General features: G+C 62.7%; 105 protein-coding genes and 2 riboswitches (1 of these 107 only partly in view). Of the genes, 56 read left to right on the forward strand and 49 right to left on the reverse strand.

All coding sequences use genetic code 11. From position 1 onward, the window contains the following. Positions 1–50: 50 nt before the first annotated feature. Positions 51–455, reverse strand: coding sequence for a DUF5319 domain-containing protein (locus ACN50D_RS00005; protein WP_003940777.1), 405 nt, complete (start codon positions 453–455; stop codon positions 51–53). Positions 456–698: 243 nt separating this feature from the next. Between ACN50D_RS00005 and guaB the strand changes: the two genes are divergently transcribed. From guaB to ACN50D_RS00020, 3 genes are all read left to right on the forward strand, one after another. Next, positions 699–2,222 carry an IMP dehydrogenase gene (gene guaB / locus ACN50D_RS00010; protein WP_003940903.1) on the forward strand — a complete coding sequence of 508 codons (1,524 nt, stop codon included), beginning with the start codon at positions 699–701 and terminating at the stop codon, positions 2,220–2,222. A gap of 27 nt (positions 2,223–2,249) precedes the next feature. Then, a complete protein-coding gene (locus ACN50D_RS00015) occupies positions 2,250–3,389 on the forward strand; it encodes a GuaB3 family IMP dehydrogenase-related protein (RefSeq protein ID WP_003940976.1) in 1,140 nt (379 codons plus the stop codon). 173 nt (positions 3,390–3,562) lie between these two features. Beyond that, complete coding sequence (locus ACN50D_RS00020; RefSeq protein ID WP_003940689.1) at positions 3,563–5,317, forward strand: GMC oxidoreductase; 1,755 nt, start codon at positions 3,563–3,565, stop codon at positions 5,315–5,317. 69 nt (positions 5,318–5,386) lie between these two features. Here the strand turns inward: ACN50D_RS00020 and ACN50D_RS00025 are convergent, their stop codons facing one another. Beyond that, positions 5,387–7,144, reverse strand: a complete 1,758-nt coding sequence (locus ACN50D_RS00025; protein ID WP_003940813.1) for an Ig-like domain-containing protein — start codon at positions 7,142–7,144, stop codon at positions 5,387–5,389. Between the two features lie 51 nt (positions 7,145–7,195). Beyond that, entirely contained in the window at positions 7,196–8,965 is a 1,770-nt protein-coding gene (locus tag ACN50D_RS00030; protein WP_211920492.1) for an Ig-like domain-containing protein, read from the reverse strand. 367 nt (positions 8,966–9,332) lie between these two features. Between ACN50D_RS00030 and guaA the strand changes: the two genes are divergently transcribed. Continuing rightward, positions 9,333–10,904, forward strand: a complete 1,572-nt coding sequence (gene guaA, locus ACN50D_RS00035) for a glutamine-hydrolyzing GMP synthase (RefSeq protein ID WP_007727510.1) — start codon at positions 9,333–9,335, stop codon at positions 10,902–10,904. Between the two features lie 55 nt (positions 10,905–10,959). Here guaA and ACN50D_RS00040 read toward each other — a convergent pair whose 3' ends face one another. Both ACN50D_RS00040 and ACN50D_RS00045 read right to left on the reverse strand, forming a co-directional pair. Continuing rightward, complete coding sequence (locus tag ACN50D_RS00040) at positions 10,960–11,193, reverse strand: hypothetical protein (RefSeq protein WP_003940832.1); 234 nt, start codon at positions 11,191–11,193, stop codon at positions 10,960–10,962. Continuing rightward, complete coding sequence (locus tag ACN50D_RS00045) at positions 11,190–12,575, reverse strand: PspC domain-containing protein (RefSeq protein WP_192712582.1); 1,386 nt, start codon at positions 12,573–12,575, stop codon at positions 11,190–11,192. The genes ACN50D_RS00040 and ACN50D_RS00045 overlap by 4 nt, the downstream gene beginning before the upstream one ends. Positions 12,576–12,811: 236 nt before the next feature. Between ACN50D_RS00045 and ACN50D_RS00050 the strand changes: the two genes are divergently transcribed. The 3 genes from ACN50D_RS00050 to ACN50D_RS00060 are packed head-to-tail and all read left to right on the forward strand — an operon-like array spanning position 12,812 to position 16,252. Beyond that, positions 12,812–14,092 (forward strand): ATP-binding protein, encoded by a 1,281-nt coding sequence (locus ACN50D_RS00050; protein WP_037125680.1) that lies wholly within the window; start codon positions 12,812–12,814, stop codon positions 14,090–14,092. Then, positions 14,089–14,748, forward strand: coding sequence for a response regulator (locus tag ACN50D_RS00055; protein WP_003940972.1), 660 nt, complete (start codon positions 14,089–14,091; stop codon positions 14,746–14,748). The genes ACN50D_RS00050 and ACN50D_RS00055 overlap by 4 nt, the downstream gene beginning before the upstream one ends. Positions 14,749–14,797: 49 nt before the next feature. Beyond that, complete coding sequence (locus ACN50D_RS00060) at positions 14,798–16,252, forward strand: MFS transporter (RefSeq protein WP_042449833.1); 1,455 nt, start codon at positions 14,798–14,800, stop codon at positions 16,250–16,252. Here the strand turns inward: ACN50D_RS00060 and ACN50D_RS00065 are convergent. From ACN50D_RS00065 to ACN50D_RS00090, 6 genes are all read right to left on the reverse strand, one after another. Beyond that, complete coding sequence (locus ACN50D_RS00065; RefSeq protein WP_030535124.1) at positions 16,249–17,457, reverse strand: MFS transporter; 1,209 nt, start codon at positions 17,455–17,457, stop codon at positions 16,249–16,251. The two genes, ACN50D_RS00060 and ACN50D_RS00065, sit on opposite strands and share 4 nt — an antisense overlap. Before the next feature lie 188 nt (positions 17,458–17,645). Then, positions 17,646–19,040 carry a sensor histidine kinase gene (locus tag ACN50D_RS00070; RefSeq protein ID WP_003940854.1) on the reverse strand — a complete coding sequence of 465 codons (1,395 nt, stop codon included), beginning with the start codon at positions 19,038–19,040 and terminating at the stop codon, positions 17,646–17,648. Then, entirely contained in the window at positions 19,037–19,735 is a 699-nt protein-coding gene (locus ACN50D_RS00075; protein ID WP_211920490.1) for a response regulator transcription factor, read from the reverse strand. The genes ACN50D_RS00070 and ACN50D_RS00075 overlap by 4 nt, the downstream gene beginning before the upstream one ends. A 75-nt stretch (positions 19,736–19,810) precedes the next feature. Further along, complete coding sequence (locus tag ACN50D_RS00080; protein WP_047270193.1) at positions 19,811–20,452, reverse strand: phosphatase PAP2 family protein; 642 nt, start codon at positions 20,450–20,452, stop codon at positions 19,811–19,813. 2 nt (positions 20,453–20,454) lie between these two features. Beyond that, positions 20,455–21,039, reverse strand: a complete 585-nt coding sequence (locus tag ACN50D_RS00085; RefSeq protein WP_003940687.1) for a M15 family metallopeptidase — start codon at positions 21,037–21,039, stop codon at positions 20,455–20,457. A gap of 110 nt (positions 21,040–21,149) precedes the next feature. Continuing rightward, positions 21,150–21,827: a winged helix-turn-helix transcriptional regulator gene (locus ACN50D_RS00090; protein WP_003940889.1), complete on the reverse strand. Its 678-nt coding sequence runs from the start codon at positions 21,825–21,827 to the stop codon at positions 21,150–21,152. A gap of 135 nt (positions 21,828–21,962) precedes the next feature. Between ACN50D_RS00090 and ACN50D_RS00095 the strand changes: the two genes are divergently transcribed. Together ACN50D_RS00095 and ACN50D_RS00100 are read left to right on the forward strand one after the other, a co-directional pair. Further along, a complete protein-coding gene (locus tag ACN50D_RS00095) occupies positions 21,963–22,799 on the forward strand; it encodes a class I SAM-dependent methyltransferase (protein ID WP_211920488.1) in 837 nt (278 codons plus the stop codon). After that, positions 22,796–24,187 carry an FAD-binding oxidoreductase gene (locus ACN50D_RS00100; RefSeq protein WP_211920486.1) on the forward strand — a complete coding sequence of 464 codons (1,392 nt, stop codon included), beginning with the start codon at positions 22,796–22,798 and terminating at the stop codon, positions 24,185–24,187. The genes ACN50D_RS00095 and ACN50D_RS00100 overlap by 4 nt, the downstream gene beginning before the upstream one ends. Positions 24,188–24,196: 9 nt before the next feature. On the opposite strand, the gene ACN50D_RS00105 is transcribed toward ACN50D_RS00100, so the two are convergent. Continuing rightward, the gene (locus tag ACN50D_RS00105) at positions 24,197–25,396 is read right to left on the reverse strand and encodes a serine/threonine-protein kinase (protein WP_003940952.1); all 1,200 of its coding nucleotides are present in this window, start codon (positions 25,394–25,396) and stop codon (positions 24,197–24,199) included. Between the two features lie 227 nt (positions 25,397–25,623). Between ACN50D_RS00105 and ACN50D_RS00110 the strand changes: the two genes are divergently transcribed. The 7 genes from ACN50D_RS00110 to ACN50D_RS00140 all read left to right on the forward strand — a co-directional run bounded on the left by ACN50D_RS00110 (position 25,624) and on the right by ACN50D_RS00140 (position 32,953). Further along, on the forward strand, positions 25,624–26,514 hold the full coding sequence (locus ACN50D_RS00110) for a hypothetical protein (RefSeq protein ID WP_081557619.1): 891 nt from the start codon (positions 25,624–25,626) through the stop codon (positions 26,512–26,514). Beyond that, positions 26,511–28,064, forward strand: coding sequence for a DNA polymerase Y family protein (locus ACN50D_RS00115; protein WP_003940966.1), 1,554 nt, complete (start codon positions 26,511–26,513; stop codon positions 28,062–28,064). Before ACN50D_RS00110 ends, ACN50D_RS00115 begins: the two co-directional genes overlap by 4 nt. Positions 28,065–28,229: 165 nt before the next feature. Further along, positions 28,230–29,075 (forward strand): alpha/beta hydrolase, encoded by an 846-nt coding sequence (locus ACN50D_RS00120; RefSeq protein WP_211920485.1) that lies wholly within the window; start codon positions 28,230–28,232, stop codon positions 29,073–29,075. Next, positions 29,062–29,817 (forward strand): alpha/beta fold hydrolase, encoded by a 756-nt coding sequence (locus tag ACN50D_RS00125; protein ID WP_030535116.1) that lies wholly within the window; start codon positions 29,062–29,064, stop codon positions 29,815–29,817. Before ACN50D_RS00120 ends, ACN50D_RS00125 begins: the two co-directional genes overlap by 14 nt. A gap of 67 nt (positions 29,818–29,884) precedes the next feature. After that, complete coding sequence (locus tag ACN50D_RS00130) at positions 29,885–30,226, forward strand: DUF6292 family protein (protein WP_007727485.1); 342 nt, start codon at positions 29,885–29,887, stop codon at positions 30,224–30,226. A 45-nt stretch (positions 30,227–30,271) separates the two neighbouring features. Further along, on the forward strand, positions 30,272–31,909 hold the full coding sequence (locus ACN50D_RS00135; protein WP_211920483.1) for a sulfatase-like hydrolase/transferase: 1,638 nt from the start codon (positions 30,272–30,274) through the stop codon (positions 31,907–31,909). An 87-nt stretch (positions 31,910–31,996) separates the two neighbouring features. Then, entirely contained in the window at positions 31,997–32,953 is a 957-nt protein-coding gene (locus ACN50D_RS00140; protein WP_003940790.1) for a R2-like ligand-binding oxidase, read from the forward strand. 9 nt (positions 32,954–32,962) lie between these two features. On the opposite strand, the gene ACN50D_RS00145 is transcribed toward ACN50D_RS00140, so the two are convergent. Then, positions 32,963–33,601 (reverse strand): HD domain-containing protein, encoded by a 639-nt coding sequence (locus ACN50D_RS00145; protein ID WP_211920481.1) that lies wholly within the window; start codon positions 33,599–33,601, stop codon positions 32,963–32,965. A gap of 125 nt (positions 33,602–33,726) precedes the next feature. Here ACN50D_RS00145 and ACN50D_RS00150 point away from each other — a divergent pair, with 125 nt between their 5' ends. Next, a complete protein-coding gene (locus tag ACN50D_RS00150) occupies positions 33,727–34,683 on the forward strand; it encodes a GlxA family transcriptional regulator (protein WP_007727480.1) in 957 nt (318 codons plus the stop codon). On the opposite strand, the gene ACN50D_RS00155 is transcribed toward ACN50D_RS00150, so the two are convergent. After that, positions 34,668–35,513, reverse strand: a complete 846-nt coding sequence (locus ACN50D_RS00155; protein ID WP_003940761.1) for an alpha/beta hydrolase — start codon at positions 35,511–35,513, stop codon at positions 34,668–34,670. The two genes, ACN50D_RS00150 and ACN50D_RS00155, sit on opposite strands and share 16 nt — an antisense overlap. Positions 35,514–35,641: 128 nt before the next feature. Here ACN50D_RS00155 and ACN50D_RS00160 point away from each other — a divergent pair, with 128 nt between their 5' ends. From ACN50D_RS00160 to ACN50D_RS00170, 3 genes are read left to right on the forward strand one after another with little or no spacing between them, the layout of a single operon-like run. After that, the gene (locus ACN50D_RS00160) at positions 35,642–36,145 is read left to right on the forward strand and encodes a hypothetical protein (protein ID WP_042449832.1); all 504 of its coding nucleotides are present in this window, start codon (positions 35,642–35,644) and stop codon (positions 36,143–36,145) included. A 9-nt stretch (positions 36,146–36,154) separates the two neighbouring features. Further along, positions 36,155–36,727: a YdeI/OmpD-associated family protein gene (locus ACN50D_RS00165; RefSeq protein ID WP_007727476.1), complete on the forward strand. Its 573-nt coding sequence runs from the start codon at positions 36,155–36,157 to the stop codon at positions 36,725–36,727. A gap of 58 nt (positions 36,728–36,785) precedes the next feature. Next, positions 36,786–37,676: a sucrase ferredoxin gene (locus tag ACN50D_RS00170; RefSeq protein WP_007727473.1), complete on the forward strand. Its 891-nt coding sequence runs from the start codon at positions 36,786–36,788 to the stop codon at positions 37,674–37,676. Positions 37,677–37,730: 54 nt separating this feature from the next. Here ACN50D_RS00170 and ACN50D_RS00175 read toward each other — a convergent pair whose 3' ends face one another. Beyond that, positions 37,731–38,714: a hypothetical protein gene (locus ACN50D_RS00175; protein WP_007727471.1), complete on the reverse strand. Its 984-nt coding sequence runs from the start codon at positions 38,712–38,714 to the stop codon at positions 37,731–37,733. Between the two features lie 76 nt (positions 38,715–38,790). Between ACN50D_RS00175 and ACN50D_RS00180 the strand changes: the two genes are divergently transcribed. After that, positions 38,791–39,372, forward strand: coding sequence for a GNAT family N-acetyltransferase (locus tag ACN50D_RS00180; protein ID WP_007727469.1), 582 nt, complete (start codon positions 38,791–38,793; stop codon positions 39,370–39,372). Between the two features lie 13 nt (positions 39,373–39,385). On the opposite strand, the gene ACN50D_RS00185 is transcribed toward ACN50D_RS00180, so the two are convergent. Next, complete coding sequence (locus tag ACN50D_RS00185) at positions 39,386–40,000, reverse strand: NAD(P)H-dependent oxidoreductase (protein WP_007727467.1); 615 nt, start codon at positions 39,998–40,000, stop codon at positions 39,386–39,388. A 76-nt stretch (positions 40,001–40,076) separates the two neighbouring features. Between ACN50D_RS00185 and ACN50D_RS00190 the strand changes: the two genes are divergently transcribed. Then, on the forward strand, positions 40,077–40,652 hold the full coding sequence (locus ACN50D_RS00190; RefSeq protein ID WP_007727466.1) for a TetR/AcrR family transcriptional regulator: 576 nt from the start codon (positions 40,077–40,079) through the stop codon (positions 40,650–40,652). A 2-nt stretch (positions 40,653–40,654) separates the two neighbouring features. On the opposite strand, the gene ACN50D_RS00195 is transcribed toward ACN50D_RS00190, so the two are convergent. Then, positions 40,655–41,578: a LysR family transcriptional regulator gene (locus tag ACN50D_RS00195; RefSeq protein ID WP_211920479.1), complete on the reverse strand. Its 924-nt coding sequence runs from the start codon at positions 41,576–41,578 to the stop codon at positions 40,655–40,657. A gap of 81 nt (positions 41,579–41,659) precedes the next feature. On the opposite strand from ACN50D_RS00195, the gene ACN50D_RS00200 reads away from it, so the two are divergent. Further along, positions 41,660–42,649 (forward strand): threonine ammonia-lyase, encoded by a 990-nt coding sequence (locus tag ACN50D_RS00200; protein ID WP_007727455.1) that lies wholly within the window; start codon positions 41,660–41,662, stop codon positions 42,647–42,649. A 153-nt stretch (positions 42,650–42,802) separates the two neighbouring features. Beyond that, complete coding sequence (locus tag ACN50D_RS00205; protein ID WP_211920477.1) at positions 42,803–44,428, forward strand: N-acyl-D-amino-acid deacylase family protein; 1,626 nt, start codon at positions 42,803–42,805, stop codon at positions 44,426–44,428. A 93-nt stretch (positions 44,429–44,521) separates the two neighbouring features. Here ACN50D_RS00205 and ACN50D_RS00210 read toward each other — a convergent pair whose 3' ends face one another. From ACN50D_RS00210 to ACN50D_RS00225, 4 genes are all read right to left on the reverse strand, one after another. Beyond that, a complete protein-coding gene (locus ACN50D_RS00210) occupies positions 44,522–45,673 on the reverse strand; it encodes an MFS transporter (RefSeq protein WP_223304655.1) in 1,152 nt (383 codons plus the stop codon). 286 nt (positions 45,674–45,959) lie between these two features. Continuing rightward, entirely contained in the window at positions 45,960–47,156 is a 1,197-nt protein-coding gene (locus ACN50D_RS00215) for a serine hydrolase domain-containing protein (protein ID WP_230359677.1), read from the reverse strand. A 99-nt stretch (positions 47,157–47,255) separates the two neighbouring features. Continuing rightward, entirely contained in the window at positions 47,256–48,440 is a 1,185-nt protein-coding gene (locus ACN50D_RS00220) for a serine hydrolase domain-containing protein (RefSeq protein WP_007733647.1), read from the reverse strand. 228 nt (positions 48,441–48,668) lie between these two features. Continuing rightward, entirely contained in the window at positions 48,669–49,754 is a 1,086-nt protein-coding gene (locus ACN50D_RS00225) for a serine hydrolase domain-containing protein (protein WP_230359678.1), read from the reverse strand. Between the two features lie 301 nt (positions 49,755–50,055). On the opposite strand from ACN50D_RS00225, the gene ACN50D_RS00230 reads away from it, so the two are divergent. Together ACN50D_RS00230 and ACN50D_RS00235 are read left to right on the forward strand one after the other, a co-directional pair. Beyond that, on the forward strand, positions 50,056–51,222 hold the full coding sequence (locus tag ACN50D_RS00230) for a sensor histidine kinase (protein ID WP_199267515.1): 1,167 nt from the start codon (positions 50,056–50,058) through the stop codon (positions 51,220–51,222). Beyond that, positions 51,219–51,947, forward strand: coding sequence for a response regulator transcription factor (locus tag ACN50D_RS00235; protein ID WP_007727444.1), 729 nt, complete (start codon positions 51,219–51,221; stop codon positions 51,945–51,947). Before ACN50D_RS00230 ends, ACN50D_RS00235 begins: the two co-directional genes overlap by 4 nt. A 96-nt stretch (positions 51,948–52,043) precedes the next feature. On the opposite strand, the gene ACN50D_RS00240 is transcribed toward ACN50D_RS00235, so the two are convergent. The 4 genes from ACN50D_RS00240 to ACN50D_RS00255 form a co-directional block, all read right to left on the reverse strand. Further along, complete coding sequence (locus ACN50D_RS00240; RefSeq protein WP_007727443.1) at positions 52,044–54,038, reverse strand: SDR family oxidoreductase; 1,995 nt, start codon at positions 54,036–54,038, stop codon at positions 52,044–52,046. 50 nt (positions 54,039–54,088) lie between these two features. Then, positions 54,089–54,211, reverse strand: coding sequence for a hypothetical protein (locus ACN50D_RS00245; RefSeq protein WP_003940840.1), 123 nt, complete (start codon positions 54,209–54,211; stop codon positions 54,089–54,091). A gap of 284 nt (positions 54,212–54,495) precedes the next feature. Further along, entirely contained in the window at positions 54,496–54,963 is a 468-nt protein-coding gene (locus tag ACN50D_RS00250; RefSeq protein WP_230359679.1) for a hypothetical protein, read from the reverse strand. Positions 54,964–55,030: 67 nt separating this feature from the next. After that, a complete protein-coding gene (locus ACN50D_RS00255) occupies positions 55,031–57,151 on the reverse strand; it encodes an MMPL family transporter (protein WP_007727439.1) in 2,121 nt (706 codons plus the stop codon). 71 nt (positions 57,152–57,222) lie between these two features. After that, a riboswitch (cobalamin riboswitch) is annotated at positions 57,223–57,369 on the forward strand. Positions 57,370–57,484: 115 nt separating this feature from the next. On the opposite strand from ACN50D_RS00255, the gene ACN50D_RS00260 reads away from it, so the two are divergent. The 4 genes from ACN50D_RS00260 to ACN50D_RS00275 are packed head-to-tail and all read left to right on the forward strand — an operon-like array spanning position 57,485 to position 61,114. Next, positions 57,485–58,480 carry an ABC transporter substrate-binding protein gene (locus tag ACN50D_RS00260; RefSeq protein WP_030535103.1) on the forward strand — a complete coding sequence of 332 codons (996 nt, stop codon included), beginning with the start codon at positions 57,485–57,487 and terminating at the stop codon, positions 58,478–58,480. After that, positions 58,477–59,517: a FecCD family ABC transporter permease gene (locus ACN50D_RS00265; protein WP_007727434.1), complete on the forward strand. Its 1,041-nt coding sequence runs from the start codon at positions 58,477–58,479 to the stop codon at positions 59,515–59,517. The genes ACN50D_RS00260 and ACN50D_RS00265 overlap by 4 nt, the downstream gene beginning before the upstream one ends. A gap of 32 nt (positions 59,518–59,549) precedes the next feature. After that, the gene (locus tag ACN50D_RS00270) at positions 59,550–60,347 is read left to right on the forward strand and encodes an ABC transporter ATP-binding protein (RefSeq protein ID WP_083197714.1); all 798 of its coding nucleotides are present in this window, start codon (positions 59,550–59,552) and stop codon (positions 60,345–60,347) included. Beyond that, positions 60,344–61,114, forward strand: a complete 771-nt coding sequence (locus tag ACN50D_RS00275) for a (2Fe-2S)-binding protein (RefSeq protein ID WP_003940787.1) — start codon at positions 60,344–60,346, stop codon at positions 61,112–61,114. The genes ACN50D_RS00270 and ACN50D_RS00275 overlap by 4 nt, the downstream gene beginning before the upstream one ends. Positions 61,115–61,145: 31 nt before the next feature. Here the strand turns inward: ACN50D_RS00275 and phoA are convergent, their stop codons facing one another. Next, positions 61,146–62,678 carry an alkaline phosphatase gene (gene phoA, locus ACN50D_RS00280; protein ID WP_003940796.1) on the reverse strand — a complete coding sequence of 511 codons (1,533 nt, stop codon included), beginning with the start codon at positions 62,676–62,678 and terminating at the stop codon, positions 61,146–61,148. A 268-nt stretch (positions 62,679–62,946) separates the two neighbouring features. Between phoA and ACN50D_RS00285 the strand changes: the two genes are divergently transcribed. The 4 genes from ACN50D_RS00285 to ACN50D_RS00300 all read left to right on the forward strand — a co-directional run bounded on the left by ACN50D_RS00285 (position 62,947) and on the right by ACN50D_RS00300 (position 68,665). Then, on the forward strand, positions 62,947–66,234 hold the full coding sequence (locus ACN50D_RS00285; RefSeq protein WP_007727426.1) for an error-prone DNA polymerase: 3,288 nt from the start codon (positions 62,947–62,949) through the stop codon (positions 66,232–66,234). 234 nt (positions 66,235–66,468) lie between these two features. After that, on the forward strand, positions 66,469–66,816 hold the full coding sequence (locus ACN50D_RS00290) for a hypothetical protein (RefSeq protein ID WP_007727425.1): 348 nt from the start codon (positions 66,469–66,471) through the stop codon (positions 66,814–66,816). A 14-nt stretch (positions 66,817–66,830) separates the two neighbouring features. After that, positions 66,831–67,601, forward strand: coding sequence for a glucose 1-dehydrogenase (locus ACN50D_RS00295; protein WP_003940866.1), 771 nt, complete (start codon positions 66,831–66,833; stop codon positions 67,599–67,601). A gap of 56 nt (positions 67,602–67,657) precedes the next feature. Further along, positions 67,658–68,665: a zinc-dependent alcohol dehydrogenase family protein gene (locus ACN50D_RS00300; protein ID WP_007727420.1), complete on the forward strand. Its 1,008-nt coding sequence runs from the start codon at positions 67,658–67,660 to the stop codon at positions 68,663–68,665. Here the strand turns inward: ACN50D_RS00300 and ACN50D_RS00305 are convergent. Together ACN50D_RS00305 and ACN50D_RS00310 are read right to left on the reverse strand one after the other, a co-directional pair. After that, positions 68,652–69,542 (reverse strand): dienelactone hydrolase family protein, encoded by an 891-nt coding sequence (locus ACN50D_RS00305; RefSeq protein WP_007727417.1) that lies wholly within the window; start codon positions 69,540–69,542, stop codon positions 68,652–68,654. The genes ACN50D_RS00300 and ACN50D_RS00305 overlap by 14 nt on opposite strands. Positions 69,543–69,575: 33 nt before the next feature. Further along, a complete protein-coding gene (locus ACN50D_RS00310; RefSeq protein WP_039972807.1) occupies positions 69,576–70,415 on the reverse strand; it encodes a CPBP family intramembrane glutamic endopeptidase in 840 nt (279 codons plus the stop codon). 85 nt (positions 70,416–70,500) lie between these two features. On the opposite strand from ACN50D_RS00310, the gene ACN50D_RS00315 reads away from it, so the two are divergent. Next, positions 70,501–70,809: a rhodanese-like domain-containing protein gene (locus tag ACN50D_RS00315; protein WP_003940684.1), complete on the forward strand. Its 309-nt coding sequence runs from the start codon at positions 70,501–70,503 to the stop codon at positions 70,807–70,809. Between the two features lie 47 nt (positions 70,810–70,856). Here the strand turns inward: ACN50D_RS00315 and ACN50D_RS00320 are convergent, their stop codons facing one another. Beyond that, on the reverse strand, positions 70,857–71,498 hold the full coding sequence (locus tag ACN50D_RS00320; RefSeq protein WP_003940771.1) for a dihydrofolate reductase family protein: 642 nt from the start codon (positions 71,496–71,498) through the stop codon (positions 70,857–70,859). Positions 71,499–71,572: 74 nt separating this feature from the next. Next, a complete protein-coding gene (locus tag ACN50D_RS00325) occupies positions 71,573–72,658 on the reverse strand; it encodes a TDT family transporter (RefSeq protein ID WP_042449826.1) in 1,086 nt (361 codons plus the stop codon). A gap of 91 nt (positions 72,659–72,749) precedes the next feature. On the opposite strand from ACN50D_RS00325, the gene ACN50D_RS00330 reads away from it, so the two are divergent. After that, entirely contained in the window at positions 72,750–73,661 is a 912-nt protein-coding gene (locus tag ACN50D_RS00330) for a LysR family transcriptional regulator (RefSeq protein ID WP_030535095.1), read from the forward strand. 12 nt (positions 73,662–73,673) lie between these two features. Here the strand turns inward: ACN50D_RS00330 and ACN50D_RS00335 are convergent, their stop codons facing one another. Further along, positions 73,674–74,354 (reverse strand): TetR/AcrR family transcriptional regulator, encoded by a 681-nt coding sequence (locus ACN50D_RS00335; protein WP_007727412.1) that lies wholly within the window; start codon positions 74,352–74,354, stop codon positions 73,674–73,676. Between the two features lie 74 nt (positions 74,355–74,428). Between ACN50D_RS00335 and ACN50D_RS00340 the strand changes: the two genes are divergently transcribed. From ACN50D_RS00340 to ACN50D_RS00350, 3 genes are all read left to right on the forward strand, one after another. Next, a complete protein-coding gene (locus tag ACN50D_RS00340) occupies positions 74,429–75,565 on the forward strand; it encodes an FAD-dependent oxidoreductase (protein WP_007727411.1) in 1,137 nt (378 codons plus the stop codon). A 7-nt stretch (positions 75,566–75,572) separates the two neighbouring features. Continuing rightward, a complete protein-coding gene (locus tag ACN50D_RS00345; protein ID WP_007727410.1) occupies positions 75,573–76,406 on the forward strand; it encodes a DUF3626 domain-containing protein in 834 nt (277 codons plus the stop codon). A gap of 180 nt (positions 76,407–76,586) precedes the next feature. Continuing rightward, positions 76,587–80,771, forward strand: coding sequence for a bifunctional nitrate reductase/sulfite reductase flavoprotein subunit alpha (locus ACN50D_RS00350; RefSeq protein ID WP_211920475.1), 4,185 nt, complete (start codon positions 76,587–76,589; stop codon positions 80,769–80,771). Between the two features lie 6 nt (positions 80,772–80,777). Here ACN50D_RS00350 and ACN50D_RS00355 read toward each other — a convergent pair whose 3' ends face one another. Then, positions 80,778–81,242, reverse strand: a complete 465-nt coding sequence (locus ACN50D_RS00355) for a tRNA (cytidine(34)-2'-O)-methyltransferase (protein ID WP_007727408.1) — start codon at positions 81,240–81,242, stop codon at positions 80,778–80,780. 137 nt (positions 81,243–81,379) lie between these two features. Between ACN50D_RS00355 and ACN50D_RS00360 the strand changes: the two genes are divergently transcribed. Both ACN50D_RS00360 and ACN50D_RS00365 read left to right on the forward strand, forming a co-directional pair. Next, a complete protein-coding gene (locus ACN50D_RS00360) occupies positions 81,380–82,060 on the forward strand; it encodes an excalibur calcium-binding domain-containing protein (RefSeq protein WP_007727407.1) in 681 nt (226 codons plus the stop codon). A gap of 33 nt (positions 82,061–82,093) precedes the next feature. Beyond that, positions 82,094–82,714 carry a pentapeptide repeat-containing protein gene (locus ACN50D_RS00365; RefSeq protein ID WP_007727404.1) on the forward strand — a complete coding sequence of 207 codons (621 nt, stop codon included), beginning with the start codon at positions 82,094–82,096 and terminating at the stop codon, positions 82,712–82,714. Between the two features lie 6 nt (positions 82,715–82,720). On the opposite strand, the gene ACN50D_RS00370 is transcribed toward ACN50D_RS00365, so the two are convergent. Beyond that, the gene (locus tag ACN50D_RS00370) at positions 82,721–82,996 is read right to left on the reverse strand and encodes a DUF1905 domain-containing protein (protein WP_007727403.1); all 276 of its coding nucleotides are present in this window, start codon (positions 82,994–82,996) and stop codon (positions 82,721–82,723) included. Between the two features lie 32 nt (positions 82,997–83,028). After that, complete coding sequence (locus tag ACN50D_RS00375) at positions 83,029–83,541, reverse strand: GNAT family N-acetyltransferase (RefSeq protein WP_063836256.1); 513 nt, start codon at positions 83,539–83,541, stop codon at positions 83,029–83,031. 31 nt (positions 83,542–83,572) lie between these two features. Between ACN50D_RS00375 and ACN50D_RS00380 the strand changes: the two genes are divergently transcribed. Both ACN50D_RS00380 and ACN50D_RS00385 read left to right on the forward strand, forming a co-directional pair. Beyond that, complete coding sequence (locus ACN50D_RS00380) at positions 83,573–84,430, forward strand: bifunctional methylenetetrahydrofolate dehydrogenase/methenyltetrahydrofolate cyclohydrolase (RefSeq protein WP_007727401.1); 858 nt, start codon at positions 83,573–83,575, stop codon at positions 84,428–84,430. 5 nt (positions 84,431–84,435) lie between these two features. Beyond that, complete coding sequence (locus tag ACN50D_RS00385) at positions 84,436–84,720, forward strand: DUF3017 domain-containing protein (protein WP_003940740.1); 285 nt, start codon at positions 84,436–84,438, stop codon at positions 84,718–84,720. A gap of 5 nt (positions 84,721–84,725) precedes the next feature. On the opposite strand, the gene ACN50D_RS00390 is transcribed toward ACN50D_RS00385, so the two are convergent. The 4 genes from ACN50D_RS00390 to ACN50D_RS00405 all read right to left on the reverse strand — a co-directional run bounded on the left by ACN50D_RS00390 (position 84,726) and on the right by ACN50D_RS00405 (position 89,707). After that, on the reverse strand, positions 84,726–85,301 hold the full coding sequence (locus ACN50D_RS00390; protein WP_007727398.1) for a hypothetical protein: 576 nt from the start codon (positions 85,299–85,301) through the stop codon (positions 84,726–84,728). After that, the gene (locus ACN50D_RS00395) at positions 85,301–87,130 is read right to left on the reverse strand and encodes a DEAD/DEAH box helicase (RefSeq protein ID WP_307850404.1); all 1,830 of its coding nucleotides are present in this window, start codon (positions 87,128–87,130) and stop codon (positions 85,301–85,303) included. The genes ACN50D_RS00390 and ACN50D_RS00395 overlap by 1 nt, the downstream gene beginning before the upstream one ends. A gap of 118 nt (positions 87,131–87,248) precedes the next feature. Continuing rightward, positions 87,249–88,385, reverse strand: coding sequence for a homoserine O-acetyltransferase MetX (metX, locus tag ACN50D_RS00400; protein ID WP_007727395.1), 1,137 nt, complete (start codon positions 88,383–88,385; stop codon positions 87,249–87,251). Continuing rightward, positions 88,382–89,707, reverse strand: coding sequence for a bifunctional o-acetylhomoserine/o-acetylserine sulfhydrylase (locus ACN50D_RS00405; protein ID WP_007727392.1), 1,326 nt, complete (start codon positions 89,705–89,707; stop codon positions 88,382–88,384). The genes metX and ACN50D_RS00405 overlap by 4 nt, the downstream gene beginning before the upstream one ends. A 143-nt stretch (positions 89,708–89,850) precedes the next feature. Continuing rightward, positions 89,851–89,991, reverse strand: a riboswitch (SAM riboswitch). A 305-nt stretch (positions 89,992–90,296) separates the two neighbouring features. Here ACN50D_RS00405 and ACN50D_RS00410 point away from each other — a divergent pair. The 7 genes from ACN50D_RS00410 to yhjD all read left to right on the forward strand — a co-directional run bounded on the left by ACN50D_RS00410 (position 90,297) and on the right by yhjD (position 96,927). Continuing rightward, complete coding sequence (locus tag ACN50D_RS00410; RefSeq protein WP_003940772.1) at positions 90,297–91,520, forward strand: NADP-dependent isocitrate dehydrogenase; 1,224 nt, start codon at positions 90,297–90,299, stop codon at positions 91,518–91,520. A 130-nt stretch (positions 91,521–91,650) separates the two neighbouring features. Beyond that, positions 91,651–92,859 (forward strand): MFS transporter, encoded by a 1,209-nt coding sequence (locus ACN50D_RS00415; protein ID WP_371714359.1) that lies wholly within the window; start codon positions 91,651–91,653, stop codon positions 92,857–92,859. 36 nt (positions 92,860–92,895) lie between these two features. Further along, positions 92,896–93,741 (forward strand): exodeoxyribonuclease III, encoded by an 846-nt coding sequence (locus ACN50D_RS00420; RefSeq protein WP_007727385.1) that lies wholly within the window; start codon positions 92,896–92,898, stop codon positions 93,739–93,741. 26 nt (positions 93,742–93,767) lie between these two features. Beyond that, positions 93,768–94,286, forward strand: coding sequence for a ribonuclease domain-containing protein (locus tag ACN50D_RS00425; RefSeq protein WP_007727383.1), 519 nt, complete (start codon positions 93,768–93,770; stop codon positions 94,284–94,286). Beyond that, entirely contained in the window at positions 94,286–94,780 is a 495-nt protein-coding gene (locus ACN50D_RS00430) for a barstar family protein (RefSeq protein ID WP_211920473.1), read from the forward strand. The genes ACN50D_RS00425 and ACN50D_RS00430 overlap by 1 nt, the downstream gene beginning before the upstream one ends. Before the next feature lie 26 nt (positions 94,781–94,806). After that, positions 94,807–95,841, forward strand: a complete 1,035-nt coding sequence (trpS, locus tag ACN50D_RS00435) for a tryptophan--tRNA ligase (protein ID WP_003941025.1) — start codon at positions 94,807–94,809, stop codon at positions 95,839–95,841. A gap of 51 nt (positions 95,842–95,892) precedes the next feature. Continuing rightward, a complete protein-coding gene (gene yhjD / locus ACN50D_RS00440) occupies positions 95,893–96,927 on the forward strand; it encodes an inner membrane protein YhjD (protein WP_007727380.1) in 1,035 nt (344 codons plus the stop codon). Here yhjD and ACN50D_RS00445 read toward each other — a convergent pair. Beyond that, positions 96,924–98,234, reverse strand: a complete 1,311-nt coding sequence (locus ACN50D_RS00445) for a D-alanyl-D-alanine carboxypeptidase family protein (RefSeq protein ID WP_039972818.1) — start codon at positions 98,232–98,234, stop codon at positions 96,924–96,926. The two genes, yhjD and ACN50D_RS00445, sit on opposite strands and share 4 nt — an antisense overlap. Before the next feature lie 198 nt (positions 98,235–98,432). Between ACN50D_RS00445 and ACN50D_RS00450 the strand changes: the two genes are divergently transcribed. Continuing rightward, entirely contained in the window at positions 98,433–99,005 is a 573-nt protein-coding gene (locus ACN50D_RS00450) for a dihydrofolate reductase family protein (protein WP_007727376.1), read from the forward strand. A 62-nt stretch (positions 99,006–99,067) separates the two neighbouring features. Here ACN50D_RS00450 and ACN50D_RS00455 read toward each other — a convergent pair whose 3' ends face one another. The 8 genes from ACN50D_RS00455 to iolC are packed head-to-tail and all read right to left on the reverse strand — an operon-like array spanning position 99,068 to position 108,270. After that, a complete protein-coding gene (locus tag ACN50D_RS00455) occupies positions 99,068–100,573 on the reverse strand; it encodes a CoA-acylating methylmalonate-semialdehyde dehydrogenase (protein ID WP_003941032.1) in 1,506 nt (501 codons plus the stop codon). A 24-nt stretch (positions 100,574–100,597) separates the two neighbouring features. Beyond that, positions 100,598–101,482 carry a sugar phosphate isomerase/epimerase family protein gene (locus ACN50D_RS00460; RefSeq protein WP_007727374.1) on the reverse strand — a complete coding sequence of 295 codons (885 nt, stop codon included), beginning with the start codon at positions 101,480–101,482 and terminating at the stop codon, positions 100,598–100,600. 2 nt (positions 101,483–101,484) lie between these two features. Continuing rightward, positions 101,485–102,525: a Gfo/Idh/MocA family protein gene (locus ACN50D_RS00465; RefSeq protein ID WP_007727372.1), complete on the reverse strand. Its 1,041-nt coding sequence runs from the start codon at positions 102,523–102,525 to the stop codon at positions 101,485–101,487. A gap of 26 nt (positions 102,526–102,551) precedes the next feature. Beyond that, positions 102,552–103,457, reverse strand: a complete 906-nt coding sequence (locus tag ACN50D_RS00470) for a sugar phosphate isomerase/epimerase family protein (RefSeq protein ID WP_007727370.1) — start codon at positions 103,455–103,457, stop codon at positions 102,552–102,554. A 52-nt stretch (positions 103,458–103,509) separates the two neighbouring features. Further along, the gene (iolD, locus tag ACN50D_RS00475) at positions 103,510–105,465 is read right to left on the reverse strand and encodes a 3D-(3,5/4)-trihydroxycyclohexane-1,2-dione acylhydrolase (decyclizing) (RefSeq protein WP_007727369.1); all 1,956 of its coding nucleotides are present in this window, start codon (positions 105,463–105,465) and stop codon (positions 103,510–103,512) included. A gap of 14 nt (positions 105,466–105,479) precedes the next feature. Further along, positions 105,480–106,352: a 5-deoxy-glucuronate isomerase gene (iolB, locus tag ACN50D_RS00480; protein ID WP_007727367.1), complete on the reverse strand. Its 873-nt coding sequence runs from the start codon at positions 106,350–106,352 to the stop codon at positions 105,480–105,482. 21 nt (positions 106,353–106,373) lie between these two features. Then, positions 106,374–107,273 (reverse strand): Cgl0159 family (beta/alpha)8-fold protein, encoded by a 900-nt coding sequence (locus ACN50D_RS00485; protein WP_021332504.1) that lies wholly within the window; start codon positions 107,271–107,273, stop codon positions 106,374–106,376. Next, entirely contained in the window at positions 107,266–108,270 is a 1,005-nt protein-coding gene (gene iolC, locus ACN50D_RS00490; protein WP_193604587.1) for a 5-dehydro-2-deoxygluconokinase, read from the reverse strand. The genes ACN50D_RS00485 and iolC overlap by 8 nt, the downstream gene beginning before the upstream one ends. Before the next feature lie 199 nt (positions 108,271–108,469). Here iolC and ACN50D_RS00495 point away from each other — a divergent pair, with 199 nt between their 5' ends. The 5 genes from ACN50D_RS00495 (at position 108,470) to ACN50D_RS00515 (ending at position 113,917) form a co-directional block, all read left to right on the forward strand. After that, a complete protein-coding gene (locus ACN50D_RS00495) occupies positions 108,470–109,207 on the forward strand; it encodes a GntR family transcriptional regulator (protein WP_003941006.1) in 738 nt (245 codons plus the stop codon). Between the two features lie 106 nt (positions 109,208–109,313). Continuing rightward, positions 109,314–110,462, forward strand: a complete 1,149-nt coding sequence (locus ACN50D_RS00500; protein WP_007727362.1) for a Gfo/Idh/MocA family protein — start codon at positions 109,314–109,316, stop codon at positions 110,460–110,462. Positions 110,463–110,492: 30 nt separating this feature from the next. After that, on the forward strand, positions 110,493–111,875 hold the full coding sequence (locus tag ACN50D_RS00505) for an MFS transporter (RefSeq protein ID WP_007727359.1): 1,383 nt from the start codon (positions 110,493–110,495) through the stop codon (positions 111,873–111,875). A gap of 121 nt (positions 111,876–111,996) precedes the next feature. Then, on the forward strand, positions 111,997–113,433 hold the full coding sequence (gene iri / locus ACN50D_RS00510; protein ID WP_007727353.1) for a rifampin monooxygenase Iri: 1,437 nt from the start codon (positions 111,997–111,999) through the stop codon (positions 113,431–113,433). A 58-nt stretch (positions 113,434–113,491) separates the two neighbouring features. Continuing rightward, on the forward strand, positions 113,492–113,917 hold the full coding sequence (locus tag ACN50D_RS00515; protein WP_100245418.1) for a hypothetical protein: 426 nt from the start codon (positions 113,492–113,494) through the stop codon (positions 113,915–113,917). Between the two features lie 39 nt (positions 113,918–113,956). On the opposite strand, the gene ACN50D_RS00520 is transcribed toward ACN50D_RS00515, so the two are convergent. Next, positions 113,957–114,274: a hypothetical protein gene (locus ACN50D_RS00520; RefSeq protein WP_039972802.1), complete on the reverse strand. Its 318-nt coding sequence runs from the start codon at positions 114,272–114,274 to the stop codon at positions 113,957–113,959. 62 nt (positions 114,275–114,336) lie between these two features. Then, positions 114,337–114,507: the 3' end of a phytanoyl-CoA dioxygenase family protein gene (locus ACN50D_RS00525; protein ID WP_007727347.1), read on the reverse strand. It continues 1,014 nt past the right edge of the window; only the last 171 of its 1,185 coding nucleotides appear in the window; its start codon lies off the right edge, out of view; it ends in the stop codon at positions 114,337–114,339.

Consider the following 114,507-nt stretch of genomic DNA (forward strand, 5'->3'; position numbering starts at 1 on the left):
CCCCCCCCCCCCCCCCCCCCACTTTCGTATGAGCTTGGGTGAGGTTTCGCTCAGCTGTCGAAACCGTCGCCGTGCATCGCCTCGTTCATCGACGCGTCGGCGTATCCACGGCAGTAGTCCCACGTGACATATGCCTCAGGCATCGGGTCGTAGGCAGGCTCGTGAGGGCGGACGGTTCCGTCCACGAGCAGCTGCAGCAGGTTTGCGCGCAGCATGTCCCAGTCGTGGTAGTGATCCTGTTGGCAGTCCTCGCAGCAGACTACGAGACCGCGGATACCGCGGTGAGCGAGGAGTGCCTCGTATACAGCGAGGTCAGCGAGATCCTCCTCGACCGCTTGGCGTTCGTGGGGGTCGAGTGGTTGGCCCGGCTCGATGGCATCGAGAGCCGCGGAGGGGTCAGCTGGGTCGCCGGCGAAGGGATCTGGCGGCAGACCGGGGGGCAGTTGATCACGCACAGCACCACGGTACGCAGGTCAGGGGGGTCAGCGCCACTTGTTACGCGTACACGCAGCGTGGGTGGGATGGTTCGGACCTTTGAGTGAGCCGATACCATGGTGTGCAACGCCGGGAAAAGGTGCCAGGAATTTCTTTCCGTGCAGGCGCCTTCTATCCGATATCCAGCTTTCGTAATCCGTTTCGAGGCGGCTGCTACAGCGGTCGCCCTGGGCGAATCTAGGTCCATGGAGGGTCCTGACCGCATGAGTAGTTCTGCAGGACATGTACACACCGGAGGAGACGACCCCAACAAGGTCGCGATGCTGGGACTGACATACGACGACGTGCTGCTGTTGCCGGCTGCGTCCGACGTCATCCCGAGCCAGGTCGACACGTCCAGTCAACTGACCCGCGACATCCGTCTGCGGATTCCGTTGGTCAGTTCTGCGATGGACACCGTCACCGAGTCGCGCATGGCAATTGCGATGGCACGCGCCGGCGGCATGGGTGTTCTGCACCGCAACTCGTCGGTTGAGGTCCAGGCAGGACAGGTCGAGACGGTCAAGCGTTCCGAGGCCGGCATGGTGACCGATCCCGTCACGTGTAAGCCGACCGACACGATGGGTGAGGTCGATGCGAAGTGCGCTCGTTTCCGCATCTCGGGTCTGCCTGTCACCGACGACGCCGGCCAGCTGGTTGGCATCGTCACCAACCGGGACATGCGTTTCGAGGTCGACCAGAATCGCCCGGTCGCGGAGATCATGACCAAGATGCCCCTGATCACCGCTCAGGAAGGCGTCACCGCTGACGTGGCACTGGGCCTTCTTCGTCGGCACAAGATCGAGAAGCTGCCGATCGTCGACGGCAACGGCAAGCTCACCGGTCTGATCACGGTCAAGGACTTCGTCAAGACCGAGCAGCATCCCGATGCCACCAAGGACCGTGACGGTCGACTGCTCGTCGGCGCTGCAGTCGGTGCCGGCGATGACGCCTTCCAGCGCGCGATGGCGCTCACCGATGCCGGTGTGGACGTACTCGTGGTGGACAGTGCGCACGGGCATTCGTCCAACGTTCTCGACATGATCGCCAAGCTCAAGCGTGAACTGGGCGAGCGGGTTCAGATCATCGGTGGCAACGTCGCTACGCGCGCGGGTGCTCTGGCACTGGTCGAAGCCGGCGTCGATGCCGTCAAGGTCGGAGTCGGCCCTGGTTCCATCTGCACCACCCGCGTCATCGCCGGTGTCGGTGCCCCTCAGGTCACGGCCATCCTGGAAGCGGTTGCCGCGTGCAAGCCTCTCGGTGTGCCCGTCATCGCCGACGGTGGACTCCAGTTCTCCGGAGACATCGCGAAGGCTCTTGCCGCAGGTGCGTCGACGGCCATGCTGGGTTCACTCCTGGCCGGTACCGCTGAATCGCCCGGCGAACTGATTCTGGTCGGCGGCAAGCAGTTCAAGAGCTACCGCGGAATGGGTTCGCTCGGCGCGATGCAGTCGCGTGGCGAGGCCAAGTCGTACTCCAAGGATCGGTACTTCCAGGACGACGTGCTGTCCGAGGACAAGTTGGTTCCGGAAGGCATCGAAGGACGTGTCCCGTTCCGTGGCCCGCTCTCGCAGGTGACGCACCAGCTCACCGGTGGTCTGCGCGCTGCCATGGGATACACGGGGTCGGCGACGATCGAGCACCTGCAGAACGCTCAGTTCGTCCAGATCACGGCGGCCGGTTTGAAGGAAAGCCATCCGCACGACATCACGATGACTGTCGAAGCACCCAACTACACCGCTCGTTAGCAACCAGTACACGAGAAAGGGGCGCGCGTGCGCGACCTCGTTGAGATCGGCATGGGTCGAACGGCCCGACGTACCTACGAGTTGGACGATGTGAACATCGTTCCCTCCCGGCGAACTCGTTCGTCGAAGGAGGTGTCGACTGCTTGGCAGCTCGACGCTTACAGGTTCGACATTCCTGTCCTCGCACATCCCACCGACGCGTTGGTCTCGCCGACTTTCGCGATCGAGTTGGGTAAGCGCGGCGGCCTCGGTGTCATCAACGGTGAAGGCCTGTGGGGCCGTCACCCCGATGTCGAGGAGAAGCTCCGGCGTCTCGTCGAGATCGCCGAGAAGGACGGTGGCGTCGACGCGGCCATCCGCTACCTGCAGGAGCTGCATGCGGCTCCGCTGCAGGCCGGTCTTCTGGCAGCTGCGGTGGCGCAGGTCCGTGATTCGGGGGTCACCACTGCCGTTCGCGTCAGTCCGCAGAATGCGCGCGCACTGACGCCGGAGCTGATCAAGGCGGGCATCGACCTCCTGGTCGTCCACGGCACGATCATCTCGGCCGAGCACGTCGTGCACACCGAGCAGGAACCGCTCAACCTCAAGACGTTCATCTCGGAACTCGACGTTCCGGTTGTCGCGGGCGGGGTCAGTGACCACCGCACCGCGCTGCACCTGATGCGTACCGGCGCTGCCGGTGTCATCGTCGGGTACGGGTCTACCGAGGGTGCAACCACCACCGGTGAGGTCCTGGGCATCGGCGTTCCGATGGCCACGGCCATTGCCGATGCTGCAGCAGCCAGGCGCGACTACCTCGACGAGACGGGTGGACGCTACGTCCACGTCATCGCCGACGGTGACATCGCAACTTCGGGTGATTTGGCGAAGGCCATCGCCTGCGGTGCCGACGCTGCCGTTCTGGGCACGCCGCTGGCCGTGTCCGCCGAGGCGCCGGGTGGTGGCTGGTACTGGCCGTCCGCTGCGGCTCATCCTTCGGTTCCGCGTGGAGCACTTCTTCCGGTTTCCTATGGTGAGCGTCCGAGTCTGGACCAGGTTCTGAGCGGCCCTTCGGACGATCCGTACGGTTCGCTGAACTTCGTCGGTGGTCTCCGTCGGTCGATGGCGAAGGCCGGATACTCCGATCTCAAGGAGTTCCAGAAGGTCGGGCTGACAGTCCGCGCGTAGTTTGTACCTTTCTGTGGCCCCGGTTCTTCGTGAACCGGGGCCACAGTTCGTTGTGCAGGACTTTCTTCCGTTCCTGATACTTGCGGTTACGCTTATGGGGCCCCTTGTGGTGGTAGTCACAAGGGATAGGTGCATACTGGCGGGTAACTACGGTTCACGGTGGAGGTGTCCTGATGGGCAAGCAACGGGCAACGGACTACGACGTACTGATCGTCGGATCCGGGTTCGGCGGAAGCGTGAGCGCGCTTCGTCTCGTGGAGAAGGGCTACAAGGTCGGCGTCATCGAAGCCGGCCGACGGTATGCCGACGAAGATTTCGCGAAGACCAGTTGGGATCTCAAGAAGTTCCTCTGGGCTCCGAAGCTGGGGTGCTTCGGCATTCAGCGCGTGCACCTGTTGCGCGACTGCCTCATTCTCGCGGGCGCAGGCGTCGGCGGCGGGTCGTTGAACTACGCCAACACGCTGTACCAGCCGCCGGAGCCGTTCTTCCAGGACAAGCAGTGGGCGCACATCACCGACTGGCGAAGCGAGCTCACCCCGTACTACGAGCAGGCTCAGAAGATGCTCGGCGTCGTGCAGAATCCGCACATGACGCCCGCTGACGAGATCATGAAGTCGGTCGCCGACGACATGGGCGTCGGCGACACGTTCATCCAGACCCCTGTCGGCGTCTACTTCGGTGAGCCGGGCAAGAAAGCGAAGGACCCGTACTTCGGCGGCGTCGGACCCGAGCGCACCGGTTGCATCGAGTGTGGCGAGTGCATGACGGGCTGCCGTCACGGAGCGAAGAACACGCTCCTCAAGAACTATCTGGGCCTTGCCGAGACAGCCGGCGCCGAGATCATTCCGATGACCACCGTGTCCGGGCTTCGTGAGGCTCGCGACGGTTCGTGGGACGTGTTCACCGAGCGAACCGGTGCATTCGGACGAAAGAACCGCCGCACCTACACGGCTGCGAACGTCATTCTCGCGGCCGGAACGTGGGGCACTCAGCATCTGCTCTTCGACATGAAGGACACCGGAGCGCTGCCCAAGCTCTCCGACAAGCTCGGCGAGCTGACTCGAACGAACTCCGAATCCATTGTCGGCGCAGGCAAGTACAAGGTCGATCCCGCACTCGACCTGACCCGCGGAGTGGCGATCACGTCGTCGTTCCACCCGAGCAGCGACACCCACATCGAGCCGGTCCGCTACGGCAAGGGATCGAACGCGATGGGCCTGTTGCAGACCTTGATGACGGACGGCGGCGGCAAGACGCCCCGATGGATCAAGTTCCTCGGTGTGGTTGCGAAGAATCCGTACCAGATGTTGCGCATGTTGACGGTCAAGGACTGGAGTGAGCGCACGATCATCGCGTTGGTCATGCAGAACCTCGACAACTCCATCACCACGTACACGAAGAAGGGCCTGTTCGGTCGACGCAAGGTCACCAGCAAGCAGGGCCACGGTCAGCCGAACCCGACGTGGATCCCGGAGGGCAACGAGGCAACGCGTCGAGTTGCCGAGAAGATCGACGGCGTCGCGGGCGGCACGTGGGGCGAGATCTTCAACGTTCCACTGACGGCGCACTTCCTCGGCGGTTGCGCTATCGCGTCGGATTCCGATCACGGCGTCATCGATCCGTACCACCGCGTGTACGGCTACCCGACGCTCAGCGTCGTCGACGGCGCAGCGGTCTCGGCCAACCTCGGCGTGAATCCGTCGCTGACCATTGCCGCTCAGGCCGAGCGTTCGGCCTCGCTGTGGCCGAACAAGGGGGAGACCGACCTGCGTCCCGCCCAGGGCAGCGGCTACGAGCGTTTGGCTCCGATTGCACCCAAGTCGCCTGTGGTGCCGGCGTCGGCTCCGGCCGCGCTGGTCCTGCCGATCGTGAAGATCACCGGCGGCAAGACAGCTACCGCTGTTCCGGCGGAGCCGGCAGCCGGATAGTTCGCCGCGAACGAAGATGGGGCGTGTCGTCGAGGATTCGACGACACGCCCCATCTCTGTTTCAGAGTGTCAGCCTCCTAGCGACCCGAACAGAGTGCCGAGGTCGAGGCTGCCGGTCCCGCCTCCGGGCCCGCCGTCCGTATCGCCGGGGACGGTCAGGGTCTGCGGCGCGGATGCGGAGGCCGTGTAGCCCGAAGCGCCCACGAATTCGGCGGTGACACTGTAGGTCCCGGAGTTGTAGAACGTCGCCGGTACCGTTGCGACACCGTTGACCACGTCGACCGGTCCACCGATGAGGGTGTCACCGACCTTGAACTGGACCTTGCCTGTGGCGCCGGACGGATCGACCGTTGCCTTGAGCGTCACCGGGGTGTTCTTCTGAACAGTTCCGACGGCGTCGAGAACCGTGGTCGTCTCGACGTCGGCCGGAGCCGGCGTCGTCACACTGACCGGGAATGCCGGGGCAGCGGACGGCGCGAATCCTGGTGAGCCCGTGAACTTCGCGACAACCTTGTGCGTTCCGGTCGAGGTGAAGGTGTACGGAGCGACGGCAACTCCGTCGGTTCCGACCGGAGCACTGACCGTTTCGGTGCCGTCGACGATGAAATCGACGGTGCCGCCGGTACCCTGCGGATCGACCTTGGCAGTCAGGTTGACGTCCTGTCCGACCTTCGCGGTCGACGGCGACACCGTGGCGGTAGTGGTCACGGCGTCCGGTGGTGCATCGGTCGTGACGGTCACGATCTTGGCCGACGCCGACGTCGACGCCAGGAACCCGGGGGCTCCGCTGTAGCTCGCGGTGATGGAGTGCGGTCCGTCCTCGGTGAAGGTCGGGGAGATGCTGGCCGACCCTCCGGTTACCGGCACGGCGTCCTCGAGTGGGTTGTCGCCGTCGAAGAACTGGACGGTTCCACCGTTTGCGCCGCCGCTCACGTTGGCTGACAGGGTGACGGGAGTTCCGTTCTTGGCGTTGGCCGGTCCGACGACTGTGGTGGTGGTTGCCTTGTCCGCCTCGATGATCCGCGTCGTGGCGAGGGGGCCTGCGCCGCTGTTGAGCGGACCGTTCTCGGCGTCACGCGGGGTGCATCGCGTGGGTGCCCAGGCGGTGATGACCAGGGTGGCCTTGGGGAGGAACGTGAGGAAGTTGCGATCGTTGTTCCACGCTCCCGCGCTGCCGCCGGTGCGTACCTTCATCGCGACGTCCCCTGAATCGCCGGCCTTGAGAACTGCCTTGACCTGGGGGAGCTGGAACTGCGTGTAGCCGTCGGCATTGTTGGAACCGTCGACGTTCTTGCCGGTCGCCTTGACGACGATGCCGCCCTCGGAGTTGATGCTCGAGCTGGGGCTGTTTCCGATGACCTGGTTGTTTCCGGAGAGGCGCAGAATCGTTCCGTTGGGATCGACGTTGCCGTTCTCGTTGACGCGCAGGATGTTCGGCGCTACACCGCTGAGCCCCGCCGAAGTGCCGGGGACGATGGTGGCTTCCACCAGGGTGGCGTTCGCAGGAACGTCGACGTCGACCTTGATGCGGGAGACGTTCTGGACGGTCGCCCCGGAAGCGGAGCCGGGAAAGGCGATCGGGCCGGGTTGGATGGTGACCTCGAAGGTTTCACCGGCGCCGATGGATTCCGGTGCGTCGACGATGACCGAGCCGGACTGTGACTGCGTGGTCGGACCGGCGACAGCGGACGGGGTTGCCAGGCAACTCGTGCCGAAGGTTGTTGTCACGGGGGCCGCTGATGCGGGGATTCCCGCGAGGATGACGCCACTGGCGAGTGCCGTGGCGGCGATCGGCGCCGCGATGCGACGTCTGGAGTACACGAACATGGATTCTCCTGAGCTGGGTACGGGAGTGGTGTCCAAAGCTGATGTGGGGGACTAGCTTCCGAAGAGCGGGATGAGGCCGCTGAGCGAACCGGTGTCCACGCTTCCGGTGCCGCCGCCGTCGGTCGGTGCGGTGCCGACCTGCACGACCGTCGGGCCGGAGACGGAGTTCTTCCAACCGGCGTCGCCGACGAAGTTGGCAGTGAGGCCGAACGTTCCCTCGTCGTCGAAGGTGTGCGTGAGTGTCGCGACGCCGTTGACGACGGCAACGGGTACGCCGATGGGCGTCGTGCCGGACTTGAACTGGATCATTCCGTTTGCTGTTCCGGGTGCGACGGTGGCCTTGAGCTGCAATGCCTTTCCGACCTGAGCCGAGCCGCTGACGGTCAGAGACGTCGTGGTGTCGGCGCGGGCGGGTTCGGGATCGGTGACGTTCACAGTGAACGACGTGGACGTGGAGCCGATGAATCCGGTTCCGCCGGAGAACTCTGCCGTCACGGCTGCAGCGCCCGCTGATGCGAAGGTGTGCGGGAGGATCGCGACGCCGTCACCCGTGCCGACCGGTGCGGTACCGACCTCGGCGCCGTCGACCTTGAACGTCACGGTTCCGCTGCTCGGGATGGGGGAGACGGTGGCCGAGAGGTTGGTCGGTTCACCGACAACAGCGGTGAGTGGCTCGACAACGGTGGTCGTGGTTCCCCAGTCGGGATCGCTGACGTCGAGTTGGGTTGCGGTGGAGACGGAATCGCCGTAACCGGCCTCGCCGGTGAACACTGCGGTGAAGCTGTGGGTACCCGAAGCGTCGTAGCTGCGGGTCAGGGAAGCCGTTCCGTTGACTACAGCCACCGGTGCGCCGAGGTTGGTCTCGCCGTCTTTGAACTGCACCGTGCCCACGGCGTTTGCCGGTGTGACGACAGCGCTCACGGTGATGCTGTCACCTACCAGCGCGGCGTTCGGGGCCGAGATCGTGGTGGTGGTGTCCGCGGCGACGTCGACGGTCTGGACTCCGGAGGTCGAGCTGTGGAATCCCGGACCGGCGTTGTACGCGGCGGTGATGTCGTGGGCGCCGACGCTGTCGAAAGTGTGGGAGAGGGTGGCGCTACCGCCCGAAACCGGGACCGGTGAGCCGATGTCGTTGCCGCCGTCCTTGAACTGGACGGTGCCGCTCGCGTCGGACGGCGCAACTGTCGCGGTCAGGTCGACCGGCGTGCCGACCTTCGCCGTTGCCGGTGCAACCAGTGTGGTTCCGGTGGCGACAGACGGGTCGACTACCTGGACGTTGACGTTGATGGGGTTGAGGCCCTGCTGTGTGCTGAAGGCGTTGACGTCGAAGAGCATGCCGCTGTCGTACGTCCCGAATGCTGTGCCGACGGGGACCGTGTAGGTCGCTTCCAGCGTGACGGGTTGGTTCTTCTTGACGACGAATCCACCGACCAGGAAGGTGCAGCCGCTCGAGCACTTCGCGGAGACTCCGCCGTCTGATTCGTTGCTGATCGTGGCCCGGTTGGTCACACCCAGGTAGGTGGCCTTGGCGCTGCCCGGCACGAGGACGAATCCTGCGGGCGGGATGTCACGGATCTTTGCGATCGACCGTTCGATGCCGCTTTCGTTGTGCTTGATCTCGGTCTTGTACGTGACGGTGTCGCCTGGGTGAACTGCCGCGTTCCCGATGACACTCTTCGTGAAGATCAGGTTGTCGGTCGTGCCGGTGAAAGTGGTCGGCGGGGCTTCGTCAGCAGTGGCCGGCGTGCCGAGGACTAGAAGTCCGGCGGCAGCCGTCACAGCTGCGACAGGTATGGCGAGTCGTCGTATGAATCGACGCACAGGTCCTCCTCGAGGTGAGCGCCGTTCGGCGGCGCCGGCCGTTTGCGATCGTGATCCTGATCACTTGACGGGCGAGATTACCTTTACTGGACGTTTGGTTCAGGCGAATCGGTCAAACGTCCAGAAAATTCACCCTTCGTCCATTTCGGGCTCTGGCCTGCGATGATGCTGCCGAATTGATTGCCGAAGCTAAGGTGCGGGTGATTGGGGCGCCGTTGACCTGGACGGTGGTCTAGATCCGCGCGAGGTCGCCGCGCAGTTCTGAGGGGCGGCCTTTGTAGTGACGTACCTCGCGCTCGCTCGGCCGAGTAGCGGGCTGAGTCCATGCATGCGCAGAAGCGCTGGCTGCGGCGATTAGACTGCACCTGTGGCAGATATCGAGCAGCAGAGACCAGTTCTTGTCGTCGACTTCGGGGCGCAGTACGCGCAGTTGATCGCACGGCGAGTTCGCGAAGCCAAGGTCTACTCGGAGGTGATTCCGCACACCACGACCGTCGAGGAGATCGTGGCCAAGAACCCCTTGGCTGTTGTGCTCTCGGGTGGGCCCTCGAGTGTCTACGCAGACGGTGCTCCCAAGCTTGATCCCGCACTGTTCGATCACGACATTCCGGTTTTCGGAATCTGCTACGGATTCCAGGCAATGGCAGGCGCCCTGGGCGGCACCGTCGCCGAGACCGGTACCCGCGAATACGGCCGTACCGACATCGCGGTATCCGGCGGATTGCTCCACGACGGTCTTCCCTCGACGCAGCCGGTATGGATGAGCCACGGTGACGCCGTCACCGAAGCGCCTTCCGGCTTCGAGGTGACCGCGACGAGCGACGGTGCTCCCGTCGCGGCGTTCGAGGACCGCGCCCGCAAGCTCGCCGGTGTGCAGTACCACCCTGAGGTTCTGCATTCCCCGCACGGTCAGCAGGTCCTGAGCCGCTTCCTGCACGAGATTGCCGGTATTCCGGCAGCGTGGACGGCGTCGAACATCGCCGATGCGCTTATCGAGCAGGTTCGCGAGCAGGTCGGAGACGGACACGCCATCTGCGGTCTGTCCGGTGGCGTCGACTCCGCTGTCGCTGCGGCTTTGGTTCAGCGCGCAATCGGCGACCGGTTGACATGCGTCTTCGTCGATCACGGTTTGATGCGAGCCGGTGAGCGCACGCAGGTCGAGCAGGATTTTGTCGCGGCAACCGGCGCTCGTCTGATCACCGTGGATGCCGCGGACACCTTCATCGGTGAGCTGGCAGGCGTCACCGATCCCGAGACCAAGCGCAAGATCATCGGCCGCGAGTTCATCCGCAGCTTCGAAGGCGCAGTCAGTGATGTTCTGGGCGAGAACGCATCTCATGGTGCGACCGTCGACTTCCTCGTCCAGGGCACGCTCTACCCGGACGTCGTGGAGTCGGGCGGCGGCACGGGAACCGCAAACATCAAGAGCCACCACAATGTCGGCGGGCTGCCGGAAGACCTGCAGTTCAAGTTGGTCGAACCGTTGCGTCTGCTGTTCAAGGACGAGGTCCGTGCAGTGGGCCGCGAACTCGGCCTGCCGGAAGAGATCGTCGGACGCCAGCCGTTCCCCGGTCCCGGACTCGGTATCCGCATCATCGGTGAGGTCACCCGCGATCGCCTCGAGATCCTGCGTCAGGCAGATTCCATTGCGCGCGAAGAGCTTACGTCTGCAGGCTTGGACGGAACCATCTGGCAGTGCCCGGTAGTTCTCCTCGCCGACGTCCGAAGCGTGGGCGTGCAGGGTGACGGCCGGACGTACGGTCATCCGATCGTGCTGCGTCCGGTCTCGAGTGAAGACGCGATGACCGCGGACTGGACGCGTCTGCCGTACGAGACCCTCGAGCGCATCTCGACTCGAATCACCAACGAGGTTGCGGACGTGAACCGCGTAGTCCTCGACGTGACGAGCAAGCCGCCGGGAACTATCGAGTGGGAGTAAAAACAACTGTGCGCCTTTATTAACCCCCCGCGGTTAATAAAGGCGCACAGCAGTTTTACTTCCGGTTGCGCCGATTCGGCAGAATCACCAGCAGTAGTCCTGCCACGACGGCGGCACCGACGAACAGCCAACGGAATTGAATGTTCGCTGCCGGCGCCAGGGAGAACGGCCCGACTAACGCCCACACACTGACCAGAAGTGCGGCCAGTCCGGCGATCAGCAGAAGTGCCGAGGGGCGCTTGGATTCTCGGGTCTCGTCGTGCTCTGTGGTCTCGTCGTATTCGCTCATGATTGCGTCACCTTCAGACTGCCGAACGTGGCTTTGGCGTTGATGGTCAGTGTGGGCGAATCCGGTGTCGCCTCGCGGCCCCGGTGTACTCCGCCGTCGAGGCAACCGGATCCGTCACCCATGACGACGGTGCAGCTGTTCTTGACGTTGACGGTTGGTGGCACCATGACGACGAACTCGCCGAACGACGCCGCGACGTCGATGGTCTTGTCCTCGGTGAACTTGACCCCGTTGAGGTCGAGAGTGAAGCTTCCGAAGGCTCCCGAGTACGACGGATCCAATTCGGAAGCGGTTGCCGGAGTCCATCTTTGCTCACCCGAGGCGTCGAAATCGATCGGGTAGACCAACGAGGCGAGAAGCACGAAACCCACGAGCGGTCCGGTGACGACCAGCAGGCCGTACCCCTTGCGGAAGAATGCCCCGAGGATCAGGCCGAGCGCGATGACGGCGAGTCCGACAGCACCGACGCGGCCGGGAGTGAACCACTCGTTGCCGGTTGCCGCGCCCGCTGCCCCGGTGACGGCGGCGACGATGATCGCGAGTCCGAGCACTGTCAGCGTCCATCGTGAGCGACGCTTACGTGGTGGCAAAGGCAGCAGCGGCGTGGCTTTGACTGCCGGGTCCGGGAGATCCCAGGCGAACGGAGCGACGCCGAGCGGATCCCAGGAGGGCGGTGTGATGGCGGCCTCGCCGATCACCTCGGTCGGATTGGCGGCGGCTGAAGCGCTCGGGTCCTTCGACAGGTTGATCGTCGGATGATCGGCCTGAGATTGCGGTGACTGTTCGGCCGGCCGTTCCTCGGGCACGTAGGTGTCGGGGAGTTTTGTGTACGGCGTGTACACGGGCGGCTGATTGGGTGCGAAGTATCCCGGAGTGAACGGCCCGGGCGTGAATCCCGTGCCTGGATACGCGGTACCCGCGCCGACGTACGGTGACGTGCTCTGTGGCAGCGCAGGCGGGACCGGCGCTCGTTGGTAGAGCAGCCACAGGCCTCCGACCATCAGAATCAGCCCGATCAGACCGGAACCACCCAGGCCGACGCCGACAGGCCCGACGGTCGTAGCCGCGATGGCGAGAGCCACCAACAAGACGATGGTCTTGGTACTGGAATCGGAGCTGTGTCCGCGGCCCATCAACGACTGTGCGGGGGACGATCCGTCACCGGCGCGGGCGAGCACCAACCACCCGGCGAGGTAGAGAAGGATGCCTGAGCCGCCGAAAATAGTGGAGGCCACAAACGCGACACGTACCAGAATGGGGTCGATGCCGTACCGGTATCCGATTCCGGCGCATACCCCGGCCACGTGACCTTGTGCCGGCAGACGCACGGGGCGGGTCCGCCACAGATCCTGGATCTGTTCTTGGAAAGTCGGATTGTTCATGAATCAATCCTGGCTTCCGGGGCGGCCTCCGCGCATCAGGGCCAACCCTGATCTTTGTGACGATCGGGGCCAGGGGCGCCGCCCTGATTCAGGGTTGGACCCTGATGTGAGTCCGAGTGGTTCGTGCCAGTATCGACTATGTGCAATATCTGTCAGATCCGCCGTTCGTGAGCGGTCCCGCTCCCGGGTTCACGGGAGGCCCGCCCGTCAACGGGGTACCGGTGCATGCCGTACCCATGAAGAAGGGTGTGCCCATCCCGGGCGGTGTTCCATTGCGAAAGCTGGAGCGGCGCTCCGGCGGTCGCATCGTCGCCGGTGTTGCAGGCGGTATCGCCGATCATCTCGGGATCGACGTTCTGAAGGTTCGAGTCGCCTTCGCGATTCTGGCGGCGATGGCCGGATCCGGCATCGTGATTTACGGCGCCCTCTGGATCTTCACCTCAGCCGGCACGGACACCCAGAAGCCGTCCGCGGCCGAGCGGCAGCGGGCGTACGGCTTGATCGCACTCGGATTGGGCGGCGCAGCCGCGTTGTCCTGGCTGTTCAGCGGCACGGCGGGTTCGGTGCTCGCACCGTTCTTCGTCGTCGCGATCGGTGCCGCTTTGGTGTGGCGCGAGTTCGACTCCGACGGTCCCCGGACTGTCATCGGCTTGCCGCAGCGGCCTACCGTTCTCACGTGGGCGCGGGTGGTCGGGGGAGCGACCTTGATCATCTTGGGTCTCGGCGTCGTCGTCCTCGCTCAGGTCGACCTCGAAGCACTGCGCTCGTCCCTGCTGGCCGTGGTGGTGACGCTGATCGGTGTCGGTTTGTTGACGGTGCCGCTGTGGCTGCGGATGTGGCGGGCTCTCGGCGCCGAGCGTGCGGCCCGAATTCGCAACGACGAACGTGAAGAGATCGCCTCGCATCTGCACGACTCCGTACTTCAGACGTTGGCGCTGATTCAGAAGCAGTCCGACAATCCGCAAGAGGTGGCGCGCCTGGCCCGTGGTCAGGAACGCGAGCTGCGCAAGTGGTTGTTCAGCGGCGGGGATATCGACCACACGAGCCTGACGGAAGGTCTGAAGATCATCGCCGGTGAAGTGGAGGACCAGCATGGCGTCACGGTCCGCCCCGTCACGGTCGGCGACGTACAACTCGAAGGCGAAGGCGTCGAGAACGGTCTGCCCAAGGAAGCGTTCACCGCGCTCCTCGGTGCGACGCGTGAAGCTCTCGTGAACTCGGCAAAGCACTCGGGGGAGAAGGAAATCAATCTGTTCGCCGAGGTCGAGGGCGACCAGGTCAGTGTGTTCGTTCGTGATCGCGGAGTCGGATTCGACGTCAATGCGGTGCCGGAGGACCGTCAGGGTTTGGCCAAGTCGATTCGTGGTCGCATCGAGCGACGGGGTGGCCGCGTCGTGGTTCGATCCGACATCGGAAAGGGCACCGAGATCCGCGTGCACATGCCGCTCGGTGACTCTGCTCTAAAGTGGGACCAGACTGCTGACCGTGTCGACAACCCCGAGGAACAGCCCCAGTGACTTCGCTTGCGCCGCCCCCGTACCGCGTATTTCTTGTCGACGATCATGCAGTGTTCCGCTCCGGGGTGAGGGCGGAACTCTCGCGCGAGGCAGACATGGACGTAGTCGGTGAAGCCGGTGGCGTCGCTGAGGCGATCGCGGGTATCAACTCGACGAAACCGCATGTCGTTCTGCTCGATGTCCACATGCCTGACGGTGGTGGAGTGGCAGTTCTGCGCGGAATCGATTCCGGCCCGGTGTGCTTGGCGCTCAGCGTTTCCGATGCGGCCGAGGACGTGATCGCGGTGATCCGCGGCGGTGCGCGCGGGTACGTGACCAAGACGATCTCGGGATCCGAGCTGGCCGAGGGTGTACGACGCGTTGCCGGTGGTGACGCAGTGTTCGGGCCTCGCCTGGCAGGCTTCGTACTGGACTCCTTCACCGGGCGTTCCAATGCACCCGAGCCGCAACTCGATCCGGAACTCGACTCGCTGACTCCGCGAGAACTCGAAGTGCTCAGATTGCTGGCACGTGGGTACACCTACCGTGAAATCGCCGAGGACCTGGTGATTTCCGTGAAGACGGTCGAGACTCACGCATCGAACGTCCTGCGAAAGACTCAGCAGTCCAATCGCAATGCGTTGACGCGTTGGGCACATCGCCGCCAGATCGACTGAATTCCCGCGCGCTCTTTCGCGATTGCGTGTGAAGGCGCACCATGGACCGATGACGGAACCACTGGCGCTCGCGTCGAAGCGTGGGCGTTGGGTTGTCGCCGCCACCGTTCTCGGCTCGAGCATGGCTCTCCTCGACGGCACTGTCGTCAACATTGCTCTTCCTCACATCGGTGAAGAACTGGGTTCCGGTGTCGCCGGACTGCAGTGGACGCTCAGCGGTTACACCTTGGCCTTGGCGTCGCTGATTCTGCTCGGGGGAGCGCTCGGTGATCGTTGGGGTCGGCGACGGGTATTCGTGTGGGGGACGGTCTGGTTCGCGGTCGCGTCGTTGCTCTGCGGAATTGCACCGGACATCACGTTTCTGGTGATTGCACGAATCCTGCAGGGAGTGGGAGCTGCGCTCTTGACACCTGGCAGCCTTGCCATCATCTCCGCGTCACTTCGTGAGGAGGACCGCGGCGCGGCCATCGGATTGTGGTCGGGTTTAGGTGGTGTTGCCGGCGCCATCGGACCGCTTTTCGGTGGTTGGCTGGTGGAAGTGGCGGGATGGCGATCGGTATTCCTGCTCAATATCCCGCTGGCGATCGTCGTGGTGTGGGCAGCGGTGCGCCATGTACCGGAGAGCCGCGACCCGCATCCGCCCGAGCACCTGGACGTGGTCGGATCTGCCTGCGCAGTAGTCGGTCTCGGCGCACTGACGTACGGGCTGATCGAGGTCAACCCGATAGTCGGGCTGATCGGAGTGATTGCGCTCTGCCTGTTCGTCGTGGTGGAACGACGCTCACCGAGTGCCCTTGTGCCGCCGTCCCTGTTCCGCTCGCGGATGTTCGTCGCGGCCAATCTGGTGACCCTTGCGGTCTATGCGGCGCTGGGCGGTGTGTTCTTCCTGCTCGTGCTGCAACTGCAATTGGTTGCCGGGTACTCGCCGGTGGCTGCCGGCGTCGCAACGGTACCGATCACCTTGGCATTGCTGCTGTTGTCTTCGCGCGCGGGCAGTTACGCGCAGACGCACGGACCGCGGTTGCCGATGACGGTCGGGCCCGCCGTTGCCGCGGTGGGGTTGGTGTTGATGACGCGGATCGGCCCGGATGCGTCGTACCTGACCGTCGTGCTGCCGGGAGTTCTTGTGTTCGGGCTCGGCCTGGCGGTGATGGTCGCGCCGTTGACCGCCGCGGTGCTTGGTTCGGTACCGGTGGAGCAGTCCGGAATCGCATCCGGTGTGAACAATGCCGTTGCTCGCACGAGCCAACTTCTTGCCGTCGCGGCCTTGCCTGCCCTCGTGGGTATCGACGCCGAAAGTCTGGTCGATCCGACGAGTTTCTCCGACGGGTTCCGGTACGCGATGTACATCTGTGTGGCACTGCTGTTGGTCGGTGCAGCGATCGCCGCGACGCTGATCCGCACTCCGACAGTAGAGCCTGTTCAGGAAGCGGATTCGGTTGCCTGCAAGCCGCATTGTGATCTGACGGGACCTGCAGTGCAACCGAATCCGATGAGGGACTAGACGCTGATGTCGCGATCGCGGCTGGGCACCAAGGGAATTGCTGCGGCGGGAAATGCCGCGACTATCGCGAAGGCGAGCGGGTAGCCGACCGCGCCGATCAGCGCACCGACCACCGGGCCCACTGCTGACGCGGCAATGAACTGCCCGGTGTTCTGTGCGCCCAATGCTTTTCCTTGCCATTTCGGCCCGGCAGCTTCGGCGACGGAAGTGAATGCCAAACCGTTGTCGGCGACGCTGATAGTGGTTGCCAGCAGCAGGATCAAGGCGGGAACGCCCCAAGGCGCTGCGCCGGCTGCCGCCATTGCCAACATGACCGCAGACGCGGAGACGGCAACCAACCGCAGCGGGCCTACTCTGCTTCCGGCGCGATCACTCCAGATGCCGACAACGATGCGTCCGAGTGCACCCACGAACTGGGAGATCCCGATCAGGAGCCCAGCGGGCGCAGCGTCCCATCCTTGCTCGCTGATCAGCCAGACCAGACCGAATGTCGAGAGGGTGAACTGCGGAAACACCAGCAGTGCCGAGACGACGTGAATGCGCCACAGGAACCAGTTCGAGCGATAAGGATTTACCGTTTCGACCGGGATGTCTGTGGGCCGCGCCGCCGGCCGCGGGGGATTGATCAATGCGACGGCGCAGATCAGGGCGAGAACGCCGTTGAGAGCTACCGACAGTCCGACGGCCGAACCGATTCCTACGTTAGCAGCGAGAGTCGGGATGGTCAGCGACGCGATGGTCACGCCCAGGGGCTGTGACATCTGCCGGATTCCCATCGCGAGGCCGCGCCGATCCTTGGGAAACCAGCCGACCACAACACGTCCACTGGCAGCGTTGGTGCTCGCCGCAGCCATTCCGCCCAGCAGAAATGCGATCCCGAGGAGGGTGTAGTTGTCGGTGGTGGTCGCGGCCAGCGCGGCGATCGCCGTCAGGCCGAGCCCGATGGAGATGACCCATTTCTCGCCGAATCTGTCAGCCATCGCTCCCCACGCCACCAGCGTGAGAACCATGCCGAAAGTGGGTGCAGCGGCCAGAGTTCCGGCCTGCGTCAACGAGAGGCCGTGCTCGGAATGCAGCAGCGGGATCAAAAAGGCGGGGGTGCTGACGAAGACGGTGCCTGCGGCCTGGGCTGCGACGCCGATTCCGAGCATCGTCCACGCCTTCGGGGAGACGGCCGTCTTTTCCAGCCGCGACGCCTGCGTCATGGTGCCCTCCGATCTCTACGCTGTTCGACGATGCCGACGCTACTCGCGTGGTTTCACATGTTGAAACCAGAATCCCACTATTTGGTCAAACGCGGACGGTTCAGGGTGCGAAGTGCCCACCCCTTTTCGAGCGAACGGTACGATGATCGCCTTGGGTGCGCCGAAAGGTACGTTCGCTCGGGAAGGGGTCAGCGACGGGGCAGGCGAACCGTGAAGACCGTGCGACCATCCACCTGGTCGACGCCGATGGTGCCGCCGTGCAGGTGCACGTTCTCGACGGCGAGCGAGAGTCCGAGTCCGCTGCCCTCGCTGCGTCCGCGCGCGGTGTCGACCTTGTAGAACCGCCGAAAGATCGCCTGCCGGTCTTCGGGTGAGATGCCGGGGCCGTGGTCGACGACGGTGATGACGGAGAAACCGGATTCGACGCTCAACTCGACGCGAACCGGGGGCGCTCCGTGGCGCAGTGCATTGCCGACGAGGTTGGCGACGACAATGTCGATCCGACGCGAATCGACTCTGGCGCTGACACTTTCGGGTGCGCGCAGTTCGACGGTGTCTGTCCATCCGCGGCTCTCGAGTGTGCGCTCGGTCAATTCGACGAGGTCGACGTCGTCGAGGACGAGGTGCGCTTGCTGAGAGTCGTGGCGAGACATTTCGATGAGGTCTTCGACAAGTCGAGTGAGCTTGCCGATCTCACTGCTCACGATGCGCGCGGCAGCGGCGGCGTCGGGCGGAAGATTGGGGATCTCTTCACGGAGGATCTCACTGACCGGCACCAGTGCTGCGAGCGGCGTCCGGAGCTCGTGGGAGACGTCGGCGACAAACCTTCTCGACTGCTCTTCCGATTCTTCCAGACCTCGGATGACCGCTTCGTTGCGAGCGACCATGTTGTTGAACGTTGTTGTGACCTGGGCGAGTTCGGCTACTCCGTCTTCGGGGAGTCGGACGCTGAGGTCGCCGTCGGCAGCGCGGGCGGCCGCCTTGTCCAGGCGTTTGAGCGGACGGACAAGCGTCGACGCGATCCATAGCCCGAGTAGTCCGCTCACCAACACACCGGCGGCGAGGGTGAGGCCGACAGCTCGAAGCAGGTCGTCGAACTTGTCCTGCACTCCTACCAGCGGCCGGATGGTGACGGCTTTGACCAATGTCTCGTTGTCGTAGCTGTCGTCCGCGCTCATGTCCACGACATTGACGGACATTCCCAACATGATGCGCTGGGAGTCGAGCCTCTCGAAACGGATCAGCTTCGGACTGTCCAAACCTTCGTCGAAGCTGGGCGGAATGGTCGCCGCATCCACGGATCCTTGACGGATGACTTCGCCGTCGACGATCAGCGTCATGTCGGACTGGAAGATCTGTTGGAGGTTGGCAGGCGTCAACTCGTCTACCGGTGTTCCGTTGACGTATTGCAGTTCGTCGCGAAATTGTGCGGTCGCGACATCCTGAGCGTTGGAATAGATCCACGACCGCGCCATGAACGAGACGACACCCGCGGTTGCCCCGGCGATGATCACGACGATTGCGATGAACACGAGCACGAGCCTGGTTCGCAGACCGTCGACCTGAAGCCAGGTCGGTCTCATCGGGCTGGGCCGGTGTTGAAGCGATACCCGAACCCGCGCACCGTTTCGATGACGGTCGGTGCGGCCGGGTCGTCCTCGATCTTTCCGCGCAGCCGCTGCACTGCTGCATCGACGATTCTGGAATCACCCAGATACTCCTGGTCCCAGGCTGCGGACAACAACTGTCGGCGGCTCAGGACCTGTCCGGGGTTCTCGGTCAGCGCCAGGATCAGTCGGAGTTCGGTCGGGGTGAGGGTCAGCAGCATCCCGGCCTTGCGGACCTGCAGCGACGACCGATCCAATTCCAGGTCGCCGAACGTCTCTGCACCCGGCGTCGCATCCGGGCGCGTCGTTGCGGGTGCCGAGCGCCGCACGACGGCTTTGATACGAGCGTCGAGGACGCGCGGACTGGCCGGTTTGACGACGTAGTCGTCGGCACCGGCTTCCAGGCCGGCGACGGTGTCGATGTCGTCGGACCGAGCGGTCAGAATGATGATCGGGATCGAACTTCGGGTGCGGACACGTCGGCAGATCTCGTAACCGTCGGCACCCGGCAGCCCGAGGTCGAGTAGGACGAGGTCCGTGGCACCCAGGGCGTCGTCGAAATCACCGTTACCGTCGGGGCGATGGCTGACGTCGTGCCCGAGTCGGTTCAGTCCCAACGTGATTGCCTCGGCCACGGCTGGATCGTCTTCTATGAAAAGAATGCTCACCATGAGCTCACCTTGGACTCGCCATGATCAGGGGCCTTCTGCGGTCGGAGAAATCTCGGTCAGCCAAGGGTACAGGGGTCACACTCGCGAGAGTCGCTCGTTGCCTGAGTCTGCCAGCACCGCATGCCGGGCGACGCTGGTGTTCAACGGAAATGCCGACACAGCGAGGGTGTAGCAGCCGACGAGCAGTAGTGCACCGATCACGTCGCTCGGGCGGTGCCATTGCAGCACGACTACCGAGATCGCGGTTCCGATGGTGATCAGCGCACCGTTGACCGCAACGACCGCCCGCCACCTCGAGGGCGTGACGATCACGATCGCGCAGACCAGAGCAGCTATGGCCGTCAAAGTGCCGCTGGGGAAGGAATTGTGCATCACCAGACCGTTCAGGTCCGGTCGATCCAGCGATTGTTTGAGAACCCAGGCCGTCGTGATGGGACCGAGGGTCACGACGACGACGCGTAAAGCTAGCGCAATCGGGTTGTTGCGCAATGTGATCATGAGCGCCACGAGCACTCCTCCCACTATCAGTATCGGGGTGACGAGGCCGATGAACTCGGCGGAGAACACGCTGAGGCGTTCGGAGGTGGCCGCGCCCACCATGAGTTGTTGGTCGACGATCTGACCACCGGTCGTGTTGACCGCCAATTCGAATTCGACGACTCCGAGGATCAAGAGTGCCAGTGCGGCAATCAGTCTCGCTGGTTTGACTCGTGTCATGATCAGCCTTCCGCTCTCTCGTCCGAGGGGTTGCTCAGTTGTGGCGGGCATTCCCCGCCAGGAGTGGTTGCCAATTCGAAATGCCACATCTCGTTGGCGTAGGTCTGGCAGAGGCCGTAATCGCTGCCGTGCTGAATGAGCCAGTCGTCGGCGTCGGTCGGTCCGATGTCGACGGCCTGTCCACTGACATGCTTGGACAGGCTCGGCGAGTGCACCCACTTGGACGCTTCGTCCACGCTGCCGTACTTGACGACGGCTTCGTCGAACAGTCGCTGTTGGTATGCCGCGGACCGCCAACCCGACGTGACGTGCATGTCCACGCCGGATGCCTGTGCGTCGGCCGCTGCCGACTGGAGCGCCGCGAGCAGTGCGGAATCGAGACGGGCAAGCGCTGGCACATGAGTGTCCTGCAAGCTGATGCCGTCCTCGATCTCGCCGCCTGAAGGTCCTGAATCAGGCTGAGTGGCAAGGTAGTTACCGCTCTTCGGTTGTGCTTCTTCTGTGTACGAGCAGGAGCTGAGCGCGACCGCACCGAGCACGACTGCACCGAGTGCGACGAAGCGGATGATTCCGCGGTGGCTGGGCATACAACAGAGACTTCTCGGTCAGTGTCACCGGCAGGTGGTCACCGTTCGTCGACGGTGTCACGGTCTGCAACAGCTCTGTAACAGGACGGAACGGGGCTGGTGAGCGCGCGCTACGCGGGGCGCGGGATCGACGCGAAAGTCGACAGCTCGAACCACGATGGCAGGCTACGACGCAACGCAGTAGGCCCAGAGATGGTGACGTCACCGGACCGTATGGCGTCCGACCAGGTCAGGTTACCTCGCCAGATCTCGGTCATCTGTCGCAAGCCCGCAGAGACCGACACTGCAACGTCGAAACCCGGATCGATATCGCACATGTCCACCTCACCGGAATTGATGACGAGCCACCAGTTCCGCGAATGTCCACGTACTCCGGAGAATGCGAAGTGCACCACGGTCTTGCCTTCAGGCACCACGGAATGATCCACGCGGCGATGCATGTCCCACAGCAGCAGCTTCGGATCCAGATCTTCGTCGCCCAGTTCACCGATCCACCTGGTACCCCAGATGCCGAGAGCTTCGACCACAGGGCGCAGTTCGCGGCCGGCGTCGGTCAGACGATAGCTGACGACACAGTCGGTTTCTTCTCGCTCCACGATGCCGGCGACCGCGAGTTGGTGAAGCCGGGTCGAGAGCAGAGTCGGTGACATTCGCGGGAGCCCGCGGCGGAGATCGTTGAAATGTTCGCTTCCCATGATCAGTTCGCGGAGGAGAAGCAGTGTCCACCGCTCGTCGAGTAGCTCCATCGCCTTGGCGACGGGGCAGAACTGGTGGTACGAGGACCCCATCTCTCGATCGTAGGCCTCCGGGGTGCTCCGGTACAGATTTCGTACTGGAGAGGAGCGAACCGTCGTCGTAGCGTCGGAGTAACGGCATGAACGCTGTCAGGCTCCGAGTACGAAAATTATTGAAGGAGAACGGTAATGAGTGAATCAACGGGGACTCTCGGGTTGGACCGGGAGCTGAAGGCCAAGCACCGGGCAATGTGGGGGCTCGGTAACTATCCGGCGGTGGCGACGCAGGTCATCGCGGAACTCGGACCTGTATTGGTGCGTGAATGCGGCGTGCAGAAAGGAGATCGGGTGCTCGACGTCGCGGCGGGGTCCGGCAACGCCGCCATTCCGGCGGCTGCGCTGGGTGCGCAGGTGATCGCCACCGACCTGGCTCCCGAACTGTTCGTGGCAGGACGGGAGGCCGCGGCGCTCGCGGGTGTCGAACTCGATTGGCAGGAGGCCGACGCCGAGGCTCTTCCGTTCGGCGACAACGAGTTCGACGTAGTGCTCTCGTGCGTCGGTGTGATGTTTGCCCCGCATCATCAGCGCGCCGCGGACGAACTTTTGCGAGTATGCCGACCCGGCGGAAAGATCGGAGTGCTGAGTTGGACTCCGACGGGGTTCATCGGCGAGATGTTCAAAACGATGAAGCCGTATGCACCGCCCCCGCCTCCTGGTTCGCAGCCGGCGCCTTTGTGGGGCGACGAGAACCATGTTCGTGATCTGCTCGGCGATGTTGCCGCAAGGAAAGACGTACTTCGTGTGGACACATTCAGCGGGCCGGAAGATTTCCGCGATTTCTTCAAGAAGAATTACGGCCCGACCATCGCGGTGTACCGGAACATCGCCGACGATCCTGACCGCACACAGGCGCTCGATCGCGATCTGCTCGAGTTGGCAAAGAACTACGGCAGAGGAAGCGAGCCGTTCGTGATGGAGTGGGAATACCTGCTTCTCACCGCGACACCCGACGAGGGCGGTGCATGATGACGACGGTCGAGTTCGCGCCACTGAAATCGGCGATCACGGGTTCTGTGTTCAGCCCCCGAGATCCGGAGTACGACGACGCCAGGTCGATCTGGAACGGGCAGATCGATCATCGTCCGGCGGTGATCGCCAGGTGCCGGTCGGCGTCGGATGTGTCTGTGGCACTTGCATTTGCCAGAGCCCATTCGTTGGAGGTTTCGGTCAGAGGTGGTGGGCATTCCTACCGAGGTACATCGGTGTGTGAAGGCGGTGTGATGATCGATCTCAGTGCGATCAACGTAGTCAGTGTCGCCCCGTCCGCGAAGCGAGCCAGGGTCGGTGGTGGTGCGACGATTGCCGACCTCGACGCCGCGACGCAGGAACACGGATTGGCAGTGACCGGTGGAGTGATCAGTGATACCGGCGTCGGTGGCCTGACCCTCGGCGGTGGCATGGGGTGGTTGACGCGCACGCTCGGCCTGGCGATCGACAATCTGGTGTCGGCAGAGGTGGTGCTCGCCGACGGTTCGATCGTGCGGGCCTCCGAGAACGATCACAGCGACTTGTTCTGGGCACTGCGCGGCGGCGGTGGAAACTTCGGAGTGGTCACCGAGTTCGAGTACCGTCTGAGCGAGATCGGTCCGGAAGTGCATCTGGGACTGTTTTTCTGGGGGATGGAGGACGGACCCGCAGCGCTTCGTCTGTGCCGCGAAGTGGTGCCTGCCCTGCCGAGAAATGCCGGAGCGATGGTTGCCGTCGGTTTGTCCGCGCCTCCGGCACCGTTTGTTCCGGATCAGTTTCACCTGCTGCCCGGATACGCGTTGCTGGTAGCCGGTTTCGGATCGGAAGAGGAACACTCGAACGCGATTGCGCCGATTCGAGAGGGCGTGCCGACGCTGTTCGAGTTCGTCACCCCGCTCCCGTACATCGGTTTACAGTCGATGCTCGACGAATCGGAACCATGGGGTGCATACGCCTATGAGAAGGCCTTGGACCTGGTGGATTTCTCCGACGACGTGATCGATGTTCTGACCGAGCAAGCGGGCAAGAAATCGTCGCCGATGTCCTTCATGCCGATCTTTCCGCTGCAGGGAGCTTTCACCTCCGTCGGCGAGGACGACACTGCGTTCGGTGGTTCTCGCACACCACATTACGTGTGCAACATGACGGCTACGGCCACCGATGCCGGGACACTGGAATTGGATCGATCGTGGGTGCGTGAGACCTGGGAAGCCTTGCGTCCGTTCTCGTCCAATCAAGGCGGGTACGTCAACTTCATGACCGATGTCGACGAGGACCGAGTGCGAGCGTCCTACGGTGCGGCGAAGTACGCGCGATTGTCCGCCGTCAAGGCGAAGTACGACCCGGACAACGTGTTTCACCTCAACGCAAACATTCTGCCCGTGTAGAGCGTCCGGTCAGGCCGTGAACACCAGGATGACGACGATCAGTGCGGCCAAGATGATGACGGCAACCATGCCTGTCATGGCGAGGGGAGCCCAAGCCACTACCTTGTCGCGGGTGCTGGCATCGGCGGGGCCGGTCGGTATCCGCGGCGGCCAGGAGAACATGTCCATGGGGCTGGGAACGTTCCGCAGTGGCGTGTTCTGTTGCACTGCAGGCAGTCCGGTGATCGTGGAGCCGGTCAGGCGATTGCGGCGGTGTGGGTCGGCGAGTTGTGTGGTGCGGTGAGCCCACGCCGGCACGGCGCCTTCGGACGAGTAGACGGGAGCGTCGATCAACTGCTCGATCGTGCCACCGCCCGTCGCGGCTGCAGCGAGCGCGTCGCGTGCCTGAGCCATCGTCGGCCGACGGGTGGGGTCCGGCTCGAGGAGCTGAAGGAGAACGTCGGTGAGCGGTCCGGACTTGGTGGGTCGGTAGATCTCGGCCTTGGCGACACGATGCAGTAGAGCGATGGCGTCCGAGTCGATGCCGAAGGGCGGTTGACCCTCGATCACCGTGTAGAGCGTCGACCCGAGTGAGAAGACGTCACTGGCCTCGGTGGGATCGTCGCCGCGGGCAACTTCGGGTGCAAAGTACGCGGGAGTGCCGGTGATGACCTCGTCCTGGGTGTCGGATACGTCGCTCTTTGCGCGGGCGATGCCGAAGTCACTGATCTTGACGGTGCCGAGAGACTTGCCTCGGTCGGCGATCAGGATGTTGCCGGGCTTGATGTCGCGGTGGACGATGCCGGCGGCGTGCGCCTCGGTGAGCGCCGCAGCGATCTGCGCGCCGATCTGCGCGACCTCCAGCGGTGGCAACGTGTCGGCCAGGTTCATCGCCTGGGCGAGGCTGCGGGCGGGGAAGTACTCCATGACCAACCACGGTTCACCGGACTCGATCGCGACGTCGTACATGGCGATGGAGTGGGGGTGGGTGAGCTTTGCGGCGTTCCTGCCTTCGCGCAATGTACGTTCACGGACCTCTTCGGCCGTTTCGGTGTCGAGGCCTTCCGTGCTTGTGACCTGTTTCACCGCGACGTCACGGCTGAGGAGGGTGTCGCGGGCCAGCCAGACGGCGCCCATGCCTCCGTCGCCGATCTTGGAGCGGAGTCGGTACCGCCCCGCCAGCAGGTATTCGGGCCCGATGCCCCTCCCGGTCTGCTCCTGAGCTGTCACATCTCAAGGTTAATGGATTGATGCCACTGTGACGCTCGAGGCTCCTGTGAACTGGGTTTTTTGCTCTGCTTGACGTGTCGGGGGTGACACGGTTTACTGAAAACAGTTCGAAAATATGTTCGAAATTGCTGTTCGTTGGATGCATGTCAGACCCGACTTCCCCGCGGTTTGCCGGCTGGTTATGGATTGCTGCCGAGTGAGTTTTTCCGGTGTTCCGGAGGATGGGGATGACCGAGGTGACCGAGTTGGTGGAGCTGTCGGCAGATGCGGCGGGGTTGTCCCGTCAGGATCGGCTGGCACAGCTCCGCCGACAGATCGCGTCCATTCCCTCTCGCGGCGATACGTCGTTTTCGGGACCGAGTGTTTCCGTGGCTGGTGTTTCCGGGACAAGTGCAGCAGCCTTCGAGAGTGTTGCCGACCGGGACATACCGGTCGTGAACCGCGCGCACAAGGCTGGTGTTCTCCCAGTGCCGGAAGGTATCGGGGCATTGCTACCGCAGGGCGGTTTGGTGCGCGGAACCGTGGTGTCCGTCGAGGGCGCTGCTTCCTTGCTCTTGGGATTGGTCGCGTCCGTGACGGCGTCCGGGGGGCATGTGGCAGTCATCGGGCAACCTCGACTGGGATTGCTGGCGGCGTACGAGATGGGTGCGCAACTGGAACGTCTGGCGCTCATTCCGGCGCCTGGGCCGGATCCGGTCGAGATCGCTGCTGTGCTGCTCGACGGTATGGATCTGGTGATTCTGGGATTGGCGGGTGCGTCGGTATCCCCGTCGCGTGCGCGAGCGGTGGTGGCGCGCGCCCGGAGCAAGGGCTCGACTCTTGTTGTCACCGAAGGTCACTGGGACGGGGCCGAAGTTCGGTTGGACGCTCGGGTTCATGGTTACGGTGGGTTCGGTCAGGGCCGTGAGTTGGGGCGTGGTCGGCTCAGTTCCCTGAGCCTCGCGGTTCGTGCTCGGGGGCGCTCGTTCCAGCCCCGGACCACGCGTCTGGACATCTGCAGTGCAGCCGGGCGGGTCGAGTGGGTACCTTCCCGGCCGGTCGAGGCCGTGTCGGAGCAGGTGGTGTCGGAGCAGGTGGTGTCGTCGCGGGTGGTGTCGTCGCGGGTGGTGTCACTGTGAGCAGAGTTCTGGCGTTGTGGTGCCCGGACTGGCCGGCGGTGGCAGCGGCAGCGCTTGCCGATCTTCCTGCCACGCATCCTGTCGCGGTCACCTCGGGTAATCGGGTGATCGCATGTTCGGCGACGGCCCGCGCGGAGGGAGTGCGACGAGGCCTGCGCCGACGCGAGTCGCAGGCCCGCTGCCCGGAACTGTATGTGGCGATGGCAGATCCGGAACGCGACGCCAGATTGTTCGAGCCGGTCGCCGCGGCCATCGATGCGGTGGCACCGGGCGTCGAGGTACTCCGTCCTGGTTTGTTGGTGCTCAGTGCGCGAGGTGTCAGTCGGTACTTCGGTTCGGAGGAAGCCGCGGCGGAACGATTGGTGGATCAGGCATCTGCTGCGGGCGTCGAGAGTCAGGTGGGTGTGGCGGATCAGCTGTCCACAGCGGTCATTGCCGCGCGCCGGGCAGCGCTGGTGCCGCCGGGGGAGGGGGCACGGTTTCTGGCGCCGCTACCCATGCCGGAGTTGGCGGCCGAGCCCAGTCTGTCTGCGCCGCATCGCGGGGAGTTGGTGGATCTGCTGCGCAGGCTCGGGATCAGAACCATCGGTGCTTTCGCGGATTTACCGGCAGTGGACGTCGCTTCGCGTTTCGGGGCCGATGCGGTGCTCGCGCATCGTGCGGCGCGCGGTGAACCCGAGCGGCCACCGTCGGCGCGGACGCTTCCGCCGGATCTGGAAGTGGAGCAGCATTACGATCCGTCGATCGAGCGGGTGGATGCCGCAGCGTTTGCCGGGCGCGCCTTGGCGAGTCTCCTGCACGACAAATTGTCGGCTGCCGCAGTGGCGTGCACCCGCCTGTCGATTTCGGCCAGCACGGGCAACGGTGAAAATCTTTCTCGGACTTGGCGTTGCGCCGAACCTCTGACACCGGAGGGAACGGCCGATCGAGTGCGATGGCAACTGGACGGCTGGCTCACCGGGCGCAGTGAGACCCGGCCGACCGCAGGCATAGCGGTGTTGCGTCTGGAACCGGTGGAGGTGGTCAGTGCCGGCGCTTTGCAGTTGGGGCTTTGGGGCGGTGTCGGCGACGAGGAGGAGCGGGCCAGGCGAGCATTGGTGCGCGTGCAAGGTCTTCTGGGCGGCGAATCGGTTCAGGTCGGTGTCCTGAGCGGTGGTCGAGGGCCCTCGGAGCGAATTACCCTGTTGCCCTTGGGTGACGAGCGGGTAGCTGCTCATGATCCGACAGCCCCGTGGCCTGGTCGTCTGCCGCAGCCGTCTCCGGGGTCGATCTTCGTCGACAATCCCAAGGTATGGCTGGAGGATGTGGCCGGCAACGCCGTGTACGTCACTGAGCGCGGTGTCTTCAGCTCGCAGCCGGGAAGGCTGAAGTGGGGGAGCAAGGAATGGGCAGTGCAGGGATGGGCCGGGCCCTGGCCGGTGGACGAGCGATGGTGGGACGCAGCCTCGGCGCGCACGGCCGCGCGGGCTCAGGTGCTGTTGGAAGAATCGCGGGCGTTGCTGATGATCTGTGAAGGCGGTGGATGGTCGGTGGAGGGCGTGTACGAATGAGCTCGTAGGTACAGCCAGCTGTACCGGACATGGTCGAGTCGACTGTACGAACAGTAGGGGCGCTGGCGCCATCGCACCGACGCCATCGGGCGCCTAGCGTTGATGACATTCAAAAACTCACTGTTGCAATGATTCTCGTCGTTGCAACTCTTCGCGAGGAGTGTCATGAAAACGGCGGGTCGAGCTGACGTTTCCGGAACCGATCGACTTCACTACGAGCCGATGGAGCTACGCGACGCACAACTTCTGGCGTACGACGAGACCGGTGAAGGCCGGATCGTGGAGGTGTTCGGCGATGTCGCCACCGCCGAGCACATCATGATCTTCGTGCCGGGCAACGACAACGGACTGGGAAACTACTTCGACGAGAACCGTCCGACAGGACCACGCGCGAGCGGATGGACACTGGGAAGGATGCTCCGGTCGCTCGGGCCGAGCGACCGCGTCGCGGTGATCGTGTGGGTCGGTTATCGGACGCCGTGGGGATTTCTCGAGTCGTTCTCCCGGACACTTGCAGAACTTGGTGCGATAGATCTGGCGCGGTTGACTCGTATCCTGCCGCGATCGGCGCATGTGACGCTCGTCGGACACAGCTACGGGGCCGTGGTGTGCGGACTCGCTCTCCCGTCGGCGCGAGTGGACGATTGCGTGGTGCTGGGTAGTCCGGGGATGGGGACCAGTTCGCGCGAAGACCTGTGCTTTGCCGGAAATCTCTGGGCTGCGCTTGGTCCGTCGGACTGGATCCGCTACTTCCCACGCGTGAAGATCGGCCGCCTCGGGCACGGCCCGTCTCCAGTTCGGGCGCAGCACGGAGCCATTGTTTTCGGTACCGGTGCCGTTCGAGGGCATTGCGGCTACTTCGCCGATGCAAGCGAGTCGCTGCGAAACATCGCGAGGATCGGACTCGGTCGCTACGACGAGGTCACGCGAGCAGGGGAGTTGCCGCCTCGGCTGACCGCGTCAGCAATCCGCGAGGACGGGTCTATCCTGGGAACTCGTGAGTGTCGCTAACGTACGAAGTGCCGGCGGGGTCCAGATCAGCTACCGCGATTCCGGCTCGCATCCCAGTGTGGCCGATCTGCCTCCGGTAGTCCTCGTGCACGGGATGGGCGGCGACAGCGGTACCTGGGACAAGTTCGCGCGGACCTTGCGATCACGCAACCGGCGAGTTGTCTCGGTCGACCTTCGCGGCCACGGCCGGAGCGCTCGTGCGTCGTCGTATCTGTTCGAGGAGTTCGCGGACGACGTCATGGACGTGTGTGATCATCTCGAACTCGAGCAGGTGGATCTGGTCGGCCACTCGCTCGGCGGGCACGCGGCGTCGTTGATCGCGCAGAAACGTCCCACTGCGGTGCGGAAGTTGGTCATCGAGGAAGCGCCGTTACCACTACGTGCGGGTGACCCGGAACAGGTGTTCGCGAGGAAATTGCCGAGTGTCCCAGAACTGTGGCACGCCACAACAAGTTTGGTGCGGCATCCGCGAGCCGCGTTGACGTTCGATCGCTCGATGACGCGGTCCGCGCTCGAGCAGTTCCGCCGACCGGATCCGCAGTGGTGGGATCGGTTGCCGCTCATCGAGGCTGACATGTTGTTCCTGCGTGGAGGTCTGGGCGGGATGGTGGATCCTGTTCGCCTCGACGCTGTTGCAGCCACCGTCGCACGCTGCGAATTGGTCTCTTTCCGTACCGGCCACAGTGTCCACCGCGACGGTCATCGCCAATTCGAATCCGTTGTGTTGCCGTTCATTTCCTGAAAGCGCAATACTCGATCGGTGATGCCACGAACCCATCCGAAACGTGTGTGGCACCGAATGTACTTCCATGCATACCAACGGCAACGACTGGTCCGCACACGAATACGTCGACGCGGTAGCACGGTCCGTTCACGGTGAGACCGTCCGATGGCCGCAGGGGCCGAGCATGGATGCGGTGATCGTCCTTCCCGTTCATGCCAGGCACCATCCGGGGAAGAACGCAGTTCTGCTCTGGAATCACGACTTCGGTTGGTCGTGGGGTGTCGAGGAGGCTGATGTGCGAAGGACGATTTCGATAGTCGACACCCTCGGTATCGGCCGGACACCGGATCCGCTGCGCTGTGCGGATCGGGTTATCGAACTGATCAGCGCACGGGCAGTTTGCTCGCGCATGTGTAGCGAAGAGTGATTCGGTCAACTCTGGGGCGACAACGCCTCCGAGAGGACGACGCCCGTGAACCCAGAGAACGTTCCAGCCCCGCATTGTCATTCATTGCCGCGCCGGACGTTCCTCGGTGGCGTCGGTGCCCTTGTCCTCGCGGGAGTGGCAGACGTCGCGGCCGGCGCGGTGAGCGCGGTGCCGGTACAAGCAGCACCCGCCGATCGGTTTCCGCAGAAACCCAACATCGTTGTCATCGTCACCGATCAGGAACGCCGGCCGATGTACTGGCCCCAAGGCTGGGCTGAACAGAATCTGCCCAACCGCAAGAGGATTGCCGATCACGGGCTGAGTTTCGACCAGGCAGTGTGCAACACCGCGATGTGCTCGCCCAGTCGCAGTACGTTCTTCACCGGCCTCTACCCCGCGCAGCACGGGGTCACCAGAACGCTCACCGAAGGTGGCACTGTCTCACCCACCGAGCCACAGTTGCAGGTCTCCGAACAGAACATGGCAAAGCTGCTGGCGTCGGCCGGCTACAACGTCCAGTACCGGGGGAAATGGCATCTGAGCAAAGGCGTCGAGGGTGGTGATCCGACAAGCGAGGACGTGGCAGGATTCGGCTTCGAGGGGTGGATTCCGCCGGACGCGGGCCAGGACACCAATCCGGATCATTTCGGTGGCGGGTGCGCAGACCATGATCGCCGTGTCGCCGAGGAAGCTGTCGAGTTTCTCTCCGGACCCGCAGTCGCATCCGGACAGCCTTGGGCGCTGATCGTCTCGTTCGTGAACCCGCACGATGTCCTCGCGTACCCCCAGACGTGGAACGCGATGAACGGCACGTGCGACAACTACGGATCGGACGCGCCGGGCGCCTTCGAGCAGGGTATCGACTTGCCGCCCACCTTCGACGAGATCCTGGCGCTCAATCACAAACCGACAGCCCAGGTTCAGTCGGAACTGCTGTTGGCAGCCGGGCTCGGGCCGCTGCTCGGACCCGATCAGGCGCGTAACTACATCAACTTCTACGCCTATATGCACAAGGTGGTCGACGAACACATCGGCAGCGTGCTCGACGCGATCGAAGCCACTCCACAGATGCTCGACGACACGGTGATCGTTCGGATGTCCGATCACGGGGAGATGGGGATGAGCCACGGAGGTTTGCGGCAGAAAGTGTTCAACGCCTACGAGGAAACACTGCGCGTTCCACTGGTCATCAGCAACCCCTTGCTGTTTCCCGAACCCGTTCGCACCGACGCCCTGGCGTCGTTGATCGACGTGATGCCCACTCTCGCCACACTCGCCCAAGCGCCTGCGCGTCAATCGTGGAACTTCCTGGGTACCGATCTGACACCGGTCATCGTCGACGCTGCCGCTTATCCGCAAAGTCCCAGCGCGCAGGTTCAGGACACGATTCTGTTCACCTACGACGATCAGAACTGTGCGACGCCCGACGGTCAGAACATCGTCACGCAGCCCAACCACATTCGGTGCATACGCGAGAGTCGCTGGAAGTACACGATGTACTTCGATCCTGCGGGAGTTGCTGCGCCGCAATACGAACTGTACGACTTACAAGCCGACCCCTTGGAACTGAACAATCTCGCCAATCCGCTCAACATCGGCTCGTATCGGCCGGATCTGGCAGCTCAGATGAACGCCAAGCTCTTCGCAGTGATGGAGACCAAGGGTGTTTCCCTGAAGGAATAGATCGAATTTCGTCAAAACTGATTCACGTTTCAGTTCTGCGGGCATGCTGGTGGGGCATCTGTCTTCGGTTCGGGAAGAAGGAATGTCATGACTGTCACCTCGCCGGGGCGAGAAGGTTTCAGTTCTCTTCGGTCGGGAGGGTTGAACTGGGATTCGTTCCCACTCCGATTGTTCACCAAGGGAAATGCCAAATTCTGGAACCCAACCGACCTCGATTTTTCGCAGGATGCCCGTGACTGGCAGGAGCTGACCAGCGAACAACAGCGCAGCGCCACCTTCCTGTGTGCGCAGTTCATCGCCGGTGAAGAAGCCGTCACCGAAGACATTCAACCGTTCATGAAAGCAATGTCGACCGAGGGACGATTCGGCGACGAGATGTACTTGACGCAGTTCTGTTTCGAGGAAGCCAAGCACACCCAGGTGTTTCGGCTGTGGATGGACGAAGTGGGATTGACCAGTGACCTGCATTCCTACGTCGCTGACAATCCGTACTACCGGCAACTGTTCTACGAGGAGCTGCCGTCGTCGCTACGCATTCTCGAGACAGACCCCAGCCCGGTCAACCAGGTGCGTGCCAGCGTCACGTACAACCACGTCATCGAGGGCAGTCTGGCGTTGACGGGTTACTACGCCTGGCAGAAAGTTTGTGCGACGCGCGGAATCCTCCCTGGCATGCAGCAATTGGTGCGAAAGATCGGTGACGACGAACGACGGCACATGGCTTGGGGAACGTTCACCTGCCGAAGGCACGTCGCCGCCGACGATCACAACTGGGACGTCGTTCAGCAGCGGATGGGTGAACTCATGCCCATGGCCCTCGGAATGATCAACTGGGTCAACGATCAATTCGAGGTGCAGCCGTTCGGTTTGGACAATCAGGAGTTCCTCGAGTATGCCGCAGACCGTGCGCAGCGCCGACTTTCGGCGATCGAGTCTGCACGCGGGCGCGACGTCGCCGAGATCGACCTCGACTATTCGCCGGAGACCCTCGAGGAAAAGTTCGGGGCAGAAGATGCCGCTGCGATGAGTGAGGCGGCCAAATGACTGCGAATTCTATTGGGGCCAAGCCGAGTTCTGGATGACCTCGACAAAATCGATGTGCCGAAATCCCGGCACGAAATGTTCGAGTACGTCAGCGTTCACCGTCCCGAACGTGCTTTCGGGACGGTGCTTGAAGCCGTCGGTGAAGGCCTTCAAGATCTGATTCTTGAAATCCGGACGGGGGTGGGCCGCGGTGACGGCGTCGATGTCGGCCCGGTCGAGTTCGCTGTATCCGATTCCGAGTACATCGGTCTCCACGCCCGCTGTCACCAAGGCGATTTCGGGCTCCAGCCGCGAGGGGACCTCGGGCGTCGTATGTAGAGCGATGCCTTCCCACACTTTGCGGATGTCGGTTTCGTCGACTTCGTAGCCGGTGAGGAATCGCCGCGCTTCGTCCGCGCTGTCCAATTCGAATCGCGCCGTACTGTCCCGGAATTTCTCGGTGAGCCCCAGGTCGTGAAACATGGCGCCGACGTAGAGCAGTTCGGGGTCGGCGTGCAGTCCCAAACGCGCGCCTTGCAGCGATCCGAAGAGGAAGACGCGTCGCGAGTGGTGAAACAGTAACTCGGACGACGTATCTCGGACGAGTTCGGTGGCGTCGGCAGCCATCTTCGAATCGGGGATTTTCACACCGGCAATGATCGTGTTCATCGGTACCTGCTCTGCTCGTCGCTGCTGCGAATTTCTCGGTCTGTCCCAGTGTCGGTCGAGCACGCACGCGGGCGCACCCTGATCTCGGCCATACTGTCCACAGATCAGGACGAAGGGGAGCGATCGTGACCGCAGTGCATCGAGTTGCCGTCCTGGTGTTCGACGGCGTCAAACTGCTCGACGTCGCAGGTCCGAGTGAGGTGTTCGCAGAGGCCAATCGCGGCGGAGCGAACTACGAGTTGGTGATCTGCTCGGTAGGTGGACACGATGTCGACTCGTCGACCGGCATGCGCATTCCGGTCGACTGTGACGTCGCAGATTCCGGTTCCTTCGACACGTTGCTGGTCATGGGCGGCGACGTGTTCCCGTCGATGCCGGTGAGTCCGGAATTGCGTGAGGCAGCGAGCGATCTGGCGAGACGTTCGGGTCGGGTTGCCTCGATCTGTACCGGGACATTCATCCTGGCGGCGAGTGGACTGCTCGACGGACGCCGCGCAACGACGCATTGGCAACACACGGCAACGCTGGCGCGCGCCTATCCGCAGATCACGGTAGTTCCCGACGCCATTTTCATCCAGGACGGCACGGTGTTCTCGTCTGCGGGTGTGACCGCCGGGATCGACCTCGCGCTCGCATTGCTCGAGCGAGATCATGGTGCAGAAATGGCCCGACGTGTCGCACAGCTTCTGGTGGTATTTCTCCAACGTCCAGGTGGGCAGTCACAGTTCTCGCCGTCGTTGAGCGGGCCGCGGCCCCGGGTGCCCGCGCTTCGCGCAGTGGTCGAGGCGGTGGCCGCCGATCCGGCGGGGGAGTACTCGGTCGACGAACTGGCTGCCCTGGCGCACCTGAGCCCACGGCATCTGACGAGGCTCTTTCGGGAAGAACTCGGTACGACGCCGGCCAAATACGTCGAGTTGATCCGTTTCGACTCCGCGAAAGCGCTCCTCGATGCCGGCCACTCGGTGACCGAAGCCGCGCAATTGGCGGGATTCGGCAGTTCGGAATCCCTACGACGAGCATTTTCGACGCATCTCGGAATCTCGCCGCAGGTGTACCGCCGTCGTTTTCAAGCTTTCGGCTGAGACTGACTTTCGTGCTTGCCTTGCGGCGGGCTCATGCCCTGCTTGTCGAGCCAGGCAAGGCTGTAGTCCGCGATCTCACGCCAGCCGTGGTCGATGGTCAGCGAGTGACCTCGATCGCCGAAGACCTTGTATTCGTTGATCGTCGGGGCCTTGGCGTACTTCTTGAACGAGCTGTCCGAACTGGCTTTCGGGACTGTGCGATCCTTGCCGCCGCCGATCATCAGGAGTGGCCCGCGGCGGGCGTTGAAATCTACTGCAGCGGGGCTGTGGGGCGCGAAGTTGGCGAGTGCTGCCTCGAACAACGGCCGACCAGGGGCGGGAATCGCATACTGCTCGAACAATGCGTCGGACTCGTCCTTGGACACGGCACTGGCGAAGGACTTGTGGAACGACTCTCTGTTGTGTGAGTACGCCTTCCGGTAGTTCCCGGGGTTGGACAGGACCGGGAAAACACTGCCCAGTTGAACGAGGGGAAGTTTCAACACCCCTTTGGGCTGAGCCGGGTCGATGGCAATTGCCGCGGTCGCCAGCTTCTGGCCCAGAAGTTTCTGCGCGATCAAACCTCCGAACGAATGCCCCACCACGATCGGTGGTTCGTCGAGATCGGCTATCACCTTGGCGTAGTGATCCGTCACGTCCTCGATGCCGTGTCCCGCGATGTCTTCCGGGTGTTCACGCGTCTCACCCACGGTCGACGCGTCCCCTGGCCATCCCGGCGCCATTGTGGAGTACCCCTGCGCGCTGAAAACCTGCGCCCAGGGGTCCCACGTGGTCGGGTGCATCCAAAGTCCGTGGATGAACAGAACAGTCGGGTTGGACTTGGGCGACATGCGCGCTCCCCGCTATCGGACCGATGATCGATACGGAATGCCCGCTTTTTACAACCTCATTCACATTTTCGGCGAGCTCTTCCGTCGGGCCGTTCCGTTCTGTTGTGCGAAGATGGCACGATCGTGGCATGGCACCAACTGGATCTGCGAAGGCGATGGCACTGTGGACCACCGCTTTTGTTGTCTCACAAGCGAATATTGCTCGCCTACTCGGGCCGGTGGCTCCCAAAGTATTGGAAGTGCAGACGGCGTTCTCCGCTCGCCGGTACGTCGAGATCTTGGACTCCATGGACGACGAGGCCACGGCACGATTTCGTAGTCACTACTACCCCGACTTCGTACATCCCGCGATCTACGCGATGGCTTTGCGGTCAGCGGGCACGAGGCTCGGGGAGCGGGTTCCCCTTTCCCCGGCAACTCGGCGCGCCCTTGCCGTAGTGCCGGTACTGTCGGCGGCCGGCGACTACGTCGAGAACGTGGTCGGACTCCATTTCCTCGATCATCGCGACAGGATCACCGACTCGAGGGTTCGCGCCGCTTCGACCGTCAGTATTGCCAAATGGGTGCTCGCACTCGGAACTCTCGGATATTTGTCGCAGGGTTTTGTCAGGGTATGGGTATCGCGAAAATGAGGAGCACTGATGGCAGTCGAACTCGGCACCGAATACTTCGCTGACGGAGCAGAGTTCCGTCGATGGCTGTCCGAGAACCACGAGGTGGTCCCCGGCCTTTGGCTGAAAATGGCCAAGAAGACCTCGTCGCACAGTTCGATCGACTACGACCAAGCGTTGGACGTTGCCCTGTGCTTCGGCTGGATCGACAGCCTCGCACGGCGAATCGACGACGATTTCTTCGTACAGAAGTTTTCGCGACGCACCGCGCGGAGTCCGTGGTCCAAACGCAACGTCGAGATAGTCGCCCGCCTCGACGCTGCGGGACTTCTCGAGCCTTCCGGCATCGCCGAGATCGAGAAGGCCAAGGCCGACGGTCGATGGGATCGCGCGTACGAGGGATCAGCCAAGGCCGAGGTCCCGAAAGACTTTCTCGATGCGCTCGCGGAAAACCCGAAGGCTCGTGAGTTCTACGCGACGCTCAATTCCACCAACCGATTCACCATCGCGTACCGACTGCAGGAGGCAAAGCGTCCGGAGACGCGAGCCAGGCGGATCGAGAAGTTCGTGAACCAGCTTGCGGAGGGCAAGAAGTTCTATTGAGCTGCCGTGTCACTGGGCCACAGGGACTTGCGAATCGACACCCAGCGAGGCTGACACAATGGGCCTCGTGATCGAAGCCGAAACCTGTTCCGCACTGTCTGCTGTCGATGAGCCGCTGGCAGGCAGCGCTGCCGTCGTGCGGGGCTGGGTATGCCTCGAATTCAATGCCGCGTGGGGTCGTGACGTGTTGGACGGTACGGCCTTGGGGGAGGACCTTGCCGCCGAGCTGAGCCGCCGAGCCGATGCAGCGAACGTGCGAATCATGTTCGTTCGGCGACCCGGGCGTACCGATCCGATGACTGATGGACACACCGTCCTGCTTGCGCGCTCCGATCCGAGCGACTCATGGTGTGAAAGGTTGCACATCGATTCGCCGATGGAATTACTCGACGTCGATTTCTTCTTGTTGGATGGGCCGCCACCAGGACTGGGCGAGCAAGTGACCGAGCCAGTCGTATTGGTTTGCGCACACGGCAAGCGCGACCAGTGCTGCGCTGTATTCGGCAGGCCGATCGCCGCAGCGCTGATGTCGTCCTTCGGACCCCAGGTGTGGGAGTGTTCGCATACCGGCGGGCACCGATTCGCGCCGTCGATGATCCTGTTGCCGAGCGGCAATACGTACGGCCGTCTGTCGGCAAGTGAGAGTGTCACGGCCGTGGAGGTGGCTTCCCGAGATCAGGTCCATTTGCCAGGCCTGCGTGGACGGAGTTGTTGGTCTCCTGCGGGGCAGGCTTCGGAAATTGCTGTGCGACAGCAAATAACCTGCGGAATCGACGACTTGGCTGTCATCGAGCAGGCGAGTGACGGGACATGCGTCGTCGCACATGTGGACGGCCGGCAATGGGCCGTGGAGACTGCAGTCTCCGAACTCGCGCCGCGTCCACCGAGTTGCGGCGCGGCGCCCAAGCCGGTCAGGCCGGTTGTCGTCACGTCGATTCGAGACCTGTGATTTCATCGTCGGTTTTCTACGATCAGTCTCGATGAACTCGGGTGTGGGTCATCGCTACTGCAACAGGAGCGCAATGACTGCGGGCGGTAATTGACGTTGTCCGAGGAGGTTTACGCGTTGGCATCCGTCGAGTTCGACTGCCATCCGCGTGCCGCCCGATCCGTCGGGACGAAGTACGTCGATCGAAGCGATGTGATGGGCGACGAGATCGCATGGGCCTGCAGGTGGCGCGGTGGATGCAACCTCCATCAGATCAGTACTCTGCTGGCGTGACAAGCGGATTCGGGACTCGGGCAGCGGCGGTTCGGTGGAATAGCGGCACACCAGTAGTCTGCCGACGTCGGAAATCGGTGTAGCCAAAGCTGTTTCCGTCAGTGGGCGCGCGTGAGTGTCTTCGTGTTCTGCCATGCGACTCATGTCAGCTTCAGTGGTCGTCGCGAACGGTTGTCCGATCGACTCCGCGCAGGTTCCGGCGTCATCGGAGGAGATGCCGTCGACCGGATGCTGCGCGCGGCTGATCTCATGTAGTTGGCGCAGGGCTGCGTGTGGTTTCTCTTGCAGTCCGCAGGGCGCGGTCGGCCAGGTAGGGCGTATGGCTGCTCCTGCTTCGTCTACCAGCCACAAACCGGCTGGCGGGACGAGACGGTACGCGCAGTCGGCCCGGACGTTGGCAGGAAATCGACGAGACTGTTCGCGGAATGCATCGTCCACCGCGTGGATGTCCCCCTCGAGGCGTATGGAGTCGATGGTCAACCCACCGTCGGACGTTTCTCCGCGTTCGCATCGAACAACGGCAACGGGGCTGAAATCAGGAGGCGGGTAACCACTTCCCTCGGGGCGAAGTGCGATGCTGCTGTCGCGTGCCTCGGGGGCTACGAGCGCGGCGGTGATATCAGGGGCGAGGCAGTCTGCCCGATCGACCGCCGTCGCGACCGGTGGAGTGAAAGATTCATAGTCTCGAACGCCGGTCCAAACCAACGCAACGGCGACGACACTGACGACGACGATAAAGACCCCAGCTGTGAATCGTCCACTCATACATCGACACTATGTGCTTTTGCGATGGATTGAGGCGAAGTCTCGACCATTGCGGGTGCGACGTAGCATCGCTGCTATGACAGTCGATTTGGTTGCGCCTGACGAGGCCTTGTGGGTGTCCTGGTTGGAGTCGCGTGACGAGTGGGGTGGACCGCAGGCGGATCAGCCCGGTTCGGCGTTGGGAGTTGCGCAACGTCTGGATCTGGACCTTGCATCACGCGATGGATTCGGGCAGTGGGTTCAGGAGTTGTTGGCGCAGCCCGAGGCGTTGCCGGGGCCCGACATTGTCCCGGCAACCAACTGGTGGATCGTGCGAGACGGCAGGTATCTCGGTGCTATCCAGTTGCGACACAGCTTGAATGAGTTCTTGGCGGATCTTGGTGGTCATATCGGCTACGGGATTCGGCCGTCGGAACGGCGGAAAGGGATAGCGTCGGCTGCTCTGCGGGAAGTGCTCACGTATGCCGGCGACCCGGTGGGGCTCAGTCGCGTCCTGATTACCTGCGACGAAACGAACGCGGGTTCGCGTAATGTTATCGAAGGGTGTGGGGGACTTCTCGATAGCGTGCGCCCAGCTGATCAGTTGTCGCGCAACCTCGGCCATTCGGGAGACACGCTTCGCTACTGGGCGGCCACGGGCCGGTCAAGCGCCAGTTGACCGTTTTTGACCGTCAACGGGAAGTCGCGGTCGCAGGGTAGGCGACACGGGACGCGATGCTTTCGCTGAGGTCGTGGATTTCTGCGGCGAGGACGTCTCGGCTCTTCGTGTCCGACTCGTGAACGAAGGTTGTCGATCCCAGTGTGGCACCGCAATATTCGATGATTCCGCGTTCGATCTGTGTCCGGAAGGCCTCGTACACGCCGTGTCGGTCGAAACTCTCGGCGTCGTCACCTGCGACTGGAATCAGGTGGACGGTGAGTCGGTCCAGTTTCTTCACGAATTCGCTTCCCGGGGTGAATTCGTACGCCCATCCGCTGACGAAGACTCGATCGATCCAACCTTTGAGTAGTGCGGGCATCGACCACCAGTACATCGGAAACACGAGAATCAGATCGTCTGCACGATCGATTCGCTCCTGCTCGGCTGCAACGTCGGCCGGGGGAGCCCCTTTGCCGCGGAACAGGTTCACATCGGCTTCGGCGAATCGGGGATCGAAATTCTCGGCATGTAGGTCCGCGAAGTCGACGTCGCCGCCCAGGTCGCGGATCGCGTCGGCGGTAGAACGGGCGACATGCTGGGTAAGTGACTGGGGATCGGGGTGGGAGACTACGACGAGTGTGGTCATGAGCGTCCTTCGGTAGATGGTGCGCTTATGTACTAAGAGTAGGTTACTATTGGTATATAGCGCAAGGAGGTGTCCGATGGCACGTACGAGACTGTCGCGAGCCGGCAGGTACGAACAACTCGTGGAGGTGTCGTGGGCGTTGGTGCGAGAGGAGGGTGCGGACGCGCTGACCCTTGGTCGGTTGGCTGAACGTGCCGTCGTTGCAAAGCCAGTTGTATACAGCCATTTCGCCTCTCGCGCCGCGTTGTTGGCAGCGCTCTTCAAGGAATTCGACGATCGTCAGACGGTGATGCTCGAGGAGTATCTCGATGCCGCGGATGAGTCTCTGAACGGACGCGCGAATGCCATCGCCGACTCCTACGTCGGATGTTCGCTGGCGCAGGGGCGTGAACTGACGGGTGTGCTTGCAGCGCTGGAGGGTTCGCCCGAGCTGGAGCGGGTCAAGCGTGAATCGGAACACGCCTATTCCGAACGATGTCGGGAGGTGCTGACTCCCTTTGGTGCGGGCGGAGGACTTGCGCAACCTTCGATGACCGCAATATTCGGTGCTGCAGAGGCACTCTCGCATGCGGCGGTAGCGGGAGCGCTCTCGCCCGACGATGCTCGAAGCGAACTTGCCGCACTGATAGTCGCGGTGGTCGGCCGGACCTGAGGTCACCGGTTATCTTGGTGCCCATCCAATTCGACGCGCTCACGCATGGATTCGGATATCGCTGTCAGAGTTCTGACGAACGCGTCGATCGCGGGAGCAAGTGGAGGTTTGCCGTAGGTTGCGACGGAGACAGTGCGTCGCTCGCCGGGAATGCGGTGTGCGCGGATACTCGGGTTCTGATGTGCCTGGAGGGCGAGGGCCGGAAGGGTGCTTACCCCGCTTCCGGAGGCGACCAGGGCTTGGACGGCGACGTAGTCGTCGGTCTCGAACTCGATCCGCGGAATGAATCCAGCTCGATTGCAAGCGGTGAGGAGGTGGGCTCGGCAGCTCGGGCAACCGGCAATCCAGGTCTCACCGGCGTAGTCCGTGATCTCGTTGGCGGCATCTGTATTCCGCGTAGAGGTGATCAGGTACAACGGATCTTCCAGCAAAGTCGTCTGCGCGACATGCTTGAGCCCGACTTCAGGGGTGTCCTCGTGCGCGAAGACAACAGCTACGTCGACATCGTTGTTACGAAGCAGTGCAAGTGCTTTGGGTGGTTCTGCATCAACGAGGCTGATGGACACATCGGGGTACTGGGACGTGAACGCTGCCATCGCCTGCGGAATCAAACTCGCCAGGGCTGACGGGAATGCGGCCAGTCGTACCCGCCCGGCCCTCAGTCCTGCGTACGTCTGGACTTCGGCTACCGCTGCGTCGACGTGGCCGAGGATCTCGGTGGCTCGCCGAACCAGCACTGCGCCAGCGTCCGTCAGGCGCAGTCCACGACCCGCTCTCTGGAACAGTGGAACCCCGACTTCCGATTCGAGCTGTCGAAGGTGGTGACTGATGGAGGGCTGCGCGTAACCGAGAGAATCGGCGGCGGCTGTCACCGACCCTTCCTGTGCAACAGCGACCAGGACCCTCAGCCGAATTAGATCGAGCATGCCAAAATCATAGAAGATTTCGATGCTTTGGACGAAAACACGTATTGGATCTATGAATCGGTGTTTGGCAGGGTGAATCACATGGCACCGGCATCTGATCTCACGGCATCAAACCAGCTACATCCACCCGTATGGGCAGACATCGAGCGTGCCAGTCAGGTCGTCCGTCGGCATCTACCGGTCACGCCCCTGATATCGCACCCGACCTTGGGTGCGGGCTCGTGCAGCCAATTGTTCGTCAAACACGAGAACGTGCACCCCACGGGTGCGTTCAAGGTTCGCGGCGGACTGAACCTGGTGGCAGGACTGGATGAGGCGACGCGGGCGCGGGGGATTGTCGGCTACTCGACCGGAAACCATGCTCAATCCTTGGCGTATGCCGCGGCGGGTGCGGGCGTGCGGTGTGTGATCGTCATGCCGGTTGGGGCGAATCCAGTCAAGGCTCACGCTGTCCGCATGCTCGGAGCCGAGCTCATCGAGCACGGTGTGAACTTCGACGAGGCACGTGCTCATGCCGATTTCATCAGCGAACGTGACGGCCTGCGTCTCGTGAGCGCCGCCAATGAGCCGGCAATCCTCGCCGGTGTTGCAACGGCCTACGTCGAACTCCTCGAACAACAACCTGATCTGGACGCGGTGGTGGTCCCAGTCGGTGGCGGCAGCGGTGCGGCGGCGGCGTGTCTCGTCGCCAGTGCGCTTGCACCGCACCTCGAGGTGTTCGCAGTGCAGTCTGAGGCCGCACGAGCCGCACATGACTCGTGGAGTTCCGGCACGTGCGTCGAGCGCTCGAACACCACCCGTGTCGAAGGGCTTGCGACCGGTGCCGGGTTCGCACTCACTCAACGTGTCTTGCGTGAACGCCTCGGGGGATTCCTGCTCGTCACGGACGATGACATCACCCTCGCGCAGCGGGCGTTGCTCTACGACGCTCACACTTTGAGCGAAGGCGCCGGTGCGGCCGCACTTGCTGCGGTCTATGCGCATCCGAACACCTTCGCTGGCAAGCGCGTTGCTGTTGTCTGCACGGGCGCCAATGCCTCCGAGAATGAGATCCGCGGGGTCGTCGGCTGACCGATGGCATGATCGGAACCATGGGCCAGTTTGGTAGGGCGGCACCAATTTTGCATCGCGTATGTGTGTCTGGAACAAGATTTCGCTTCCACGATTCAGCAAAGTGAACAGGGTCGCATCTCGCGACAGCAAGGCCACCGTGGAGGAGACGTGATGCTGCCGACAATCGTCGTTCGGGACGGGACTGTGCTCGATGGTAGAGGGAGCCCGCCCAGGAAAGCGGATGTTGCGATCTCCGGTGACACGATCGTGGAAGTCGGAACGATCGGTGCTGTGCCGGGGGCGATCGACATCGATGCTCGCGGTTGCATGGTGGCTCCCGGTTTTGTGAATGTGCTCAGCCATAGTTACCTCACGCTGCAGCAAGACCCACGAGGATTGTCGGACTTGTATCAGGGGGTCACAACCCAGGTCTTCGGTGAAGGCGTGTCTCTCGGACCGGTCACGGGTTCGATGACTCCGGCGATGCTCGGATTGGGCGCGATTCCAACTGGGGTGCAATCACATTGGCCGAGGTTGCATGATTTTCTCGAATCCTTGGAGACGAACGGCGTCGGTTTCAACGTGGCGAGCTTCGTCGGCGCGGCGAATCTGCGCATGGTGGTTGCGGGTGTGGACAATCGCCTGTTGAGTGAACAAGAGCTGGCCGAAGCGTGTGCCCTGCTCGACGAGGAGCTTGAAAATGGAGCTCTCGGAGTGGGTTCGGCTCTGATCTATCCACCCGGAAGCTATGCGGATTCCGGCGAGTTGCGAGCATTTTCGCAGGTGCTCGCCAGACACGATGCCGTCCATATCTGCCATCTCCGAAGCGAAGGGCAGAGGTTTCTCGAAAGCATCGAGGAACTGGTCGATATCGCTCGAACGACAGGAGCGCGCGGGGAGATCTACCACCTCAAGGTTGCTGGTAAGTCGCACTGGCACAAAATGTCCGAGGCCTTGCAATTGGTTGAGTCGGCTCGCGAGGACGGTGTGCGAATCACCGCGGACGTATATCCGTACGAGGCGGGGAACACGCTGCTCAGTGCCGCGTTGCCACCGGAGTTTCGGTGTCGTGACACGACGGCCGGGCGCACGCACCTGAACTCGACCGGTGTCCGAGAGCAGATCCGCGAGAGGATCCATCGTGAGGACGAGGACTGGGAGAATCTCTACGCTGCGTCCGGAGGCGCCGATGGGGTGACGATCTTGTCCGAGGTACCGGCACTCGGGATCCGAGCGGGGGAAGCTCTGGGATCTATTGCTCGGAGGATGGGGCATCACGACCCGGTAGACACCATACTGGCTGTTCTCGACGCTCTCCCCACAGCCGAGGCTGCCTATTTCATTGCGTCGGAGGACAACACGCGAACTGCCTTCGAGCCTCCCTGGGTTTCGGTTGGTTCCGATGCCGATGCTCAAAGCACGGAGACCCTTTTCGCGGGGCAACCCGTCCACCCCCGTTCATTCGGAACTTTCGCCCGTATTCTGAGCCGCTACACCCGCGGCATTGGCGGGCAATCAGTCGAGGAATGCGTTCGCCGAATGACCAGCCTTCCTGCTGAAAACTTCGGTTTGGCGAAGCGGGGCTACATTGCGCCAGGGGGATACGCCGATCTGGCGATCTTCGACCCCTCGCAGGTAGAGGATCTCGCGACATACGACAACCCAAGAGTGTATGCGACCGGAATGCGGCACGTTGTGGTCAATGGGCAACCGGCACTGTCGGACGGGGTGCCGACGGGGATGCTTGCAGGGCGCGCACTTCGGCGCTCGCGCAACGGGTTCGATGCAGTGAGGTGACGAGCTGGCACCGGGGTCAGCTCCGGATCGGCGAAGCGGCCACTGCCGGGAACGACCCTTCAGCGGCCACTTCGCCGGACCACGTGAGAGCCCTCAGAATTTCGCCGGGGTTTGCGGAACGATCATGGCCACCAGAGCCGCCGCAGCCGTCGCGCCGACCAGGACTCCGAACGCGGCCATGTACGAGAACTGGTCCACCATCCATCCCATCACGAGGGGGGTGATGAAACCGGCGAGCTGTCCACAACCGTTGATCAAACCCATTCCGGAACCGAGGAATTCGGCAGGCAATGCCCGCAACGGGAGGGCGAAGATCGACATCGAGCACAGTCCGCTGACGCCCATCGCGAGGGTTTGATAGAACGTGAACATCGCGACGGTATCGGTGGTAGTCATCAAGAACAGCAGAATGGCGGAGGTGGCCATGCACGGAACGAGCAGAATGCGCGCGCTGTCGTGAAAGTACTTGTCCACCAGACGTCCACCGACGACGATGGCCAATGCCGTGACGATGAACGGGATCGCCGCGAAGATTCCCGTATCGATCAGCGAGAGCCCCTTTTCGTTGAGGAGGTAGCTCGGCACCCAGGTCAACAGCCCATATCCGGCCATGTTAGCCAGGCAGAACAGAAGTGCGAACTTCCAGACCGAAACGGACTTGAATACCGCGGCGCGTGAGTGTTCACTGGCGAGCGGTTGCAGTGCGGCCTCCGGATCTTCCGTGATCTCTGTGTCCAACGGCGCCGGGAGCACCAACCAGACGACTGTGCCGATCACGGCGCCGACTATGGCCACCAGCCAAAATGCGTCCCGCCAACCGACGGCCATGAGAACTGGGGCGATGATCAATGGTGCGATGCCGGGGCCCAGGTTGTTTGCACCGATCATGAAGCCCATGGCCGTGGCGCGAGTTTTCGGACGGGTTCGCTCAGCCAGAGCTTTGAACGACGCTGCTGGGAAGAGACCCTGGCTGAGCCCGAACATCGCACGCATGACCATCAGCGAGACGAGTCCCCAGGCGAATCCTGTCAGTGCGGTGAACACCGACCACAGGATCAACGCAACGATCAACAGTGGCCGGGGTCCGAATCGGTCGGCCAGCATGCCGCCGGGGACCTGCCCGAGCATGTAAAAGATGGCGAAGATCGACACGACTCCGCCCAATTGCGTATTACTGAGGGAGAATTCGTCTCCGATCATCGGCAGTGCAAGCCCGATCATCACGCGATCTATCATGTCGATCATCCAGATCGTACTGAGCAGCCCAACAGTCATAGTCGTTGTTCGACGAATTGACTTGTTGTCCAATATGTTTTGTATCGACTTGCCGCCGCTATGCGAGGGTTCCTCAACTGTGGCGCGTTCCGACTTCATCATGCCTCCTGAATTGCGTTGTGCCGCATGGACTGATGAAGTGTGGCAGCGGACACGTAGGCCGCATTGGTCCGTTCGGCCAATAACCGACCGAATGTTTCGTCGGGCGGTACAGCGTCACTCGGGTGAGATTCCGGGTGACGCTGTCACCAGAGCTTTAACTGCACAAAGCTCTGTCCACGGTGTCTACGACGTGTTGCGTGGCGGACGCAGTCGTGGGAAGAGCAGTCACCGCAAGGTTTACGGCGCGCCCGTTGTCGGTGATGCCGCCGCGGGTCTCGTAACCGACTATGTCGCCGCCATGGCCCCAGTAGACCCCGCCGCACGAGAGAGTCCTGCTGGTGAGGCCGAGGCCGTACTCGAGTCCGGTGGGCCCGCCGACGTGGACGGTGGTACGCATCTGGTCGAGTTCGGCTGCGGGGAGCAGTCGTCCGTCGAGTAGCGCGTAGAGGAACTGGTTGAGGTCCGAGGTGGTGGAGATCAGCTGCCCTGCGGCCCATCCCCACGACGGGTCCATCTCTGTGACGTCACTCAGTGGGCTGTCTGGTGCGGTGCGGTGGTATCCCTTGGGATGGGGACCCCGGATGGTCATGTCTCCCGGGGATGGGAAGTAGGTGTCGCGCAGGCCGATCGGCGCGAAGATACGTCGATTCATCTCCTCGGCGAGGGGGCGGCCGGTAACCTTCTGTACGAGTAGGCCGGCCAGAATGTAGTTGGTGTTGCTGTACCCCCAACTCGTTCCGGGCGGTGCGTCGGCGGGGTGTTGGAACGCGACGTCGAGCAAATCGTGGGGGTCGGCGTAGCGGTATCTGATCTCTTCGTCATTGACGTGTATTCCGTAATCGGGGAGTCCGCTGGTGTGTTGGAGGAGTTGGCGGATGGTGATGTTGTGGCCGTCGATCCCGTCTCCGCGGACGAGTCCGGGTAGGTAGGTCTCGATGGGGGTGTCGAGTTCGATCTTTCCTTCGGCGACCAGTTGCAGGACCACTACTGCGGTGAAGGTTTTGGTGTTGCTGCCGATTCGTATCTGGCCGTTGGGGGGTACCTCTGATCCGGTGGTCAGGTCACCGACTCCTGCGGTGTAGTTGTGGGAGTTGCCGTTTCGGTCTTGGATGCTTGCGAGGGCGGCGGGTAGTCCGTCCTCGCTCACCAGCGCGTCGAGGGAGCGTTGAACCGCGTCGGACTCGGTGGAGGAAGAACCGACGGTATCGGGACTGAGGGCGGATGACGGCGAGCAGGACGCCAGCGTCATGGCACCGAGGGCCGCCGCGGCAACGACCGAAAAGGTCCGGTGCCGTTTGCGGTCCTGCCGGCGATCTGAGGAAGGGAAGCCCTTTCGAATATTGTTACGCATCAGTAGAACTCCTGAGGATTGGTAGGTTCGGGACATCGTTCGCTCGGGAAGAATTGTTGTTCGATGTTGCGTGCGAAGTCGTGCACGAACATGTTTCCTTCACTTCTCGCACATCGCTGCGTCGACAACTCGCTGTGCTGCTACGAAGGCGTCCTCGCTCATCGGGATGTGATTGAGGGTGAGAGTCACAGCGCGTCCTGTGGTATCGACTCCGCCCGAGGTGCCGAAGCCGGGAATTCCGCCGCCGTGACCCCAGATCTCCTTCCCGCAGGAGCTGTTCACGCGGACTAGTCCGAGTCCGTAGCTGTCCTGCGGGCTCCTGTCGAACGGCACGGTGTGTTTCATCTCGGCGAGCCTGTCATTCGAGACGAGATCGCCGCGTAGCAAAGCCGTGAAGAAAGTGTTGAGGTCGGCGCCCGTTGCGACCATCGCACCTGCGGTGTCGGCCCACGACACGTCGCCATCGGTGACATCGACCTGAATGCCGTCAATCGGGTGATAGCCCTGTGCATGAGAACCGCGGATCTGTGTCTCGCGGGAGGCGGGAAAATAGGTGTCCATCAGTCCGAGCGGATCGATTATGCGGGTGGTGATCTCCTGCGCGGCAGGGCGTCCTGTGACCTTCTCGATGAGCATCCCGAGCAGAATGTAGTTCGTGTTCGAATAGACAGCCTTGTCTTTGGCTGCCGGGCCGGGTGGAAGAGACATCGCGATATCGACCAGTTCAGTGGGGGAGAAGTGCTCCGGTGGTTGTGCGCTTGTCCCCACCAGCAGCTGGCCGGGCTTGATGTCTTCCGGCCGTGCTCCGCCGGCGGCGAGGTAGTCCGTCAGTCCACTGGTGTGCTGCAAGAGATCTCGAATGGTGACTCGGTTGCCGTCGTTCCCGTTGCCTACGACCGTTCCGGGCAGGTAGTGCTCGATGCTCATATCGAGGTCGAGCAGTCCGTCGTCGACGAGTTGCATGACGACGGTCGAGACGAAGGCCTTTGTGTTGCTGCCGATTCGGACCCGCGCATCATCGGGGATAGGCTCGCCGGTGGCGGTGTTTCCCATTCCTGCACGAATGATGCGAGTGCCCCGCGACGGGTCGGAGATCACGAGTTGTGCGCCGGGGATCCCCTGCTCGATGACGCCGTCGAGCGCCTGTTGCACGGCAGCGTCGCTTTGCCGAGTGGAATCAGTGGAGTCAGTGGTGTCACCACATCCGCTCACGCCCAATATGAGGGCTGCAGCGGTGACTGCCGGAAGCACGGTGAGCAGGGGGCGACGTCGAAGGGTGGTCATTGGTTGTGGTCTCCTGTTCGTCGAATCTCGTGGTGAGTTCCACATGCAGAGAACAGTATTGACGTGCGTACGCGTCCTCCATGGTGCGAAGTGCAGTCTCTCGGTGGTGCGTGCCGGAGCGTACGGGGTGTAGCTGGCTGCACCTCGGAGTCCGGCGTCTCGCGGCCGATACTGTCGGTTTGACGAGCTATTTCGGAGTAGGCGGCCTTTGGTGATTGACAGGAGGCCTCAGCGACAAAGGGCGATATCCACCGCGTGTTCGAGTTTTCTCCGGGTGGCGTCGTCGACTACTTGCATGCTGACCGCGATGTTCGCTTCGCGTCCGTCGTCGGTAGCGCCCCCGCGTGTCTCGTATCCAGGGAAACTGCCGCCGTGGCTCCAGGACAGGCCGCCACACGGTAGCGGGCGGCTGACCAATCCAAGTCCGTAGCGGGCATCGGGTCCGAAGGTTTCCTCCGCGGGGACGGTAGTGCGCATCTGGTCGAGTTGGGCTGCGGGGAGCAGTCGTCCGTCGAGGAGTGCGTGGAGAAACTGGTTGAGGTCCGAGGTGGTGGAGATCAATTGCCCTGCGGCCCATCCCCACGAGGGGTCTATCTCTGTGATGTCGACGGGAGGCGCGTCCGATGACTCCCGGTAGTAGCCGCGGGGGTGAAGTTCCGAGATCTTCTCGTCGTATGGTTCAGGAAAGTATGTGTGCTGCAGATCGATCGGCGCGAAGATTCGCCGGTTCATCTCCTCGGCGAGGGGTTTTTCAGTGATCTTCTGTACGAGTAGGCCAGCGAGGACGTAGTTGGTGTTGCTGTACTTCCAACTCGTTCCGGGGGCGAAGTCGGCAGGATGTTCGAGCGCGATGTCGAGAAGTTCGCGTGGGTCGTAGTATCGGACTTCGTCTTCCAGGTAGTTGCTGTAGTTGGGGAGTCCGCTGGTGTGTTGGAGGAGTTGGCGGATGGTGATGTTGTGGCCGTCGATCCCGTCTCCGCGGACGAGTCCGGGTAGGTAGGTCTCGATGGGGGTGTCGAGTTCGATCTTTCCTTCGGCGACCAGTTGCAGGACCACTACTGCGGTGAAGGTTTTGGTGTTGCTGCCGATTCGTATCTGGCCGTTGGGGGGTACCTCTGATCCGGTGGTCAGGTCACCGACTCCTGCGGTGTAGTTGTGGGAGTTGCCGTTTCGGTCTTGGATGCTTGCGAGGGCGGCGGGTAGTCCGTCCTCGCTCACCAGTGCGTCGAGTGAGTGTTGAACCGCATCGTGCCGCGCAGCGACGGTATCGGCGGACGACGAGCACGCACCGAGGGTGACCACGCTGAGAGTCATTGCGACGGAACAGAGGGCGCGGTGCCGTTTCCGGCTTTGTCTTTGGGGTGAGGGAGGTTGGCCCTGTCGACTGTGGCGGCGCATCAGTAGAACTCCTTGGAGAGATTGATCGGTCTGGACACGATCCTGTCTGCTGGAGGATTGGTCGCGCATCGCTCCGACGCGGGAAAACCATCTCCCTCGATCGGGGGAGGCCATCGCCGAGCGGCCCAGTCATACTTGTCGAATCATGATCACAGGACTACGACCGCTGATGCGGGGCTCTACATACTCAGCTGTACTTTTCGCCTTTTGTGGTGTGTTGGCAAGCCTGCCACTTCTGGTGGTTGCGATGTTGCCTGCTCTCGCGTGGCAATCCGCACCCGAGTTCGTCCGGGTGCTTTCGGTCCTGCTCATATGGGTGACTTTGGTAGGAGCACTCGGCCTGGTGCATCCTGTGCGACGCGCGCTCATCGTTACTGCCCGCCGACTGCTGCAGGTGTCGCTGCCGAGTCCAGCGCTCGGACACCGTACTCCTAACCTCTCGGAGATTGATCGCTGGCGGGCCCCGCTCTGGATTGTCCTGCATGTCATGGTGGGTTGGCTGGCGGCGCTCGCGACCAGCGTCCTTTTCATCATGGGGATTTCGCTCCCGGGGAACTGGCTCGGCGGCACGGCGCGAATCAGTCTGTTCGATACGTCGGTTGACGTGACGGGTGGATGGACCTGGATCGTGGCGGCCGGCTGCCTCCTGCTTGCGGTAGGAATTTGTGTCCTGGTGGCAACACTGCTGAGATGGCTGGCGCCACGACTGTTGGGGCCGTCCACGGCTGAACGGCTCGCGCTGGCGGAAGAACGCGAACTGCAACTGGCCGAACGTAATCGGGTCGCTCACGAGTTGCACGACTCGATCGGACACACGCTCACCGCCGCCACGATCCAGGCGGCGGTGGCCGGCGAGGTGCTTGCCTCCGATCCTGCCGCGGCGAGGGCCGCCATGCGTAGCATCGAGGAGTCGACACGGGCAGCGCTCGAGGACCTGGACTACGTACTGGGTGTACTTCGCGAGGAGAGGCCTGCTGTACCTTCTCGGACGCTGTCGGACTTGCCTGCGTTAATTGATCGGTTGCGGCATGCGGGGGCGGTTGTGGAGGTGAACCTGTCGGGTGACCTTTCACAGATCCAGGGGACACTCTCTCGCGCGGCGTACCGGATCCTGCAAGAGGGGACGACCAATGCTCTGCGGCACGGGGACAGCGGGCCGATCGAAATCACGGTGGCAGTCGGCTCGGAGAGCGTCGAGCTCAGAGTGGTCAACAGCATCGGGGCAGTGACCGGGGGAAAGGCAGACGTAGTTCGAAGATCAGGGCGCGGCCTGGCAGGTTTGGCCGAGCGCGTGCGACTCTTGAACGGTGAGTTCAAGGCTGGACCGGACGGAGCCCAGGGCTGGCGATTGAGTGTTCAGTTGCCGGTACGGGTGGCACGATGACCGAAGCCAATTGGAGTGAGGACGCCGCCAAACCTGCAAGCATGCCAGTCACCCTGCTGATTGCGGATGACGACGACGTTACCCGCAGCGGCCTGCGTATGCTGCTCGCAGCTCAGCCCGGGATTGTGGTCGTCGGCGAGGCTTCCGACGGTATCGAAGCAGTGGAGCTTTCGCGGCAACTTCGTCCGGATGTGGTGCTGATGGACGTGCGGATGCCGCTGCGCAACGGAATAGAGGCAACTCGGCACCTCCAGGCCGAGTGCACCGAACCGCCGAAAGTCTTGGTAATCACCACTTTCGAAAACGATGGCTACGTCACGGCCGCACTCAGTGCGGGCGCGAGTGGCTTCGTGCTGAAGCGGCTCCCAGTCCCGCAGATCGCAGCGGCAGTACGTGTGGTGGCGGCGGGCGAAGTGATCCTGTTCCCTGCCGCGCTACGCCGGATGGTTACGCCCCGCCCGTTGGTCTCCGCTGAGGCGTTCCCGAATGCAGCGCTGACAGCAAAGGAGGAAGAGGTATTGCGGTTGATGGCCACCGGGCTGTGCAACTCGGATATTGCTCAGGTTCTGGTTGTGAGCCTGGAGACAGTGAAAACGCATGTCGGGAACGTGCTGGCAAAGCTCGGTGCTCAGAATCGGACGCACGCTGTCGTCATCGCCTACGAGTCTGGTCTGGTGGTCCCGGGGTCAGGCACCGATACGGAACCCTGTGCAACTGGCGGTTGATTGCTTTTGTCAGCGTGACCCGGTGAGGATTCGCCGACTGAACCTACAGATCCGTTCCTCTTGCCGAAACGCTCCGAGACGAAGTCACACCACCGGTCACCAGTGCGTACCGGGCACGAGTCGGGCGGCCCGACGGCCGAGTTTGCGGATGCGCGAGCGCGAGTGGTGCTGTCGCGCCGGTGTTGCCGGAGCGTCTGCCGGAGTTTCCTTGTCTACCTGACCCTTTGCCGCCGGAGAATCGGGGAAGGCCTGGTACATCTGGTTGAGAATTCGGTCCTTGGTGTGCGGTGCGAACAGGGTTCCCAGATCACCCAGGGTTCCCAGTGGTACGTCGATGCGTTTGGGGCGGTCGATCAGCGCGCGGATCACCATTGCCGCAGCCTTTTCCGGGCTGGTGATCGGGCCGTTGTTGTATTCGCCGGTCGGAGCGATCATCGGTGTTTCGACCAGCGGCATGTGGATGGTCGTGAAAGTGATTCCGTCCGCCAGGGTTTCAGAGGCGGCTACGTCCGAGAAACCGTCGAGGGCGGCCTTGCTCGCCACGTAGGCCGAGAATCTAGGCGTTGCCGCCTGGACTCCCGCGCTGCTGATGTTCACGATGTGGCCGAAGCGGCGAGAACGCATGGTCGGTAACAAGGCGAGCACCAATCGCACAGCGCCGAAGTAGTTCACGGCCATCGTTCGTTCGTAGTCGTGGAAACGATCAGTGGAGTGGTAAATGCCGCGCCGGATGGATCGGCCGGCGTTGTTTACCAACATGTCTACGTGATCGTGTTCTGTCAGAATGCTTTTGATCGTGTGCTGGACCGACTCGTCGTCGGTGATGTCGCAGGGGTAACCGAACGCCTTGCCTCCGGCTGATCGAATCTGCTGTACTGCGGCATCGAGTTCGTCGGTGCGGCGTGCGATCAGGAGAACGGTGGCGCCCTTCTGAGCGGCGGCAATGGCCGATGCCTTGCCGATTCCGGAAGAGCCTCCGGTGATCAGAACGATCCGACCCACGAGTGGTCCTTCGGGACTGTTACGTCGTGCGCGATTGGGATCGAGGTTTGCGCGCCAGTACTTCCACAACACAGTGGAGTACGACCCGAACTCGGGGACCGCCAGTCCTGATCCGGCCAGGGCGGCAACGGTTCTCGCGGAGGTGAAGGTCGGCGCCATCGTCATGTTGTCGAGTAATGCTGCAGGCATGCCGATGCGATCGAGGAAGACCTTCCGCGCCGATTCTGCCGAATCCATCGGCAATGGCGAGACAAAGGGTTTGGCGATCACGCCCGGCAGGCTGAGTGCGGGCCGGGGCGCTCCGGCGGCCTTGGCGAGTCCGGCATAGATTTCGCGTACCGGTTGAGGTTTCGGATTCACGAGATGGAATGCTTCGCCGTCATGGCCGGGCACATGCATCAATTCGACGAGGGCGGCGGCTACGTAATCGACGGGCACCACGTTGGTTGCGCCGAGGTTGGGGATCGGGACGGGGAGTGCTGCAGGTAATTTCGCGAGTAGCGCCAGTCCTGGGAACAAGTAGTACGGACCGTCGATCTTGTCCATCTCGCCGGTGACGGAGTTACCGACCACGGCAGACGGCCGATAAACACGCCAGGTGAGGCCTTCTCGTTCTCGAACGATTTTCTCCGCCTCGAACTTGGTTCGGTGGTACGGAGTGGGAAAGCCTTGACCGCAATCGAAATCGGTTTCGCTGAAGGTTCCCGGGTAGTCGCCCGCAACTGCGACTGATGACACGTGATGAAGGGTGGCTCCCAGCTGTGCGGCAAGGTCGGCCACGGAGCGTGTGCCCTCGACATTCGTCGAAGCCTGCTCGTCTCCGGCGGTGATGTCGTAGATCGCGCCGAGGTGAAGGACGTGGTCGGCAGGCGGGGGAGAGTCGATGCCCAGTCCCGGCTCGGTCAGATCTCCAATGAGTGGATGCACGCGATCGCCGCCGGGAATTGCCGACACCTGTTCTTCGAGTTTGGCTACAGAACCGGCTCTGACCAGCACATGGATCTGAGCAGTTTGATCACGCTCGAGCAGGAGTGGCAGTGCAGCTCGTCCGAGGAATCCGGTACCGCCAGTGACGATGTAAGTGGCCATAGTCGGTAACTTACTCCAAAGTAAGATCAGCGGCTAGAGGGAAACGAACATCAGTGCGTCATGACACCGTCCTCGGCGTCGAAGTCGATGCCCGCGGAGATGATTCCGGAGAACAAGAACGCGACGGCAAGCGCAAGAGCGGGGATTGCAAGGATCCATTCGAAAATTGTCATGCTCCAAGTCTGACGAAATCAGCTTCGGAGAACATCGCCCTGCGGAGCGATTTAGACGATCGGGCAGTCATCCTCGAGGACGACTGCCCGATCAGGGAAATCCACTAGGTCTGTTGCTGAAGAGTTTCGGGCGCAGTGGGGTGCGCGCTCGTCCTTGCGTCGCGTGACGTGATTTCGGATGAGATGTGGGCGGCCGTTGTTCCGAGGGTGTGAAGGCCATGCGCCGTCCGCCAGTAGACCGGCGCACCATCGTCGAGGCGATGGCGTGGACAGGCCGGCAAACCCTAGGCCGGTTCAGCGCCCGACAAGTCCTCGACCGCATACGGAGTCGTTCCTTCGAACAGAACACCGATCCCGAAAGGATCGGCCATCTCGAGCCTTGACTCAGCGAACCGCAGCAGCCAGGTTCCGTCAGCCCAGATCACCGCCTCAGGTTCGCCGAACAGTGACTCCGTGGCGTCCAACTCCACGAGTTCGGAGTGGCGGAGGCCGAACTGTGGCCCACGCAGCTGTTGACGCAGGTAATCGGCGGCGACTTCGGCAAACTCACCGAACCGGGCCATCACGGTCGCAGCGAGCTCACACACCGCAGACTCCGGCACGGTGGCCGGCTCGATAACCAGACTCACCGGCCTGGAGTCACCGACCCCCTGGACATCGATGCTCGATGTCCAGCACGCCAACGAATCGTCCGAGTCGACACGCGAAAACACTGCTGAGCCGACCACAACACTCTCAGGTAAGTCATCCACGACCCCTAGTCAAACACGGCTCTCCGCAGGATCCCAGGGACTCTTCAGCGACATGATCCAGTCGCGATCAGTGGCCGATGCCGACCTTCGCGTGAACCTTTTTCATCCACACAGGAGCCCACCAGTTCGCTTCGCCCATCAACTTCACTAGCGAGGGCACGAGCAACATGCGGATGATGGTCGCGTCGACGATCAGCGCGACGATCATGCCGACGCCCAGGAACTTCATCACTGACAGCCCTGACATTGCGAAGGCCCCCGTCACCACTATCAGGAGTAAGGCGGCAGCCGTCACGATGCGGCCGGTGCGCTCGGTTCCGAACTTGACCGCTTCCTCTGTCGTCGCTCCCGCGTTCTTGGCCTCGACCATCCGTGACATCAGGAAAACCTCGTAGTCCGTGGACAATCCGAACACCACCGCCAGGATGAGCACGACAAACGTCGCCTCCAGCGGAGTTTGACTGACCCCGAGGAGTTCGACGCCGTGTCCGTCCTGGAAGACGAAGGTGAGGACACCGAAGGTGGTCGCGAGACTCAGGGCTGCCATCAGCACCGCCTTGATCGGCAGCACCACCGAACCGAACGCGAGGAACAACAGGATCAGGGTGGATCCGACCATGATGAGGATCATCACCGGTAGCCAGTGCAGGACGGCGTTGTTGCCGTCGTCGACCATGGCTTGACCGCCGCCGACAAGCAGCACCGTTCCGTCGGGAGCGGAGATCGCACGCAGATCTGTCACTGCGGCGCTCTGTGATTGGGGTGTAGAGCCCTCGCTGTAGAGAGCCTGAACCGCGACGAGTTGATTGGTGCTCGCGACGACGGTCGCCTGACCGATGCCCTCGACTCGACCGGCGGACTCGGCGATCGCTGCACCTTCGGCCGGGGTGAGAGTGTTCCCGTCCTCGGCCTGAAGGATCATCGTTGCGCCGTTTCCGGTTTGCGGGAAGTCGTTGACCAACGTGTCCATTGCAACGCGAGCGGGGTCGTTGTCCGGTAGTGCGGTGTACGAGAGTTCTCCCAGCCGGGCGCCGAGCAGCGGCGAGGCCATCACGAGCAGCACAGCCACGATCGTCACCGAGACTGCGACCGGACGCTTCATCACCCACGTGACGACGCGGCCCCAGAACTTGCGCGAGCGTTCCTCGCCGCGTTGCGCCGCATCCTTGCGCCACGTCAGGGCGTTGATGCGATGCCCCAGAATGGCAAGCAGCGCAGGCACAGCGGTCAGCGACAGGACGGCCGCGCTCAATACTGCGGCGATCGCGCCGAAGCCCAGAGACCGGATGACGGCCTGGGGGAATACGAGCATGCCGCTGAACGCACAGATCAGCAGTAGACCCGAGAACATGACGGTGCGACCCGCGGTCAGAACTGTCCGCTGAGCAGCCGCTCCCGGGTCCGAGCCCGAATTCAGTTCTTCACGGAACCGGCCGACCACGAACAGTCCGTAGTCGATGGCCAGTCCCAACCCGAGAAGAGAAGCGACGTTGATCGAGAACGAGGACACATCGGTGATCAGCGTGAGGATTCGCAGAACCGCCAAAGCGCTCAGGACACTGAGTACACCCACGAACACGGGCACGGCAGCAGCGACGATGCCGCCGAAGATGAAGACCAACAGCACCAGAGTGATCGGAATGGCGATGGCTTCGGCGACCACCAGGTCCTTCTCGAGCTTGGTGTTGAATGCGACGCCGACGACGGTGTTACCCGCGAATTGTGCCTCGGCACCTTCGACTTCGAGCTTCGGCAAGAGATCGGCGAAAGTGGCCGGTGTGACGCCCGAGTCCGGTGCCAACGTGATCGCAACGGCCGCCATGGATCCGTCGTTCGAGAGCAGGCTGGCCTTGGCCGCGGCGTCTGTTCCCCAATACGACTTCACCGACGCGGTCGGCACTTCCGTTTTGAACTGGTCGACGGCGGCCGTTACTGCCGGCCCGATGTCGTCGAGGGTCTTACCGTCGGTGGGTGAGTAGATCGCGATGATGTCCGGGGTCTGCGGTCCGAGATTGTCTTCGATGATGTCGGCGACCTTCGCGGAGTCGCTGCCCGGATCTATGAAGCCGCCCTGGCTGAGCTTGCCGAACACTCCGAGTCCCCACACCCCACTGATGAGAACTATCAGAACCGCGAGGCTCAGTACCCACCATTTCCGGGCGACGACGGTTTGGGCCCAGCGTGTCATGTATCAACTCCGGTGTGTGGGGGCGTCTGGCCAGATCGACTGTAGTGGGCGTTTGGTCTTGAATCGGAAACGTCATGCATACTGCTCGAAGCACTTGCAAGCCGCGCGTGTGGGGGAAGCCGGTCCGAATCCGGCGCTGACCCGCAACGGTAGGTCGATTCTCGGTAGTCACCGAGTGTCGGCAAGCCCGATTACCCGCCGCGCGGTGTGCGACATCCATTCGTCGTGGTCTACGAAAAGGAAGTCCAGCAGGAGCTCTGGCCGAGGATCAGCGTGCGGGCGGAGTTGTCTGTCGGATTCTCATTCGTGGCTCAGAGCCCTTACGAGGTCCCCGTGTCACTTCAGTTCTCCCCGTCCCGCGCCGCCGCTGTTCTCATCGCGGTCGCCTTGGTTTCGGCAGGTTGTTCCAAAGGCGAAGCGGCTGGTGGTTCTTCAACCACCGAATCCTTTACGCAGCCGGTTTCCATCACGAACTGCGATCGAGAAGTAACATTCGATTCGCCACCCCAGCGGATCATCACCATGAACGATCACGTCACCGAAGTACTCATCGAGATGGGCGTCGGTGACCGGATCGTCGGGATGGGATACGGCGACAGCACACCAACCCCCGAGACCGCCGAGCAGTTCGCGAAGATCACCAACCTCGCCAAGGAATACCCGACCACCGAGCAGATTCTCGATCTCGATCCCGATTTTGTCGTCGGAGGTATGAGCAGCGCCTTTCAAGAGAAGGAAGGCCGTTCGCGGGACCTGTTCGCCGAACGCGGAATCAACACGTTCCTGTTCTCCGAGTACTGCGGCCAGGGATTCCCCGACATCTCGATGCTGGAAAACGACTACGAGCAGTTGGGGAGAATCCTCGGCGTCGAAGGTGAAGCAGCCGAGGTCACCGATCAGGTAACGCAAGGGCTCGATGCGGTGAAGGCGGCAGTCGGAGATGCACCGCCGGTGCCGACATTCTTCTATGACGGCGGCAAGGACGTTCCGACGACGATCGGCGGAGTGGGTGTCGGTCAGCTCGTCGCCGGCTACGCGGGAGCGACGAACATCTACTCCGAGGGCGAGCGCCCATACGTCAAGACCACATGGGAGGTCGTGGGTGAGCGTGCGCCACAGGCGATCGTCGTTCTGGACTACGGATCTGAGAACGCCCAAGCGAAGATCGATTTCCTGAAGTCACATCCCGTCATGGCCACCACTCCCGCCGTCCAACAGAATCGATTCGTGGTCATTCCTCTCGACGACTTCTTCGAGAGCCCTCGTCTGGTGCGCTCGGCCCAGACCATCGCGGCGGGTCTGCATCCGGGCGTAGTTCCGGCACAGTGACCAGATCTCGTTCCAGCTATACCGCTTTGCTTGCAGTCCTGTGTGTTGCGCTTGCCGTGGTCATGGGGCTGGCGGTGTCTTTCGGGTCGGTCCGCATTCCCGTCGGTGACGTCTGGGCGATAGTCGGAGCTCGATTGGCGCCAGGGACTTTCGAGACGTGGTGGACCGCGGCGCGGGAGTCGATCGTGATCGACTCCCGCCTGCCACGTGCACTCACTGCCGCGGTAGTGGGTGCTTCGTTGGCCATGGCAGGTGCAGTTGCTCAAGCTGTCACCCGTAATCCGCTTGCCGATCCGTATCTGCTCGGAGTCTCGTCGGGCGCAGGATTCATGGTGGTTTTGGTTACGGTTCTGGGGATCGGAGCCGGAATGCTCGGCGTATTCACGATTCCTGTTGCCGCGTTCATCGGAGCGATGATTCCGTTGTTCCTCGCGTTGCTGATTGGTGGTAGATATCCGCAGCCGACTGCAATCATTCTTGTGGGTGTTGCGCTCGGACAGATATTTTCGGCATTGATCACTTTTTGTCTTTTGGTGATTGCAGACGAGCGTCACATCACTGGAGTTATGCATTGGCTCGCCGGCGGATTCGGTGATGCACGATGGTCGACGCTGATCTTCCCGACGATCACACTGGTCGTCGTCGGCACAGCCCTTCTATTCAGTTCGCGATGGATGGACGTTTTGCAGACCGGTGACGACGGGGCTGCTGCACTCGGTATGAACGTCCGACGGTTCCGTGTGTTGTCCTTGCTCGCGGTCTCCGTACTGGCGGGCGCAGCAGTCAGCGTTGCCGGTGGAATCGGTTTCATCGGTCTGCTGATCCCGCATCTGGCCGGCTTCATCGTCGGCACCAGAGCAATTCGACTGCTCCCTGCTGCAGCCCTGCTGGGCGCCGTCGCGATGGTTGCCGCGGATACCGCTGCGCGCTCGGTGGCACAATCCACTGAAGTTCCGGTCGGAGTGATCACGGCCCTCGTGGGTGCACCGATCTTCGTCTGGATGCTCTACCGGCAGTATCGGAGGCTCGAGCAGTGACACAGGCCAGAACAGTGACACAGACCAGAACAGTGACACTCCCGAAAGACTCCGAAACTGCGCCCCTGCTCGAACTCGTCGAGACCCGGGCGCGGCTCGGAAATCGCGAAGTGTTGCGCGGCATCACTTTCGCAGTCAAGTCCGGTGAAATATTGGGCTTGGTCGGGCCGAACGGGAGTGGCAAGACGACGGCGCTGCGCTGCTGCTACAACGCTTTGACGCCGACAGGTGGCGCAGTTCTGATCGATCAAGTCGACTCGACGACGCTCTCGCGTAAGGACATCGCCCGAACTGTCTCGGCAAGTGTTCAGGAACCTACTGTCTCGGCAGGACTTTCGGTTCGTGAATCGATCGCGCTCGGACGAACTCCGCACCGCAGCTGGTTGGACCGAAGCACGGAGCGCGATACCGCCATCGTGGACCGGTGCATCGAGCAGGTCGGTTTGGTCGAGCTTGCCGGACGAGACGTATCGACCCTGTCGGGTGGTGAGCGGCAACGTGTCTCGATAGCTCGCGCATTGGCTCAGGAGCCCAAGGTTCTGTTGTTGGACGAGCCGACCAATCATCTCGATCTTCGTCACCAGTTGATCGTGATGGAACTGCTTACCGAACTTGCGTCGGCGGGGCTCGCAGTTGTGGTCACGATGCACGATCTACGGTTGGCGGTCGAGTACTGCGACAACCTTGCCGTGCTCACCGAAGGTGAACTCCGCGCGTGTGGGTCTACGGTCGAGGTGTTGGACGAGCCGTTGTTGGCCGAGGTTTTCGGCATCAGGGCGCGAGTCGAACGCGGAGTACGTCCGCGGATGGAGATATTGGGGCTGGCATGACGGAATCGGTGGCCGGGATCTACGCCCGTATGGCAGTAGCTGTGCCGTTCTTCGACAACCTGAGCGCGTATCCGGATACGGTGCCCGCGGTGTTGATGACCGACCCCCAGTGGTTGGCAGCACGTGTCGCCGATACGGCAGAGCGATGGGGGAGTGCGGACAGTCGAGTGAACGGCACGTTGTGGTGGTACTCGGCCAGCTCGACGCTGACCGGCATTCCGATCGGAACCGGGATGGTCACCGGGTTCGCGGCCGATCCATCGTTGGACGGTGGGCGGATCTTCTTGCGTGACAACGGCTATCTGGGCGGTTTTGCTGCCGGATCGGTCATTCCGATCTCGCGGAGTGTGGCGGAGTTGGGCCACGCGATGTTCCGCTCGCTCAATCCCGTGATCGAGGTACTCGCCGAGGTGTCCGGCGTTCGGCAGCAGGCGCTGTGGGCGATCACAACGGACTCCATCGCCAATCGCAGCCTCGATGCCGCCGGTAATGCGCGGGAGCGCGGAAGTGCATTTGCGGCCGGTCTGATCGAAGTTCTCCGCGGTGAGAACCCGGGCATTCCGGTCCCGCGTTTCGTGGACGTGGATCGCAGAGAATCTGCTGTGCGCGTAAGTAATCCATTGACGCCGGTGGCGTTCGGGCGACGCAGATTCACGCAGCGGGCGTCGTGCTGCCTGATCTACGAGGTACCCGGTGAAGGCAAATGCACCAGTTGCCCGAAGCGCGCACCCGAAGATCGGGTGCGCGCCTTGGCCGCTCTGGTGTGACTGTGGGTGGGCGGATTCAGGTGTTATCGGATCAGTGAGCTGCGACCTTGGAACGGTCGAGTCCCAGCGCGTCGGTCATCGTGAAGAACAGGTCGGTCTGGTCCGTGAGACCGCTGACGTTGGCCGCATGCGGGCCGAAAGCTGCTACGCGCAACTGAGTTCCGGTGTGTCCTTCGGACTCGACGGCCGGATCCTCGGACGTTCCGTAGCTGATCGTCATCTCCGAGCCGTCCTTGGTGGTCAGCTTGCGGGTCAGGCCGGGGTAGACGATTTCCTGGGCGCGCTCGACCGGGATGTTCTGGTCCTTGGCGATGGTGGCGATGTCGTCGGCGCTGACATTGGTGACGATCTGGCTGGTGTGAGCGTGGTCGGCTGTGACGATGACCAGGGTTTCTCCGTCGGTCTTCGCAAATTCGAGTGCCTTCTGCACAGCTTCGTCGAGGTCGACGGTTTCACCGATCTGACCGCATGCGTTGGCTGCGTGATCCTGCTTGTCGATCGAGGCACCTTCGACCTGGAGGAAGAATCCGTTGTCGTTGACCTTCAGTAGGTCGATGGCCTTCTGAGTCATGTCCGCGAGCTTGGGTACGTCGGAGGTTCGCTTGGGGTTGTCGACGCAGGTTTCGGCGGGCTGCAGGTAACCGTCGCGGGTGGCGACGGATCCTTCCCAGCGGACGGGCATGTTGCCGTCGGCGAACAAGCCGAGCACGGGTGCATCCTGATCGGCCTTGCCGACCTCGTTCATCTCGGCGGCGTTCTTCACCAGCTGGTAGCCACGGGCGGCGGCCTGCTCATTGAGTGTCTTGCCCTGCCAGTCACCGGCTTTCGCAGTCTCGGCGAAGGACTTGGCGCCGCCGGCAAAGGTGACGTCGGCGCGGGTGTCGAGGAGCTGTTCGCTGATCGATCCCTTGCCGCCGTTCTCGAGGGCGTTCTCCGGGCAGGACTTGGACGTCGCCTCCGGTCCGTAGCACTTGCGGCCACTGACGTGCGCGACCTGCACTGCGGGGGTGGCGTCCTGCACCTCGGCGGTGGAGACGTTGCCGGTGGCCTTGCCGTTCGCCTTGGCGATCTCGAGGACGGTCGACTGGGCCTGCCCCTTGATGTCGACGGAAATCGCGCCGTTGTAGGTCTTGGTGCCGGTGGACCATGCCGATCCGCTGGCTGCGGAGTCGGTGACGTAGTCGGGCTTGCCGTCCTTGGTCAGTGCGTAGTGCGTGTACTGGCCGGTGATCGGCAGGGCGTCGAGGCCGGGGAAGCTGCCCGCAGCGCCTTCGGCGTAGTTGCGTGCGGCGGTGATCTCCGAGTCGCCCATGCCGTCCCCGATCAGGAGGATGACGTTCTTCGCGCCGGAGGCATTGACGGCGTCGCGCACTGCGGCCGACTGATCACCGTCGATGCGACGAGCGCCACCGTTCGAGGACAGTTCGCCGGTCGCGGCGCGATCGACGGTCGCGCCGTTCGAGCCGGTGGCCTCGTCGGCGCTGCTGCTGCAGCCGGCAGCGGCCAGAACGGCGACGGCGCCGGCGACGGCCGTCAACCTACGTGTGTTGCGCGAGAACGACATACGAGTAGTACTCCTGGAAACAGTATGGATGGAGATTATGAACGCCGCTAATGATCTGGGGCGAAAGTGAACGGAGTGCAGACATGCGTACATCTGAATGTGACGAGACGGTGAGGGTTGAGATTCGCTCTGTTGACTGTGGGTGAGTGACCTGTCAGACTGAATCTGCATCGAACATCAGTTCGATGCATGTGGTGCGTCTTCCCTTTCGGCATCCTCGAGCAGTCGGTCGTCCCTGACGGCCGACTCGATCAGGTGCGAGGTCAGTGTGGGTTGGGGAAATGGGCCGCCGACGTGGTCCGAGATGGAACGGGTGCTTTCCGGACGACCCGGCCGTGTGGAACATGAGGATTTGTTTCCGGGCGATGGAAGCGACAGCCCCGCCTGGTCAAGAAAGCGCGGCGAGTACCACGCGGGCGAGCTCACCCGTGGTGCCGGTGTAATTCCTTACGCAGAACTGCACGCTCACTCGGCCTTCAGTTTCCTCGACGGTGCATCACCGCCGGAAGAGCTGGTCGAGGAAGCAGTGCGTCTCGGGCTCGAAGCTATCGCCGTCACCGATCACGACGGCTTCTACGGCGTGGTGAGGTTTGCGGAAGCCGCACGTGAATGGGGAATGCGCACCGTGTTCGGGGCCGAGTTGTCTCTGGATTCGGTACCCAGAACCGGCACGGCAGATCCCGGTGGAACGCACCTCCTGGTACTTGCCCGTGGGCAGGAAGGGTATCGCCGGCTCTCGCGGGAGATCGCTGCCGCGCATCTGGCGGGCGGCGAGAAGGGCAAACTGCAGTACGACTACGACGTGCTGACCGAAGCAGCCGGTGGCCACTGGCAGATCCTGACCGGGTGCCGGAAAGGTCATGTGCGGCAAGCCTTGACGTCGGGTGGTCGCGAAGCAGCGGCGGATGCCTTGGGGGATCTGGTCGAGCGTTTCGGGGCGGAGCGAGTGTCGGTGGAACTCACTCATCATGGGTTGGCGGAGGACGACGAGCGCAATGCCGTTCTGGCCGAATTGGCGAGAGAGCATGGACTACGTACGGTGGCGACCACCGCCGCGCACTTCGCCGCTCCTCCGCGTCGACGCCTCGCCATGGCAATGGCGGCTGTACGGTCGCGTCAAAGCTTGGACGAGGCAGCAGGATGGTTGGCCCCTACCGGCGGAGCGCACCTGCGGTCCGGCGCGGAGATGGCGGCACTGTTCTCGCTCTATCCCGAGGCTGTCAGTGGTGCCGCCGATCTTGGTCGTGAGTGCGCTTTCGATCTCAAGCTCATCGCGCCCAAATTGCCACCGTTCGACGTGCCAGCCGGGCATACCGAGGCGTCGTGGTTGCGTGAGCTCACCATGGTGGGGGCGCTGGAACGCTACGGACCGCCGGAAGGTGCACCGAAGGCATACGAACAGCTCGAACATGAACTTGCCATCATCGAGGGATTGAACTTTCCCGGATATTTCCTGGTGGTGCATGACATCGTGTCGTTCTGCAAGAACAACGACATCCTCTGTCAGGGAAGAGGTTCCGCTGCGAACTCGGCGGTGTGTTACGCGATCGGCATCACCAATGTCGATCCGGTTCGCAACAAACTGCTGTTCGAGAGGTTTCTTGCGCCTGAACGTGACGGCCCGCCGGACATCGACGTGGACATCGAGTCCGACCGCCGGGAAGAGGCGATCCAGCACGTGTACGCGAAGTACGGGCGTACGTATGCCGCGCAGGTCGCCAATGTCATCACCTATCGAGGAAAGTCGTCGGTGCGGGACATGGCTCGGGCGCTGGGCTTTTCGCAGGGACAGCAAGATGCGTGGAGTAAGCAGGTCGGCCGGTGGGGTGGTATCGACAAGAATGCGGATACCGATATTCCGCGTCCGGTACTCGAACTGGCGGCGCAGATCGAAGGCTATCCGCGGCACCTCGGTATCCACTCAGGCGGCATGGTCATCTGCGATCGTCCCATCGCCGACGTCTGCCCGGTGGAGTGGGCGCGGATGGCCAATCGCAGTGTCCTGCAATGGGACAAGGACGATTGCGCTGCCGCTGGGCTGGTCAAGTTCGATCTGCTCGGCCTCGGCATGCTCTCAGCTTTGCACTACATGATGGACCTGGTAGCCGAACACAAAGGCATCACAGTCGATTTGGCGCAACTCGATCTGTCGGAAACAGCGGTGTACGAGATGTTGCAGCGGGCAGATTCGGTGGGTGTGTTCCAAGTGGAATCACGTGCGCAGATGGCGACACTGCCGCGTCTGAAGCCTCGAAACTTCTACGACCTGGTAGTCGAGGTCGCGCTCATCCGTCCGGGGCCGATCCAAGGCGGATCAGTGCATCCGTACATTCGTCGGCGCAACAAACTCGAACCTGTGTCCTACGACCATCCGTCGCTCGAGAAGGCACTCGAACGCACGTTGGGGGTTCCGCTGTTCCAGGAACAGTTGATGCAGATGGCCGTCGACGTTGCGGGCTTCACGCCGTCCGAGGCCGATCAATTGCGTCGGGCAATGGGATCGAAACGCTCCACCGAGAAGATGGAACAACTGCGCGCGAGGTTCTATCAGGGCATGCGAGACCTACACGGCATCGGTGACGAGGTTGCCGACCGGATCTACGAAAAGCTGTATGCATTCGCTAATTTCGGTTTCCCGGAAAGCCATTCACAGAGTTTTGCCGCGCTGGTCTTCTACTCCTCGTGGTTCAAACTTCATCATCCCGCTGCGTTCTGCGCCGGACTTCTGCGCGCGCAGCCCATGGGTTTCTACTCGCCGCAGTCCTTGGTTGCCGATGCGCGCCGGCACGGAGTGCAGGTACACGGTGCAGACATCAATGTCAGCCTCGCGCATGCCACCGTCGAGGCAGGTGGATTCGAGGTTCGGCTGGGGCTGGGGGAAGTGCGCAACATCGGCGATGCACTCGCCGAGAAAATTGTCGAACAGCGCGACCTCGGTGGACCGTTCACGTCGTTTCTCGATCTGACCGGGCGGGTGGAACTGACTACCGCACAAGCTGAATCGCTGGCGACCGCCGGTGCGCTAGCCAGCTTCGGTATCTCGCGTAGAGAAGCGCTGTGGGCAGCGGGCGCTGCGGCGGGGGAGCGCCCCGACCGCTTGCCCGGTATCGGTGCGTCGGTCACAGCTCCCACCCTGCCCGGCATGAGCGACGTCGAATTAGCGGCGGCGGATGTCTGGGCGACAGGAGTATCTCCCGACACGTACCCGACACAATTCCTCCGCCCACAGCTCGACGCGCTCGGCGTGGTGCCGGCGTCGAGACTTCTCGACATCCCGGACGGTGACCGTGTGCTGGTGGGGGGAGCAGTCACACACCGGCAGCGTCCGGCCACAGCTGCGGGCGTCACGTTCATCAACCTCGAGGACGAAACCGGCATGGTCAACGTCGTGTGTTCGGTGGGGTTGTGGGCAAAGTACCGAAAATTGGCAAATACGGCGCCGGCGTTGCTTATTCGAGGGAAGGTGCAGAATGCAGAAGGCGCTGTCACCGTCGTGGCAGACCGGATGCAGCTGATGGATCTGCGAGTTACGGCCAAATCGCGAGACTTCCGTTAACGCCTGATTCTGGCCACCGTGTTAGTGCCGAGAGACAGTTTTGTGCCGAGAGGACAAATGTGGAGCTCAACTCTGACCTCCGAGCATATGGTGCGGGTCACATTTGCTCCCTAGGGTTGTCGCTTGAGCGCGATCGATTCACCACACGCAGCCGCGGTCAGTTGCCTTGCGCGTGAATATCGTCGCCTTCCAAACGCGCTGAACCAAAAGCACTTCGAGTCGAAGAGGAACTTCATGAGCACAGCGATTCTCGTCGCACACGTACACCCCGCCGATCCGTCTTCGGAGGATGCGTTCAACCGCTGGTACGACGACGTGCATATTCCGCAGGTCGTCGAACGAGTGCCCGGAGTTGTCTCCGCCTCCAGATTCTTCCTGGCGGATGTGCAGTTGCTGCCCGAGGATGCATTGCCCGCGCGCCGCTACCTGAGCATCTATCAACTCGACACGGAAGATCTCGCGGGCACCGCGCAGGCGTTGGGAAGTGCTTTGGGCGACGGAACTCTCGACATGTCCGAGGCCATCGCGACCACCGGCGACACCGGACCCGAATTGCTTTTCTACGTCCCGACCGAGAATTGAAGGGGAACGCTGACATGTCCGATCTTCTCGCGAACAAAGTTGCAATTGTCACCGGCGCAGGTGCCGGAATCGGCGCCGCCATTGCCCGGGCGTTCGGGGCGGAGGGCGCGAGGGTCGTGGTCTCCGATATCAACGGTGGCGCAGCACAGGCAGTGGCGGACTCGATCGACGGAGCTATCGCTGTCACAACTGATGTCACCGACGAACAGCAGGTCAAGGATCTCGTCGCCAGAGCGGTCGAAGAGTTCGGCGGACTGAACGTCGTAGTACCCAACGCCGGTATCGCCACCACGACCCCGCTGATCGAGACCTCGTTCGAGGACTGGCGGAAAGTGATGTCGGTCAACCTCGATGGAGTGTTCTTGACAGTGCGTCATTCGCTGCCCGCTCTCGTCGCATCCGGTGGCGGTTCGATCGTGAACATCTCGTCGATCTCGTCGACCACCGGCTCGCCTTTGATCGGCAGCTATGCCGCAGCCAAAGCAGCAGTTCGCAATCTCACCGAAACCCTGTCAGCCGAACTTCGCTTCCACGGAATCCGCGCGAATGCATTGCTGCCCGGATTCATCGATACCGACCTGGTCAAGAGTCACCAGCAGGATTTCGAGAATGCCCTCGGCCTCGAGTCCGGGGGATTCGACGACTTGATGGTCACGAAGCAGACGCGCTATGGCCGGACCGAGGAAGTTGCCGCCGCCGCAGTGTTCTTTGCGAGCGACCAGTCGTCGTGGTGCAACGGCAGCAGCCTGGTTCTCGACGGAGGGTTCACCGCTTCTCTCCTCTGAGCAGCAGAACCCTTTCCGAACGTCACCCGATCACCATTCGTGCGAGGATCCACACCATGACCAACCGCGCCGTGTACGTACTCCCGCCTGGAGGATTGAACAACCTCGAATCGAGGACGATCGAGACCCCGGGCCCGGGTGCGGGTGAGGTGACGATCGCGATCCACGCGAATTCGCTCAACCACCATGACTACCTCGTGGCGACCGGAGAGATAGCAACCGACGGTCCGCGGATCCTGTTGTCCGATGCTGCCGGGGAGGTCGTTGCGGTCGGAGACGGCGTAACGCAGTTCAGCGTCGGAGATCGCGTGATGAGCACCTATTTGCCGCATTGGCGGAGCGGCACACCGGATTTCGACGGATTCGGAAATTCGCCGGGTGACGGTGTCGACGGGTTCGCCCGCGACACCGTCACCGTGCCGGTATCTGCTGTGACAGTGATGCCGCGAAACTACACCTACGAGGAAGCCGCTACCTTGCCCACCGCAGGTTTGTCAGCGTGGCGCGCACTATTTGCCGGAGTCCCGATCATCCCGGGGTCGTCGGTGTTGATCCCTGGGACCAGCACGGTGGCGCTGTTTGCCGTCCAGCTGGCCAAAGCTGTTGGAGCTCAGGTGATCGCAACGTCGTCGGCCCCCGACAAGATGGCACGATTGGTCGAGCTCGGTGCCGATCACGTGGTCAACTACCGTGAGCGCCCGGACTGGGGTTCGGAAGCGATGCGGCTCAGCGGCGGGATCGACCTCGTCCTCGACGTCGGCGGGCCGTCCACCCTCGGCCAATCTCTGGCGGCAGTCCGACCAGGCGGGCGAATCTGCGCGCTTGGCATCATGAACGGCCCCTCGTCGTCGATCGACCTGACTTCGCTACTGACCAAACAGGTCACCATCGAAGGTGTTCTGGTGGGCAGTCGTGCACATCAGGAGGAGATGGTCGCCGGGCTGGAGAGCCTGGCGCTTCGTCCCGTCATAGATTCTTCCTACAGCCTCGACCGCCTCGCTGACGCTTTCGAGCAGCAGAAATCCGGGCAGGCCTACGGCAAGATCGTCATCACAAACCCTTGATCGCTTGCCGGTCCCAACGGGGATCGGTGAGGATTTCCGCCGAGTCGCCGACAAATGCACGTGCGGCAGTCTGGTCGCCGCTCAGGGTGAATCTCAGCCACGCGGTGAGGTAGCCCCGGAATCCTTCGCCATCTGCGGCCCAATTGTGGCCGACGCCAAGCAGTCTGCCGCGGACCGCCGGTCCGGCGGTTTTGTCGAAGTACTCAGCTTGCGGATCGGCGGTGGAGACCGGGTCGTCGGCGCCGGTCATGAAGAACGTCGGTCCGGTCAACTGGGCCACGTCGATCACGTCGACAGGTCGCGAGGCCCACCACGGGTCAGGCAAATCGAGTACCGCCGTGGCGGTGATCAGATTCGCGGACTGGGTTGCCGCGTTGATCGCGCCACCGGCGCCCTGGGAGTGTCCGACCGAGGCAATGTTGTCGGTGTCGATCCGCTGGTGAAAAATGCTCTCAGCGTTGGTGTTCTGATCGACGACGTACTGGGCAGCCCCCAAGATCTCCGTCCCGTCGCCGGTGACGCTGCTGTCGGCCACCACAACGACAAAACCCCAAGAAGCGAGATGCTGCAGGAGCGCTTCGTACTCTTCGTAAGTCGCATAGCTGCCGTTGCCGAAGGTGACGACGGGATGCCGATTGCCATCAGACGACAAGCCGGCTGGGTAGAACAGTTGGTACCCGGGAACTGAATCGGCAGCCACTTCATGCGCACCCTTGGCTGCATACAGATCGCTGATCGATTCCGACGCGATGGATTCGGTGGTCGCGACTTCGGGAGTTGTCGGAACCCCCGCGGTGGCATGAGTGACGGCACCGGAGAGTGCCAGCAGACACGATGCAGTCACGACGGCGAACGAGTACGTGGTTCGAGAAGGCATGGGCACAAGTATGTCTTGTACGGTCGCGGTCGGTCAGGCCGAGACGGGTGTGTGCCGATCTTCGCCGATTCGATCTCGAATGAGGAAGACGGCGATCACCCCGAAGACGACCAAGAGGACCGTCAGTAGAGAGGTGATGGCGGCGGCGCCGCTCACTTCCGTGGTCACCGAAGTGTCCAGCCCGCCGGTCGAGAGAATTGTGGTGGGGTCGGTGAGGCCGTGTAACACGATTGCGGCCCAGATCGTGCCCGTCACACGCATTGTCAGGTACATGCACATACCGAAACCGAAGGTGTAGACCACGGTGACCAGAACGGTTGACGCCTTCATCCCGGCGATGAGGTTGACGGTGTGCATGAGTGCAAACACCAGTGAAGACACGACGGCGACAAAGCGTTCCCGGTGGCCGGCGTCGCGCAACATCTTCACTGCCAGGCCACGGGTGGCCAATTCCTCGGTCAGGCCGACGCACGCACCGAGCACCAGCAGGGCGATTACCTCGCCGGTGGTCCAGGCGCTCCAATCGGTTCCCGCCAGATGCGCAACAATGGCGGCGACCACGATGATCGGACCGATCCACATCCAACCCCGCCCACGAATGGGTTGTGGGCCGAAGACGCCGCGCAGCCAGCCGACCTTTGTCGTGAAAACCAGCAGGGCGATCCCGCCGATCGCGATGGGCAATGCGACGCCGAGGAGGATGCTGGAGGCGCTTGCCACGACATTGTCCGTGTCGATCTGGTCTGCAAAAACCCTGGAGGTAACCTGCCCGACAGCAAGATAGAACGCCAGGTAGACGACGATCAGCAGGAGCACTTTCCACACGGTGGGGCGACTCCAAAAACCGGACTTTTCGGGAACCGTATTGGTCATTGTCAGATCGTAAAGGGAGCTGCACGAAAACGCCCGGGTACCGTCTATTCGGACAGCAGCGAACACGAAGGCAGGCGCAGAAGAAATGTTGGAAGTCGATTTGAATGCACTGGACACGGCTTTGGCAGCGGGTGAGCCGTTGATCGACGTCCGTGAGGCCGACGAGTTCGCTCAGGTCCGAGTTCCCGGTGCGACGCTCATTCCGCTCAGCGAATTCGTCTCTCGCGTGGGTGAAATTCCGGACGCGGAAACGGTGTACATCATCTGCGCCGTCGGTGGTCGGAGCTTGCAAGCCGCTGAGTATCTGCAGGCTCGCGGCATCAATGCCGTTTCGGTGGCCGGTGGAACGATGGCGTGGTACCAGTCGGGGCGCCAGGTCGAGACCGGCGAATAGTGCGTAACTGTTGGGGCAGCTCCCGTTTACGGAGCTGCCCCAACACGTCACTTCCGCCAGAACAGGTGGTGCGTCACGCCGCTCGGGCTCGGCACAACGTCGAGGTTGAAGCGGTCGAGTAACTCGTCAGGTGTCTCCCACAGTCGTAGACCGGATCCGAATTCGATCGGGGAGACAGCGATGTGCATCGTGTCGACCAGATCGGCGTCGAGGAATTCACGGATAGTGCTGACTCCGCCGCCGAGTCGAACGTCCTTGCCCTGCGCTGCCTCACGTGCCTGCGCGAGGGCCGTCGCGGGGTCGGCGTCGACGAAGTGGAATGTCGTGTCCGATAGCGTGAACGACGGCCGCACGTGGTGGGTCAAGACAAAAACCGGGGTGTGGAACGGTGGCTCGTCGCCCCACCAGCCCTGCCACTCGAGATTCTCCCAAGGGCCGCGGTAGGGTGAGAATTTGTTGCGGCCCATGATTTCGGCGCCGATGTTGTTGGAGAAGTCCCGCGTGAAATAGTCGTCGAGGCCTCGGCTGCCGCCGGGATCGGTGCGATTGGGCCAGCTGGCCGTAGCTCCTGCCCACGCAAACATTTCACCGTGGTCCAGGCCGAACGGGCTCTCGAAGCTCTGGTCCGGACCGCAGGCTATTCCGTCACTCGAAACGCCGAAATTCTGCACTCGCAATAACTGACTCACCGTGTACTCCTGCTCTCGACAATGGTCTACGTGAGTACAGACCGTACGGCGAGCCAAAACTCATCGGTGCGAATTCATGCAGCCGCCGGTAGAACTCCACTGCGGATCGACCGGACGGTCCTGACCGCGACGGTTGCCCAGATGGGGATCAGTACGGTCAGCAGGGCAAGTGCGATTCCCAGGATCAGGGTGGAACCGGTGGCGACTCCGAAGGCATTCGCTCCGACGGCACATGCTCCGATGGGGAAGGTGAAGCTCCACCAGCCGAGCGAGAAGTCCAAGCCGCGGCGCAGTGCGTGGATGGTGACGACGGTGACGGTGACAAACGCGATCACGCCGATGATTCCGACGACGGTTCCGTAGGCGATCCCGAATTCGTGCAGGGTGTCGGCATGCTCGGGGCTGAGTGCATGCCGTGAGGCGGCGGCCAACAGGTTGGATGCCGCGATCGACTGTCCGATCACGCCCAACGGAATCCACAGTGAGGGAATGGCATTGAACGGGATCACGTCGACGCCGGCCGAACGGTTGCGTGCGAACTGCCTGGCGACGGCTACCAGAATGCCGATGGCGGCGGTCAGCGCCAGAGCGAACAGGATGTAGCAGAAAACCAGTACCGCGATGCGTGGAGCGCCTTCGGGCATGTGGGTGCTGACCGCTGCGCCGGTGGTGGCCGAGACCATCGGAGGTACGACGGGCATGAGCCAGAACGGCATTGCCGTCGCCATCCCGGCATCTCGAACGAGTCGAATCATCATCACGACGTAGGTGACCAGGCCGAGTGCCGTGCCGAGTGTCCACAGTGTCAGCGACACGGTGATCGCCACGTCGTGGCCGAGGAAGTCCGGGCCGGTGATGCCGGTTGCGGATCCCACGGTCAGCAGTGCCATTGCGACGGCGCCGTAGAAGGGGAACATCGCGGGGCTGTGCAGGTAGGCGAGGGCCTGACATCGATGTTGTGACCAATGGGTGGCAAATGCTCCGATCAAGGCGCACAGTACGAGAACCGCCAGAACCCAGAAGATCTCGGAGACCAGTTTCAAGCCCTCGATCTCCGGTTCGAGCGAAGCGGCGGCCACCGACACGATTCCCGTTCCCATCGCTGCCGCGAACCAGTTCGGAGTGATGTGGGCGAAGGTGGAACTCGTTGTGGTGGTCATGTATTTCACTGTCGTCTCATCCGGTCCGTACCGGTAGACCGGTTGTTCTTGAATGCCCACAAACTCGCCTTGTGGGTCTAATCTTGGGACTATGTCGTTGTCTCCTCGGGTGCCGGAACTCAGTGCCCTCGACGTCCTCCTTTCCGTAGGGCGTCTGGGCAGCATGGGTGCTGCCGGCCGGGAGCACGGACTCAGTCAGCAGGCGGTCAGCGCCCGGGTGCGTTCGGTCGAACGCCAACTCGGAATCAAGGTGTTCGATCGAGCGGCGACCGGTGTTCGTCCCACCGCCGAGGGCGGTCTGATTCTCGAGTGGGCAAGTCACATCCTCGTCAGTGCCGAGGAAATGGCATCGGGAGTTGCCGCACTTCGCGGTGAACGTGATGCTGCCGTCACGGTTGCCGCCAGCATGACCATCGCCGAGTATCTGGTTCCCGGATGGACGGTCGCGATGCGGCACAAGTTCCCCAACGTCGTGGCGTCGGTGAGCTTGCACAATTCCTCGGACGTCTCTGCTCAAGTTCAGGCCGGCCAGGCCGATATCGGATTTGTCGAAGGGCCGGATGTGCCGTCGGCGCTCGCGTCGTGCGAAGTAGCGCGTGATCACCTCGTCGTGGTTGTGCCGCCGGGACACGACTGGGCGAATGGTGTGCCCGTTCCGGTCGAGGAACTCGCACGCACACCGCTGATTCAGCGAGAATCAGGGTCCGGTACGCGCCTGACGCTCGAGAATGCTGTTCCCGATTGTGTGCCGCCGCTGCTCGAGCTCACCTCGTGTACCGCTGTCAAGGCTGCGGTGGTGGCAGGCAACGCCCCGGCTGTTCTGTCGTCGCTGGCAGTTGCCGCCGACCTGACGGACGGCCGACTGGTCGCGGTCAACGTCGACGGCTTGCGGATGCCGCGTCGACTCCAAGCCGTCTGGGATCCCGATCGCGGATTGCGCGGTGCGGCAAGAGATTTCCTCGATATAGCGCTCGGATCCAACACCGCTGTTCATTCACGCTGACGGCTACGGCCGCTATCGGACGGTGTCGATCCCCGCGAGGATGAGCTCGATGCCTGCCAGAAACTGTTCTCGGTCGTCGTGGTCGCGCAACTGCGCCGTCACCTGATTGAGGAACGGGTACTTCGCAGAGTCGAGTTCTTCCCATCGCGTGGCGACGCCCGCGAGGAAAGCGGACCGATCTGTCTCACGGGGGAGCAGACGGGCGCCCGCGGCGTACTGTCCGGCGAGACCGAGCACGTAGTTCAGGAGCGCGGACGCGCAGTCGAACTGTGCCGATTCGGGAACGCCGAGCGCCTGGAGTTGCTCGCCGAGACTTTCGAAGATCTGCATCACCGCTGATTGCCACGGTTCACGTGAGAGTTGGGTGCCGACCCAGGGGTGGGCGTCGATCGCGTCGAACACGCCGAGGGTGATGGTCCGGATCGCCTCCCGTGGGGCTGCACCTTCGGTTGCACCGGTTGTCACGCGGGCGATGACGTCGTCGGTCGCCGCGGCGAGCAGTTCGCTCTTGTTGGCAACGTGCCAGTAAATCGCCCCGCTACCTGTTGCCAGGCGTGCGGAGAGTGCGCGAAATGTCAGCGCGGCTTCGCCCTCGTCGTCGAGGATCTCGATCGCAGCCTCGACGATTCGCTCCTTCGAGAGCGCATCCGTACGTCGTTCGGTCCGCTGATTCCTGGTCGCCATGCGAACCATCTTGACATATCTGGAACGCCGTTCCAAGATGTCATTGGAACGACGTTCCAATCGAAGCCTGAAAGGAAACAAACATGAGCAACTCGATAACGATCATCGGGGCGGGCCTCGGCGGTCTGACCCTCGCGCGTGTCCTTCACGTTCATGGAATTCGGTCGAAGATCTACGAGGCGGAACTGTCGGCAGAAGCTCGCACGCAGGGCGGTCAACTCGACATCCACGAACACAACGGTCAGGCCGCGCTCGACGCTGCCGGCCTTACCGACGAGTTCCGCGCGATCATCCACGCGGGCGGCGCCGCGTCGCGCGTACTCGATCAACACGCCGCCGTGCTCCTCGACGAACCCGACGACGGCACGGGAGCACGTCCCGAGGTGCTGCGCGGCGACCTCCGTCGAATCCTGATTGATTCCCTTCCGGACTACACGATCGAATGGGGACGCAAAGTCGACACTGTGCGCTCGCTCGGAGATGATCGCCACGAGTTGACCTTCGTCGACGGTTCGACAGTGACCACCGACTTTCTCGTCGGTGCAGACGGTGCCTGGTCGAAGGTCCGGCCGCTGCTCTCCGATGCGAAGCCGGAATACGTCGGCACCACGTTCGTCGAGACCTACCTCTACGACGTCGACGAGAAGCATTCGGCTGCAGCCGAAGCCGTCGGGGACGGGGCGATGTACGCGCCCGCACCAGGAAAAGCGATCGCCGCGCATCGAGAGGCGGGAGACATCGTGCACACCTACGTTCAGCTGAACCGTCCGGCGGAGTGGTTTGCCGGTATCGATTTCACCGACGCCGCCGCTGCGACAGCGCGGGTCGCGGCCGAGTTCGACGGTTGGGCACCGGAACTCACGGCGCTGATCACCGATGGCGAAACCGCTCCGATTCCGCGCGCGATCCATGCACTTCCCGACGAGCACCGATGGGATCGCGTGCCTGGGGTGACGCTTCTCGGTGACGCGGCGCACCTGATGTCCCCGTCCGGTGAGGGTGCGAACTTGGCGATGTTCGACGGCGCCGAACTGGGAAAGGCGATCGCCACGCACCCCGACGACATCGAAGGGGCACTCGCCGAGTACGAAGAAGCGATGTTCGTGCGCAGCGCATCCGAGGCCGCGGACTCGCACGTGATCCTTGATCTCTGCCTCGGTGAAGGCACACCGTATTCACTGGTCGATTTCTTCACCGGCGCTGCTTCCATATCCGGATAATGGGCGAATGCCTGTTGATTCCACTCCTTGGTCTGCCGCGATTGCGCACGTGAGCGGTCTCTCGAAGGGCGGCCCGTTGGATCGAAATCACCGGGTGACGTTGCACTTTCATCCGGACCTCCCGTCTGAACGTGGTCTGACACTGGCCTCGATCGCACGTCAAGGCACCTATGTGACCCAGTTCGAGACTCGAACGAGCAACGGCGGACTGACGGCGCATCACGGCGGCGATCGTTGGCGTTGGGAGAGTCGGATATTCGGCGGAGCTTACGACGAGCGAGAGCCCTCGGAACGGCCGAAGTACGGAGCGTTGAACTTCTCCGCCGATCCCTACGGGGCATCCCCTCGGTTCGGCTCGTCCTACTTCCGGCTTGCCGAGCACACACTCGACCGCACCACCTTCTGCTTTCCCGACAGCGTCTTCGAGCCTGATCTCTTCGGAACGGCCGAAGCGATGAGCTTGGTCGACGCCGCACGGGCTGCCGAGCTCGACGATCCGCTCGACCACTACATCGAGGCGCACGTCCACGGCGCCGTCGACATCGGAACGGACGTCGAGGCGCTCGTTCTGGATCCGAGTTACCGGGGCACACTGATCGAAGAGATCGCCCACTCGCTCACGTGCCCGGTGCTGTGGCACGAGGGATACGCGGTCGATGTCGACGAGATAGCCGAACATCCCGAATACCGGGGAGCGGCCGTGATCGACCTTGCCCGAGAAATTGCGCACGGCAGGCGGCTGACGCCTGCCGTACTGGGGCTCGCACGGGGTGCATCCTTCGATCCGCAGGACGTCAAGAAGGTTTGGCACTACATCGCTCGATTCGGCGGCAGAGCGTAGAACTGGGCATTCGCGTACAGCTGCCCGTCGACGACCGCCGGTCCCGGGACCGCACATCGGTCCGAAGGGCGCGGTGAGGAAAGAGTGATTGATACGCAACATCGAGCATGAACTCCCGAAACAACTGCATCCGAAGATAGAAGTCGACCTTGATCCTCGGTCGAAGGGATGCATGAATCGATGGGCGCTCAACTCACCACCACCAGTGTCGACACACTCTGCGCGTACTGCGGGGTCGGCTGTGGTCTTGTCCTCGACATCATCACCGATCCGGAGACGGGACGTCGGAAGGCTGCGAAGTCTTCCGGTCTGAAGACACATCCCACCAACTTCGGGCGTCTGTGCACCAAAGGCACCACGACCGCAGACATGCTCGCAGGCCCGGGGCGCATGGAATCTGCATATCGCCGTCCGCGCAGAGGTGATGCGATCGAAGCGGCGGACATGGCCGCAGTCATCACTGACACCGCCCAGCGCCTGCGGGCAATCATCGACGAGCACGGTCCCGACGCGTTTGCGTTGTACGTGTCCGGGCAGATGTCACTCGAAGCTCAGTACCTGTCGAACAAACTGGCCAAGGGCTTCATCGGGACCAATCAGATCGAATCGAATTCCCGACTGTGCATGGCAAGTGCCGGCACCGGATACAAGCAATCGCTCGGGGCCGACGGACCGCCCGGTTCCTATCAGGACTTCGAACATGCCGACGTGTTCTTCGTGACCGGCGCGAACATGGCGGACTGCCATCCGATCCTCTTCCTTCGAATGCAGGAGCGGGTCAAGGCGGGCGCGAAGTTGATCGTCGTCGATCCTCGACGCACCGCCACCGCCGACAAGGCGAACTTGTTCCTGCAGATCGCTCCCGGCACCGATCTCGCGCTACTCAACGGACTACTCCACCTGCTCGTCGTAAACGGCCACACCGATCCGGACTTCATCGCCGACTTCACCGAAGGCTGGGAGGTCATGCCCAGTTTCCTCGCGGAGTACACTCCTGCGAAGGTCAGCGAGATCACCGGTATCTCCGAAGCCGACATCCACACGGCAGCGCAGTGGATCGGTGAGGCCGCCAACTGGATGAGCTGTTGGACAATGGGTTTGAACCAGAGCACCCACGGCACGTGGAACACCAACGCCATCTGCAACCTTCACCTCGCGACCGGTGCGATCTGCAAGCCCGGCAGCGGTCCGTTCTCGTTGACCGGTCAGCCGAACGCCATGGGTGGGCGTGAAATGGGCTACATGGGGCCAGGTTTGCCAGGTCAGCGCGCCGTGATGGTCGACGCCGATCGCGACTTCGTCGAGGACCGATGGGGGATCCCGCAGGGCTCGCTGCGCACCGACATCGGCGGTGGCACCATCGACATGTTCTCCCGAATGGCGGCGGGCGACATCAAAGCGTGCTGGATCATCTGCACCAATCCCGTTGCGACGGTAGCCAACCGCAAGACCGTCATCGACGGCTTGGAGAAGGCCCACCTCGTCATCACCCAGGATGCTTTCCTGGGCACCGAGACCAACGAATACGCCGATGTTCTGCTGCCTGCTTCGCTGTGGACAGAGTCCGACGGAGTGATGATCAATTCCGAACGCAACCTGACGCTCTTTCAGCAGGCACTGGATCCGGTTGGGCAGGCGCTGCCTGATTGGCAGATCATCGCCCGGATCGCCTGCGAGATGGGGTACGCCGAAGCGTTCACCTACACCTGTGCCGAAGAGGTGTTCGAAGAGATCAAGCAGTTCTGGAATCCGAAGACCGGCTACGACTTACGCGGCGTCACCTACGAGCGCCTCCGCAAGACATCGATTCAGTGGCCATGCCCGCCAGACAGTGATCAGGACCGTCATCCCATCCGATACGTCAATGACGGTGTCAGTCAAAGGCTCCTGATCCGCGATGACGGCAGCACTCCGCGGCTCGCATTTCCCACCGCCACTGGCCGTGCGATGTTCTTCGCACGGCCGCACATGCTTCCCGCCGAAATGCCCGACGACGACTACCCCTTCCTGCTCAACACCGGTCGTCTCGCGCACCAGTGGCACACCATGACCAAGACCGGCAAGGTGGCCAAGTTGAACAAGCTCAACCCAGGTCCCTTCGTCGAGATCCATCCCGACGACGCCGCCAGGCTCGGCATCGTCGACCAGGATGCGATCGAGGTTGCCTCACGCCGCGGTCGCGCTGTGCTTCCGGCTGTTGTCACCGACCGAGTGCGTCCGGGGAACTGCTTTGCCCCATTTCACTGGAACGACGCCTTCGGTGAATATCTGTCCATCAACGCCGTCACCAACGACGCCATCGACCCTGCCTCGCAGCAACCGGAGTTCAAAGCCTGCGCTGTCACGATGACGAAGGTCGCCGTGAACACACCTGAAACAGTGCTCGCCGAGGCGCCGCTGGTGGCTTCCGCGCCAGCTGATCGGGCTTTGTCGCGAACTGATGTCCTCGCGGATGTCATCGGTCAAACAGGAACACCTGCAGTGGTATTCGATGCGCTCCAGCAGAGCTACCTGGCCGGTCTTCTCGCCGCGTTGCGTGCGGACGCCGATCGCACTGCCGGGGTCCCGACGTTGCCGTCGACGGCGCCGTTCGACGCCGAAAAGCGGATGTGGGTCGACGGTGTACTGGCCGGCCTGTACTCGCGAACCGCGCTCCCTGACACCGACGGGCCCGCGTTGTCCTCGGCTCCGGGCATTGCGACAGAACGCGCGCCGATCGTGGTGCTCTGGGCATCGCAGACCGGAAATGCGGAAGAATTTGCCGCCGCCTGCGCTGCTCGCCTTGGGGAAGTTGGCTTGCCCGTGGTGATGCATGCAATGGACGAGTTCCAGGCCGCCGACCTGGCGGCCACCCGAGAGGTCCTGTTGATCACCAGTACCTCCGGTGACGGCGAATCCCCGGACAACGGCAGCGGTTTCTGGGATGCGTTGGCTGCTGACACGGCGCCCCGCATGGCCGAGACACGGTATGCAGTCATCGCTTTCGGCGACTCGAACTATGACGACTTCTGTGGGCATGGACGAAAGCTTGACGCCCGCCTTGCTGAACTGGGGGCCAGTCGTATCGTCGATCGCGCCGACTGTGAGCCCGATTTCGAGGACACCGCTGCTGGATGGCTGGACTCTGTCACGGCTGAACTTCAGCGCTCGGCGGCTGGTGAGACGGCCGACGTCGTCGTTGCAAAGAAGAATTCTGGGACAACCGTTGCAACCCCGCCGATTTCACCGGCGATGCCGGCGCCGCTGCAGTACAACAAGAAGGCGCCACTGACCACAGCCTTGACGCGCAATGTCGTGCTCAACCGTCCGGGTTCTTCCAAAGACGTGCGGCAGTTGGGCTTTCACCTTCCAGGTGACACGGTCAGTTACGAAGCCGGCGACGCTCTCGGAGTCTGGCCCCGAAACAGCTCTCCGTTCGTCGACGAGTGGCTCACCCTTACTGGCCTCGACGGTGACGAGACCGTCGAACTGGGGCAGTACGGGGAAATGACGCTGCGTACCGCGCTCACCGAGCGCCTGGAGATCACTCGAATCTCGACCGACATGATTCGATTCGTGCATCAACGAACCCGCGATTCGGACCTGGCCGAGTTGTTGAAGCCGGAGAATGTCTCCACGTTCAAAGACTGGTCGTGGGGACGACAGTCCGTCGACATTCTCGCGCAGTCGCCCGTTCGTGCCTCGACCGACGAATGGCTCTCGCTGCTCAAACCGATTCAGCCGCGGCTGTATTCGATATCTTCCAGTCCGAAGGAGAACCCACGCGAAGTGCAGTTGACGGTGTCCGCGGTGCGATACAACGTTGCGGGTGTCCCACGGCGTGGAGTGTGCTCGACTTACCTCGCCGACCACGCTCACGATGACGACATCGGTATCTACGTGCAGAAGTCGACCCACTTCCGGCCACCTTCCGATCCCGAGACCCCGATGATCATGGTCGGTCCGGGGACCGGCATTGCACCGTTCCGTGCCTTCCTGCATGAGCGGCGGGCATTGGGGCACACGGGCCCGAACTGGCTGTTCTTCGGAGAACAGCACGCCGCGACCGACTTCTACTACCGCGAAGAAATCGAAGAATTGCGGAAAGACGGATTCCTCACCGAACTCGACCTCGCGTTTTCCCGGGATCAAGCCGACAAGGTCTACGTGCAGGACCGGATGCGTGAGCGGGGTGCGCTGCTGTGGGAGTGGTTGCAGAAGGGAGCGCACTTCTACGTCTGCGGCGATGCCAACCGGATGGCCAAGGACGTCGACAGTGCCCTCAACGGGGTGGTCGCTCAACACGGAAAACTGGCTCCTCGCAGTGCCGAGGCATACGTGAAGGCTCTTTCGGCGGAGAAGCGCTATGTCCGGGACGTCTACTGACGTCGATCAGACAGCGCCCTTGAACCCGTGCTGACGCCAGGCCTCGTACGTCACGAGGGCGGCAGCGTTGGACAGGTTGAGGGACCGGCGTCCGGGCAGCATCGGGATACGCAGGCGCTCGGTGACGTGTTCGTCCGCCAATACTTCTTCGGACAGTCCGGTGGGTTCGGGCCCGAACAGCAGGACGTCGCCGGGTTGGTAGGCGATATCGGCATACGACGTGGTCGCGTGCGCGGTGAAGGCGAACACGCGAGCGGGGGTGACGGCTTCCCAGGCAGCGGTCAGGTTTTCGTGGACCGTGACAGTCGCCAGGTCGTGGTAGTCCAAGCCTGCGCGCTTGAGCTTCGGCTCCGACAAGTCGAACCCGAGAGGGCCGACCAGGTGGAGTTCGCAACCGGTGCCTGCGACCATGCGGATCGCGTTTCCGGTGTTGGGTGGGATGCGGGGCTCGTGGAACATCACTCGGAACACTCGAGGAACTGTACCGGGCGACGTATCGGTGCCCACGTCCGTGAGAAGACCCGGTCGGGAAGTGTGGGCGAATTGGTAACAAACCGGCCAGTCCGTGCGAATCTATTTCCGGCACTCTTCGCAGAACGGACATTTTGATGAACCCTCCCGCCGGTTGGAACCCCGACCCCTTCGACCCCACGATCGACCGTTACTGGGACGGTCAGCAGTGGACCGCGCAGACACGGCCCAAGGGCGTCGACGCACCCACTCAGGCTTTCGGCACTCCCACGCAGGTCTTCGGCGCACCCGGATCGGCGGTGCCGGACACTAGCGCCGAGGAAGGCAAGACGCGGCGTAAGTGGCCGTGGATCGCCGGCGCGGCAGTCGTGGGGCTGGTTGCCATCGCCGCGGCGACGGGAGCGGGCAAGTCGGAAGAATCGACGACGCCTGCTGCGACCTCTTCGACGACAGCTGCAGCGACGACAACCAAAAGCACGGTCCCGTCGACGACGAAGACCACGACTTCGTCCCTCTTGCCGACGACGACAACGATCGTGCCGCCACCGACGACAACCACCGTGGCAATCGTGCCGCTGGTTCCGCAGGTCCCGGAGACCACGACTACGCCGTATGTTCCGCCCGCTCCTGCGTACACACCGCCGAAGACAACAGAACCGGCGTACGTTCCGCCGCCGGCCAAGGTGCCCGACGCGGGGGTGTATTACGCCAACTGTGCAGCCGTGCGAGCGGCCGGTGCTGCCCCGATCTACCGCGGCGATCCCGGCTATTCGTCCAAGCTTGATCGTGACGGTGACGGCGTGGCCTGCGAGACCTAGGCGATCGAACCGGTGTCGGTGCGGCGGGGCAGTATGGACGGCATGCTCCCCGAAGAATCCGACGATGTCGTCGGCGAAGACTATTCAGACGCGCGGCTGGCCGGGCAGAAGTGGCGTCAGCGCACTTTCACCAACTGCAATTTCCGAGACGCCGACCTCACCGGACTCACGACGGAGTCGGTGGTGTTCACGGATTGTGATTTCACCGGCACCGATCTGGGGGAGTCCGTGCACACGGGAACTGCGTTCCGCTCGTGCAATTTTGCCCGGACTAGCCTGTGGCACAGCACGTTCCGAAACTGCAGTCTGCTCGGGTCGGCGTTCGACGGTTGCCGCATCCGGCCGTTGACGCTCGACGAAGTCGACTTCTCGTTGACCTCACTCGGCGGGGCGGACCTGAGAAAGATCGACTTCACCTCATGCCGCTTCCGTGAAGCGAACCTGGTTCGGGCCGACATGCGGGGCGCGGTGCTGGCGTCGGCGGATCTGTCCGGTGCTCGTACGGGTGGACTCAAACTCGAAGGTGCAGACCTGCGCGGTGCACGGATCGATCCGAGCCTGTGGACGTCCGCGTCCGTCGGAAACGCGCAGATCGAGTTGATGCAGGCGGTGGCGTACGCGTCGGCGCACGGTCTTGTCGTCGACATGAAGTAGCAGCGCCTAGCTCTCCAAGCGCTCCTCGAGGCGCACCGTCACCAGCTCGCCGGTCTCCTTGCCGATGGCTTTGCGAAGATCGGCTTTGACCGGCAGCTTGTGGTTACCGTCTCCCAACGCCATGAACGAACTCTGGAACGGATGTCCGTCGATCGTCCCGCGTACCTTGACCAGGCCGCGGGTGCCGAAGAACTCGGCGGACTCCGGCCAGATCACATAAGTCCACCCGCCCTTGGCGTCGCTCTTCTGCAGGGTGGCCGTGAATTCCTTGTCCAGCAACATGATGTCGGTCCTTTCGAACTCGTCCCAGTCGATCAGCGGATGAATTCCCGTGCGAGCAGATCCATCAGCAGTCCGTCCTTCCACACACCATGGCGATCTCGCGAATACTCGCGCATCACCCCGACGTCTTTGAACCCCACCGATCGGTAGCACGCGATGGCGACGGAGTTGTCGACCTCCGGGTCGATGACCAGACGGTGGAATGCGAGGTCGTCGATCAGGTGGGCACACAGCACGCGAATCGATTCGCGACCGAACCCTCGGCCGTGGAAGTCAGGATCGAGGAACAAGTCGAGCCCGGCGTGGCGGAAGTCGGGGTTGTCCTCCGCCTCATACCACTGGATGAAGCCGATCAGGTGGTCGCCGTGGAAGATGCTGTAGCGCGTGGTGCCAGCCTCCGGCGCTGCAGGCCAGTCGTCGTCGGGATTTTGCCACCAGTGCACGACGTCCGGGTGCAGGTGAATTGCCCGCAGACGGGCGTGATGATCGGGCGCGACGGGGGAGAGGAGCACCCTCGGGCCGCGTAGTTCCGGAGCCGTTGTCACTCATCGACCCTAACCTGGAACAATGGTCGCCGTGACTGCAACGATCCTCGACGGCAAAGCTACCCGCGACGAAATCTTCGAAGACCTGAAGGTGCGGGTGAGCGCTCTGAAGGCAGAGGGCATCACACCCGGCTTGGGCACCATCCTGGTGGGCGACGACCCCGGATCCGCGGCTTACGTGCGCGGCAAGCACAACGACTGCGCCAAGGTCGGTATCAATTCTTTGCGACGCGACCTGCCTGCCGACATCACGCAGGAGCAGCTCAACGCGACGATCGACGAGCTCAATGCCAATCCCGAGTGCACCGGCTACATCGTGCAGTTGCCGCTTCCCAAGCACCTTGACGAGAACGCAGCCCTCGAGCGCATCGACCCCGACAAGGACGCCGACGGCTTGCACCCGGTCAACCTCGGTCGACTGGTGTTGGGCAAGGAAGCCCCGCTGCCGTGCACCCCGCGTGGAATCCTGCATCTCCTGCGCCGCTACGAGGTCCCTATTGCGGGCGCACACGTGGTGGTAGTCGGACGAGGCGTCACAGTCGGTCGCCCGATCGGATTGCTGCTGACGCGTCGTAGCGAGAACGCGACGGTCACGCTCTGCCACACCGGTACCCGCGATCTCGCGGCCGAGGTTCGCCGCGCCGACATCATCGTCGCTGCCGCCGGCGTTCCCGGCCTCATCACCGCAGACATGGTCAAGCCCGGGGCAGCGGTCCTCGACGTCGGCGTCAGTCGCACCGACGACGGCCTGCGCGGCGACGTCGCAGCCGACGTCAACGAGGTCGCCGGCTTCGTCTCACCCAACCCCGGTGGTGTCGGACCGCTGACCCGCGCGTTCCTGATCACCAACGTGGTCGAGCGCGCCGAGCGGGTTCTGGCCGGAGTCTGAGTCCGATGTCCTCACTGGTCGGCCTCGCGAAGAAGAATCTGCCCATGCTCGCGGTCCTCGCCGTGATCGCGGCGGCCGTGGTTCTCGTGCTGGCCGACCGGTGGCGCCGCGGCGCCCTCGTCTTCGGTGTTGCCGTCATCATCGGAGCTGCCGCTCGGTGGTTCGTTCCCGAGAACCGTGTGGGGTTGCTCGCGGTGCGTGGAAGGGTCTTCGACACTGCGGCGATGGGCGTTATGGGTGTGCTGATCGCGACGCTCGCCCTGACCATCGATCCGCTCGGTACCGACTGAGAAGGTCAGTCCCCGTAGAACGAGCGAATGTCGATATCACTCAAAGGGATCCACTCCGGCGAATGTGTGGATGTCGACTTCTTTCCAGCCTTGACCGGTGCACTCCGTAACGTCACCGCAAGTGCAGGTTCCTCGTCGATTCGCCCGGCGAGGGCGTAGATCGCGGCGAGATGGTGAACGCACGGCGAGCGTCGACCTGAGCAGTCGCAGCTGGAAGTGCACTCCGAAAGATCAACGGCTACTGCGATATTTCGAGCCTGCAGTTCGGTGACGACGCTGTCCGGCAGTTCGCCGGTGGAGACGGATCTGTTCGCCTTTCCAGCCGAACGGAGAAGGCTCTTCACTGCAGCGATCTCGGATTTGGTCCAGAGCGGGACACCAATCGTCACTGACGAAGTTTTTGCCTTGGTGCTCACCTCGGCGACGACGGTCCCCGACGAGACGACGGTGAACTCCACGGAACCGTTGCGTGCCAGGGTGCGAGCCGTCGGCAGGGACGGGTTCGGACCGGATGCCGCGGTCCGCTCCACCGTGCGCAGCCACGCTCGACCCCAAGCGGTGACGCCGAATTCGTTGGCCATCAGATGATCACCGCGCCGTCGAGTTCGAGAAGTTCACGCAGTTCGGCGTCGGGGAGATCGGCCAGCGCGGCCTCGACGTTCCCGGAGACAGCATCGGCCACAGCTCGTTTGGACTCGTGCATCGCTGCTATGTGATCCTCCACGGTACCGCCCGTCACCAAGGTGTGGACGTTGACGGTGCGTTTCTGGCCGATGCGGTGTGCCCGGTCGGTTGCTTGATCCTCGACGGCTGGGTTCCACCACCGGTCGTAGTGCACGACATGACTTGCGCGCGTGAGGTTGAGGCCGAAGCCGGCGGCGCGCAAGCTCAGAATCAGAACCGGTGGTGAATCCGTCTCGTTCTGGAACGCGTCGACCATCGCGTCTCGTTTGTCGGTGTTCAGGCCGCCGTGGAGGAAAGGCACGGCACCGATACCCAGTTCGGCTCCCAGGTGTCGCGAGAGCATCTCGCCCATCGTCCGGTACTGCGTGAATATCAGCGCGCGATCGCCGTCGTCGACGATCTCGGCGATCATTTCCGTTGCGCGGTCGAGCTTTCCGGATCTTCCGTAGAGGTCGTCCGTATCGCCGGTGACCTGCGCCGGGTGATTGCATACCTGCTTGAGAGTGGTCAGAAGCGCAAGGATGTTGCCACGCCGGGCAATTCCCGTGCCCAATCCGGAGTCGAGCGCATCGGCAACTGCCGACCGGTAGATGCGCGCCTGTTCCGACGTCAGAGTGCACGAGACCGTGGAGAACTGCTTGGGCGGAAGATCCTTGGCCACTGTGTCTTTGGTTCTGCGCAGAATGAAGGGATCGATGACCGCGGCAAGCCTGGTCGCCGCGGTGGCCGATCGACCGGATTCGATCGGTACGGCAAAGCGTTGACGAAACCGTGCGCGAGTTCCGAGGACGTCGGGATTGGCGACGCGAAAGAGCGACCACAATTCTTCGAGACGGTTCTCCACCGGCGTGCCGGTCATCGCTACCTTGACGTCCGCCGACAACTGCATTGCTGCTTTCGCGGCGAGGGAAGCGGGGTTCTTGATCTGTTGCGCCTCGTCGAAGACCACTGAACTCCAATGGACCGGGGCCAATTGGGCTGCGTCGGAACGCAAGACGCTGTAGCTGGTCAGAACCGTAGTGCCGGCGGGGATACGAGTGGGAAGTGCACGGGCGGCCCCGTGATGAACGTGCAGTGGCAGATGCGCAGCGAATCGCTCGATCTCGCGGCGCCAGTTTCCTATCACCGAGGTGGGACACACAACCAGATGCGGACCGTCGCCGGCGCGGATCGCGATCATCGAAATCGCTTGCAGTGTCTTACCCAAACCCATCTCGTCGGCCAAGATCCCACCGCCCGAACCCGACAGAGCCGTCAGCCAGGCAACTCCCTGCATTTGATACGGGCGCAGAGTCGCCTGAATCTTTGCTCGGCGAAGACTCTCGATGGCCGCGCGCGCTTCCGTGAACAACCGCACCGTGGACGCGGCGCTTCGGATCTTCGTGTCGTCGCGCTCGATAGCGGCATGCGCTGCGGTCGGAATGTCATGTGCGCCGGTGTCGATGACGCGCTTCCACGCGAGCAGCGACGATCCGAGGTCGCCGCGACCAGCATCGAGGTTGTGGAACGCGTCGATCGCGGTGGTGAGGTCGAGCAGTTGCGCTTCGACGTCGGTTGCTGTGATCGACTCGTCGACCGGGATCGCAAGCCTGCACACGCCCGGCGACCCGGTCGGCATCCCCAGTGCCGACAGCCGCGCTGCCGGGTCTGCGTCACCCCAGAACGCGAAGGACATGTGCTCGGGAATGTACGTAGCCTGCAGGCGCGTCGAGCATGGCTGATTCACGTTCGCCGATGCTAGCCGCGCCGGCTCACGTTCGCCAATGAGAATGTCGGGAAAACCCGCAGATCAGCTGTGGTTTTCCCGACATTGACGAATCCTGAAAACGTGGCTCTGTGCCGAATCAGCGAGCCGTACGCGCGAACTCCATCGTTCGGCGAAGCAGTCCGGCGACGGCGTCCGCCTCCGTCAGGAAGCCGTCGTGGCCGTCCTTGGACTTGAGAATCTCGAGGCCGCTGCACGTGGAAATTCCGTCGGCGATCTCCTCCTGCAAGCGAAGGGGATACAGCCGATCCGAGTCGACGCCGCCCACCACGACCGGTGCCGTGATCGATGCCAACGCCGCCGCAACACCGCCGCGTCCACGACCGATGTCGTGCCGGTTCATGGCCTCGGTCAGTAGGACGTACGTGCTCGGGTCGAAGCGGTCGACCAGCTTGTCTGCCTGATGTTCCAGGTAACTTTGTACGGCGTATCGTCCACCGTTCCAAGGATTTTCGTCGTTCTGAGCGGAGTTCTCGAAGCGTGCGTCCAGTTCGGACTCGGTGCGGTACGTCAGGTGCGCGATGCGACGGGCGATGCCGAGTCCGGTGCGAGGTGCCCGCCCCGTTCCGTGGTAGTCACCGCCCTGCCAATCCGGATCGGAGACGATGGCAGCGATCTGCGTCGTCTGGGTGCCGATCTGATCTGCAGTGGCCCGTGAACCGGTTGCGAGAACCAACGCGGAGCGAATGCCGTCCGGGTAGGTAACTGCCCATTCGAGGGTGCGCATGCCCCCCATGGATCCGCCGACTACCGAGGCCAACTGGTCGATCCCGAGGAGATCGACGAGCTTCTTCTCCGCCGCGATCTGATCCCGGATGGAGATCTCCGGGAACCTGCTGCCCCACGGCTTGCCGTCGTCGGCCGGCGAACTGGGACCGGTCGTGCCGCGACAACCACCGAGGACATTGGTTGCGATGACGCACCATTCGCCGGTGTCGATCGGTTCGCCGGGGCCGACCATCCCGTTCCACCAGCCGGGGGAGGGCTGATTCGCGGAGATCGGTCCGGTGACGTGTGAGTCTCCGGTCAGTGCGTGCTCGACGAGTACGACGTTGTCGCGGTTCGGGGAAAGCTCACCCCACCGCTGAACGGCGAGCGAAACCGATGGGAGCACCGCGCCGCTCTCGAGTTCCAAGGCACCGATGTCGACGAACCCCACCTGGCCGTCGGGTGGGGGCAGGAGGTCGATCCTGGGCTCCAATTCGTTCACGGTCACGAGTTTGCCACCGCTGCCAGGCCGACGGTGAGATCGGCGAGGATGTCGTCGATTCCTTCGATGCCGACCGCGAGGCGAACGAGCCCGGGTGTGACACCGGAGGCGAGCTGCTCTTCGGGGGTGAGCTGCGAGTGTGTCGTCGAGGCGGGGTGGATCACGAGTGAGCGAACGTCACCGATGTTGGCGACGTGGCTGTGCAGCGTCAGGGCGTTGACGAACGTCTTGCCCGCATCGATACCGCCGGGCAGCTCGAAGGTGACGATGGCGCCGGTTCCCTTGGGCGTCAGCTGCTTTCCGCGTTCGAACCATGGCGAGGAGGGGAGTCCCGCGTAGGAAACGGAGGCGACCTCGACGTGACCGTCGAGGAATTCGGCGACCTTCTGTGCATTGGATACGTGGCGCTCGATGCGCAGGCTCAAGGTTTCGATACCCTGCGCGATGAGGAACGCGTTGAACGGCGCCACGGCGGAACCGAGATCGCGCAGCAGTTGGACGCGGGCCTTGAGTGCGAACGCCGGCGCGCCGAGGTCCGCGAAGGTGACGCCGTGGTAGCTGGGATCAGGCGTCGTGAAGTTCGTGTGGCGACCCTGCGTCCAGTCGAAAGTGCCACCGTCGACGATGACGCCGGCGATCGCGGTGCCGTGTCCACCAAGGTATTTGGTGGCGGAGTGAACGACGATGTCGGCGCCGTGTTCGAGTGGGCGAAGCAGGTACGGCGTCGCGACTGTGTTGTCCACGATCAACGGAAGACCGTTCTCGTGGGCCAGTGACGAGATACCGGGTAGGTCGAGGATGTGGTTCTTCGGATTGGCGATCGTTTCGCCGTAGAACGCCTTCGTGTTCGGGCGAATGGCTTCGCGCCACTGCTCGAGATTGTCGGGATCCTCGACGAACGTGACTTCGATGCCCAGCTTACGAAGGGTGTAATGCAGGAGGTTGTACGTGCCGCCGTACAGGTACGGGCTGGAGACGATGTGGTCGCCGGCCTCGGCGATGTTGAGGATCGCGATGGTCTCGGCGGCCTGACCCGAGGAGAGGAGGAGTGCGGCGACCCCGCCTTCGAGGGCAGCGATGCGCTGCTCGACGGCGTCCTGTGTGGGATTCATGATCCGCGTGTAGATGTTGCCCGGCTCGGCGAGGCCGAACAGTGCCGCAGCGTGATCGGTGCTGTCGAAGACGTAGCTGGTGGTCTGGTAGATCGGCAGAGCGCGCGCATTTGTGGCGGTGTCCGCTGTTTGTCCGGCGTGCACCTGCTTGGTCTCGAACGACCAGTTCGCGGTCGGATCCGAAGTTGCTGCGGCGTCGGCTGTGTTGTCGGTCATGATTTGTTCACTCCAGTGGTCTGACGGATAGATGTCGGACGGGGGCGAATGATCGCCGCCCCGTGCTGGGGTCTATCTACAAGTGCGACACATACTGAAATACCTCCGTGGGGCTCGGCCCGGTCTGGGGTCCGTCCCTGTCGGACCCGCGCTTGTCACCCGAATTGCGGTGGAACTGCGCGAGCAGATCCACGTCGGGAAACCTGGTCATCACCCGGGGCACCCCACCGCGGTTGGAGGGTTGCCGTCCAGCGAGCCGGGGCTTGACGCTGGCACTCATGACCAAGTCGGATTCTACCGGGAAGTGAGCGCAGTCCTGACACGGGGCGAAATGTGAGCCGCAACCGCACGCGAGGCAGAGCGACGCAGCCCACTAGCAGGCAAAAGTTACTCGCGAGTAGAGACCGATGAGTGGACCTGCCGGTTGCGGCCTCATGGGTTAGCAGTACGCTTGTCTTGTTTGGGACTCATCTCCCGAGATCAGTCCACACCGTCTAGGTTTGATAATCGAACCGTTCGCGGACCCACTCACAAAGTGTGACCGCAACCGTGTAACCAGGGAAACTTCCTAGGAGGACGCGAAGCACCCATGTCCAAAATCAAGGTTGAGGGCACCGTCGTCGAACTCGACGGCGATGAGATGACGCGCATTATCTGGCAGTTCATCAAAGACAAGTTGATCCATCCGTATCTCGATGTGAACCTCGAGTACTACGACCTCGGTATCGAGTACCGCGACGAGACCGACGACCAGGTCACCATCGACGCAGCGCACGCGATCCAGAAGCACGGCGTCGGCGTCAAATGCGCCACGATCACGCCGGACGAGGCACGTGTCGAGGAATTCGGTCTTAAGAAGATGTGGCGTTCCCCGAACGGAACGATCCGCAACATTCTCGGCGGCACGATCTTCCGCGCACCGATCATCATCTCCAACGTTCCGCGACTCGTTCCGGGCTGGACCAAGCCGATCATCATCGGCCGTCACGCATTCGGCGACCAGTACCGCGCCACAGACTTCAAGGTCCCCGGCCCCGGCAAGGTGATGATCACCTACACGCCTGAGGACGGCAGCGCACCGATCGAGCACGAACTGGTCAACTTCCCCGAAGAGGGCGGCGTCGTCCAGGGGCAGTACAACTTCACCACGTCCATCCGTGACTTCGCTCGCGCGTCGCTCACCTACGGACTGCAGCAGAACTACCCGGTGTACCTGTCCACCAAGAACACCATTCTCAAGGCGTACGACGGTGCCTTCAAGGACATCTTCCAGCACGTCTACGAGACCGAGTTCAAGGCTGAGTTCGATGCTGCAGGTCTGACCTACGAGCACCGCCTCATCGACGACATGGTCGCTTCCGCTCTCAAGTGGGAGGGCGGATACGTCTGGGCATGCAAGAACTACGACGGCGACGTCCAGTCCGACACCGTGGCCCAGGGCTTCGGCTCGCTCGGCCTCATGACGTCGGTTCTGCTGACACCGGACGGAAAGACCTGTGAGGCAGAGGCTGCTCACGGCACCGTGACGCGTCACTACCGTCAGCACCAGCAGGGCAAGCCCACCTCGACCAACCCGATCGCGTCCATCTTCGCGTGGACCCGCGGGCTCGAGCATCGTGGCAAGCTCGACAGCACCCCTGAGGTCATCGGCTTCGCGCAGGCGCTCGAAGACGTTGTCATCAAGACCGTCGAAAGCGGCCAGATGACCAAGGACCTCTCGATGCTGGTCGGCGGCGATCAGGGCTACCTGACCACCGAGGAGTTCCTCGGCGCGCTCGACGTGAACCTGCAGAAGGCCATGGCCGCGAAGTAGATTCACCGCTTCACCTGTCAAATGGGACGTCTGGGAAACCGGGCGTCCCATTTGTGTTCGCGGTCTCACGTGAGTGAACTCACCCGCTCTCACTTGGAAGTTCAACCAGGTGTGAGACCACAATTGATCAGTGACTTCGTCTACCCTCTCCCGTTCTGACACCTCGACACCCGGGGTTCGTTCCGCCAGAGGTCCGGCGATGCTCGCTCTCGCTCTCGGCGGTTTCGGTATCGGCACAACCGAGTTCGTCGCCATGGGGTTGCTCCCGGAAATGGCATCCGGACTCGGCGTCTCGGAACCCGTCGCGGGTCACGTGATCTCGGCGTACGCGCTCGGGGTTGTCGTCGGCGCTCCGCTGATCGCTGCACTCACCGCACGAGTACCGCGCCGCACCCTGTTGATCGCACTCATGGTCGCGTTCACCGTCGGCAATGCCGCCTCGGTTTTCGCGCCCTCGTACACGACGCTGATGATGGCCCGCTTCGTCGCCGGATTGCCGCACGGCGCGTATTTCGGAGTCGCCGCACTGGTCGCAGCTCACCTGGCCGAACCGGGAAAACGCGCGAAGGCCGTCGCCATGGTGATGATGGGTCTTTCCGTGGCCAACGTGATCGGTGTGCCGGTCGCGGCCTGGATCGGCCAGGCACTCGGCTGGCGCAGCGCCTTCGCCTTGGTTGCGGTGATCGGAGTGGCAACGGTTGCTTCGCTGTTCGTCTGGATTCCGCGGTTGGACGGTATGCCGGTGACGAATCCGATCACCGAACTCGGGGCACTGGGCCGCGTTCAGGTGTGGATGACCTTGATCGTGGGCATGGTCGGATTCGGCGGGATGTTTGCCGTCTACACCTACATCAGTACGACTCTCACCGACGTGTCCGGGCTTGGCGCTTCGTTCATTCCCCTCGCACTCATGCTGTACGGACTGGGCATGGTGGCCGGCAACTTCGTCGGTGGATACCTCGCGGATCGCGCACTGATGAAGGGCTTGTTCCTGTCGATGGGATCCCTCGTTGTGATCCTCGCGGTCTTCGTGATCGCCGTGCGCAATCCGTACACGGCACTGATCTTCGTCTTCCTCATCGGGCTCGCCGGGTCGTCGATGGTGCCTGGCCTCCAGACACGGTTGATGGATGTCGCCGAGGATGCTCAGACCTTGGCCGCGTCTCTCAATCACGCCGCACTCAACATCGCCAACGCCTTCGGAGCGTGGATCGGCGGCGTCGTCATCGCAGCCGGTTACGGGTACACCGCGCCGGCAGCGGTGGGGTCGTTGCTGGCCGTCGCGGGTCTCGTCGTGCTGGCGGTAGCGGTGATTCTGCAGCGTAGGGCCGCGCGCTGACCTGGGCGCCCATCCGCGTCGGTGGAATCGGCTACGGTGCTTGCCGTGCCACAAACTGCTGACTCCCACATTCTTGCGCCCCACACCATCACGTCCGTGAACGTCAACGGCGTTCGAGCAGCTGCCCGCAAGGGCATGCTCGACTGGCTGGAGAAGACGTCGGCGGATTTCATCTGCCTTCAGGAAACGCGTGCGTCGGACGATCAGCTTCGCGAGACTCTCGAACCAGCGCTCGGCAACGGATGGTTCCTCGTCTCCGCCGAGCCGTCCGCGAAGGGACGCAACGGAGTCGCGGTGCTCTCACGCACGGAACCTGAAGCGGTGCGGATCGGTCACGGGGACGACGAGTTTCTCGACGCCGGTCGATACATCGAAGCCGACTTCGCCGATCTGACCGTCGCGAGCCTGTACCTGCCCTCCGGTGAGGCGCTCACGCCGAAGCAGGAGGAGAAGGAGCGGTTCATGGCGTCCTTCGCAGTTCACCTCGCTACCACCGCTGCGGCGGCCGAGGCTGCCGATCGTCACGTGGTGGTCAGCGGCGATTGGAACATCGCGCACACCGAACTCGACCTCAAGAACTGGAAGACCAACAAGAAGTCTTCGGGATTCCTCCCCGAGGAGCGCGCCTGGATGGATCTGCTGTTCGCCGAAGATTCCGCGTGGGTGGACGTCTTCCGCACCCTCCATCCGGGTGTCGACGGCCCGTACTCGTGGTGGTCGTACCGCGGAAAGGCATTCGACAACGATTCGGGTTGGCGTATCGATTACCAGGTTGCCACTCGCGGATACGCCGAGCGGGCCAAGGTCGCGCTCGTGGAACGCGCTGAGTCCTACGACCTCCGTTGGTCGGATCATGCGCCTGTCACCGTCTCGTACCGATAGAGACGCGTATGTCTGAAGGTCTGAAAATGCCGAGCGCAAAGACGCGCAACGCCATCATCACCGTCGTGGTGGCGGTGGTTGCGCTCGTACTGGCGGTCACCCTTTCTTCACGTGACTCCGACAGTTCGGCGTCGTCGGGTACGAAGTCCTCGAGCGTTCAGTCCTCGAGTGTTCAAGCCAAGCCCGGCGCCACCACCAAGGCTGCGCCGTCGAGTTCCGCGTCCTCGAATTCCGCTGCCAAGCCAACGCAGCAGACAAGCACCGATGCGCCGGCGCGAGTGCTCGCCACGCTGGTCGAGATCGACGCCGGGAGGTGGCCGGATTCCGCCAATGCGCCGGGCACCAAGGGCGGCATCACCTTCCGCAACAGCGAAGGCCGCCTACCCGCTGTCGGTGCCGGTGGCGGACGTGTCGTCTATCAGGAATGGGACGTGAACCCGAAGAAGAACGGCCAAGGACGCGACGCCGAGCGAATCGTCACCGGCAACGACGGTTCGGCGTGGTACACCCTCGATCACTACGACACGTTTGTGAGGATTCGCTGATGTCCGATTCGTCTACGGTCAGCGTGGCGCAGTGGCTGGATCCGTCTTCGGATGTGGCTTCGGTGGCGCTGCAGAGCGACCCGGCCGTTGCAGATGATCTTGCACGTCAACTCCGTGCCGAGAATTTTGTCGTTCGGGTGGTTCGCGGAGAGAACATGCGGACAACGGCGCAGGTCTTCGGCGAGTTCGCGGCAGCCTTCCAGTTTCCGTCCCACTTCGGACGAAACAAAGACGCTTTCGACGATGTCATGCGCGATCTCGACGACGTCCTCGGACTCGGCGCCGGATATGTAGTTGTGGTCCGAGGCGCGGGTTCTCTACTGTCCGAGCAACAGGATCAGTTGGAGTGGTTCTGCGAAACGATGGACTTCTACGCCGAAGAATGGGAACCCGTCGTTTTCCGGACCGTCTACCAGTTCGGTGCGGAGGACCTCGCCGCCCACGGTGAAGACCTCGTCGAACTCGACTACCCGGGCACCACGCCACTGCACTGATTTCCACTCGTGAAAAGATCGGAACCATGTCGACCCCTGCAGAACAGAAGCCCACCGCAAAGCCTCGCGTGCTTTCCGGAATCCAGCCGACGTCGGATTCTTTCCACCTCGGCAACTACCTGGGTGCGCTGCAGCAGTGGGTTCCGTTGCAGGACGATTTCGACGCTTTCTACTTCATTCCGGATCTTCACGCCATCACGGTGACGCAGGACCCGAAGGAATTGCGTCGTCGCACCAAGGTTGCGGTGGCTCAGCTCCTTGCGGTGGGGATCGATCCGGATCGGGCGACGCTGTTCGTGCAGAGTCAGGTTCCCGAGCACGCACAGTTGGCGTGGGTCCTGAACTGCATCACCGGTTTCGGTGAAGCCAGCCGTATGACGCAGTTCAAGGACAAGTCCGCCAAGCAAGGCAGCGACAACGCCAGTGTCGGCTTGTTCACGTATCCGGTTCTGATGGCCGCGGACATCCTTCTGTACCGCCCGCAGCGAGTCCCCGTGGGTGAGGATCAGCGTCAGCACCTCGAACTCGCACGCGATCTGGCCGGACGGTTCAACACCCGCTACGGCAAGGCGTTCGTCGTTCCCGAGCCGCAGATCATCAAGGGCACGGCAAAGATCTACGACCTGCAGGATCCGACCGCGAAGATGAGCAAGTCCGCCGCCAGTGCGGCCGGACTGATCAATCTGCTCGACGACCCGAAGGTGTCGGCGAAGAAGATCAAGTCGGCCGTCACCGACAACGAGCGCGAGATTCGTTTCGACCCGCAGGCCAAGCCGGGCGTCAGCAACCTGCTCACCATTCAGTCGGCTCTCTCGGGAGTACCGATCGAGACTCTGGTGGCCGGTTACGAGGGCAAGGGGTACGGCGACCTCAAGACCGATACCGCTGACGTGCTGACCGAGTTCGTCACCCCGCTCAAGGCGAAGGTCGACGGTTACCTCGCCGACGAGGCAGAGCTGGATCGCATCATCGCGGCCGGAGCGCACCGCGCCCGTGAGGTGTCTTCACGCACTCTCGCCGCTGTCTATGACAAGGTCGGATTCCTGGCACCGAAGGGCTGACTTACGCGAATTCGGACTCACGACGCCTGACCGAACATGAGGGGGACGGCAATGGCTGACACGGACGACGACGCACCGAGCTTTCTCGAGAAGCAACGGGCAGCGCGACCCTGGCTCGATCATCTGGTTCGCGCGGCCGGACGGTTTCAAGAGCAAAAAGGCGACTATTACGCTGCTGGTATCACGTATTTCAGCGTTCTCGCGTTGATTCCGATCATGATGGTCGCGTTTGCAGTGGCCGGTTTCGTATTGGCCGGGCATCCCGAGTACCTGGAGTCGATTCAGGAGCAGATCACCAAGAGCATTCCGGGCAGCTTGGGTGACACCATCAACACGCTGATCGATTCGGCCATCGACTCGCGCGCGAGCGTCGGAATCTTCGGCCTCCTGGGTGCTGCGTACGCGGGTCTCGGTTGGATGGCAAATGTTCGCGACGCGCTGACGGCGATGTGGGAGAGCAAGCGCGAGCCCAAGGGGTTCGTACGTACCAAACTTGGTGACGCAGGGGCCCTCGTCGGTCTGGCTCTCGCCATGGTCGTCTCACTGGGAATGTCGGCGCTGAGCAGTGGGCCGGTTGCGACTCAGATCGTGAAATGGCTCAACCTCGAGAACATCACCGGTGTCGGCGTGGGGCTCAGAGTTGTTTCACTGTTGCTCTCACTCCTGGCGACGTGGGCGGTGTTCCTGTGGGTGATCGCCCGGCTGCCGCGCGAGCCTGTCACGCTGCGTAGCGCTGCGCAGGCAGCGGTTATCGCCGCGATTGTGTTCGAGATCTTCAAGCAGGTGGGTGCGATCTACCTCGCTGCCGTCACCAACGGACCAGCGGGCGTGGCATTCGGTCCGATCATCGGTTTGCTCGTGTTCGTGTTCACGGCGTCACGGATGCTGCTGTTCTGCACGGCGTGGGCGGCGACGACCAAGGAAAGTATGGCCCTGGCGTTCGTTCCGCCGCCGGATCCCGCCGTGATCTCGCCGCGAATCGTTGTCAGTGACGGTGCTTCACCGTCTCGCGTGGCTGCGCTGATCGCCACGGGTGCGGTTGCCGGCCTGGGTCTTTCGGGCTTCATGCGTCGTCGGCCGCGCTAGCGCCTCCGACGGTTGAGGGCAACGGCTCCCGCCACCAGCGCGATCACCACTACTCCACCGACAGCACCGATGAGGATGCGGTCAGTGGTGTCGGATTCGGCGTCGGTAGCGGTGGGTGCTGCCGAGATCGAGCCTGGTGCAGCGGCAGACGGTGTGCGAGTGACATCGGGACTGGAATCGTCGGTGGATCGGTCCGTCAACGAGCCGACGGTTGTGCTCGCGGGGAGTGCATATCCGTAGTCGAGTAGACGGGCAGCCTGCTCCCACGGACGGATCGGCTTGGCTTCGCCGCCCATCAATGTCACCAGTAGTTTCCGGCCGTTACGCTCCGCGCCACCCACATACGTGTGGCGGGCGTCGTCGGTGAAGCCGGTCTTGCCGCCCAATGCGCCGTCGTAGTTGTAGAGCAGCTGATTGTCGTTGGCGAGAGTGAATCCGGGGCGGTCCTGATCGTCGGGAATCGTCGGATCCTTGGGGAAGCCGGGAAATTCGACGGTCTCGGTATGGATCAGACCGGCAAACGTCGGATTCTGCAGGGCGGTATGGAAAATCACGGCCAGGTCGTACGGCGAGCTGCTCATCCCCGGGCCGTCGAGTCCGGATGGAGTTGCCGTGCGAGTGTCGAGGGCGCCGAGTTCGGCCGCGAGCGCGTTCATTTTCGACACGGCTGCAGCGTCACCGCCGAGTTGGCGGGCAAGAGCATGCGCGGCATCGTTTCCCGACGCCATGACCAGACCCTGCATCAGTTGCCGGTTGGTGTACTTGCCGCCCTTGCCGATGCCGACAGCGCTACCTTCAGCGTCCGCGTCTTCGGCCGTTGCGGTGATTTCGGTGTCGAGATCGAGTTCGTCGAGCGCGACAAGAGCCAAGAGCATCTTGATGGTGCTGGCCGGTCGGTAGCGACCGTGCGGATCTTTCGCGGCGAGGACCTCACCGGTTTCGGCGTCCGCGAGTACCCATCCGGATGCCGCGATATCCGCCGGGAGCGGGGGAGCGCCGTCAGGGAGTACAACACCGCACTCGCCGAGCTTGTCTCCACCGACAGGGCTTTCCGGAATCGGGACAGCAGTCGGGGCCGTAGATCCGGGCGCGGGTGCTTCGGAGAGATCGATCGCCGGTGCCGGGCTACTCGTGAAAGGGCAGCTGTCGGTGTTGGGTGTTGTGAACGGCGCTTCGGTGGTGGTGGGCGGCGGCGGGGCCGGTTGGGCGCCGGCCACTCCCGAGGTCCCTACGACACCGGTAAACGCAATGCTCCCTGAGAGCACTGTTCCGGCTACTGCCACTGCACACTTTCGACGCCACATCATCGATATACGAGGGTATGCGAACCTGAGGGAACGTCCGAATCGCCACGCAAGCAGAGGGATCGAAAACAGGCGATTCGGTTTGTACATCGGTCATAGTCGACGATCGCCGCCGATGAGTTCCACCACCACGCAGAGTCTGTAACAGTGGGGTAGTCGGCTACTCGAATGGCGCACACGCACTGACGACAGGGGATCGGTATGGGCAAGATCGTGGTGACAGAATTCGTGTCTTTGGACATGGTGATGGAAGCTCCCGGTGGCGAACCGGGTTATGCGCACACTGGATGGGTCTTTCCGTACCAGGAGGGCGATCAGATGAAGTTCAAACTCGACGAAACCCTCGCCGCGGACGTCCTTCTACTCGGGCGGCGGACCTATGAGAGCTTCGCCGGTGCCTGGCCCGAGCGCGAAGACGACCAAGGCTTTGCGGACAAGATGAACGAGATGCCCAAGTACGTCGTCACGAGTTCGACCGAACCGCTCGAATGGAACAACTCGACGGCACTCGACGGTCCCATCGAGGAAGCCGTTCCGAAGCTGAAGGAGCAGATCGACGGCGAAATCCTGGTCGCGGGAAGTCGGACGCTCGTCCACGCGTTGTTGCTGGCCGGTCTGGTCGACGAGCTTCGTCTGATGGTCTTCCCGGTCATTCTCGGGTCCGGCGGGAGAGTGTTCCCCGAATCGGCCGACAAGATCGTCCTCGAGTTGAAGGACGATCGTCGGTACGAATCCGGAGTTCAAGTACTGACGTACCACCCCACGGTCACGTAGACCTCTCGAAAACATCTGTGGCCGAGACTCTTCGAGAGCCTCGGCCACAGATGTCTTGCCGGCTAACTGTTCTCGGGGAATCCGAGGTTGATTCCGCCGTGGCTGGGGTCGAGCCAGCGACTGGTGACGGCTTTACCTCGCGTGAAGAAATGAACACCTTCTGTCCCGTGAGCGTGGGTGTCACCGAAGAGGCTGTTCTTCCAGCCGCCGAAGCTGTAGTAGGCCATGGGAACCGGGATGGGGACGTTGATGCCGATCATTCCGACCTCCACCTCGTTCTGGAAGCGTCGGGCAGCGCCGCCGTCGTTGGTGAAGATGGCGGTGCCGTTTCCGTACGGGTTGTTGTTGATCAGTTCGAGGGCTTGGTCGTAGGTATCGACACGCACGACGGACAGGACAGGTCCGAAGATTTCGTCGGTGTAGATCGACATGTCGGTGGTGACGTGGTCGATGAGGGTGGGCCCGAGCCAGAAGCCGTCCGGTCCACCGTCGGCCTGAACTGTGCGTCCGTCGACCACGATCGTGGCACCGTCCTTCTCGCCGGCATCGACATAGGACGCGACTTTGTCGCGATGGGCCTTGGTGACGAGCGGACCCATGTCGGAGTTCTTGGTGCCGTCACCGGTGACGAGGGGAGTGGTGCGTTCGACGATCTTGGCAACCAGTTCGTCGGCGATGTCGCCGACTGCGACCAGGGCGGAGATCGCCATGCATCGTTCGCCCGCGGAGCCGAATCCCGCGTTGACCATTGCGTCGGCGGCGAGGTCGAGGTCGGCGTCCGGCAGAACGATGGCGTGGTTCTTGGCGCCGCCGAGTGCTTGCACGCGTTTGCCGTTGGCGGTGCCGGTGGCATAGACGTACTGGGCAATGGGGGTGGATCCGACAAACGAAATCGCTTTGACTGCTTTGTTTTCCAGAAGTTCGTCGACGGCGAGCTTGTCACCTTGGAGGACGTTGAAGACGCCGGGGGGCAGACCGGCTTCGGCCCAGAGTTCGGCGAGCCAGATCGCCGCGGTGGGGTCCTTCTCCGAGGGCTTGAGAATCACGGTGTTCCCGGCGGCAATGGCGACCGGGAAGAACCACATGGGGACCATCGCGGGAAAGTTGAAGGGCGAGATGATGCCGACGGGGCCGAGGGGTTGGCGGATGGAGTAGACGTCGACCTTGGTCGATGCATTCTCGGTGTATCCGCCCTTGAGGAGATGCGGTATTCCGCAAGCGAATTCGACAACTTCCTGCCCGCGGCTGATTTCGCCGAGGGCGTCGGAGAGAACCTTGCCGTGCTCGGCTGTGATGATCTCGGCGAGTTCACCTTTGCGAGCGTTGAGGAGTTCGCGGAAGCTGAACAGTACCTGTGTGCGCCGGGCCAGTGAGGTGTCACGCCAGGCGGGGAAGGCCGCCGCAGCCGCGTCGATGACAGCGCGGGCGTCCTCGAGGTTCGCCAGGGCCAGTCGGCCGGTGATCTGTCCGGTGGCGGGGTTGGTGACGGTGGCGGTGTCCTCGGACGTTCCGGCGAACGGCTTGCCGTCCAGCCAGTGCGCGATGACACGAGTATCAGTGCTGGTCATGGTATTTCCTAGTGGTCTGGTGACTCAGGAGTTCGGGGAGGTGTACTTGGCGACGTAGTCGTTCATCGTCTCGCGCTGGTACCGGGAAACCTCGTGCGCGTTTTCGTTCTCGGCGAAGACGCTCGACACCATCACGGCGTTCTCACGTTCGTAGAAGCCGAGTTTGCCGAGACCGCCGAAGAATTCGTCCCAGTTGACGTCTCCGTCACCGATTTTGAGATGCTGATGCACTCGAACGGCATTGCCTGGCGGGTTGGTGATGTAGCGCAGTCCGTGGGAACGGTGATGATCCATGGTGTCCGCCACGTGAACGAGTCGGACCATGTCGCCGGCGGCCTCCATGATGGCGGGAAGGTCCCCACCCATGTGGAATTGGTGGCACGCCACGATCACCATGCCGAGGTTCTTGGAGTTCACACCACGGATCGTGCGGATCGCGGCTAGTCCGTCTTCGACAAAATCGTCCGGGTGGGGGTCGATCAGGACGTCGATTCCCTCGCGTTCGATGATCGGAACCAGTTCCTCCATCGAACGATAGAACGCACGCTCGGACTCTTCGGCCTTTTCGGGGCGGCCGGAGAATTCGGTGTTCATGACGTTGACACCGAGATCGACCGTGATCTGGATGGCCCGCTTCCAGTAGCGCACGGCTGCTTCGCGAGCGTCCTCGTCCGGGCCGGACCACCGAAGGACCGGGAGCACCGACGCGATGCCGACTCCCGCACTCGCGCAGGCCTTCCGGAACTCGGTGACGAGCGCGTCGTCGGCTTTCGGGTGATTGAAGAACGGGATCATGTCGACGTGCGGTGTGAGCTGCAGGTACTCGTACCCGAGATCGGCAACAACCTGAGGTAGCTCGAGTAGTGAGTAATCGTGATGGAAAGGTGTGGGGTCGAGTGCGACCTTCATCGCTAAGCTCCGGCCACAGAGTCGCGCGCAACCATGTCCACGACGACGCGCTGACCCGTCTCCAGAGACTTCACACCGGCGGCGCAGACAGCGGCCGCGGCGTACCCGTCCCAAGCACCTGGTCCGTCGATGTAGTTGCCGGTGCCGGCGCCCGTCTTCACTGCCTTGATCCACCGGGCGAACTCGGTGTCGTAGGCCTGCCCGAAGCGTTCGCGGAATCCTGGGGTGATCTGCCCACCCCAGTTGCCGGGCTTGGTCTTTCGGATCAGTCCCACGTCGAGTCCGATCATCGCGCTTCCGAGTTCGCCGACAACTTCGGTGCGCACCTCGTAGGCAACTCCGGTGGTGACAAACACCTCGGCGTCGACGTGTCTGCCGGACTCGGTCTCGAATATCGCGATCTGTGGGTCTTGAATGCCCTCGGGAGCAAGCGAATTCGCGGCCGGTCGGATGATCTGCACTGAGGTGATCTCTTCGTCGAGCAGGAATCGTGTCACGTCGACCTCGTGGACGAGTGAGTCCTTGACGATCATCGCGCTGTCGAAGCCGTTCGGAACCGCAGGATTGCGGTGAGCGCAGTGCACAACGAGAGGGCGACCGAGATCGCCGCTGTCGATCAAATCCTTGAGCTGGGTGTATTCGTGGTCGAACCGGCGCATGAAACCAACCTGGATCAGTCTTTTTCCCAGCGCTGCTTCGGCTTTGACGATCGTGAGCGAACTGTCCGCGTCGGTGGTCAGCGGCTTTTCGCAGAGAACAGGCTTGCCCGCTTCGAGGCAGGCAAGAACCTGCTTCTCATGGGTCGGGCCCGGGGTTGCGAGAACAACGGCGTCGACGTCCTCGGCTGCGATGGCATCGAACGGATCGACGACGACGCGCGCCCCTGGCGTCAGTGCTGCGATTTCCTCGGCGCGGGCGAGAGAGTAGTCGTTGACGACGGTGACGCGGGCACCGCCGATTTTGTTGGTGATGCGGTCGACGTGATCGGCCCCCATGATGCCGACGCCGAGCACTGCGATCCGGAGATCCTGGTTGTCAGACATGCGGTGGTACTCCTCGATTGTGTTGCTCAGTTGAAACGGACGGCGGGGACGCCACAGGTGGACAGGTATTTCTGAGTGCGCGCTGCGATGGGCAGCGGTGTGTCGGGATGGCAGGGATACATGTCCTGCTCGACGATCGCGAACACGTCGATGCCGAGCTTCTCGATGGCCTCCAGAAGCGGCGGCATGTCGGGGATTCCGCGCGGCGGTTCGATCATGGCACCGAGTTTGACGGCCTCACCGAACGGCAGGTCCTCCGCCTCAACCTTGGCGACTATCGCCGGATCCACCTGTTTGAGGTGTAGGTACCCGATGCGCTCCGGATGTTTGTTGATAATTGCGAGATTGTCGCCGCCGCAGTAGCTGATGTGGCCGGTGTCGAGACACAGATTCACGAAACGCTCGTCGGTCCCTTCGAGGAACTTGTAGACGTTGTCTTCGATGTCGACGTGACTGTCGGCATGAGGATGGTACTGCGCCATGACGCCGTACTCCTCGAGCATTGCCTTCCCGAGAGCGTTCATGCCGTCGGTTTTCTTACGCCACTGCTCGGGCGTCAGATTGCGGTCTTCGAGTACCGCTCCGGTGGAAGGGTCGCGCCACATCTCAGGGATGACCACCACGTGCTTGCCGCCGACGGCTGCGGTCAACTTGGCGACGTCCTTGATCTGATTCCAGACGGCATCCCAGGAATCGTCCTGGTGCAGGTGTTCGAAAACGGTACCGGCCGAAAGCTTCAGGCCGCGGGCGCCGAGTTCGTCCGTCAACTTGGCTGGATCGGTCGGAAGGTATCCGAACGGGCCGAGTTCGATCCATTCGTATCCCGACGCGGATACCTCGTCGAGGAATCGTGTGTAAGGGGTCTGCTGTGGATCGTCCGGAAACCACACGCCCCAGGAGTCGGGGGCTGATCCGACGCGAATCGCGCTCATGTCTAGATTCCTTTCGCGGGCAAGCTTTATGGGGTGTGGTTGTGCGGAATTTTCATTCGGATGGACGGAGGTACGGTCGCTGGATCTTCTTCCAGGACTCGTAAGTTGTCCGTGCCTTCTTGGTGGACTCCAGTTCGGAGGTGGCCGATACCGGTACATCCCACCAGGATTCGCTGTCCGGGGCGCCGATCAGCGGATCGGTTTCGACGTGGATGACGGTGCTGGTGTCGCTTGCTTTGGCAACCTTGATCGCGTCGGCGAACTCGGCAGCGGTGTTGGCGCGGATGACGTCGACACCGAGGCTGGCAGCGTTCGCGGCCAGATCGACCGGGAGAACCCCTCCGTCGAGACGTCCGTCATTCGAGCGGTAGCGGTACTGCGTGCCGAAGCGCTGGGAACCCAGCGACTCGGACAGTGAACCGATGGAGGCAAATCCGTGATTCTGCACCAGGACGACGATGACCTTGAGGCGTTCCTGTACGGCGGTGACCAATTCGGTGGCCATCATCAGATAGGAACCGTCTCCGACCATCACGAACACGTCGCGATCGGGGCACGCCATGCGGACGCCTAGACCGCCGGCAACTTCGTATCCCATGCACGAGTACCCGTATTCGACGTGATACCCCTTGGAATCACGGGTTCGCCACAGCTTGTGGAGGTCACCCGGCATGGACCCGGCAGCGCACACCACGACGTCACGTGGATCGGACAGTGTGTTGACCAGGCCGATCACCTGATTCTGATTCAGTGACCCGTCGGCAGCGGGTTCGGCTGGGTTGTAGACGGATTCGACGATCGCATCCCAATCGCGAGCGAGGTCACCGATCCTGGACGCATATTCGTCGTCCACCCGGTAGTCGTTCAGTGCAAGTGCCAGCGCGTCGAGTGCCTCACGTGCGTCGGCGACAACGCTGACTCCGCCCTGCTTCACGGAGTCCAGTGATGCGACGTTGATGTTGACGAAGCGAACGTCGGGATTGGTGAACGCGGTGCGGGACGCGCTCGTGAAATCGCTGTACCGCGTACCGATTCCGATGACGACGTCAGCCTCGGTGGCCAGTGCGTTTGCAGCCGTAGTGCCGGTGGACCCCACCGCCCCGACGGATTGTGGATGGTCGTAGACCAATGAACCCTTGCCGGCCTGGCTCTGCCCCACGGGGATTCCGGTCTGCGCGCAGAACGCTGCCAGAGAGTCGGTGGCCTGGCTGTAGATCACGCCGCCGCCGGCGACGATCAGTGGCTTGCGAGCCGAGCGGATGATCGCGGCGGCGCGTTCGATCACCGATCGTTCGGGGAGCGGGCGGGCCACGTGCCACACCCGTTCGGCGAAGAAGGACTCGGGCCAGTCGAAAGCCTCGGCCTGCACGTCCTGCGGGATGGCGATGGTGACCGCGCCGGTCTCGACGGGATCAGTGAGAACGCGCATCCCGGCGAGCAGAGCGCTCGGCAACTGCTCCGGGCGCCATACCCGATCGAAGTATCGTGAGACGGGTTTGAAAGCGTCGTTGACTGTGACGTCGCCGCTCGACGGGAGTTCGAGTTCCTGTAAGACGGGGGCACTGGCGCGGGTCGCGAAAGTGTCTGCGGGAAGGAGTAATACAGGTAGACGATTGATGGTGGCCAGTGCCGCGCCGGTGACCATATTGGTGGCACCGGGGCCGACGCTGGACGAGACCGCCCACGTCTGCAGGCGGTCCTTCATGCGGGCGTGCGCGACAGCCGAGTGCACCATCGCCTGTTCATTGCGGCCGAGCACGTAGGGGAGTGTCGGCTCACGGCCGGCGTCGAGATCCTGGATCTCGGCCTGCAAGAGTGCCTGCCCCAGTCCGGCGACGTTGCCGTGCCCGAAGATTCCGAAGCAGCCGGCGAACAGCTTGGTGCGCTGGCCGTCGCGTTCGGTGTACTGGTTGGCGAGGAAGCGGACGACAGCTTGAGAAACGGTCAGGTATACGGTCGGCTCGTCGCGAGGTGGACGATTGCCGGTTGCGTTGTTGGTGGGTGCCACAGCTTTCACTTCCGTCAGTTGTGGGACTGCAACGGCAGTCGAGGGTCGATGTCCTGGTGATCCCAGCTTCCACGTAGCCAGGTGTGTTGCGGATCGTCACAGATGTTCCACGCCCGGATCTCGCCCGAACCTGCCATGACATTGAGGTAGTACATGTGGTGGCCCGGCGCTGCGATGGACGGGCCGTGATAGCCGTGCGGCACGAGGACGACGTCGCCCGAGCGGACTTCCTCGAGCACCTCGATAGGTCTCTCGGCGGTTCCGTACACGCGGTGGTAGCCGAAACCTTCGGTCCCGGTGGGGCTTCTGTCGATCTCGAAGTAGTAGATCTCTTCCAGGGCCGATTCGACGTCGCTGTTCTCGTCGTGTTTGTGGCTGGGATACGACGACCAGTTCCCGCCGGGGGTGATGACCTCACACGCGATGATGGAGTCGGCCTCGAAGGTGTCTGCAGTGGCGAAGTTGTGAACCTGTCGGCTGCAGTTCCCGGCGCCGCGGAGCTCGACCGCAACTCCTGAAGCCGGACCGTAGCGATGGGGGAGCTTGGCGCCGGCGCGCGCTCCGCACAGGGCGAAGCGGCCTCCGCCCGTGCTGCTGACCGAGTAGTCGGCGTCGCGACCGACGTACGCGAAATCGCTCGGACCGTCGAAAACCGATGCGCGGCCGGTCAGGGGAATCTCCGTCCCCTCGGCAACAACCACGGCCGAACCCGCCAGTGGAACGACGATGATCTCGTTCTCGCCGGACTGCAGGTGGACGTCAGCGCCAGGGGCGAGTTCGAGTGTCCACAAGCTGGATTCGGTCCACCCGGCGGACTCCGGCGTGACCACTGTCGTGAAATCACCGTCGGCGGACGATCCGGCGGGGACGTAGTACTTGCTGAACATCTTGCTCCTGCCAGGTCGGTTCTAGTGGACGAGCTTGACTGCGGTGTCGACGGCCGCGGTGACGTCGCCGTCGGGTGGGTAGAGCAGCGCGCGTCCGACGATCAGTCCGCGCACGGACGGCAGCTGAAGTGCAGCGTCCCACTTTGCGTACGTTTCTTCCGGCGCGATCTGCGGATCTCCCCCCAGGAGGAGCGTCGGGAGGGTGGTCGCATCCATGACGCGTTCCATCTCGTCGACGACCGGCAGTTTCATCCACGTGTACGCCGAGGTGGAGCCGAGACCTTGGGAGATGTGGATGGATTTGATGACGGCGTCGGGGCTGAGATCGTTGACGACCTTGCCGTTCACGCGGCTGGAGAGGAACGGCTCGAGCATCGCGATCAGTCCGGCCGCGGCCAGTTCGTCCACGGCTTCGGCACATGCCGTCATGGTGGGCAGTGTGCCCGCGTCGTCGAGTGCGATGCGTAGCAGCATCTTTCCGCCGTTCATTCCAAACTTCGCGGTGCCCGCCGCGGTATATCCGGTCATGCGGTCGTCGAGTTCGAAGCTCGCGCCTGCCAGGCCGCCGCGGTTCATCGACGAGAAGACGACCTTGTCGTCGAGGGCGCCGAGGAGGAGCAGATCGTCGAGAATGTCCGCGGTGCCGAGAACGCCGTCGACTCCGGGATTGTCGAGCGCAGTTCGTAATCTGTCGAGCAGATCTGTACGACTGTTCATCGCTGTCGGCTTGCCACCGACAGACAGTGCCCCACGGGCCGGGTGATCGGCAGCGACGATCATCAGTCGACCATTGCCTCGAACAGTGGCGCGAGGAGTTCGCGCTGCCCAGGCCTTTTCGATGATCTGCGGATCGCTCGCACGCAGTTCCGTCACTTCGGCGTAGGTGGTGGCGAGGGGGCGGGCGGCGAGCTTGTCAGACATTGACTGCCTCCGTGGCTGTGGCTTCGGCGAGATCGTGGACTTCTTCGGCGGTCGGCATCGCAGTGGAGCATTCGAGCCGAGATGCGACTATCGCGCCGGCCGCGTTGGCGTACCGCAGTACCTTCTCCAGCGGCCACCCGGCCAACAGTCCGTGGCACAGTGATCCGCCGAAGCTGTCGCCTGCTCCCAGCCCGTTGACCACGTCGACGGCGTTGGGCGGCACGGTGATCGACTGCTTTCGCGTTTTGCCGAGTACGCCCTTCGGGCCCTGCTTCACGATGGCCAGTTCGACGCCGAGGTCGAGAAGCGCGTCGGCGGCCTTGTTCGGATTGGTCTCACCGACCGCGATCTCGCACTCTTCGCGGTTTCCGACGGCTACTGTCACGTGCGCCAGAGCGCGCTGCACCTGATTGGTTGCTTCTTGGGGCGTCGACCAGAACATCGGGCGGTAGTCCAGATCGAGGACCGTCAGCGGGCGTCGTTCGCGGGCTTCCCAGGCCGCGAAGTGTGCACTGCGACTCGGTTCTTCGGACAGCCCCGTCACAGTCGACCAGTAGAGGGACGCTGTTCGAACGGCGTCGAGGTCGATGTCTTCCGGGGTGATCCGAAGATCGGGCGCGTGCGGCTTGCGGTAGAAGTACAGCGGAAAGTCGTCAGGAGGGAAGATCTCGCAGAACGTCACCGGTGTCGGGTACTCGGAATTGGTGACGACAAACCTGTTGTCGACGCCCAGACGTGCCAACTCGCGTGTGACGAACTTCCCGAAAGGATCGCTGCCTACGCCGGAGATCAGTGCTGCTCGCCGGCCGAGGCGTGCAGCCGCCACCGAGACATTGGCTGCGCTGCCGCCGAGGAACTTGCCGAACGTCTCGACGTCCTCGAGTCCGACACCGGTCTGAAGTGGGTAGATGTCCACCCCCGATCGGCCGATGGCAAGCACGTCGAAGGGTGCGTCAGGGATGTGTGACCCGCTCTGGTGAGTGTTGATGCTTGTCAAAACTGACTCCCGAGAGTTCGTGGTGGGTTGCCCACGCAGGGCACCGATGTATGACTGAAACTGTGCGCCGCGACACAGCGATTGTCAATAGTTTGTCTGGACATTATGACTTGCGGTCAAGTGAATGTTAGTGTTCGCATACACTGCCGAGAGAAGTAGCGTCGATACGGCGCCTTCCCAAGACAGATCGGAGTTGGCCGTGGTCGCAGCACTCGCCGTCGAGTTGGACCGCTCGAGCCCGGTGCCGCTGTATTTTCAGCTGGCACAGGCAATCGAGGGCGCTATTCTCGGTGGCGAACTTGCCCCAGGTGATCGCTTCGAGAATGAACTGGCGTTGGCCAAACGGCTCAATCTCTCACGTCCGACCACTCGACGCGCGATCCAGGAGCTGGTGGACAAGGGACTACTTGTTCGTAAGCGGGGAGTCGGAACTCAGGTGGTGCAAAGTCCGGTGCACCGCCCGGTCGAGCTCACCAGCCTGTTCGACGACCTTGCGAGGGCCGGCCAGGCGCCGACGACCAAGCTGCTCGAGTTCACGGTGGGAGTTCCCGCCGAGGACGTTGCCGCGGAACTCAACCTCGAACCTGACGCCGAAGTGGCCACCATCAGGCGTCTGCGAAGCACCAACGGCGAACCGCTTGCCGTGATGACCAACTACATTCCGGTGGACATCGCACCCGATCCCGAGGAGTTGGAGACGCAGGGGCTGTACCAAACCTTGCGAACTCGCGGCGTTCACATCCGTGTGGCGCGGCAGCGAATCGGCGCTCGGGCGGCGACTCGCGAAGAAGCAGGATTGCTCGACGAGAAAGTGGGTGCTGCCCTCTTGACCATGAGCCGCACTGCATTTGACGATTCAGGTAGCGCCGTCGAGTACGGCAGCCACTGCTACCGAGCGTCGCGTTACTACTTCGACACCACCGTGGTCGACCGCTAGATCTCGATCCCGGTGACACGAGTACCCGCCTGACCGAGTCAGTGGGGGTGATTTGTGATCCCAGCATTTCTGCGATCCTTCGATCATTTGACCCGAACGGAGCCTCATGACAGGCATTTCAGTAGCAGTTGCCGGATTCGGATGGATGGGCCGCGTCCACACGCAGGCGTATCTGCGTCTGCGGCAGCACTATCCGCAGCTTCCCGTGATCCGCCTGGCCGCCGTCGCCGACGAGGTGCCTGGCAGAGGGGAGGAAGCAGCGGACCAGTTCGGTTTCGAAGCTTTCACCCAGGATTGGCGCGATATCGCAGCCGATCCGGCCATCGACGCGGTGAGCATCACGGCCCCGAACTTCTTGCACCGTGAAATCGGCGTCGCAATGGCAGAGGCCGGCAAACACATCTGGATCGAGAAGCCCGTCGGCTTGTCCACGGAAGACGCCAAAGCTGTTGCCGTAGCAGTCTCGAAGGCCGGTGTGCAGTCGACCGTCGGCTTCAACTACCGAAACGCGCCGGCTGTGGCCCTGGCAAAGAGCCTGATCGACTCAGGGGAGTTGGGCACGATCACGCACTCGCGTTTTCGTTTCCTCAGCGACTATGCGGCCCACCCTGAAGGTGCTTTGAGTTGGCGATACGAGCGTGAGCGCGGCGGCGCGGGCGTCCTGGGCGACTTGGCTTCGCACGGCATCGATCTGATTCGTCATCTTCTCGGTGACGTCGACGCTCTCGTTGCGGATACTGCGATCTTCATCCCGGAGCGTGCGCGTCCGTCCGCCGCTACCAGTGGACATGCGCGGGCCAGCGGTGGGGAGATGGGGGCTGTCGAGAACGAAGACTTCGTCAGCGCACTGCTGCGCCTCGGGTCGGGTGGCCGGTGCACCCTCGAAGCATGCCGCGTCGCCGTGGGAGAGCAGAACAATTACGGATTCGAGATTCACGGCACGAAAGGTGCCGTGTTCTGGGACTACCGCCGGATGGGTGAACTGGGCACCAGCCTCGGCTCGAAGTACCAGGACCAATCCGTCACGACGGTTCTGGTCGGCCCAGAGTCGGGTGAGTTCGGCCGCTTCCAGCCTGGCGCGGCCAACGCGATGGGCTACGACGACCTGAAAGTGATCGAGGCTCGCAATTTCATCGCCTCGATCGTGGACGGAGCGCCGCAGGGCGCGACCATCGCTGATGCAGTCGCGTCCGCACAGGCTCTGGACGCGATGGTCGCCTCGGTGACCTCCGGCAGCTGGATTTTTCTCGGCTGATCGACAGCTCCTCCGAAAGTCTCTGGTGCAGTGACATTTCCCCGCGGACTGGCGCTGCTCGTGGCAGCAGCGCTGTTCATGGAGATGCTGGACGCGACGATTCTCGCAACGGCACTGCCGTCGATCGCCCAATCTTTCGGAGTTGACGCCGTCGACGTCAATGTCGCCGTTTCTTCGTACCTCCTGGTGTTGGCCGTCCTGATCCCGGCGAGCGGATGGATGGCCGACAGATTCGGAACGCGACGTGTCTTCATCTCTGCCATAGCCGTTTTCACGGTGGCGTCGGTGGGATGTGCACTGAGCACCTCCCTCCCGATGCTGGTGGGAATGCGTGCTTTACAAGGGGTAGGCGGCGCCATGATGGTGCCGGTAGGGCGGCTCGCAGTATTGCGGGTGACGTCGAAGGCGGAACTCGTACGGGCTATCGCCTACTTGACGTGGCCGGCGCTCACAGCGCCGGTTCTTGCGCCCGCTGTGGGTGGAGCCATCGTGTCGATCGCTTCGTGGCGCTGGATCTTTCTGATCAACGTTCCGATCGGGATCGTCGGGTTTCTGCTGGCATTGCGCATGGTGCCCGACATTCGGCAAACGCAGAAACGGAGCCTTGACTGGCTGGGATTGGTGGTGATCGGAGCAGGCGTCGCAGTGCTTGTCGTGGCGCTCGAGAGCGTGCACAGTGCCGGAACCGACTGGCTAAGAGTGGGCCTCGGGATCGTTGCGGCTCTGATCTTGTTGAGCTTGGCCGTCATTCACCTCGTCCGGTCGGATCACCCGCTCATCGCGCTCGGCGTCCTCCGGCTTCGATCGTTTCGGCTCGTCGCGTCGAGCGGCTCGCTGTACCGGCTCGTGATCATGGGCGTGCCGTTTGTGCTGCCGTTGTTGTTCCAAGTGGGATTCGAAATGTCGGCGTTCAAGGCCGGTCTGCTGGTGATGGCTCTGTTCGCGGGGAATATCGCGATCAAACCGCTCACCACTCCGCTCATGCGCAGGTTCGGGATCAGACTAGTTCTGGTGGGAAACGGAGTTCTGTCGGTGGTGTGCTTCGGTGCCCTGGTACTGATCTCGTCGACGACACCGGACGTCGTAATCGCTGTCGCACTGTTTGTCAGTGGCGCGTTGCGATCCATCGGGTTCACCGCGTACAACAGCTTGGCGTTCGCCGACGTCGACTCGGGTGAGCTGACCGATGCCAATACTCTGCATGCAACGCTGCAAGAGTTGGCGTCCGGTCTGGGTATTGCACTGTCCGCTTTGGTGATCACGCTCTGTACACCGTTGGCGGAGTCGGAGGATCTGAGCGGCGGAGTGCCGTTTTCTCTTACGCTGGGTGTTCTCGGGGCCATGCTGGTGCCGACGGTGATCGAGAGTTGGCGGCTCCCACGCGATACGGGTGCTGTGGTGTTGGTGCGCTGATGAAGCGTCTTCCGCCACCTTCATCATAACGCGGGACCCGGGGCTTGCGGCAAGGCCCCGGTGATGGTGCACACTCGTCTGCTGCGAGCAAGCAAAAGCCTTGCCCGGAGGAGGGGATCGCATGAGTGACGTCATCATTGTCGGTGCTGGACCAACTGGATTGATGCTGGCAGGTGAGCTCCGGCTGCAGGGCGTCGATGTCGTCGTCGTGGACAAGGACGAGGAGCCGACTCAGTTCGTCCGTGCTCTCGGCATCCATGTGCGCAGCATCGAAATCATGGAGCAGCGCGGGTTGCTGGACAAGTTCCTCGCGCACGGCCGCAAGTATCCGCTCGGTGGATTCTTCGCGGGGATCAGCAAACCGGCACCGGCGCACCTCGATACTGCGCACGGGTACGTACTGGGCATTCCTCAGCCCGAGATCGACAGGATTCTTGCCGAACATGCCACCGAAGTCGGTGCGGACATTCAGCGAGGGAAGCGCGTCGTCGCGATCCGTCAAGATACCGATAGCGTCACAGCGGAATTATCCGACGGCACAACACTTCACGCGCGTTATCTCGTGGGCTGCGACGGCGGCCGCAGCACTGTTCGGAAGCTGATCGACGTCGGGTTTCCCGGCGAGCCGTCGAGCGCCGACACGCTGATCGGCGAAATGGACGTGACCATGCCGGCTGATGAACTGGCCGCCGTTGTCGCCGAAATCCGGGAAACGCACAAACGATTCGGAGTCGGTCCCGCCGGTAACGGCGCTTTTCGTGTCGTGGTCCCTGCGGCCGAAGTTGCCGACGGTCGCGCAACACCGACCACCCTCGACGACATCAAACAACAGCTACTGGCCATTGCGGGTACCGACTTCGGTGTGCACTCGCCGCGGTGGCTCTCGCGCTTCGGCGACGCCACCCGTCTAGCGGAGCACTACCGGCGCGACCGGGTGTTCCTCGCCGGCGATGCCGCACACATCCACCCACCGATGGGCGGTCAAGGTCTCAATCTCGGTGTGCAAGATGCCTTCAACCTCGGCTGGAAGCTCGCCGCCGAGATCAATGGCTGGGCACCGGACGTCCTGCTCGACACGTACGAATCGGAACGGCGTCCGGTGGCTGCCGACGTTCTCGACAACACGCGCGCGCAGGCGGAGCTGATCTCCACCGCTGCCGGTCCACAAGCCGTGCGGCGCTTGATCTCCGAGCTGATGGAATTCGAAGACGTCAAGCGCTATCTGACCGAGAAGATCACTGCGATCTCGATTCGCTACGATTTCGGCGAAGGCGACGACTTACTCGGTCGGCGGCTGCGGAACATCGCGTTGACCCGCGGCAACCTGTACGACCTGATGCGATCCGGCCGCGGACTTCTTCTCGACCAGGGTAGCCAACTGGCGGTAGATGGTTGGAGCGATCGAGTCGACCACGTAGTCGACACCAGCACCGAATTGGACTCACCGGCTGTCCTGCTTCGACCGGACGGTCACGTGGCATGGGTGGGGGATTCGCAGGTGGAGTTGGATACTCAGCTGTCCACGTGGTTCGGCCGGCCGGCGACGGGCCCCGTGTGACTCTTCGGATTCGGCAACCGAGCACCGTGGCGACTCGGACGCACTACCGTTGACGACTATGAGGCGAAGGTCAGCACAGGTTGCGGCTGCGGCAGCGGGCTCTGTGGGAGCGCTGATGCTGACAAGCTGCACGACCAATGTCGATGTGCCGAAAACCTTTGCCGCCACGATAACGGTGACCGGTCAGGCAGAGCAGGCCGAGACGGTCTCTGGAGAGTGCGTGATCGACATGATTCGTGTTGCTCCGAACGACCAGATTCAGATTTTCGGGGGCAGCGGCGCTGCATCCACAAGGTCGGCACTCGAGGTCGAGGCAATCGATCAACTTCCCGACGGAATGAGCACCTGCTCCTACACCGCACATTTTGATGCCGTCCCCGCAAACCAGAGAAACTATGAGGTGAGCTTGGGCCACTTCTCTCCGGAGTCCTTCAGCTCAGATGAGTTGGAGAACGGTGTCACCTATCAACTTCGCCGGCCCTGACTGAACCAGTTCTCCCTCGCGTTGTATCCGGTCCGACTTTCACTGAGCTCGCTTGGTGGTCCCGTCGCTTCCGCGCTGTCGAGCCTTACCGGGGTTGATGTGGAGCCGAACACCCTCGTAGGCGACTGTGTACGGCACATCGTCGTCGTTGTCCGGGTCGCCGGAGTCCGCAGGATCCGGAAGTTCCGCGATCTGTTCGATGACAGTCTGTGCTCGCGCCGCACCGGGATCGAACATCTCCTGAAACGGCCCGACGAACGATCCGCCGAGTCCGCGGCGCTTCGCCCGAACGGCGGCCCACCCGAACACGGCCAACGGGCCGATCATGGCGAACAGCACTAACAAGTCCCACCCCATGCCACGAGCATACCGACTGACCGGCATTGGGGCGGTCCGAGTCTCGTCAGCGCTGTCGTCCCTCAGGCCATTCGTCTCTCGGACTGTGCCTTCAGCAACTCGGCCAGATGGTCAGGCGAGATCCGCTCGCGAACCGCCTCCATCACTAGTTCGGCCTGCGTCTGAGGCGTGAGGCCGTCGATCGGTTGGTCTCGGTCCAGATTGGTCGGGAAGGCGTAGCCCTCGGCCGAGGC

This window comes from Rhodococcus sp. SB1D (assembly GCF_048573875.1).
In the GTDB taxonomy this organism is placed as follows: Bacteria; Actinomycetota; Actinomycetes; order Mycobacteriales; family Mycobacteriaceae; genus Rhodococcus_F; species Rhodococcus_F qingshengii.

Coding starts and splice junctions, on each gene's coding strand:
- ACN50D_RS00360 (WP_007727407.1), top strand. CDS start 81,380: ATGAACCCTCCCGCCGGTTGGAACCCCGACCCCTTCGACCCCACGATC.
- ACN50D_RS00175 (WP_007727471.1), bottom strand. CDS start 38,714: ATGAGTGGACGATTCACAGCTGGGGTCTTTATCGTCGTCGTCAGTGTC.
- ACN50D_RS00130 (WP_007727485.1), top strand. CDS start 29,885: ATGCATACCAACGGCAACGACTGGTCCGCACACGAATACGTCGACGCG.
- ACN50D_RS00290 (WP_007727425.1), top strand. CDS start 66,469: ATGAGCACAGCGATTCTCGTCGCACACGTACACCCCGCCGATCCGTCT.
- ACN50D_RS00245 (WP_003940840.1), bottom strand. CDS start 54,211: ATGACAATTTTCGAATGGATCCTTGCAATCCCCGCTCTTGCGCTTGCC.
- ACN50D_RS00075 (WP_211920490.1), bottom strand. CDS start 19,735: ATGGTGAGCATTCTTTTCATAGAAGACGATCCAGCCGTGGCCGAGGCA.
- ACN50D_RS00325 (WP_042449826.1), bottom strand. CDS start 72,658: ATGACCACCACAACGAGTTCCACCTTCGCCCACATCACTCCGAACTGG.
- ACN50D_RS00170 (WP_007727473.1), top strand. CDS start 36,786: ATGGGCCTCGTGATCGAAGCCGAAACCTGTTCCGCACTGTCTGCTGTC.
- ACN50D_RS00460 (WP_007727374.1), bottom strand. CDS start 101,482: ATGAAGGTCGCACTCGACCCCACACCTTTCCATCACGATTACTCACTA.
- ACN50D_RS00500 (WP_007727362.1), top strand. CDS start 109,314: ATGACAGGCATTTCAGTAGCAGTTGCCGGATTCGGATGGATGGGCCGC.
- ACN50D_RS00350 (WP_211920475.1), top strand. CDS start 76,587: ATGGGCGCTCAACTCACCACCACCAGTGTCGACACACTCTGCGCGTAC.
- ACN50D_RS00090 (WP_003940889.1), bottom strand. CDS start 21,827: ATGGGGTCCTCGTACCACCAGTTCTGCCCCGTCGCCAAGGCGATGGAG.
- ACN50D_RS00405 (WP_007727392.1), bottom strand. CDS start 89,707: ATGACCGACAACACAGCCGACGCCGCAGCAACTTCGGATCCGACCGCG.
- ACN50D_RS00520 (WP_039972802.1), bottom strand. CDS start 114,274: ATGGGGTGGGACTTGTTAGTGCTGTTCGCCATGATCGGCCCGTTGGCC.
- ACN50D_RS00220 (WP_007733647.1), bottom strand. CDS start 48,440: ATGACCACCCTTCGACGTCGCCCCCTGCTCACCGTGCTTCCGGCAGTC.
- ACN50D_RS00200 (WP_007727455.1), top strand. CDS start 41,660: ATGGCACCGGCATCTGATCTCACGGCATCAAACCAGCTACATCCACCC.
- ACN50D_RS00240 (WP_007727443.1), bottom strand. CDS start 54,038: ATGGCCACTTACATCGTCACTGGCGGTACCGGATTCCTCGGACGAGCT.
- ACN50D_RS00205 (WP_211920477.1), top strand. CDS start 42,803: ATGCTGCCGACAATCGTCGTTCGGGACGGGACTGTGCTCGATGGTAGA.
- ACN50D_RS00095 (WP_211920488.1), top strand. CDS start 21,963: ATGAGTGAATCAACGGGGACTCTCGGGTTGGACCGGGAGCTGAAGGCC.
- ACN50D_RS00300 (WP_007727420.1), top strand. CDS start 67,658: ATGACCAACCGCGCCGTGTACGTACTCCCGCCTGGAGGATTGAACAAC.
- ACN50D_RS00225 (WP_230359678.1), bottom strand. CDS start 49,754: ATGACTCTCAGCGTGGTCACCCTCGGTGCGTGCTCGTCGTCCGCCGAT.
- ACN50D_RS00295 (WP_003940866.1), top strand. CDS start 66,831: ATGTCCGATCTTCTCGCGAACAAAGTTGCAATTGTCACCGGCGCAGGT.
- ACN50D_RS00425 (WP_007727383.1), top strand. CDS start 93,768: ATGCCGAGCGCAAAGACGCGCAACGCCATCATCACCGTCGTGGTGGCG.
- trpS (WP_003941025.1), top strand. CDS start 94,807: ATGTCGACCCCTGCAGAACAGAAGCCCACCGCAAAGCCTCGCGTGCTT.
- ACN50D_RS00065 (WP_030535124.1), bottom strand. CDS start 17,457: ATGACGCAGGCGTCGCGGCTGGAAAAGACGGCCGTCTCCCCGAAGGCG.
- ACN50D_RS00155 (WP_003940761.1), bottom strand. CDS start 35,513: ATGTCGCCCAAGTCCAACCCGACTGTTCTGTTCATCCACGGACTTTGG.
- ACN50D_RS00120 (WP_211920485.1), top strand. CDS start 28,230: ATGAAAACGGCGGGTCGAGCTGACGTTTCCGGAACCGATCGACTTCAC.
- ACN50D_RS00100 (WP_211920486.1), top strand. CDS start 22,796: ATGATGACGACGGTCGAGTTCGCGCCACTGAAATCGGCGATCACGGGT.
- ACN50D_RS00050 (WP_037125680.1), top strand. CDS start 12,812: ATGAAGAAGGGTGTGCCCATCCCGGGCGGTGTTCCATTGCGAAAGCTG.
- iri (WP_007727353.1), top strand. CDS start 111,997: ATGAGTGACGTCATCATTGTCGGTGCTGGACCAACTGGATTGATGCTG.
- phoA (WP_003940796.1), bottom strand. CDS start 62,678: ATGTCGTTCTCGCGCAACACACGTAGGTTGACGGCCGTCGCCGGCGCC.
- ACN50D_RS00085 (WP_003940687.1), bottom strand. CDS start 21,039: ATGCCCAGCCACCGCGGAATCATCCGCTTCGTCGCACTCGGTGCAGTC.
- ACN50D_RS00470 (WP_007727370.1), bottom strand. CDS start 103,457: ATGAGCGCGATTCGCGTCGGATCAGCCCCCGACTCCTGGGGCGTGTGG.
- ACN50D_RS00465 (WP_007727372.1), bottom strand. CDS start 102,525: ATGTCTGACAACCAGGATCTCCGGATCGCAGTGCTCGGCGTCGGCATC.
- ACN50D_RS00315 (WP_003940684.1), top strand. CDS start 70,501: ATGTTGGAAGTCGATTTGAATGCACTGGACACGGCTTTGGCAGCGGGT.
- ACN50D_RS00340 (WP_007727411.1), top strand. CDS start 74,429: ATGAGCAACTCGATAACGATCATCGGGGCGGGCCTCGGCGGTCTGACC.
- ACN50D_RS00450 (WP_007727376.1), top strand. CDS start 98,433: ATGGGCAAGATCGTGGTGACAGAATTCGTGTCTTTGGACATGGTGATG.
- ACN50D_RS00365 (WP_007727404.1), top strand. CDS start 82,094: ATGGACGGCATGCTCCCCGAAGAATCCGACGATGTCGTCGGCGAAGAC.
- ACN50D_RS00390 (WP_007727398.1), bottom strand. CDS start 85,301: ATGGCCAACGAATTCGGCGTCACCGCTTGGGGTCGAGCGTGGCTGCGC.
- ACN50D_RS00275 (WP_003940787.1), top strand. CDS start 60,344: ATGACGGAATCGGTGGCCGGGATCTACGCCCGTATGGCAGTAGCTGTG.
- ACN50D_RS00110 (WP_081557619.1), top strand. CDS start 25,624: ATGACCGAGGTGACCGAGTTGGTGGAGCTGTCGGCAGATGCGGCGGGG.
- ACN50D_RS00045 (WP_192712582.1), bottom strand. CDS start 12,575: ATGAACAATCCGACTTTCCAAGAACAGATCCAGGATCTGTGGCGGACC.
- ACN50D_RS00430 (WP_211920473.1), top strand. CDS start 94,286: ATGTCCGATTCGTCTACGGTCAGCGTGGCGCAGTGGCTGGATCCGTCT.
- ACN50D_RS00255 (WP_007727439.1), bottom strand. CDS start 57,151: ATGACACGCTGGGCCCAAACCGTCGTCGCCCGGAAATGGTGGGTACTG.
- ACN50D_RS00165 (WP_007727476.1), top strand. CDS start 36,155: ATGGCAGTCGAACTCGGCACCGAATACTTCGCTGACGGAGCAGAGTTC.
- ACN50D_RS00195 (WP_211920479.1), bottom strand. CDS start 41,578: ATGCTCGATCTAATTCGGCTGAGGGTCCTGGTCGCTGTTGCACAGGAA.
- ACN50D_RS00210 (WP_223304655.1), bottom strand. CDS start 45,673: ATGATCGACATGATAGATCGCGTGATGATCGGGCTTGCACTGCCGATG.
- ACN50D_RS00345 (WP_007727410.1), top strand. CDS start 75,573: ATGCCTGTTGATTCCACTCCTTGGTCTGCCGCGATTGCGCACGTGAGC.
- ACN50D_RS00515 (WP_100245418.1), top strand. CDS start 113,492: ATGAGGCGAAGGTCAGCACAGGTTGCGGCTGCGGCAGCGGGCTCTGTG.
- ACN50D_RS00180 (WP_007727469.1), top strand. CDS start 38,791: ATGACAGTCGATTTGGTTGCGCCTGACGAGGCCTTGTGGGTGTCCTGG.
- ACN50D_RS00235 (WP_007727444.1), top strand. CDS start 51,219: ATGACCGAAGCCAATTGGAGTGAGGACGCCGCCAAACCTGCAAGCATG.
- ACN50D_RS00370 (WP_007727403.1), bottom strand. CDS start 82,996: ATGTTGCTGGACAAGGAATTCACGGCCACCCTGCAGAAGAGCGACGCC.
- guaB (WP_003940903.1), top strand. CDS start 699: ATGAGTAGTTCTGCAGGACATGTACACACCGGAGGAGACGACCCCAAC.
- ACN50D_RS00455 (WP_003941032.1), bottom strand. CDS start 100,573: ATGACCAGCACTGATACTCGTGTCATCGCGCACTGGCTGGACGGCAAG.
- ACN50D_RS00040 (WP_003940832.1), bottom strand. CDS start 11,193: ATGAGCGAATACGACGAGACCACAGAGCACGACGAGACCCGAGAATCC.
- ACN50D_RS00060 (WP_042449833.1), top strand. CDS start 14,798: ATGACGGAACCACTGGCGCTCGCGTCGAAGCGTGGGCGTTGGGTTGTC.
- ACN50D_RS00485 (WP_021332504.1), bottom strand. CDS start 107,273: ATGTCTGACAAGCTCGCCGCCCGCCCCCTCGCCACCACCTACGCCGAA.
- ACN50D_RS00410 (WP_003940772.1), top strand. CDS start 90,297: ATGTCCAAAATCAAGGTTGAGGGCACCGTCGTCGAACTCGACGGCGAT.
- ACN50D_RS00445 (WP_039972818.1), bottom strand. CDS start 98,234: ATGATGTGGCGTCGAAAGTGTGCAGTGGCAGTAGCCGGAACAGTGCTC.
- ACN50D_RS00020 (WP_003940689.1), top strand. CDS start 3,563: ATGGGCAAGCAACGGGCAACGGACTACGACGTACTGATCGTCGGATCC.
- ACN50D_RS00385 (WP_003940740.1), top strand. CDS start 84,436: ATGTCCTCACTGGTCGGCCTCGCGAAGAAGAATCTGCCCATGCTCGCG.
- ACN50D_RS00305 (WP_007727417.1), bottom strand. CDS start 69,542: ATGCCTTCTCGAACCACGTACTCGTTCGCCGTCGTGACTGCATCGTGT.
- ACN50D_RS00310 (WP_039972807.1), bottom strand. CDS start 70,415: ATGACCAATACGGTTCCCGAAAAGTCCGGTTTTTGGAGTCGCCCCACC.
- ACN50D_RS00330 (WP_030535095.1), top strand. CDS start 72,750: ATGTCGTTGTCTCCTCGGGTGCCGGAACTCAGTGCCCTCGACGTCCTC.
- ACN50D_RS00070 (WP_003940854.1), bottom strand. CDS start 19,040: ATGAGACCGACCTGGCTTCAGGTCGACGGTCTGCGAACCAGGCTCGTG.
- ACN50D_RS00185 (WP_007727467.1), bottom strand. CDS start 40,000: ATGACCACACTCGTCGTAGTCTCCCACCCCGATCCCCAGTCACTTACC.
- ACN50D_RS00190 (WP_007727466.1), top strand. CDS start 40,077: ATGGCACGTACGAGACTGTCGCGAGCCGGCAGGTACGAACAACTCGTG.
- ACN50D_RS00145 (WP_211920481.1), bottom strand. CDS start 33,601: ATGAACACGATCATTGCCGGTGTGAAAATCCCCGATTCGAAGATGGCT.
- iolB (WP_007727367.1), bottom strand. CDS start 106,352: ATGTTCAGCAAGTACTACGTCCCCGCCGGATCGTCCGCCGACGGTGAT.
- ACN50D_RS00335 (WP_007727412.1), bottom strand. CDS start 74,354: ATGGTTCGCATGGCGACCAGGAATCAGCGGACCGAACGACGTACGGAT.
- ACN50D_RS00080 (WP_047270193.1), bottom strand. CDS start 20,452: ATGACACGAGTCAAACCAGCGAGACTGATTGCCGCACTGGCACTCTTG.
- ACN50D_RS00215 (WP_230359677.1), bottom strand. CDS start 47,156: ATGCGTAACAATATTCGAAAGGGCTTCCCTTCCTCAGATCGCCGGCAG.
- ACN50D_RS00140 (WP_003940790.1), top strand. CDS start 31,997: ATGACTGTCACCTCGCCGGGGCGAGAAGGTTTCAGTTCTCTTCGGTCG.
- ACN50D_RS00160 (WP_042449832.1), top strand. CDS start 35,642: ATGGCACCAACTGGATCTGCGAAGGCGATGGCACTGTGGACCACCGCT.
- ACN50D_RS00025 (WP_003940813.1), bottom strand. CDS start 7,144: ATGTTCGTGTACTCCAGACGTCGCATCGCGGCGCCGATCGCCGCCACG.
- yhjD (WP_007727380.1), top strand. CDS start 95,893: ATGGCTGACACGGACGACGACGCACCGAGCTTTCTCGAGAAGCAACGG.